98 protein-coding genes, 1 pseudogene and 1 riboswitch are annotated in these 99,887 nt (G+C 66.1%); of the genes and pseudogenes, 58 read left to right on the top strand and 41 right to left on the bottom strand.

Annotated features, from left to right (window positions below):
- Both ACN0T5_RS06330 and ACN0T5_RS06325 read left to right on the top strand, forming a co-directional pair.
- Window positions 1–1,237, top strand: a 1,237-nt coding sequence (locus ACN0T5_RS06330; protein ID WP_417767779.1) for a condensation domain-containing protein, incomplete at its 5' end; no start/stop codon positions are given.
- Entirely contained in the window at window positions 1,215–2,099 is an 885-nt protein-coding gene (locus tag ACN0T5_RS06325; RefSeq protein ID WP_417767778.1) for a 4'-phosphopantetheinyl transferase family protein, read from the top strand. The genes ACN0T5_RS06330 and ACN0T5_RS06325, both read left to right, overlap by 23 nt.
- Before the next feature lie 73 nt (window positions 2,100–2,172).
- On the opposite strand, the gene ACN0T5_RS06320 is transcribed toward ACN0T5_RS06325, so the two are convergent.
- From ACN0T5_RS06320 to ACN0T5_RS06290, 7 genes are all read right to left on the bottom strand, one after another.
- The gene (locus ACN0T5_RS06320) at window positions 2,173–3,108 is read right to left on the bottom strand and encodes a sugar ABC transporter substrate-binding protein (protein ID WP_417767777.1); all 936 of its coding nucleotides are present in this window, start codon (window positions 3,106–3,108) and stop codon (window positions 2,173–2,175) included.
- 27 nt (window positions 3,109–3,135) lie between these two features.
- Window positions 3,136–4,098 (bottom strand): ABC transporter permease, encoded by a 963-nt coding sequence (locus ACN0T5_RS06315; RefSeq protein WP_417767776.1) that lies wholly within the window; start codon window positions 4,096–4,098, stop codon window positions 3,136–3,138.
- Complete coding sequence (locus tag ACN0T5_RS06310; protein ID WP_417767775.1) at window positions 4,098–5,096, bottom strand: ABC transporter permease; 999 nt, start codon at window positions 5,094–5,096, stop codon at window positions 4,098–4,100. The genes ACN0T5_RS06315 and ACN0T5_RS06310 overlap by 1 nt, the downstream gene beginning before the upstream one ends.
- The gene (locus ACN0T5_RS06305) at window positions 5,093–6,592 is read right to left on the bottom strand and encodes a sugar ABC transporter ATP-binding protein (protein WP_417767774.1); all 1,500 of its coding nucleotides are present in this window, start codon (window positions 6,590–6,592) and stop codon (window positions 5,093–5,095) included. Before ACN0T5_RS06305 ends, ACN0T5_RS06310 begins: the two co-directional genes overlap by 4 nt.
- Before the next feature lie 129 nt (window positions 6,593–6,721).
- Window positions 6,722–7,591 carry an amidohydrolase family protein gene (locus tag ACN0T5_RS06300; protein ID WP_417767773.1) on the bottom strand — a complete coding sequence of 290 codons (870 nt, stop codon included), beginning with the start codon at window positions 7,589–7,591 and terminating at the stop codon, window positions 6,722–6,724.
- Between the two features lie 9 nt (window positions 7,592–7,600).
- Complete coding sequence (locus tag ACN0T5_RS06295; RefSeq protein WP_417767772.1) at window positions 7,601–8,446, bottom strand: fumarylacetoacetate hydrolase family protein; 846 nt, start codon at window positions 8,444–8,446, stop codon at window positions 7,601–7,603.
- Window positions 8,447–8,496: 50 nt separating this feature from the next.
- Complete coding sequence (locus ACN0T5_RS06290; RefSeq protein WP_417767771.1) at window positions 8,497–9,243, bottom strand: SDR family NAD(P)-dependent oxidoreductase; 747 nt, start codon at window positions 9,241–9,243, stop codon at window positions 8,497–8,499.
- Window positions 9,244–9,451: 208 nt separating this feature from the next.
- On the opposite strand from ACN0T5_RS06290, the gene ACN0T5_RS06285 reads away from it, so the two are divergent.
- Together ACN0T5_RS06285 and ACN0T5_RS06280 are read left to right on the top strand one after the other, a co-directional pair.
- Window positions 9,452–10,195, top strand: a complete 744-nt coding sequence (locus ACN0T5_RS06285) for a GntR family transcriptional regulator (RefSeq protein WP_417767770.1) — start codon at window positions 9,452–9,454, stop codon at window positions 10,193–10,195.
- Window positions 10,196–10,301: 106 nt separating this feature from the next.
- Window positions 10,302–11,318 (top strand): aldo/keto reductase, encoded by a 1,017-nt coding sequence (locus ACN0T5_RS06280; protein ID WP_417767769.1) that lies wholly within the window; start codon window positions 10,302–10,304, stop codon window positions 11,316–11,318.
- Between the two features lie 63 nt (window positions 11,319–11,381).
- Here ACN0T5_RS06280 and ACN0T5_RS06275 read toward each other — a convergent pair whose 3' ends face one another.
- Complete coding sequence (locus tag ACN0T5_RS06275; RefSeq protein WP_417767768.1) at window positions 11,382–12,893, bottom strand: UxaA family hydrolase; 1,512 nt, start codon at window positions 12,891–12,893, stop codon at window positions 11,382–11,384.
- A 154-nt stretch (window positions 12,894–13,047) separates the two neighbouring features.
- Between ACN0T5_RS06275 and ACN0T5_RS06270 the strand changes: the two genes are divergently transcribed.
- Window positions 13,048–13,377 (top strand): L-rhamnose mutarotase, encoded by a 330-nt coding sequence (locus ACN0T5_RS06270; protein WP_417767767.1) that lies wholly within the window; start codon window positions 13,048–13,050, stop codon window positions 13,375–13,377.
- 91 nt (window positions 13,378–13,468) lie between these two features.
- Here the strand turns inward: ACN0T5_RS06270 and ACN0T5_RS06265 are convergent, their stop codons facing one another.
- The 3 genes from ACN0T5_RS06265 to ACN0T5_RS06255 all read right to left on the bottom strand — a co-directional run bounded on the left by ACN0T5_RS06265 (window position 13,469) and on the right by ACN0T5_RS06255 (window position 16,371).
- Window positions 13,469–14,749: a TRAP transporter large permease gene (locus tag ACN0T5_RS06265; protein ID WP_417767766.1), complete on the bottom strand. Its 1,281-nt coding sequence runs from the start codon at window positions 14,747–14,749 to the stop codon at window positions 13,469–13,471.
- Between the two features lie 10 nt (window positions 14,750–14,759).
- Entirely contained in the window at window positions 14,760–15,308 is a 549-nt protein-coding gene (locus ACN0T5_RS06260; protein ID WP_417767765.1) for a TRAP transporter small permease, read from the bottom strand.
- Window positions 15,309–15,396: 88 nt separating this feature from the next.
- Complete coding sequence (locus tag ACN0T5_RS06255) at window positions 15,397–16,371, bottom strand: sialic acid TRAP transporter substrate-binding protein SiaP (RefSeq protein ID WP_417767764.1); 975 nt, start codon at window positions 16,369–16,371, stop codon at window positions 15,397–15,399.
- Between the two features lie 143 nt (window positions 16,372–16,514).
- On the opposite strand from ACN0T5_RS06255, the gene ACN0T5_RS06250 reads away from it, so the two are divergent.
- From ACN0T5_RS06250 to ACN0T5_RS06220, 7 genes are all read left to right on the top strand, one after another.
- Window positions 16,515–17,219 (top strand): GntR family transcriptional regulator, encoded by a 705-nt coding sequence (locus ACN0T5_RS06250; protein WP_417767763.1) that lies wholly within the window; start codon window positions 16,515–16,517, stop codon window positions 17,217–17,219.
- Between the two features lie 57 nt (window positions 17,220–17,276).
- Window positions 17,277–18,014 carry an SDR family oxidoreductase gene (locus tag ACN0T5_RS06245; protein ID WP_417767762.1) on the top strand — a complete coding sequence of 246 codons (738 nt, stop codon included), beginning with the start codon at window positions 17,277–17,279 and terminating at the stop codon, window positions 18,012–18,014.
- Between the two features lie 223 nt (window positions 18,015–18,237).
- Window positions 18,238–19,029: a transporter substrate-binding domain-containing protein gene (locus ACN0T5_RS06240; RefSeq protein ID WP_417767761.1), complete on the top strand. Its 792-nt coding sequence runs from the start codon at window positions 18,238–18,240 to the stop codon at window positions 19,027–19,029.
- 25 nt (window positions 19,030–19,054) lie between these two features.
- Window positions 19,055–19,723, top strand: coding sequence for an amino acid ABC transporter permease (locus ACN0T5_RS06235; RefSeq protein ID WP_417767760.1), 669 nt, complete (start codon window positions 19,055–19,057; stop codon window positions 19,721–19,723).
- Window positions 19,724–19,726: 3 nt separating this feature from the next.
- Window positions 19,727–20,386 carry an amino acid ABC transporter permease gene (locus ACN0T5_RS06230; protein ID WP_417767759.1) on the top strand — a complete coding sequence of 220 codons (660 nt, stop codon included), beginning with the start codon at window positions 19,727–19,729 and terminating at the stop codon, window positions 20,384–20,386.
- On the top strand, window positions 20,364–21,089 hold the full coding sequence (locus ACN0T5_RS06225) for an amino acid ABC transporter ATP-binding protein (protein ID WP_417767758.1): 726 nt from the start codon (window positions 20,364–20,366) through the stop codon (window positions 21,087–21,089). The genes ACN0T5_RS06230 and ACN0T5_RS06225 overlap by 23 nt, the downstream gene beginning before the upstream one ends.
- Before the next feature lie 126 nt (window positions 21,090–21,215).
- Window positions 21,216–21,728: a hypothetical protein gene (locus ACN0T5_RS06220; RefSeq protein WP_417767757.1), complete on the top strand. Its 513-nt coding sequence runs from the start codon at window positions 21,216–21,218 to the stop codon at window positions 21,726–21,728.
- 12 nt (window positions 21,729–21,740) lie between these two features.
- Here ACN0T5_RS06220 and ACN0T5_RS06215 read toward each other — a convergent pair whose 3' ends face one another.
- On the bottom strand, window positions 21,741–22,289 hold the full coding sequence (locus tag ACN0T5_RS06215; protein ID WP_417767756.1) for a YybH family protein: 549 nt from the start codon (window positions 22,287–22,289) through the stop codon (window positions 21,741–21,743).
- A 211-nt stretch (window positions 22,290–22,500) separates the two neighbouring features.
- A riboswitch (TPP riboswitch) is annotated at window positions 22,501–22,606 on the top strand.
- A gap of 152 nt (window positions 22,607–22,758) precedes the next feature.
- On the opposite strand from ACN0T5_RS06215, the gene thiD reads away from it, so the two are divergent.
- The 9 genes from thiD to ACN0T5_RS06170 are packed head-to-tail and all read left to right on the top strand — an operon-like array spanning window position 22,759 to window position 29,490.
- On the top strand, window positions 22,759–23,631 hold the full coding sequence (gene thiD / locus ACN0T5_RS06210; protein ID WP_417767755.1) for a bifunctional hydroxymethylpyrimidine kinase/phosphomethylpyrimidine kinase: 873 nt from the start codon (window positions 22,759–22,761) through the stop codon (window positions 23,629–23,631).
- Window positions 23,628–24,638 carry a glycine oxidase ThiO gene (gene thiO / locus ACN0T5_RS06205; RefSeq protein ID WP_417767754.1) on the top strand — a complete coding sequence of 337 codons (1,011 nt, stop codon included), beginning with the start codon at window positions 23,628–23,630 and terminating at the stop codon, window positions 24,636–24,638. Before thiD ends, thiO begins: the two co-directional genes overlap by 4 nt.
- Window positions 24,607–24,804 carry a sulfur carrier protein ThiS gene (gene thiS / locus ACN0T5_RS06200; RefSeq protein ID WP_417767753.1) on the top strand — a complete coding sequence of 66 codons (198 nt, stop codon included), beginning with the start codon at window positions 24,607–24,609 and terminating at the stop codon, window positions 24,802–24,804. The genes thiO and thiS overlap by 32 nt, the downstream gene beginning before the upstream one ends.
- 3 nt (window positions 24,805–24,807) lie before the next feature.
- Entirely contained in the window at window positions 24,808–25,581 is a 774-nt protein-coding gene (locus ACN0T5_RS06195; RefSeq protein ID WP_417767752.1) for a thiazole synthase, read from the top strand.
- The gene (locus ACN0T5_RS06190) at window positions 25,578–26,204 is read left to right on the top strand and encodes a thiamine phosphate synthase (RefSeq protein ID WP_417767751.1); all 627 of its coding nucleotides are present in this window, start codon (window positions 25,578–25,580) and stop codon (window positions 26,202–26,204) included. The genes ACN0T5_RS06195 and ACN0T5_RS06190 overlap by 4 nt, the downstream gene beginning before the upstream one ends.
- A gap of 57 nt (window positions 26,205–26,261) precedes the next feature.
- Window positions 26,262–27,209, top strand: coding sequence for an ABC transporter substrate-binding protein (locus ACN0T5_RS06185; RefSeq protein WP_417767750.1), 948 nt, complete (start codon window positions 26,262–26,264; stop codon window positions 27,207–27,209).
- 45 nt (window positions 27,210–27,254) lie between these two features.
- Window positions 27,255–27,992 carry a thiaminase II gene (tenA, locus tag ACN0T5_RS06180; RefSeq protein ID WP_417767749.1) on the top strand — a complete coding sequence of 246 codons (738 nt, stop codon included), beginning with the start codon at window positions 27,255–27,257 and terminating at the stop codon, window positions 27,990–27,992.
- Window positions 27,989–28,717: an ABC transporter ATP-binding protein gene (locus ACN0T5_RS06175; protein WP_417767748.1), complete on the top strand. Its 729-nt coding sequence runs from the start codon at window positions 27,989–27,991 to the stop codon at window positions 28,715–28,717. The genes tenA and ACN0T5_RS06175 overlap by 4 nt, the downstream gene beginning before the upstream one ends.
- A complete protein-coding gene (locus ACN0T5_RS06170; RefSeq protein WP_417767747.1) occupies window positions 28,714–29,490 on the top strand; it encodes an ABC transporter permease in 777 nt (258 codons plus the stop codon). The genes ACN0T5_RS06175 and ACN0T5_RS06170 overlap by 4 nt, the downstream gene beginning before the upstream one ends.
- A 21-nt stretch (window positions 29,491–29,511) precedes the next feature.
- Here the strand turns inward: ACN0T5_RS06170 and ACN0T5_RS06165 are convergent, their stop codons facing one another.
- Window positions 29,512–30,174: a thiamine diphosphokinase gene (locus ACN0T5_RS06165; RefSeq protein ID WP_417767746.1), complete on the bottom strand. Its 663-nt coding sequence runs from the start codon at window positions 30,172–30,174 to the stop codon at window positions 29,512–29,514.
- A 94-nt stretch (window positions 30,175–30,268) separates the two neighbouring features.
- On the opposite strand from ACN0T5_RS06165, the gene ACN0T5_RS06160 reads away from it, so the two are divergent.
- Entirely contained in the window at window positions 30,269–31,615 is a 1,347-nt protein-coding gene (locus ACN0T5_RS06160; protein ID WP_417767745.1) for an NAD(P)H-dependent oxidoreductase, read from the top strand.
- 48 nt (window positions 31,616–31,663) lie between these two features.
- On the opposite strand, the gene ACN0T5_RS06155 is transcribed toward ACN0T5_RS06160, so the two are convergent.
- Entirely contained in the window at window positions 31,664–33,046 is a 1,383-nt protein-coding gene (locus ACN0T5_RS06155) for an L-serine ammonia-lyase (RefSeq protein WP_417767744.1), read from the bottom strand.
- 128 nt (window positions 33,047–33,174) lie between these two features.
- Window positions 33,175–33,882: a GntR family transcriptional regulator gene (locus ACN0T5_RS06150; RefSeq protein ID WP_417767743.1), complete on the bottom strand. Its 708-nt coding sequence runs from the start codon at window positions 33,880–33,882 to the stop codon at window positions 33,175–33,177.
- 172 nt (window positions 33,883–34,054) lie between these two features.
- On the opposite strand from ACN0T5_RS06150, the gene kynU reads away from it, so the two are divergent.
- From kynU to ACN0T5_RS06110, 8 genes are all read left to right on the top strand, one after another.
- Window positions 34,055–35,290 (top strand): kynureninase, encoded by a 1,236-nt coding sequence (gene kynU / locus ACN0T5_RS06145; RefSeq protein WP_417767742.1) that lies wholly within the window; start codon window positions 34,055–34,057, stop codon window positions 35,288–35,290.
- A complete protein-coding gene (kynA, locus tag ACN0T5_RS06140) occupies window positions 35,287–36,162 on the top strand; it encodes a tryptophan 2,3-dioxygenase (RefSeq protein ID WP_417767741.1) in 876 nt (291 codons plus the stop codon). Before kynU ends, kynA begins: the two co-directional genes overlap by 4 nt.
- 59 nt (window positions 36,163–36,221) lie before the next feature.
- Complete coding sequence (kynB, locus tag ACN0T5_RS06135; RefSeq protein ID WP_417767740.1) at window positions 36,222–36,848, top strand: arylformamidase; 627 nt, start codon at window positions 36,222–36,224, stop codon at window positions 36,846–36,848.
- An 85-nt stretch (window positions 36,849–36,933) separates the two neighbouring features.
- A complete protein-coding gene (locus ACN0T5_RS06130) occupies window positions 36,934–37,704 on the top strand; it encodes an ABC transporter ATP-binding protein (RefSeq protein WP_417767781.1) in 771 nt (256 codons plus the stop codon).
- Entirely contained in the window at window positions 37,701–38,408 is a 708-nt protein-coding gene (locus ACN0T5_RS06125) for an ABC transporter ATP-binding protein (protein ID WP_417767739.1), read from the top strand. Before ACN0T5_RS06130 ends, ACN0T5_RS06125 begins: the two co-directional genes overlap by 4 nt.
- Before the next feature lie 5 nt (window positions 38,409–38,413).
- Window positions 38,414–39,286 (top strand): branched-chain amino acid ABC transporter permease, encoded by an 873-nt coding sequence (locus ACN0T5_RS06120; protein ID WP_417767738.1) that lies wholly within the window; start codon window positions 38,414–38,416, stop codon window positions 39,284–39,286.
- Between the two features lie 15 nt (window positions 39,287–39,301).
- A complete protein-coding gene (locus tag ACN0T5_RS06115; RefSeq protein ID WP_417767737.1) occupies window positions 39,302–40,282 on the top strand; it encodes a branched-chain amino acid ABC transporter permease in 981 nt (326 codons plus the stop codon).
- 158 nt (window positions 40,283–40,440) lie between these two features.
- Entirely contained in the window at window positions 40,441–41,640 is a 1,200-nt protein-coding gene (locus tag ACN0T5_RS06110; protein ID WP_417767736.1) for an ABC transporter substrate-binding protein, read from the top strand.
- Window positions 41,641–41,804: 164 nt separating this feature from the next.
- Here ACN0T5_RS06110 and ACN0T5_RS06105 read toward each other — a convergent pair whose 3' ends face one another.
- Together ACN0T5_RS06105 and ACN0T5_RS06100 are read right to left on the bottom strand one after the other, a co-directional pair.
- Window positions 41,805–42,272 carry an Rrf2 family transcriptional regulator gene (locus tag ACN0T5_RS06105; protein ID WP_417767735.1) on the bottom strand — a complete coding sequence of 156 codons (468 nt, stop codon included), beginning with the start codon at window positions 42,270–42,272 and terminating at the stop codon, window positions 41,805–41,807.
- A 68-nt stretch (window positions 42,273–42,340) separates the two neighbouring features.
- Window positions 42,341–43,279: a LysR substrate-binding domain-containing protein gene (locus ACN0T5_RS06100; RefSeq protein ID WP_417767734.1), complete on the bottom strand. Its 939-nt coding sequence runs from the start codon at window positions 43,277–43,279 to the stop codon at window positions 42,341–42,343.
- A gap of 167 nt (window positions 43,280–43,446) precedes the next feature.
- On the opposite strand from ACN0T5_RS06100, the gene ACN0T5_RS06095 reads away from it, so the two are divergent.
- The 7 genes and pseudogenes from ACN0T5_RS06095 to ACN0T5_RS06065 all read left to right on the top strand — a co-directional run bounded on the left by ACN0T5_RS06095 (window position 43,447) and on the right by ACN0T5_RS06065 (window position 48,330).
- Window positions 43,447–44,073 (top strand): pyridoxamine 5'-phosphate oxidase family protein, encoded by a 627-nt coding sequence (locus ACN0T5_RS06095; RefSeq protein ID WP_417767733.1) that lies wholly within the window; start codon window positions 43,447–43,449, stop codon window positions 44,071–44,073.
- Between the two features lie 27 nt (window positions 44,074–44,100).
- Window positions 44,101–44,304, top strand: a pseudogene (locus tag ACN0T5_RS06090) (LysE family transporter); the annotation flags it as partial.
- Between the two features lie 127 nt (window positions 44,305–44,431).
- Window positions 44,432–45,238, top strand: a complete 807-nt coding sequence (locus ACN0T5_RS06085; RefSeq protein WP_417767732.1) for a TetR/AcrR family transcriptional regulator — start codon at window positions 44,432–44,434, stop codon at window positions 45,236–45,238.
- The gene (locus ACN0T5_RS06080; RefSeq protein WP_417767731.1) at window positions 45,235–46,035 is read left to right on the top strand and encodes an enoyl-CoA hydratase/isomerase family protein; all 801 of its coding nucleotides are present in this window, start codon (window positions 45,235–45,237) and stop codon (window positions 46,033–46,035) included. Before ACN0T5_RS06085 ends, ACN0T5_RS06080 begins: the two co-directional genes overlap by 4 nt.
- The gene (locus ACN0T5_RS06075) at window positions 46,032–47,567 is read left to right on the top strand and encodes a class I adenylate-forming enzyme family protein (protein WP_417767730.1); all 1,536 of its coding nucleotides are present in this window, start codon (window positions 46,032–46,034) and stop codon (window positions 47,565–47,567) included. The genes ACN0T5_RS06080 and ACN0T5_RS06075 overlap by 4 nt, the downstream gene beginning before the upstream one ends.
- Window positions 47,564–47,968, top strand: coding sequence for a MaoC/PaaZ C-terminal domain-containing protein (locus ACN0T5_RS06070; RefSeq protein ID WP_417767729.1), 405 nt, complete (start codon window positions 47,564–47,566; stop codon window positions 47,966–47,968). The genes ACN0T5_RS06075 and ACN0T5_RS06070 overlap by 4 nt, the downstream gene beginning before the upstream one ends.
- Window positions 47,965–48,330, top strand: a complete 366-nt coding sequence (locus ACN0T5_RS06065) for a phosphate acetyltransferase (protein ID WP_417767728.1) — start codon at window positions 47,965–47,967, stop codon at window positions 48,328–48,330. The genes ACN0T5_RS06070 and ACN0T5_RS06065 overlap by 4 nt, the downstream gene beginning before the upstream one ends.
- Before the next feature lie 99 nt (window positions 48,331–48,429).
- Here ACN0T5_RS06065 and ACN0T5_RS06060 read toward each other — a convergent pair whose 3' ends face one another.
- The 7 genes from ACN0T5_RS06060 to ACN0T5_RS06030 form a co-directional block, all read right to left on the bottom strand.
- Window positions 48,430–48,642, bottom strand: coding sequence for a cold-shock protein (locus ACN0T5_RS06060; RefSeq protein ID WP_306026921.1), 213 nt, complete (start codon window positions 48,640–48,642; stop codon window positions 48,430–48,432).
- 277 nt (window positions 48,643–48,919) lie between these two features.
- Window positions 48,920–49,729 carry an alpha/beta fold hydrolase gene (locus ACN0T5_RS06055; RefSeq protein ID WP_417767727.1) on the bottom strand — a complete coding sequence of 270 codons (810 nt, stop codon included), beginning with the start codon at window positions 49,727–49,729 and terminating at the stop codon, window positions 48,920–48,922.
- Window positions 49,726–50,784 carry a branched-chain amino acid ABC transporter permease gene (locus ACN0T5_RS06050; protein ID WP_417767726.1) on the bottom strand — a complete coding sequence of 353 codons (1,059 nt, stop codon included), beginning with the start codon at window positions 50,782–50,784 and terminating at the stop codon, window positions 49,726–49,728. Before ACN0T5_RS06050 ends, ACN0T5_RS06055 begins: the two co-directional genes overlap by 4 nt.
- A gap of 7 nt (window positions 50,785–50,791) precedes the next feature.
- Window positions 50,792–51,820, bottom strand: a complete 1,029-nt coding sequence (locus tag ACN0T5_RS06045) for a branched-chain amino acid ABC transporter permease (RefSeq protein WP_417767725.1) — start codon at window positions 51,818–51,820, stop codon at window positions 50,792–50,794.
- Window positions 51,817–52,542: an ABC transporter ATP-binding protein gene (locus ACN0T5_RS06040; protein WP_417767724.1), complete on the bottom strand. Its 726-nt coding sequence runs from the start codon at window positions 52,540–52,542 to the stop codon at window positions 51,817–51,819. Before ACN0T5_RS06040 ends, ACN0T5_RS06045 begins: the two co-directional genes overlap by 4 nt.
- On the bottom strand, window positions 52,535–53,341 hold the full coding sequence (locus tag ACN0T5_RS06035; protein WP_417767723.1) for an ABC transporter ATP-binding protein: 807 nt from the start codon (window positions 53,339–53,341) through the stop codon (window positions 52,535–52,537). The genes ACN0T5_RS06040 and ACN0T5_RS06035 overlap by 8 nt, the downstream gene beginning before the upstream one ends.
- Window positions 53,342–53,430: 89 nt before the next feature.
- Window positions 53,431–54,627 carry a substrate-binding domain-containing protein gene (locus tag ACN0T5_RS06030; protein WP_417767722.1) on the bottom strand — a complete coding sequence of 399 codons (1,197 nt, stop codon included), beginning with the start codon at window positions 54,625–54,627 and terminating at the stop codon, window positions 53,431–53,433.
- A 270-nt stretch (window positions 54,628–54,897) separates the two neighbouring features.
- Between ACN0T5_RS06030 and ACN0T5_RS06025 the strand changes: the two genes are divergently transcribed.
- A complete protein-coding gene (locus ACN0T5_RS06025) occupies window positions 54,898–55,236 on the top strand; it encodes a BA14K family protein (RefSeq protein WP_417767721.1) in 339 nt (112 codons plus the stop codon).
- 75 nt (window positions 55,237–55,311) lie between these two features.
- On the opposite strand, the gene ACN0T5_RS06020 is transcribed toward ACN0T5_RS06025, so the two are convergent.
- Both ACN0T5_RS06020 and ACN0T5_RS06015 read right to left on the bottom strand, forming a co-directional pair.
- Window positions 55,312–56,538 (bottom strand): TIGR03862 family flavoprotein, encoded by a 1,227-nt coding sequence (locus tag ACN0T5_RS06020; protein WP_417767720.1) that lies wholly within the window; start codon window positions 56,536–56,538, stop codon window positions 55,312–55,314.
- A 64-nt stretch (window positions 56,539–56,602) separates the two neighbouring features.
- Window positions 56,603–57,406: a glycosyltransferase family 2 protein gene (locus ACN0T5_RS06015; RefSeq protein ID WP_417767719.1), complete on the bottom strand. Its 804-nt coding sequence runs from the start codon at window positions 57,404–57,406 to the stop codon at window positions 56,603–56,605.
- Between the two features lie 442 nt (window positions 57,407–57,848).
- Between ACN0T5_RS06015 and ACN0T5_RS06010 the strand changes: the two genes are divergently transcribed.
- Both ACN0T5_RS06010 and ACN0T5_RS06005 read left to right on the top strand, forming a co-directional pair.
- Window positions 57,849–59,114 carry a porin gene (locus ACN0T5_RS06010; protein WP_417767718.1) on the top strand — a complete coding sequence of 422 codons (1,266 nt, stop codon included), beginning with the start codon at window positions 57,849–57,851 and terminating at the stop codon, window positions 59,112–59,114.
- Between the two features lie 344 nt (window positions 59,115–59,458).
- Window positions 59,459–60,625 (top strand): acetyl-CoA acetyltransferase, encoded by a 1,167-nt coding sequence (locus tag ACN0T5_RS06005; RefSeq protein WP_417767717.1) that lies wholly within the window; start codon window positions 59,459–59,461, stop codon window positions 60,623–60,625.
- A 126-nt stretch (window positions 60,626–60,751) separates the two neighbouring features.
- On the opposite strand, the gene ACN0T5_RS06000 is transcribed toward ACN0T5_RS06005, so the two are convergent.
- The gene (locus tag ACN0T5_RS06000; RefSeq protein ID WP_417767716.1) at window positions 60,752–61,453 is read right to left on the bottom strand and encodes an HAD family hydrolase; all 702 of its coding nucleotides are present in this window, start codon (window positions 61,451–61,453) and stop codon (window positions 60,752–60,754) included.
- A 667-nt stretch (window positions 61,454–62,120) separates the two neighbouring features.
- On the opposite strand from ACN0T5_RS06000, the gene cysG reads away from it, so the two are divergent.
- The 9 genes from cysG (at window position 62,121) to ACN0T5_RS05955 (ending at window position 70,836) form a co-directional block, all read left to right on the top strand.
- Entirely contained in the window at window positions 62,121–63,566 is a 1,446-nt protein-coding gene (cysG, locus tag ACN0T5_RS05995) for a siroheme synthase CysG (RefSeq protein ID WP_417767715.1), read from the top strand.
- Between the two features lie 22 nt (window positions 63,567–63,588).
- Window positions 63,589–63,894: a DUF2849 domain-containing protein gene (locus ACN0T5_RS05990; RefSeq protein WP_417767714.1), complete on the top strand. Its 306-nt coding sequence runs from the start codon at window positions 63,589–63,591 to the stop codon at window positions 63,892–63,894.
- Window positions 63,895–63,981: 87 nt separating this feature from the next.
- Window positions 63,982–65,637 carry a nitrite/sulfite reductase gene (locus ACN0T5_RS05985; RefSeq protein WP_417767713.1) on the top strand — a complete coding sequence of 552 codons (1,656 nt, stop codon included), beginning with the start codon at window positions 63,982–63,984 and terminating at the stop codon, window positions 65,635–65,637.
- Window positions 65,624–66,370, top strand: a complete 747-nt coding sequence (locus tag ACN0T5_RS05980) for a phosphoadenylyl-sulfate reductase (RefSeq protein WP_417767712.1) — start codon at window positions 65,624–65,626, stop codon at window positions 66,368–66,370. The genes ACN0T5_RS05985 and ACN0T5_RS05980 overlap by 14 nt, the downstream gene beginning before the upstream one ends.
- A gap of 2 nt (window positions 66,371–66,372) precedes the next feature.
- Window positions 66,373–66,897: a DUF934 domain-containing protein gene (locus tag ACN0T5_RS05975; protein WP_417767711.1), complete on the top strand. Its 525-nt coding sequence runs from the start codon at window positions 66,373–66,375 to the stop codon at window positions 66,895–66,897.
- A gap of 80 nt (window positions 66,898–66,977) precedes the next feature.
- Window positions 66,978–67,790: a ferredoxin--NADP reductase gene (locus ACN0T5_RS05970; protein ID WP_417767710.1), complete on the top strand. Its 813-nt coding sequence runs from the start codon at window positions 66,978–66,980 to the stop codon at window positions 67,788–67,790.
- 76 nt (window positions 67,791–67,866) lie between these two features.
- The gene (locus ACN0T5_RS05965; RefSeq protein ID WP_417767709.1) at window positions 67,867–68,499 is read left to right on the top strand and encodes an NUDIX domain-containing protein; all 633 of its coding nucleotides are present in this window, start codon (window positions 67,867–67,869) and stop codon (window positions 68,497–68,499) included.
- A gap of 37 nt (window positions 68,500–68,536) precedes the next feature.
- The gene (locus ACN0T5_RS05960; RefSeq protein WP_417767708.1) at window positions 68,537–69,541 is read left to right on the top strand and encodes an NADP-dependent oxidoreductase; all 1,005 of its coding nucleotides are present in this window, start codon (window positions 68,537–68,539) and stop codon (window positions 69,539–69,541) included.
- A gap of 86 nt (window positions 69,542–69,627) precedes the next feature.
- A complete protein-coding gene (locus ACN0T5_RS05955; protein WP_417767707.1) occupies window positions 69,628–70,836 on the top strand; it encodes a lytic murein transglycosylase in 1,209 nt (402 codons plus the stop codon).
- Window positions 70,837–70,875: 39 nt separating this feature from the next.
- Here the strand turns inward: ACN0T5_RS05955 and msrA are convergent, their stop codons facing one another.
- The gene (msrA, locus tag ACN0T5_RS05950; RefSeq protein WP_417767780.1) at window positions 70,876–71,466 is read right to left on the bottom strand and encodes a peptide-methionine (S)-S-oxide reductase MsrA; all 591 of its coding nucleotides are present in this window, start codon (window positions 71,464–71,466) and stop codon (window positions 70,876–70,878) included.
- 255 nt (window positions 71,467–71,721) lie between these two features.
- Here msrA and ACN0T5_RS05945 point away from each other — a divergent pair, with 255 nt between their 5' ends.
- Window positions 71,722–73,191 carry an aldehyde dehydrogenase family protein gene (locus ACN0T5_RS05945; protein WP_417767706.1) on the top strand — a complete coding sequence of 490 codons (1,470 nt, stop codon included), beginning with the start codon at window positions 71,722–71,724 and terminating at the stop codon, window positions 73,189–73,191.
- A gap of 35 nt (window positions 73,192–73,226) precedes the next feature.
- Entirely contained in the window at window positions 73,227–73,976 is a 750-nt protein-coding gene (locus ACN0T5_RS05940; protein ID WP_417767705.1) for an SDR family oxidoreductase, read from the top strand.
- 27 nt (window positions 73,977–74,003) lie between these two features.
- On the opposite strand, the gene ACN0T5_RS05935 is transcribed toward ACN0T5_RS05940, so the two are convergent.
- From ACN0T5_RS05935 to ACN0T5_RS05920, 4 genes are all read right to left on the bottom strand, one after another.
- Window positions 74,004–75,257, bottom strand: coding sequence for a diguanylate cyclase (locus ACN0T5_RS05935; RefSeq protein ID WP_417767704.1), 1,254 nt, complete (start codon window positions 75,255–75,257; stop codon window positions 74,004–74,006).
- Window positions 75,258–75,460: 203 nt separating this feature from the next.
- A complete protein-coding gene (locus tag ACN0T5_RS05930; RefSeq protein ID WP_417767703.1) occupies window positions 75,461–76,096 on the bottom strand; it encodes a CoA transferase subunit B in 636 nt (211 codons plus the stop codon).
- Window positions 76,097–76,113: 17 nt separating this feature from the next.
- Window positions 76,114–76,809 (bottom strand): CoA transferase subunit A, encoded by a 696-nt coding sequence (locus ACN0T5_RS05925; protein ID WP_417767702.1) that lies wholly within the window; start codon window positions 76,807–76,809, stop codon window positions 76,114–76,116.
- 132 nt (window positions 76,810–76,941) lie between these two features.
- A complete protein-coding gene (locus ACN0T5_RS05920) occupies window positions 76,942–77,139 on the bottom strand; it encodes a hypothetical protein (protein ID WP_417767701.1) in 198 nt (65 codons plus the stop codon).
- On the opposite strand from ACN0T5_RS05920, the gene ACN0T5_RS05915 reads away from it, so the two are divergent.
- Together ACN0T5_RS05915 and ACN0T5_RS05910 are read left to right on the top strand one after the other, a co-directional pair.
- A complete protein-coding gene (locus tag ACN0T5_RS05915) occupies window positions 77,138–78,937 on the top strand; it encodes a hypothetical protein (RefSeq protein WP_417767700.1) in 1,800 nt (599 codons plus the stop codon). The two genes, ACN0T5_RS05920 and ACN0T5_RS05915, sit on opposite strands and share 2 nt — an antisense overlap.
- A 45-nt stretch (window positions 78,938–78,982) precedes the next feature.
- Window positions 78,983–79,150: a hypothetical protein gene (locus ACN0T5_RS05910; protein WP_417767699.1), complete on the top strand. Its 168-nt coding sequence runs from the start codon at window positions 78,983–78,985 to the stop codon at window positions 79,148–79,150.
- Window positions 79,151–79,157: 7 nt separating this feature from the next.
- Here ACN0T5_RS05910 and ACN0T5_RS05905 read toward each other — a convergent pair whose 3' ends face one another.
- The 5 genes from ACN0T5_RS05905 to ACN0T5_RS05885 form a co-directional block, all read right to left on the bottom strand.
- Complete coding sequence (locus ACN0T5_RS05905) at window positions 79,158–79,979, bottom strand: ABC transporter permease (RefSeq protein ID WP_417767698.1); 822 nt, start codon at window positions 79,977–79,979, stop codon at window positions 79,158–79,160.
- Between the two features lie 37 nt (window positions 79,980–80,016).
- Window positions 80,017–80,952 carry an ABC transporter permease subunit gene (locus tag ACN0T5_RS05900; protein ID WP_417767697.1) on the bottom strand — a complete coding sequence of 312 codons (936 nt, stop codon included), beginning with the start codon at window positions 80,950–80,952 and terminating at the stop codon, window positions 80,017–80,019.
- A gap of 57 nt (window positions 80,953–81,009) precedes the next feature.
- Window positions 81,010–82,158, bottom strand: coding sequence for an ABC transporter ATP-binding protein (locus tag ACN0T5_RS05895; protein ID WP_417767696.1), 1,149 nt, complete (start codon window positions 82,156–82,158; stop codon window positions 81,010–81,012).
- Window positions 82,159–82,227: 69 nt separating this feature from the next.
- Window positions 82,228–83,319 carry a polyamine ABC transporter substrate-binding protein gene (locus tag ACN0T5_RS05890; RefSeq protein WP_417767695.1) on the bottom strand — a complete coding sequence of 364 codons (1,092 nt, stop codon included), beginning with the start codon at window positions 83,317–83,319 and terminating at the stop codon, window positions 82,228–82,230.
- 264 nt (window positions 83,320–83,583) lie between these two features.
- Window positions 83,584–84,975: a glutamine synthetase family protein gene (locus tag ACN0T5_RS05885; protein ID WP_417767694.1), complete on the bottom strand. Its 1,392-nt coding sequence runs from the start codon at window positions 84,973–84,975 to the stop codon at window positions 83,584–83,586.
- Window positions 84,976–85,103: 128 nt separating this feature from the next.
- Between ACN0T5_RS05885 and ACN0T5_RS05880 the strand changes: the two genes are divergently transcribed.
- The 4 genes from ACN0T5_RS05880 (at window position 85,104) to ACN0T5_RS05865 (ending at window position 90,111) form a co-directional block, all read left to right on the top strand.
- Window positions 85,104–85,826: a GntR family transcriptional regulator gene (locus ACN0T5_RS05880; RefSeq protein WP_417767693.1), complete on the top strand. Its 723-nt coding sequence runs from the start codon at window positions 85,104–85,106 to the stop codon at window positions 85,824–85,826.
- Between the two features lie 109 nt (window positions 85,827–85,935).
- On the top strand, window positions 85,936–87,333 hold the full coding sequence (locus tag ACN0T5_RS05875) for a glutamine synthetase family protein (protein WP_417767692.1): 1,398 nt from the start codon (window positions 85,936–85,938) through the stop codon (window positions 87,331–87,333).
- 64 nt (window positions 87,334–87,397) lie between these two features.
- Window positions 87,398–88,795 (top strand): aspartate aminotransferase family protein, encoded by a 1,398-nt coding sequence (locus ACN0T5_RS05870; RefSeq protein ID WP_417767691.1) that lies wholly within the window; start codon window positions 87,398–87,400, stop codon window positions 88,793–88,795.
- A 23-nt stretch (window positions 88,796–88,818) separates the two neighbouring features.
- The gene (locus tag ACN0T5_RS05865) at window positions 88,819–90,111 is read left to right on the top strand and encodes an NAD(P)/FAD-dependent oxidoreductase (RefSeq protein ID WP_417767690.1); all 1,293 of its coding nucleotides are present in this window, start codon (window positions 88,819–88,821) and stop codon (window positions 90,109–90,111) included.
- A gap of 15 nt (window positions 90,112–90,126) precedes the next feature.
- On the opposite strand, the gene ACN0T5_RS05860 is transcribed toward ACN0T5_RS05865, so the two are convergent.
- The 4 genes from ACN0T5_RS05860 to ACN0T5_RS05845 form a co-directional block, all read right to left on the bottom strand.
- Window positions 90,127–91,839 (bottom strand): ABC transporter permease, encoded by a 1,713-nt coding sequence (locus ACN0T5_RS05860; protein WP_417767689.1) that lies wholly within the window; start codon window positions 91,837–91,839, stop codon window positions 90,127–90,129.
- A gap of 144 nt (window positions 91,840–91,983) precedes the next feature.
- The gene (locus tag ACN0T5_RS05855) at window positions 91,984–93,036 is read right to left on the bottom strand and encodes a Fe(3+) ABC transporter substrate-binding protein (RefSeq protein WP_417767688.1); all 1,053 of its coding nucleotides are present in this window, start codon (window positions 93,034–93,036) and stop codon (window positions 91,984–91,986) included.
- 225 nt (window positions 93,037–93,261) lie between these two features.
- Window positions 93,262–94,224, bottom strand: a complete 963-nt coding sequence (locus tag ACN0T5_RS05850; protein ID WP_417767687.1) for a threonine dehydratase — start codon at window positions 94,222–94,224, stop codon at window positions 93,262–93,264.
- Between the two features lie 132 nt (window positions 94,225–94,356).
- Window positions 94,357–98,697, bottom strand: a complete 4,341-nt coding sequence (locus tag ACN0T5_RS05845; protein WP_417767686.1) for an ATP-binding protein — start codon at window positions 98,695–98,697, stop codon at window positions 94,357–94,359.
- Window positions 98,698–99,113: 416 nt separating this feature from the next.
- On the opposite strand from ACN0T5_RS05845, the gene ACN0T5_RS05840 reads away from it, so the two are divergent.
- Window positions 99,114–99,500, top strand: coding sequence for a phasin (locus ACN0T5_RS05840; RefSeq protein ID WP_417767685.1), 387 nt, complete (start codon window positions 99,114–99,116; stop codon window positions 99,498–99,500).
- Window positions 99,501–99,887: the final 387 nt, after the last annotated feature.

Genomic DNA, 99,887 nt, shown 5'->3' with positions numbered 1-99,887 from the left:
GTCGCAGGACCAGGCTAGACCGCCGACCAGCCGACACCGGCCCATCTACACCATTTCCTGCCAGCAGGCGGTCGGCGCCGCGATCAATATGATCCTGCAGATGCCGTTCGCGCCCGGCGCTGCCGACCGGGTCCGCGAGGCGGTATCGCAGGTCATCGCCGGCAACGACTGCTTCCACCTCCGGTTCCGTCCGGGCGCCGAGGGCCTGCGCCAGTATTTCCTGCCGACGCGGTGCGGGCCAGAGGATTTCGAGGAGGTCGAGGCGCGGGAAGCGGAGTTCGACCGGCTGGCGACAACCTTCACGGAGCGGGCCTTCGACATCGAGACCGAACGCCCCTTTCGCCTGCTGCTGCTGACCGCGCCCTCCGGTGCCGGGCGTCTCGTCCTGTCGATGCATCACCTGATCAGTGACGGCATGTCGCGCGAATACATCCGCCGCGACATCGAGGACCAGCTGAAAGGCATGGCCGTCGCCCCGCGCACGCCCTTCAGCTCGGTGCTTGCGCTCCAGTGCGGCGGCGAGAAGTCCCGCTCGGCCGCCCACTGGCTGAGGCATATCCAGGACGCGCCGCCGATGAAGCGTTTCATCGCCGGGCCCGACAGGCACGACATGTCCGGCCGCTCGCTGAGCGTGGCGCTGGGCTGCGATCACGAAGCCCTTCTCGCCGCGACCAAGGAGATGAACACCGGCGTCTTCCCCTATCTCATGTCGCATTTCTATCGCGCGCTGGCCGGACATGTCGGCATGGATGATCTGATCATCCGCGTCACCACGCACGGTCGCTACCGGCCGGAACTGCTCGACACGCTCGGGCTGCTTTTCAGTGCCGTGCCGGTGCGCCTCGATTGCGCGGCAGCGCCGACGCGCGAGATCGTCGCGTATCTTGACCGGCTGCTCGAAGAGGCGCGGGAGCATCAGGATGTCGGCTTCGAGGATCTGGCGCGGCTCATCGGGGAGCCGCCCGACGAGCGCATCCACCCGGTTACCGGCGTCAGCTTCGCCCTTGACGGCTATGACGTCACCGAGCGCATGCCCGCCGGTCTGGCGCTGGCGCCGAGGGGCGGGGCGCTTCGTGCCTCATTGCCGCACGAGATGCTGGCCTTTGCCCGGCCCTATGCCGACGGCTGCGCCCTGCGGTTTCTCTATCGCACCAGGGCATTTTCGGACGACGATATCCTCGCCATCGTGTCGCGGATGAGAAGGGCGATCGAGGGTGAACTTGCCGCCCGCCAGTAACAATGTCGGCGCCGCCGCGGCCTGGCGCTCCTGGCCCGCCGAAAATCCGGCACGCCGCGGTCTGTCGGTCTGGCTCTGCCGCGACGCGGAGCCGGAGGCCGCCGCCGCGATTGCGGGCTGCCAAGACTGCCTGAGCGACAGTGAACTGGCGCGCATGGCCCGCTTTCGCTTCCCCGCCCTGCGCCGGCAGTTTGCCCTGGCCCACGGTCTCGTCCGCCAGGTGCTGTCGCTTTTCCATCCGCAGGTCGCGCCGCGTGACTGGCGCTTCGATGCCGGACCGCAGGGCAAGCCGGAAATCGCCGCCGGCCTGCCGCGCATCGCCTTCAACCTGTCGCATGCGACCGGACTTGTCGCGCTGGCGGTCGCTGCAGGCGAGGAGGAGGGGCCGGTCGGCGTCGATGTCGAGCAGGCCACCCGCAACATCGGCCCCGGCATCGCGCGGCGCTATTTCGCGCCCGAGGAGGTGGCGGATCTGGAGGCCTTGCCCGAAGCGCAGCAGCGTGACCGCTTCTTCACGCTCTGGAGCCTGAAGGAGAGCTACATCAAGGCGACCGGCTTCGGCCTGTCGCTGCCGCTCGACAGCTTTTCCTTCGCCTTCCCGGCGCCGGGCCGCATCGCCTTCCGGCGCCATCCCGACCGGGTGCCGCCGCATTTCGCAGGTGACGGTTTTTCCCCGGCCTTCTCTGCTCCGGCCTTTCGGCAGGCGATGCTGACCTCGCCGGCGGGCGAGCGCCATTCGCTGGCGCTGTGTGGCGGAGAGCCTGCCCGTCCAGGCCGTGAAATCCCGGTGTTCGAGAGCGTGCCGGGACGCGCCGTGCGCCGCCTCGATTTCGTCTGGGACAGGTGTTCGAGCGCGACGTGAAGACACGCGTGCAAGGCACAAGGGGCCCGGCTGTGCCGCCGGGCCCCTTGCAGTCTTTCAGGTGTATCGAAGCTCAGAACGCCGGTTCGACGCTGTCGACATTCTCGCTCGTCACCACCGTCAGCGGGATCGGGCGGCGGGCTTCCACCTCCTTGCCGTCGAGGATCTCGGCCATCGTCTCGATCGCCAGCTTGCCGTCCTCGACCGGCGACTGGACGATGGTCGAATGCATCTCGCCGGACTTGATCGACGCGAAGGCGTCCTTCTGGCCATTGATGCCGACGATCGGCGGCGTCTGCTTGCCCGGATTGGCTTCCTTCCAGGCATCGATGAAGCCGCGCGCCATCGTGTCGTCATTGGCGTAGACGCCGTTGATCTTGTCGCCGAAGCGGGTGATCAGGTCGCGGCTCACGACCAGCGCCTTCTGCTGGTCGAAATCGGCGTTGACCGTGTCCAGCACCTCGATCTTGCTGCCGATCTCCGCGAGCCGGTCAACGAAACCGCCGACGCGGCCGATGGTCGTGCCGTTGCCCGCCTGTCCGGCGATGACGATGACGGAGCCTTCGCCGCCGAGCACGCTGTTCAGCGAGTCCGCCGCCATCTCGCCTTCCTCGTAGACGTCCGGCCCGGTGAACGACTTGATGAACTGGTTGGCCTGTTCGTCCATCGGCGAGTTGATCAGGATCGCCGGGATTCCCGCCTGCTGGGCGCGGGCAAGGCCGGGGATATACGCCTGCGGGTCGAGCGGCCAGAGAATGATCCCGTCGACGCTGCGCGCGATGCAGGTGCCGAGCTGCTCCGTGCCGGTCTGCACATCGAAGTTCTGGCTGAGCGTGATCATCTCGATGCCCAGTTCCTTGGCGCGTGCCTCCAGCGCCTCGTTGGCCGGCGTCGCATAGGCGTGCGCGTCGGCGGCCGTCACGTAGCAGACGGTCTTGGCCTGCGCCCAACTGGCGGAAGCCAGAAGTGCGAGTGTCCCGAGAAGCAGTCCACGTTTCCAGTTCGCCATCGTCTCCTCCTTCGAATGGCTGTAAAATCAGTGCACACCGCCTGCCGCGGCATGGTTGCGGGGCCCCGGCCGCACGGTGCGGTCCAGAACGACAAGCAGGATCAGGATGCATCCGGCGACGACCTGCTGGACGTAGGCGGGCACCGACTGGAACTCCATCGCGGTGGTCAGCGAGGCTATGGTCAGCACGCCTCCCAGCGTGCCGAGTGCCGAGCCGCGTCCTCCCTCGATGCGGGTGCCGCCGACGACGACGGCCGCGATCACGGCGACGAGCAGCTCCGACCCGAAGACCGGCGAGCCCGTGTTGGTGGTCAGGCTCTGCAGCACGCCGGCGAGACCCGCGAGCAGGCCGGCGAAGACGAAGCTCAGGAACACGGTCCGCCCGGGCGAGATGCCGCTCGCCTTCGCGGCATCGGCATTCGAGCCCACGGCGAAAAGGTTGCGCCCGGCCACCGTGCGGGTCAGCCACACATGCAGCAGCAGCACGGCGCCGATGAACAGCGCGCTGCGCAGGGTGAAGACGTCCAGGTAGATCTTCGACAGCGACACAGACAGCATGATGTCGGTGCCCGGAACCGGCTGGCTGTCCGTGAGCCAGTGGGCGGCCGAGCGGAAGATCAGCATGGTGGCGAGGGGCGCCACCAGCGGGGTCACCCGCAAGGCGACGACGAGCAGGCCGTTGACCGCACCGGCGGCGGCGCCCGCGATGAGCCCGGCCATCGCCGCCGGCCAGATGCCGAGGCTGGGCTGCAGCATCACCGCGACGATGCCGGCCAGCGCGAATGTCGAGCCGACGGAAAGGTCGATCTGCCGGGCGATGAGCAGCACCGTCATGCCGATGGCGATGAGGCCGACCGTCGCGCCCCGGTCGAGGCCGAGGCTCAGCGTGGTCGCCCCGAGGAACCCCGGCACCAGCAGCGAGGCGAAGACAAGCGTCAGCCCGAGGATGACGGCGACGCGGAACCGGACGATGGTTGCAAAGAGGTTCATCAGGCGCCTCCCCGGCGGCGAAGGGCGACATCGAGAGCCACCGCGCCCGCAATGAGCAGGCCGAGCACGAGGCCCTGGACCGGGGTGCGCACCCCTTGCAGCACCATCACGTTGGTCAGCAACTGCACGAAGACGAGGCCGGCGATGGCCCGTGGCACGGATCCCGCCCCGCCCATGATCGAGACGCCGCCGACCACGACGGCGGTGATCGCGCTGAACTCGTAGCCGGTGCCGACCAGCGGCCGCGCGCTTTGCAGGGTCAGGCCGAGCAGGGCCCCGCTCAGGCCCGAGCAGAGCCCGGTGATGACGAAGGCGCCCGCCTTGACCGCCCGGACCGGCACGGCGGCGGCCTCCGCGGCCTTCTGGTTGCCGCCCGTGGCGAAGGTCCAGCGTCCCCACCAGGAGCGCGCCAGCAGGAAGTTTCCGGCAATCGCGACGGCGAGAAAGATCAGCACGATGGCGGGAATGCCGAACAGGCGGCTCTTCACCAGCATCGCCGTTTCGGGGTTGGTGCCGTAGACGATCACGCCGCCGACGGCAGCCTGGACAATGCCGAGCACGATGGTGCCGATGCCGAGGGTTGCGATGATCGGATTGATGCCGACATAGCCGATCAGGACGCCGCTCACGAGGCCGCAAAGCCCGGCCAGGCCGATGGCCGCGACGAAGGCGGGCACCGGGCCGATCACCGGCTGCAGCGCCAGAGAGAGAATGGCGCCGCAGGCGATCGTCGCGGGCACGGAGAGGTCGGCCAGCCCGCCGACCACCAGCACGAAGGTCATGCCGACGACGACGATGCCGATGATCGCCATCGAGGTCATCACGTTGATCAGGTTGCCGGTGGTGAAGAATACCGGGCTGACGGCGCTGCCATAGGCGATCACCGCCAGGATGGCGATGCCGAGCCCGGCCCGGGCGAGCAGTGCGGCAAGTCTGCCGTCCTTGCTGAAGCGTGCGCTGCCGGCCTCCTGCCGCATGGTTGCAGATGCGTCCGTCATGCCGCTTCCTCTCCCGTGGCAAGCGCCATGATCCGTTCCTCGCTGAGTGCCTCGCGCTCGACCGGCGGCGCGGCGCGGCCGTCGCGCATGACCACCACCCGGTCGCAGACGCCCAGCACTTCCGGCAGTTCCGACGAGATCATCACGACGGCCATGCCGCCTGCGACGAGCTCGCCGATGATGCGGTGTATCTCCGCCTTGGCGCCGACATCGACGCCGCGCGTCGGCTCGTCGAGGATCAGCACCGAGGGGCCCGTCGACAGCCAGCGCGAGATCACCGCCTTTTGCTGGTTGCCGCCGGAAAGCTGTTCGATGCGGCGCTCCGGGTCGGGCGGGGCGATGGCAAAATCGCGCGTGTATTTCGCCGCGAGCCTGCGGTCGGCGCTCATGCTGACGCGCCCGAGGTGCGACAACCGTCGCAGCACCGGCAGGCTGATGTTTTCCCGGACGCTCATCGAGGGGATGATGCCGCTGTCCTTGCGGTCTTCGGGCACATAGGCAATGCCGGCCTTCACGGCGGCGGCGGGCGAGGTGATCGTGGTTGCCACGCCATTGATCTCGATCCGGCCCCGGCTCACCGGCGCAAGGCCGAAGATCGCCCGCGCCAGTTCCGTGCGGCCGGCACCGACAAGGCCGGTCAGGCCGAGGATCTCGCCGGCCCGGACCTCGAAGCTGATGTCGTGGAAGTCGTGCCCGTCGGAAAGGCCGACGACCTTCAGAACCGGGTCGCCGATTTCCGATGGTGTTTTCGGGAAGACATTGGTCACCTCCCGCCCGACCATGAGACGGATCATCTCCGCGGCTGTGATGCCGGCGGCGGGCCGCGTGTCGATCAGCTGGCCGTCGCGCAGCACGGTCACGTCGTCGGCGATCTCCAGCACTTCCTTGAGCCGGTGGCTGATATAGATGATCGCGATCCCGGCCGCCTTCATCGTCCGCAGGATGCGGAACAGCGCGGCGGTCTCGTGTTCGCTGAGGCTGGACGTCGGTTCGTCCAGCACGATGATGCGCGGGCCGGCCGAATAGGCCTTGGCGATCTCGACGAGCTGCTGCTGGCTGATCGACAGGTCGCCCAGCCGCGCCTTCGGGTCGATGGCCGCGCCCAGTTCCTCCAGGATGGCTTTCGTGTCGCGCAGCATCGCCGCCCGGTCGACGAAGCCCCGGCGCCGGGGCATCCGGCCGAGATAGACGTTCTCCGCGACGCTCAGGTCCGGCACCAGGTTCAGCTCCTGGTGCACCATGCGGATGCCCAGCTTCTGGGCGTCCGCCGGCTTGCGCATGCGGACCTCCACGCCATCGACTTCCGTCGTTCCGGCGCTTGGCAGGTAGGTGCCGCTCAGGATTTTCATCAAGGTGGACTTGCCGGCGCCGTTCTCGCCGACAATGGCGTGGACCCGGCCGTACTCGGCGCTGAGGCTGACGTCGGAGAGCGCCTTCACGCCCGGAAACGTCTTGCTGATCCCCCGCATGCGCAGGGCGCTGCCGGATGCGGCCATGTCCTCCCTCCCGGTTCCGTGTCCCCGCGCCGCCGGTCTGTCGCCGTGTTCGCCGGGTGGATGACAGTCTATTACACTAATATAACAATGCGTGCAAGGCCGGATCTCCGGCCATTCTTGCGGCTCTCCCTATCCGCAAAGCCCGTAGAAGCGCGCGGCATTGGCGCCATAGACCCCGGCACGCTCGTCGGCGGAGAGTTTCCCGTCGAGCACCGTGCGCAGGGCGTTGAGCACCTCGGCATAGCTGCCCGCCAGCAGGCAGACCGGCCAGTCGCTTCCGAACATCAGCCGCCCCGGGCCGAAGGCCGACAGCACATGGTCGACATAGGGTTCGAGGTCGGCCGGCCGCCAGGAAGCGTGGTCGGCCTCCGTGATCATCCCGGAGAGCTTGCAATGGACGTTGGGCAGGGCCGCGAGACGCGAGATCCCGGCGGCCCAGCCGTCGAACTCCCGCGCGGCGATTGCCGGCTTCGACAGGTGGTCGACGACGGCCCTGAGCTGGGGAACCGCTTCCAGCGCGCTCGTGACATTGGCAAGGTGCCGGGGGAAACCCAGCACGTCGAAGGCGACCCCGCGCTCGGCCATGCGGGCGAGATTGTCACGCACGCCCGGCCGCAGGATATAGGCATCGTCGTCGAGGTCCTGCAGCATGGGGCGCAGGCCGACGAATTTCGGCCGCGCCAGGAGCCGGTCCAGCTTGCCGGCGAAGCCTGCATCTTCCATGTCCAGCCAGCCGACCACCCCGGCGACGAAACCGGCCCCGTCGGCAAGGTCGAGAAGGAACTCCGTCTCGGCCTCGCTTTGCGCCGCCTGCACGACCACCGTCCTGTCGACACCGGCCTTGCGCAGGAGCGGGGCGAGGTCTTCGGGCAGGTAGTCGCGGCGGAGCGGGAGACCCGTCTCCGCCGTCATCCAGTGATAGTCGCCGCGCGCCACCTTCCAGAAGTGATGGTGGGCATCGATGACCGGGACCGGCTTTCGGTTCGGACTGGCGGACATGGGGAGACCTCAGGCGTCGGCGCGCACGGATTGTTTCTGCGAACCCAGGCCCTCGATCTCGAGCTCCACAATATCGCCCGCCTTGAGGTAGCGCGGCGGCTTCATGCCCATGCCGACGCCCGGAGGCGTGCCGGTGGAGATGATGTCGCCGGGCTGCAGCGACATGAACTGCGACAGGTAGGAGACGAGGAAGGCGACGCCGTAGACCATCGTCTTCGTCGAGCCGTTCTGCATCGTCTCGCCGTTGACGCTGAGCCGCATGGCGAGGTTCTGCGGGTCGGCGATCTCGTCGCGCGTCACCAGCCAGGGTCCGATGGGGCCGAACGTGTCGCAGCTCTTGCCCTTGGTCCACTGGCCCTGGCGCTCCGCCTGGAAGGCGCGCTCCGAAACGTCATGGGCAACGCAATAGCCGGCGACGTGATCGAGCGCGTCGGCCTCGCTCACATATTTCGCCGTCTTGCCGATGACGACGCCGAGCTCGACCTCCCAGTCGGTCTTGATCGAGCCGCGCGGGATCAGAACGTCGTCATTGGGGCCGGTGATGGCCGAGGTCGCCTTCATGAAGACGACCGGCTCGCTCGGAACGGCCATGCCCGATTCCGCCGCGTGGTCCGCGTAGTTGAGACCGATGCAGATGAACTTGCCGGTGCCGCTGACACAAGGCCCGAGCCGCGGATTGCCGCTGACCAGCGGCAGCGTTGCCGTGTCGAGCGCCGCCAGTTTCGCCAGCGCGTCGGGGTGGATATGCTCGCCGCCGACATCGCCGATCACGCCGGAAAGATCGCGGATCTTGCCGTCCGCATCGAGGATGCCGGGCTTTTCATTGCCTGCTTCGCCATGGCGCAGAAGCTTCATGTCATGTCTCCGAAAGAAGTTGGGGAAGGGAAAGGCAGCGGGAAGGGCGGTCAGTAGGTGGCGCGCCCGCCGGACAGGTCGAACACGGCGCCGGTGGTGAAGCTGTTCTCCTTCGAACAGAGCCAGGCGACCATGTTGGCGGCCTCGTCCACCTCCAGGAAGCGTCCGCGCGGGATCTTTGAGAGCATGTAGTCGATATGCTCCTGGCTCATCTGGTCGAAGATCGGCGTGCGCGCGGCCGCCGGCGTCACGCAGTTGACGGCGATGTCCTGGCCGGCGAGTTCCTTGCCCAGCGACTTGGTCAGGCCGATCACCGCCGCCTTCGAGGCGGAATAGGCGGAGGCGTTGGGGTTGCCCTCCTTGCCGGCGATCGAGGCCACGTTGACGATGCGGCCGTAGCCCCTGGCCTTCATCGAGGGGACGACGGCGCGGTTGACGTGAAAGGTGCCGTTCAGGTTGATGTCGATGACGCGCCGCCAATCCTCCAGCGGATAGTCCTCCAGCCGGTGGTTGGGACCCGCGATGCCGGCGGAGTTGACGAGGATCGACACCGGACCGAGGCGCTGTTCGGTTTCGCGATGCGCGGCGACCACCGCCTCCGCGTCCGTGATGTCGACGGTGATGCCTTCGACACCGCCGCCCAGCTCCTCGCGGGCGGCAGCAAGGCGCTCGCCGTTCATGTCCCACAGGGCGACTTTGGCACCCGATGCCAGGATGCGCCGGGCGAAGGCCAGTCCGAGCCCTTGCGCGCCGCCTGTGATGACAGCCGACTGGCCGCCCAGATCAATCGTATTCACCTTGGAATTTCCTCCTGTTGCAGGACCGCGCCGCCGCCGGCCGCCTCCTCGCGGGCCGTTCGCATTGCGGATTGCCCTTTCATGTTACACTAGTATAATAATAGAGTGAACAAGGATGACCCCGCGATTTGATTGACGCATGCTGTTTTTCGCGACAATCCGAGGTCAATCGGTCGAGACGGCCGCGGACAAAGTGGGGTTCTGGAACATGGCTGCGAAAATGCGGGAAGAGGCGGACAAGCTCAAGCTCTCGGGGTTCCTTGATGGCGTGACGCTCAACCGGACCATTCCGCTGCGCGATCAGGTCTACGCCCTTGTGCGCAAGGCGATCGTCATCGGCAAGCTGGAGCCGGGCGCGCCGATCAACGAGATCGAGATCGCCAACAAGCTCGGCATTTCGCGCACGCCCGTGCGCGAGGCGGTGAAGAAGGTCAGCGACGAGGGCCTGATCGAGGTTTTCGCCCAGCATGGCACATTCGTCTCCGCCATCAGCCGCAAGCAGGTCGAGGAGGCCTATATCATCCGCATCGCGCTGGAGCTGGAGAGCATCAGGCGGGCGGCGCTGGTCATCGAGCCGTCCCAGATCCACGACCTCGAGGACATCATCCACGCCCAGGAAGTCGCGGTGAAGCGCGAGCGCTACGACGAGGCGATCGCGCGCGACGACGACCTGCACCGCTACATCGCGGAGGTGAACGGGCTCAGCATGCTGTGGAAGGCGGTCGATGTCTCGAAGGCCCAGATGGACCGTTGCCGGCTGCGCACCATTCCCTCGCCGGGCGCCGCGCAGGAGACCATCGCCCAGCATCGCGCCATCCTGGCGGCGCTGGCAAACCGCGACCAGGAGGGCGCCATGACCGCCCTGCGCGATCATCTGGAGACCTCCCTGCGCAACACGCTGGCCTATCTCGACACCGAGCCCGACAGCCAGGCCGTTCCGTCGGACGACTGATCGCCGTCTCGCCCGCCTGCTTGCCTATCCGTCTGCCTGGCGCGGACCGCGCCATGGCGGGCGCCGCGACCATCCGCACCACGAGACCAGAGGAGAGAGCCAAACCGTGAAGGTATCCGACCGCAGGACGTTGAAAAGAGCCGGCCTGGACGTGACCGCGCTCGGTCTGGGATGCGCCGCCTTTGGCGGTCTCTACAGGTCCGCCGACGCGTCTGAGGCGCTTGCCGCGCTCGCCGCCGCCTGGGCGGCGGGCATTCGCCATTTCGACGTCGCGCCCATGTACGGGCTCGGCCGGGCCGAGCATCTTCTCGGCCATTTTCTGCGCGAAGAGGCGGGCGACAACGACGAGGCGGTGGTCAGCACCAAGGCGGGTCGGCTGATGGCGCGCCCCCGTCCTGGCCGCCACCTGCCGCCGCCGGCGCCGGCCAATCCCTTCGATTCCGGCTGGCGCAACGGCCTGCGCTTCCAGGAAATCTTCGACTACGGCTATGACGGCATCATGCGCAGCTTCGACGACAGCCAGCAGCGCATGGGACGGCCGGAGATCGATCTTCTTTTCGTCCATGACATTGGCCGGGTCACCCATGGCGAGCGGCACGAACGCCACTGGAACGCACTTGTATCCGGCGGGTTCAGGGCGCTTTCGGAACTGCGTGCAGCCGGCCTCATCAAGGGCTTCGGGCTCGGTGTCAACGAGGCGGAGGTCATCGACGCGGCCATGAACGAGGCCGATCTCGACTGCTGCCTGCTGGCCGGGCGCTACACGCTGCTCGACCGCAGCGGGGCGGCGCTCCTCGACAAGGCGAAGGCCCGCGATGTCGCGATCATCATGGGCGGTGTCTACAATTCGGGAATTCTGGCGTCGGCAACCGGCGGCGACCGCAAGTTCAACTATGCCGACGCCCCGCCCGAAATCCTGCGCAAGGTCGACAGGCTGGCCGGCATCTGCGCCCGCCATGAGGTTCCGCTCGGCGCGGCGGCGATCCGCTTTCCTCTTCGCAACGCCGCCGTTGCCTCCGTCCTCGTGGGCGCGCGAAGCCCGCAGGACGTCACGACCAGCATCGACTGGTTCGAGCGCGACATTCCCGATGAACTCTGGAACGCCCTCGAGGCGGTGGAATAGCCGGCGCGGAGGAAACCAGGGCCCCCCGGAACCGGTCGGGCCGCGTTTCGCGAAACGGCGGGACTACATCGTCGCGCCGACCTGCCAGGGCACGAATTCGCTGTCGCCATAGCCAAGCGCCTCCGACTTGGTCCGCTCCCCGGATGCGACGGCGAGGACCCGTTGCAGGATCTCCTCGCCCTTGTCGGCGAGCGTGACGCCGTCGAGGATGTCACCGCAATTGATGTCCATGTCCTCGTTCATCTGCCCGTAGATATAGGAGTTCGAGGCAAGCTTGATCGAGGGTGTCGGCTTGCAGCCGAAGGCGGAGCCGCGCCCGGTGGTGAAGCACAGGATGTTGGCGCCGCCGGCGACCTGGCCGGTGGCCGAGACCGGGTCGTAGCCGGGCGTGTCCATGAAGACGAGACCCTTGGCATCGACCGCCTCGGCATAGTCGAAGACGCCGGTCAGGTTGGTCGAGCCGCCCTTGGCCGCCGCGCCCAGCGATTTTTCAAGGATGGTGGTCAGCCCGCCCGCCTTGTTGCCCGGAGACGGGTTGTTGTTCATCTCCATGTTGTGGCGGGCGGTGTACTCCTCCCACCAGCGGATCCGTCCGGCCAGCTTCTCGCCGATGGCGGCCTGTTCGGCGCGGCGCATCAGGAGGTGCTCGGCGCCGTAGATCTCCGGCGTCTCGGACAGGATCGCCGTGCCGCCTTCCGCGACCAGCAGGTCGACGGCCATGCCGAGCGCCGGGTTGGCGGTAATGCCGGAATAGCCGTCCGAGCCACCGCATTGCAGCGCCAGCATCAGCTCGGAGGCGGGCGCCTCGCTGCGTGTCGCCGCATTGGCGATCGGCAGCATTTCCAGCACCGCCTTGACGCCGGCCTCGACCGTCTTGCGGGTGCCGCCCACCTCCTGGATGGTCAGCGTGCGGAAAGCGGCGTCTTCCTTGATGCCGTAGGTGTTCATCCAGCGCGGGATCTGGAAGGCCTCGCAGCCGAGGCCGACCATCAGCACGCCGCCGATATTGGGATTGGTGGCGAAGCCCCACTGGGTCCGCTTGAGCAGCTCGTACGCCTCGCCATCGACATCGAGACCGCAGCCGGTGCCATGCACCAGCGAGATGACCCCGTCCACATTGGGATAGTCGTCGAGCACGCCGGAGCGGGTCACCTGGTCGGCGATGAAGCGCGAGGCGCTGGCCGAGCAGTTCACCGAGGTCAGGATGGCGATGTAGTTGCGGGTGCCGTACTTGCCGTTGGCGCGCCGGAAGCCCTGGAAGCTGCGCCGCTTTTCCGGCGTCACATAGGCGGTCGGGCGGGCGTCGCGGCCGAAATCGTAGTCCCGGTCGAACGCGTGCAGGTAGACATTGTGCTCGTGAACCCAGTCGCCCGGCGCGATGTCGTCCCTGGCGAAGCCGATCACCTGCCCGTATTTGACGATGGCCGCATCCCGGCCGATCGGCTCGATCGCCATCTTGTGACCGCGCGGCACGCGTTGCGCGGCGCTGATCCCGCCCGCTGTCTCGCCGGGGCTGATGGCCTCGATCGCCACGACGATGTTGTCGGCATCGGTAAGTCTGAGAGCGCGCGTCATTGGGCCGTCGATGTTTTCGGGGTGAGCGGGGTCAGGTTGCGAAACCATGCTGATCTGTATAGGAATACTAATATAACAATAGGAAATGTCAAGGTGAAAGCTTTCGCCATTCCGTTTGTTTCCTTGACGTTTTTCCCGAGCGAGGAGGGTCCTGATGACCAGGATGGGCATGTGCATAGGTCTGAAGCCGGACGTCGTGGCGCGGTACCGCGAACTTCACGCGGCTGTCTGGCCCCAGGTCCTGGCGGCGATTTCGGCGGCGGGCATCCGCAACTATTCGATCTTCCTGAAGGAGCCGGAGAACCTGCTCTTCGCCTATTGGGAATATGTCGGCGAGGACTTCGCGCAGGACATGGAGCGGATGAAGCTCGATCCCGCGATGCGCGAATGGTGGAAGATCTGCGACCCGCTGCAGGAGCCGCTTGCAACCCGCCTTGAGGGCGAATGGTGGGCGGCGATGGAGCCGGTGTTTCATCATCCCTGAACACGGTGCCTGAAGAAGGGCGCCGCGCGGCCCCGGCGGGTGGTCTGCCGGGGCCGCGCGCGCTGGGACATGCGCCGGGATCGCACGTGCCTCAGCGGTAGAGCAGGGTCGGCAGCCACATCGTCACGGCCGGCACGAAGGTCACCAGCACGAGCACCAGGAACAGCGGCACCAGGAACGGCAGGGTTGCCGAGACGCAGCGTTCGAAGGGCAGCTTGGCGACCCGCGACAGGACGTAGAGCACCATGCCGATCGGCGGCGTCAGCAGTCCGATCATCAGGTTCAGCACGACGATCACGCCGAAATGCACCGGGTCGATGTTCATCTTCAGCGCGATCGGCAGCAGCACCGGCACCAGGATCGTGATCGCCGCGACCGTCTCCATGAAGCAGCCGACGATCAGCAGGATCAGGTTGATCAGCAGCAGCACGATGATCGGGTTGTCGGAGATCGTCAGGATCAGCGCGGCGAAATGTTCGGGCGCGCGCTGCGAGGTGAGGATCCACGCGAACACCGATGCGGCGCCGACGATGAACAGCACCACGGCGGTCGTCTCGATCGTGTCGAACGACACCCTGAGGAAGCGTCGCAGCGTCAGCGTCCGGTAGACGAAGAGCCCCAGCACCAGCGCCCAGGCACAGGCGGCGATGGCCGCTTCCGTGGGCGTGAAGGCACCCGACAGGATGCCGCCGACGATGATCACCGGCGTCATCAGCGAGAGCGCCGCGCGCGACAGCGAGGTGCCGAGCACGGAGATGCTGAAAGCCTGGTCGCGCGGATAGCCGCGCCGCCGCGCATAGATCGCGATCATGATCATCAGCGCCACGGCCATGATCAGGCCGGGGATGAAGCCGGCTGCGAACAGCTGGCCGATCGAGGCGCCGGCGACGACGCCGTAGATCACCATCGGCAGCGATGGCGGGATGATCGGCCCGATGGTCGAGGAGGCGGCGGTGACGCCGACGGCAAAGCCCGGGTCGTAATTGGCGTCGCGCATCGCCTTGATCTCGATGGCGCCGAGGCCGCCGGCATCGGCGACGGCCGCGCCCGACATGCCCGCGAAGATCACCGAGGCGCCGACATTGACATGGCCGAGACCCCCTCGCATCCAGCCGACCAGGGCCTTGGCGAAGTCGAAGATCCTTGCCGTGATGCCGGCGGTGTTCATCAGGTTGCCGGCGAGAATGAAGAAGGGAACCGCCAGCAGCGGAAACGAGTCGACGCCGTTGATCATCCGGTGGATGACGATGACGTCGGGCACCCGGCCGTCGAGCAGGATGAAGACGGCCGACGAGCCGGCCAGCGCGATGGCGACGGGAGCGCCCATGGCGATGAGCAGGAACAGGAGCACGAAGAGCAGCGCGAGCAGCATGCAGGGCCTCTCAGAGATTGGGGCCGGGAACGGCGGCCTCGTCGGGGTCGACGAGGCGGCTTGTGCCGGAACGCCAGTGGCGCGCGAGCACTTGCAGCGCGTAGAGGGACATCGCGGCGAAGCAGGCGGCGACGATCCAGTAGACCGAGGATTTCGGCACGTCGATCGAGACCATCATCTGCTGCGTGTTGCCGGCGAGTTGCACGCACAGCCAGCCGGCGACGACGTAGAAGACGAGGCAGATGACGTCGACCGTGATCTGCAGCGCGAAGCGGGCGCTGCGGCTCAAATAGCGGTAGCAGAACTCGACGGCGATATGGCTTTCCTTGCGCACCGCCATGAACGACCCGAGGAACGTCACGCCGATCAGCAGGAAGCGCGCGATCTCCTCCGTCCAGCCGAGGGAATCGTTGAGGACGTAGCGCGTGAAGAACTGCAGGAAGACGACGAAGGCAAGGATCCAGAAGACGGCGAGAACGATGCTGTCGCCCCAGGAGATGTCGGAAAGGTTTTCGGACGCGGCGTCGGCCTCGTCGTCCGGCAGCTGTTTGGTGTTCATGATGGCCTCCTCCCATGCCGCCGCGCGGGAGCCCGGTCGGGCGGCCGCGCGGCGGTCCGGTAGCAAACGGATGCGGACGGGATGAGACCTACTTGATGGCCTGGAGCTTGTCGTAGGTGGCCTGGTCCCAGGTCGCGTCGTCGCCGTTATGCAGCTTCATCGTCGCCTCGCGGAACGGCCCGCGATCCACTTCGCGCACGTCGACGCCCTGGTCCTTGAACCACTGCACCAGGCTCTTTTCCTTGTCGATGATCTGCTGGGTGGCGCAGTCGGCCGCCTCGTCGAGCACCGTGCCGAGCGCGGCCCGGTCGGCCTCGTCCATCTGCTGCCAGGTCGGGTCGCCGACAATGGTCAGCAGCGCGTCGGTGATATGGCCGGTCAGGTTGATGTGCTTCTGCACCTCGTAGAACTTCTTCGCCTGGATGGTGGGAAGCGGGTTCTCCTGGGCATCGACCGTGCCCTGCTGCAGGGCAAGGTAGACCTCGGCGAAGGCGATCGGCGTCGGATTGGCGCCCACCGCCCGCGGGAACATCATGTAGAGCGGCGCGTTCGGCACGCGGATCTTGAGGCCGGACATGTCCTCCGGCTTGTCGACCGGCACGTTCGAGGTGACATGACGCTCGCCGTAATAGGTCACCGACGTGATGTGGTTCTTGGTGGCGTCCTGGTAGCCCTTGGACAGCTCCTCGAACAGGTCCGAGTTGCGGTACTTGTCCCAGTGCTCGTAGTCGCGGAACATGAACGGCGCGCCGCCGATGGCGATCGGGCCGAACGAGCGGCCCGCGAACAGCTGGCCGGTATAGATGATGTCGACGGTGCCGAGGCTCAGGCCTTCGTTGATGTCGACTTCCTTGCCCAGCGACGAGGCCGGGAAGACCTCGATCGAGTAGCGGCCGTCCGTTGCCGCCTTCAGCTTGTCCGAAGAGGCGACGGCACAGGTGTGGTACGGCTCGTTCGACTCATAGACATGGGCCCATTTCAGGGCCGTCTCGGCCATTGCGGCCGAGCTCGAGAAGGCGAGCAGCGCGACGGTTCCGATAAGCGATTGCTTGAGGTTCTTCACTAGGTTTTCCTCCCTTTCTGACGAGATCCGGTCCGATGCGTTGCCGCATTGCCGCGACGGCCTCCCGGCGCAAATCGCGCCTCCGTCACAACTTTTCGGTTTCCAAACCCATGTCTGTATACTAACATATTAGTATGAATTCAATGCCGAATTCCGCATCTTCCGCAGCGGTTTCCCGGGGGCGGTCGTCTCGCACGCATGTTGGCGAACTGATCGCCGACGCGTTGCGCCGCGAGATCGTCTCCCTTCGCCTGCGGCCTGGCGAGACCCTCGACAAGGGGGAGCTTGCGCTGCGTTTCGGCGTGTCGCGCTATCCGGTTTCCGAGGCTCTCAACCAGCTCCGCAGCGAGGGGCTGGTCGACATCCGCCCGCAGAGCGGTTCCTGCGTCTCCCATATCCGCCTGGCGGACATGGAGGAGGACCTGCTCATGCGCCGGGCGCTGGAGGCCGAGATCGTCGCGCGGCTGGCATCGCGAAAGGATGCCGGCCTCCTGGACGACCTGCACCGCAACCTGCGTTACCAGCGCACGGCGATCGAGGCGGTTGACAGCGGCGGCTTCCATGAGCTCGACCTTGCGTTTCATGACGCGCTCGCCAACGCGCTCTCCTATCCGCGGTTGCGCGGCACGGTCGAGAAGCTGCGCCTGTCGCTCGACCGGGCGCGCCGGGTGGTCGGCTCGACCAGGCGCCTGACCGCGACGCTGCGAGAGCACGAGGCGATCGTCGCCGGGCTGGAATGCGGCGACCCGGACATCGCGCGCCGGGCCATGACCGCGCATATCGACACGGTCACCGGGGAGTTGCGCGACTATGCCGCGCGCCATCGCGAGATCTTTGCCAATGGCTAGGAAAGGCCGACAGGTCCGGTGCGGACCATCGGCACGACAACAGGGAAGGAACGGGACTTGAGCGGAAATCTGGACGGCAAGACGGTGCTGGTGACGGCGGCGGCGCAGGGAATCGGACGGGCCAGCGCGCTCGCCTTCGCGGCCGCGGGCGCGAAGGTGCTCGCCACGGACATCAACACGGAGCGCCTGGCGGAACTCGACGGGACGGCCGGCATCGAGACATGCCGGCTCGACGTTCTCGACGATGCGGACGTCGCCGCCGTCGTTGCCGCGCGCGGACCGTTCGACGTGCTGTTCAACTGCGCCGGCTTCGTCCATGCCGGCTCGATCCTCGAGATGCCCGACAAGGACCTGGACTTCGCGCTCGATCTCAACGTGCGCTCGATGGTGCGCACCATCCGCGCCGTCCTGCCGGGCATGCTGGAGCGCGGCGAGGGTGCCATCGTCAACATGGCGTCGGTCGCCAGCAGCATGAAGGGCGTGCCCAACCGCTGCGCCTACACGCTGTCCAAGGCGGCGGTGATCGGCCTGACCAAGTCGGTTGCCGCCGACTATGTCGGCCAGGGCATCCGCTGCAACGCCATCTGCCCCGGCACGGTGGAAAGCCCCTCGCTCGCCGACCGCATGCGCGCGCTCGGCGGCGATATCGAGGCGGCGCGTGCCGCCTTCATCTCCCGCCAGCCGATCGGCCGGCTCGGCACGCCGGAGGAGATCGCGGACCTTGCCGTGTATCTGGCAGGCGCCACCTACACCACCGGTCAGGCCGTTGCCATTGACGGCGGCTGGGCCATGTAGTGCGGCGGGCAGCCCGTGGTGAGTGAACGGCCGCGGGCGTCGCCACCTTGCGCAGAATTTGGGCAGATGCCCGGCAGGTAAGGGGTGAACGGCAGCATCCCGCCCCGCGAAAACCGGTGCTGACGGGCGCGAACCCGTCCGTCAGCCCGCCCGCCAACGGTTGGCATGAGCGTTGCTTTCCTGATGTCGGATCGCCATGAGCGACGGGCAGAGGGGAAAAATCATGCAGCGCAGGAACTTCATCGCACTCCTGGGAGCGGCCGTCATCGGTCTCTCGTCCTATGCAACGACCGGCGCCCGCGCGGATGCGCTGGCCGACATCGCGGCGCGCGGCGTCGTCCGCATCGCCGTCCCGCAGGACTTCCCGCCCTTCGGCAGCGTCGGCACCGACATGGCCCCGCGCGGTTACGACATCGACATGGCCAGGCTGATCGCGGAGAAGCTCGGCGCGAAGGTCGAGATCGTGCCGGTCACCAGCGCCAACCGCATTCCCTACCTGCAGACCAACAAGGTCGACCTGGTCATCTCCAGTCTCGGCAAGAATGCCGAGCGTGAGGCCGTGATCGACTTCTCCGACGCCTATGCGCCCTTCTTCAACGGCGTCTTCGCGCCCGCCGATGTGGCGGTCGAAAAGGCCGAGGATCTTGACGGCAAGACCGTCGGTGTCACGCGCGGCGCGATCGAGGACCTGGAGCTGACCAAGATCGCCCCGGCCGGCACCGACATCAAGCGCTACGAGGACAACAACGGCACCATCTCCGCCTTCCTGTCGGGCCAGGTCGAGGTCATCGCAACCGGCAATGTCGTCGCCGCCGCGATCCTGGAGAAGAACCCGCCCAAGCGCCCGGAGATGAAGTTCCTGATCAAGAATTCGCCGTGCTACATCGGCATGAACAAGAACGAGCCGGCCCTCTTGGCGAAGGTCAACGAGATCATCGCCGCCGCCAAGGCCGACGGCAGCCTCAACGCGATCTCCCAGACCTGGCTCAAGCTCGACCTGCCGGCGAGCATGTGACGGTCGCCAGCGGGCGGGCGCTCCGGTGACCTACCAGTTCGATTTCAGCTGGCTCCTGCCGTATATGCCGGTGCTCCTCAAGGGCATCGGCATCACGCTGCAGCTCATTTTCGTCGGGGCTGTTGCGGGTGTCGCGCTCGGGATCGCCTGCGCCTGGGTGCGGGCGCTCGGCCCTGGCTGGCTTCGGCCGGTTGTCGCCGGCTATGTCGAGCTCGTCCGCAACACGCCCTTCCTGATCCAGCTGTTCTTCATCTTCTTCGGCCTGCCTTCGCTCGGCCTGCAGATGTCGGAACTGGCCGCCGCCAGTCTGGCGATGATCGTCAATCTCGGCGCCTATAGCTGCGAAATCGTCCGCGCCGGCATCCAGGCCACGCCGCGCGGCCAGTTCGAGGCCGGCGCAAGCCTCGCGATGACACCGTTCCAGACCTTCCGTCACGTGGTGCTGATCCCGGCCTTGCAGCGCATATGGCCGGCGCTCTCCTCGCAGATCATCATCGTCATGCTGGGTTCGGCGGTGGTCTCGCAGATCGCGGCGGAAGATCTCACCTTCGCCGCCAATTTCATCCAGTCGCGCAACTTCCGGGCCTTCGAGACCTATTTCGTCTCGACCCTGATCTATCTTCTGCTCGCCATCGCCCTGCGTCAGGTCCTGTACATTCTCGGTTACGCGCTGTTTCCCGCGAGGAAGGCCTGAGCCATGGTCGAGTTCACCCTCTGGGACATCCTGCGCAATCTGCTGCTGGCGACCCGCTGGACCATCGCATTGTCCCTGGTCTCGTTCCTCGGGGGCGGCATCGTCGGTGCGTTGCTGCTGTTTCTCAGGATCGGGGGCGGCACCGCCGCCCGCGTGTTTTCCAAGGGCTATGTCGAGCTTTTCCAGGGCACGCCGCTCTTGATGCAGCTGTTTCTCGCCTTTTTCGGTCTCGGCCTTCTCGGCATCGACGTGCCGGCCTGGCTTGCCGCCGGTGTGGCGCTGGTGCTGTGGACCGCGGCGTTCCTGGCCGAGATCTGGCGCGGCTGCGTGGACGCGGTTCCCCGGGGCCAGTGGGAAGCCTCGTCCTCGCTCGGCATGGGCTATGTGCAGCAGATGCGCTGGGTGATCCTGCCGCAGGCGCTGAAGGTCGCCATTCCGCCAACGGTCGGCTTCTCCGTCCAGGTGGTCAAGGGCACCGCGCTCACCTCGATCATCGGCTTTGTCGAGTTGTCGAAGGCCGGGTCCGTCGTCACCAACGCCACTTTCCAGCCTTTCACTGTCTATGGCCTGGTGGCGCTGATCTATTTCGCGCTGTGCTGGCCATTGTCGAAGTCCAGCCAGATCCTGGAGAAGAAGCTCAATGTCGCTCATCGCGATCACTGAGGTGAAGAAGCGCTTCGGCGACAACGAGGTGCTGAAGGGCATCACGCTTGATGTCGCGCCGGGCGAGGTCATCGCCATCATCGGCAAGTCGGGCTCCGGCAAGTCGACCTTGCTGCGCTGTATCAACGGGCTTGAGAGCATTGACGGCGGCTCGATCGTCGTCGCCGGAGCGCAGCTCCTGCCGAGCGAGGTCCATCTGAAGGCGTTGCGGCTCAAGGTCGGCATGATCTTTCAGCAGTTCAACCTGTTTCCGCACCTGAGCGCCGGCGGCAACGTCATGCTGTCGCAAATGGTGGTGAAGAAGAAGCCGAAGGCCGAGGCGGAGGCCATGGCGCGGCGGATGCTGGAACGTGTCGGCCTGGCCCACAAGTTCGACGCCTTTCCCGACCAGCTTTCGGGTGGCCAGCAACAGCGTGTGGCGATTGCCCGGGCGCTGGCGATGGAGCCGATCGCGCTTCTGTGCGACGAGGTCACGTCGGCGCTGGATCCGGAACTTGTCGCCGAGGTGCTGGCGGTGGTCAAGGAACTGGCTGCCGACGGCATGACGCTGCTGATGGTCACTCACGAGATGCGGTTCGCGCGCGAGGTCTGCTCACGTGTCGTCTTCATGCATGAAGGCCGTGTCCACGAGATCGGCCCTCCGGAAGACGTCTTCACGGCGCCCGCAACGCCGGAATTGCGTCAGTTCATCGGCCTGCAGTGAGGCCTTGAGCACGGCCCGCCGGCAGACATCCGCTTGCAGGGTTGCGACGACGCGCCGCTCCCCGTCCGGTTGCGGGCGGCCTGCGCCGCGCGCATTCTGGTGCCTCGGACGGGCAGGGAGAGGCGGATGCGGGTCGTCAATACCCCCGAGGGGACCTCGGCGCCGGACCCGGAAGCGCTCGGCGCGCAGCCCGCCCCGCTGTCGCCCCGGGGCGCCCGGCTCGGGCCGGCCGGCGCCGGGCCGGAAATGGCCTTTGACCGTCCCTTGCAGGTCGGTGCCAGCGGCGGTCACGGCCCGATCGGCTACCGGGTCGAGGCGTACCGGCCGGGCCGGTCCGTCTGGTTCGCCTTCCTGCGCCCCGCCGGCTTTGCCGGCGGCCACGGGCTCGAGATCGAGCCGCTTGGCGGCGGCCGGAGCCTGTTGCGCCACCGGCTGGAAATGACGGTCTCCGGGGCGGCGCGCCTGTCCTGGCCGCTCGCCTTCCGTCCCTTGCATGACGCCCTTGTCGAGGATGCGCTGACCCGCGCCGAGACAGAGCTCGGCCTGCCGCCGACGGTCCGCCGCTGGTCGTTCTGGGTCCGTGTCCTGCGCTGGTTTCTGTCCGGCGGCCGCGCCCGGCCGCAGGCGCCGGCCGGCTGACGCCCTCCCGCCCTATTGGGCGCGGGAGACGTGCATCATGTCGGCGCTGATCAGCCAGCCTTCGTCCCGCCGGGTGAAATAGACCAGCGAGCGCCCGTTCAGCCGGGTTTGCGTGCCGCCCTGTCCGTCGATCTGTGCCGACCATTCCCAGTAGGTGGCGGCCCGGTCGGCGCCCGTTTCGGTCTGCACCTTGGTGAAGACGATGCGGTTGCGGCCAAGCGAGAAGTTCCGCTGGAAAACGGCCCGGATGGCGTCGCGGCCGGCAATCGGCGCGTTCCCGGGAGCGATGAACAGCGCCTTCGGGTCATACATGGCGGCAATCGCGTCGGCATCGCCGGCAGCTGTTGCCGCGACGAACCGCTGCACCGCGTCGGCGGGCGTTGCCAGCCCTTCGGCCGCCGCCGGACCTGCCCCGGAAAACACGCTCGCCAGCATGGCCAGCACGGCGAGGACCGGGGTCACTGCCGCACGCCGCAACCGTGTGACGGCGGGCGTCGACGATGCGGACGATGCGTCCGGGGCGGGGCGGCCCGGGTTCTCGGATACTGCGCTGCCGGGCATGCTGCCTCCTCGTTCATGGTGCCGGCCTGCATGGCCCTGCCTGACGCCGTTTCCGGCACAATTATGAGTCCACATCCTAGCCCGGGGGCGGGGCGGCGAACAGGCCTTCAGGGCAGGGGGGGCCTTTCCCGTGCCGCCCGCCTTGATGCCCGCCTTGATGCCCGCCTTGATGCCCGTCTTGACGCCTGCCGGACTTGCTCCTATCGTGCCGCCAAATTCGTTGGGGTGCCTGTGGTCAGGCTGAGAGGCGCGCGATGCGTCAACCCACTGAACCTGATCCGGGTCATGCCGGCGTAGGGAACGAATGCGAAGGCCCGAAAGTTTCCCCCTGGAAGCGCGCAGCGGGCTACAGCCGCAAGTCCGGCCATCCGTTTCCTGCTCCTCACGTCCTGGATCCGCATGTTCGCGGGCGCTTGTCCGCGTCCGCAAAACGCGCGCCCGACATGGCGCCCGGGGAGATGGACAGGCCGTGGCAGACAGGATTGCAGCAGCGCCGGGATCGACGACAGGAACGGCAACCGGCCGGGGCGAGGCCCCCGCCATCGCGCTTACGATTGCCGGTTCCGACAGCGGCGGCGGCGCCGGTATCCAGGCGGACCTGAAGACCTTTTCGGCGCTCGGCGTCTATGGCGCCAGCGTCATCACTGCCGTGACCGCGCAGAACACCCGTACCGTGACCCATATCCACGACATTCCGCTCGATGTGGTCGAGGGTCAGATCGCCGCCGTGCTCGGCGATCTCGATGTTGCCGCGATCAAGATCGGCATGCTCTCCTCGCCTGAGATCGTCGAGAGCGTGGCGCGCGCGCTGCACGGCTACGCCGGCCCCGTTGTGCTCGACCCGGTCATCGTCGCCAAGTCCGGCGCCAAGCTTTTGCGCGACGAGGCGATCGCGGCACTGAAGGAACGGCTCCTGCCGCGCGCGACCGTGATCACGCCGAACCTGCCGGAGGCCGCCGCCCTGCTCGACTGCGCCCCGGCGGGCGATCCGGAGGAAGTCGAACGCCAGGGCAGGGCGCTTCTTGCGCTCGGTCCGGCCGCCGTCCTGATGAAGGGCGGCCACGCGGAAGGGGAGGTCTGCACCGACCTTCTGCTTGTGGCCGGCCAGCCGGCCCTTGCCTTCACGGCTGACAGGCTCGACACCCGCAACACCCACGGCACCGGCTGCACGCTCTCCTCGGCGATTGCCGCCGGCCTTGCCAGCGGCCTTTCGCTGTCACGGGCAGTCGGCCAGGCGCATGACTGGCTGCATGGTGCGATCCGCGCCGCCGACCGGCTTGCCGTCGGCTCCGGGCATGGTCCCGTCCATCACTTCCACCGGCTGTGGGAGGGCCTGCGATGAAGGTCTCCGTCATCGGCGGCGGCGTTGTCGGGCTTTGCGTTGCGACGGTTCTTGCCGAACGCGGGCTTGAGGTGACGCTTTACGAGCGTGCCGAGGCACCGGGCCCCGCCTCCTGCTCCTGGTGGGCCGGCGGCATGCTCGCGCCCTGGTGCGAGGGGGAAAGTGCCGAGGAGCCGGTGGTGCGGCTCGGCCGCGATGCCATTTCCTGGTGGTCGGAGCGCGTTGGCGGCGTCGTGCTCAACGGCAGCCTTGTTGTCGCGACGCCGCGCGATGCGGCGGACCTGCGCCGTTTCGCCCGGATGACCGAGTGCCATGAGGCGGTCGATGCCGAACGCATCGCAGCGCTGGAGCCGGATCTGGAAGGCCGCTTCCGCCAGGGACTGTTCTTTGCCGGCGAAGGCCATCTCGAGCCGCGCCGGGCACTTGCCGACCTTGTCGCCCGGCTGGAAGGGCTGGGCGCCGAACTGCGCTTCGGCACGGAAGTGTCGCCGCAGGACGCTCCTGGCGACAAGGTCATCGACTGCCGGGGTCTCGGCGCGCGGGACGACCTGCCGGAGCTGCGCGGCGTCAAGGGCGAGATGCTGGTGCTGCGCGCTCCCGACATTTCGCTCTCGCGCCCGGTCCGCCTGCTGCATCCGCGCATTCCGCTTTATGTGGTGCCGCGTGGACAAGGCGTCTTCATGGTCGGCGCGACCATGATCGAAAGCGGCGAGCGCTGGCGCATCACCGCCCGCTCCATGATGGAGCTGCTCGGCGCCGCCTATACGCTCAACCCGGCATTTGCCGAGGCGGAGATCCTGGAGACCGGCGTCGATGCCCGTCCCGCCTTTCCCGACAACCTGCCGAGGCTCCTGCACGAGGGCCGCATCCTGCGCGCCAACGGCACCTATCGCCACGGCTACCTGCTCGCGCCCGCCCTTGCCCTGCAGGTGGCCGGGCTTCTGCTCGAACCTGAAACCGAACCGGAGTTCTTTCATGGCCATAACAGTCAACGGCGCTCCGCTTGACATCGCGCCCGGCTCGCTCGCGGCCCTGCTCGATGCGCTCGACTACGGCGATGCCATCGTCGCCACCGCCGTCAACGGAGACTTTGTGCCGGCCGAGGACCGCGCGGCGACGGATGTCCGCGATGGCGACCGGGTCGAGATACTTGCTCCCATGCAGGGAGGCTGAGTTATGCTGACGCTCTATGGAGAAGCGGTCGAAAGCCGGTTGCTGCTCGGCACCGCGCTCTACCCGTCGCCGGCGATCATGGCCGATGCGGTGCGCGCGTCCCGCTGCGGCATCGTCACCGTCTCGCTGCGGCGCGAGGCCGGGTCCGGCGGCGCCGGCCAGCAGTTCTGGTCCTTCATCCGCGACCTCGGTGTCCGCGTCCTGCCCAACACCGCCGGCTGCCATTCGGTCAAGGAGGCGGTGACCACGGCGAAGATGGCGCGCGAGGTTTTCGGCACGCCCTGGATCAAGCTCGAGGTGATCAACGATGCCGAGACGCTGGCCCCCGATGTCTTCGGTCTCGTCGAGGCGGCGCGCATCCTGACCGGTGAGGGCTTCCAGGTGTTTCCCTACTGCACCGAGGATCTCGGTGTCGCGACCCGCCTCATCGAGGCCGGCTGCGAGGTGCTGATGCCCTGGGGCGCGCCGATCGGCTCGGCCCGCGGCCTCAACAATGTTTACGGCCTGCGCTCGCTGCGCGCCCATTTCCCGGATGTGCCGCTGATCGTCGATGCAGGCCTCGGCCTGCCCTCGCATGCGGCAGCTGCCATGGAGCTCGGCTATGACGCGGTGCTCCTCAACACCGCCGTCGCCAGGGCCGGCGATCCCGTGCGCATGGCCGATGCTTTCGCCCGCGCCGTCGAGGCCGGTCGCATCGGCTTTGAGGCCGGCGCGATGGAGCCGCGCGACATGGCCGCCCCCTCCACCCCCGTTCTCGGAAAGGCCTTCCTCGAATGACCGCGACGACGCGTGCCGCAAGGCTCGACCCCTTCTACCCGATCTTCGACAGCGCCGCCTGGATCGACCGGCTGGTGCCGCTTGGCGTCAAGCTCGTTCAGCTGCGCGTCAAGGACAAGTCCGAGGCCGAACTTGTCGCCGAGATCCGCGCGGCAGAAGCAACCTGCCTTGCCCATGGCTGCATGCTGGTCGTCAACGACCACTGGCGGATCGCCATTTCGGAAGGTTGCCGCTTCGTCCATCTTGGCCAGGAGGACCTGGCCGAGGCCGATCTCGGCGCAATCCGCGCCGCCGGCCTCAAGCTCGGTCTCTCCACCCATGACGACGCCGAACTCGACACGGCGCTTGCCGCCCGTCCCGACTACATCGCGCTGGGTCCCGTCTACCCCACCATCCTGAAGAAGATGAAATGGGCGCCGCAGGGACTTGAGCGGATCGGCATCTGGAAGAAGCGCATCGGCGAGATCCCGCTTGTCGCCATCGGCGGCATGAGCGTCGAGCGCGCGTCCGGCGCTTTCGAAAACGGCGCCGACATCGTCTCCGCCGTCACCGACATCACGCTCAACGCCGATCCCGAGGGGCGGGTGCGGGAATGGCTCGCCGCCACCCGTCCGCACGAATAACGCAACGTGCAATATCGAGCAAAATCCGATCAATTTTTCGAAAATCCTGCACCGGAGTTGTCCAGAATGATCCGAATAGTCGCACTCGTAGCCGCCATTGCGATGGCTTCTCCCGCGCTTGCCGCCGACAAGATGACCCTGCTGCTCGACTGGTATGTGAACCCGGACCACGGTCCCGTCATCATCGCCAGGGAGAAGGGCTACTTCGCCGACGCCGGCCTCGACGTCGAGATCATCGCCCCCGCGGATCCGTCCGCCCCGCCGAAGATGGTGGCCGCCGGCAAGGCGGACCTTGCCATTTCCTACCAGCCGCAGATCCATCTCCAGGTGGCCGAGGGACTGCCCTTGAAGCGCGTCGGGACGCTTGTCGCCACGCCGCTTAACTGCCTGATGGTAAAGGACGATGGCCCGATCAAGACGATCGCCGACCTGAAGGGCCGCAAGATCGGTTACTCGGTTTCGGGTGTCGAAAGCGCCCAGGTCAAGGCGCTGCTCGGTCGTCACGGGCTGACGATCGACGATGTCGAGATGGTCAATGTCAACTGGTCGCTCGCCCCTTCCGTCATGTCTGGCCAGGTCGATGCGGTAATCGGCGCCTATCGCAATGTCGAGTTGCACCAGATGGAAATCGAGGGCGTCAAGGGCCGCTGCTTCTTCATCGAGGAGGAGGGTGTCCCCCCCTATGACGAGCTGATCTATGTCGCCAATCCGCAGACCATGGACGTGGACAGGATCACCCGTTTCCTCGAGGCGACCGAGCGTGCCACCCAGTATATCGTCAACCACCCGGACGAGAGTTTCCGCGTCTATGCCGGCACCGCGCCGGAGCTCGACGACGAACTCAACAAGCGCTCCTGGGCCGACACGATCCGCCGCTTCGCGCTGCGTCCCGCCGCCCTCGATCATGGCCGCTATGCCCGCTTCGAGACCTTTCTGAAGGAGAACGGCCTGATCGAGACGGTGCGTCCGGTCTCCGACATCGCCGTCGACGTGACCGCGCAGTAAGGCGCGGTCGCAGGCCGGCGTGACGCAATTCGAGGAGGGACGGTGATGACCGCCATGGAACACAAGGGATTTGACGGCGAAACGGATTTCGGTTCGCCGGTCTTCGCCCGCCTGCGGGCGGAAGCGGGCCCCGCATGGGCTGCCTATACGAACCACGCCTTCGTGGCGGGTCTGGCGGATGGCAGCTTGCAGCGGGAAAATTTCCTGCATTACCTGGTGCAGGACTATGTCTTCCTGCATCACTATGCCCGCGCCTGGGCGCTGGCCGTGGTCAAGTCGGAAACGCCGGCCGAGGCGCGTTTTGCCGCCGGCACGGTCGATGCGCTGCTCAACACCGAACTGGCGCTGCATGTCGGCGTCTGCGCCGAGGCCGGCATCAGCGAACGGGACCTTGAGAGCGCTGCCGAGGAGCGGGAAAATCTCGCCTACACCCGCTATGTGCTCGAATCGGGCCTCACCGGTGATTTCCTCGATCTCGTCGCGGCCCTTGCGCCCTGCGCGCTCGGCTATGGCGTGATCGGCGCAAGGCTTGCCCGCGAGGCCTCGCCCGATACGCCCTACCGCGCGTGGATCGACACCTATTCGGGCAAGGACTACCAGGATGTCTGCCGGCGGGTCGCGAGCCTGCTTGAGGAAACGGCCGCCTCAAGGCTCGGGCCCGACCCTGCCTCCGTGCCGCGCTGGGCGTTTCTCTCGAAGCGCTTCCGCACTGCGACGGAGCTGGAAATAGGCTTCTGGGACATGGGCTTGCGCGGCGGCACGCTCCCGGAGAGCGCCGCGTGACCACGGCACCTGAAATCCGGCTTTCCGGCGACTTCCACCATGCCGGGCGGCCGCTTTTCTCCGGTCTTCACTTCACGGTGGCGGCCGGCGGCTGGTCCTGCCTGCTCGGGCCGTCCGGCGTCGGCAAGTCGACGATCCTGCGGCTTTTCGCCGGCCTCGACACCGGCGGCAGCTTTTCGGGCGAGATCGCGGCGAGCGACGGCACACCCGTTGCCGGACGCATCGCCTTCATGGCGCAAAGCGACCTGCTCGCCCCCTGGCTCGACGTCTTCGGCAACGTGACCCTCGGCGCGCGCCTTCGCGGCGAGGCGCCGGACCGCGAGCGCGCCCGCACCCTGATCGAGCAGGTCGGCCTTTCCGAGCACGCGGAAAAGCGCCCTGCGAGCCTTTCCGGCGGCATGCGCCAGCGGGTGGCGCTCGCCCGCGTCCTGATGGAAGACCGTCCGATCGTGCTGCTCGACGAACCCTTCGCAGCGCTTGATGCGCGCACGAGAGCCGAGATGCAGGAGCTTGCCTTCGAAACCCTGAAAGGGCGCACCGTGCTTCTCGTCACACATGATCCGGCCGAAGCGGTGCGCCTCGGAGATCACATATTCATTCTTTCAGAACAAAGGCTTGACGGTATCGAAGCGCCGGCCGTGCCTCCCATCCGGGCGGTCGATGCCGAGGAAACCCTGGCGATGCAGGCACGCCTTTTCCGGGCGCTCAGGGGGATGCCGGCATGAGCACGACAGCGCGCTTCCTGACCCGCTCGCGCGATGCGTTGATCGCCGCCGGCGTGGCACTTGCCCTGTGGCAGGGCATCGTCTGGGCGACCGGCGTGCCGGCCTTCATCCTGCCCGGGCCCTGGCGGGTGGCGACGACGCTCGTCGCCAATATCGGGCTGATCGCCGACCATGCGCTCATCACCATTGCCGAGGTGCTGATCGGGCTCGTATTCGGCGCGGCTCTCGGCGCCGCGACGGCCCTGCATCTGATGGTGTCGCCGGCCGCGCGCCGCATTGCCCTGCCGATCATGGTCTTCAGTCAGGCGGTGCCGGTCTTCGCACTGGCGCCGATCCTGACACTTTGGCTTGGCTACGGCATGGCCTCGAAGATCGCCATGGCCCTTTTGATCATCTATTTCCCGGTGGTCTCGACCTTCTATGACGGGTTGCGGCGAACCGATCCGGGGCTCGTCGACCTTGCCCGCACCATGGGGGCAACGCCGGCACGCACGCTGCTCTTCCTGCGGCTTCCCGCCGGATTGCCGGCTTTCGGCTCGGGCCTCCGGCTCGCCGCCGTCTATGCGCCCATCGGCGCGGTGATCGGCGAATGGGTCGGTGCCTCCAAGGGGCTCGGCTACCTGATGCTGCTCGCCAATGGACGTGCCAAGACCGACCTGATGTTCGCCAGCCTCTTCGTGCTGGCGGCGTTCGCCGTGGCGCTTTACGCCGTCGTCTCCGTCCTCACAAGACGCATGACGAGCTGGTCGCGGGAAAGCACGGACACGATCTGACACCCCTTCGGGGATGGAGGGTCAGGCCTTTTCAAGGTCGTAGGGTCGTGACATCAGCACGGCCCTGCCGCCGCCCAGACGGACGCGGATGCCGCCCGCGCCTTGCGCCACCCGGTTGGAGAGTGTCAGCGATCCGCCCATCGGCACATCGCGGTCAAGAAGCGGCCAGGCGACACCTTCCAGCGTCAGCGCGGTGAGGTCGGTGAGGGCGAGGACGGAGAAGAGCGACCCGGCCGGCAGGTCGAGCGCCTGTTCGCCCGGCACCAGCGGCCAGGCTTCCTCGTGGCCGCTGGTGAGCAGCACCGGCAGCCCGCGCGATCTCAGCGCGGCGCCGTGCAGGATGTTCTGAAAGGCGTGATCGGAACGCTCGCCGCCAAGCGCGCCGGCGATGACAAGCCGGTCCGCCCCCCGCGCCACCGCGGCGTCCGCCGCAAGCGTCCCGTCGGTGGCGTCCTTGGCGGGGGGATGGCTTTGCCGCGCCACATGGGACCAGTCGTCGGCCAGGGCACCGGGGCTGGAATCGAAGTCGCCGACCCACAGTTCCGGCTCGACACCGAGAACCCCGGCATGACGCATGCCGCCATCGGCGGCGACCGTGCGTACGCCCGCGATCTGCCGCCGGATACGCGGCGTCGGGGTAAGATCGCCGCCAAGCAGGATCAGGAACGGCGTCGTTCCGGTCATCGGGCATGCCTCCCGTGCGATATGAGATATTACGAAATCAGCCTTGTAATATCGGCTTTTTCCCGGCCATGCTCGCGCAAAAGGGGAGGACTTCATGAATCTGTCTCACATGCTCGCCCATCGCGCGCAGTCCGGGCGGCCGCTTCGCGTCGCACTCATCGGTGCCGGCAAGTTCGGCTCCATGTACCTGACGCAGGCGCGCCTGACTGTCGGCGTGCACATCACGGCGATCGTCGATCTGGACCCGGGGCGGGCACGCTCGACACTTGCCACCTGCGGCTGGCCGGAAGAGCAGTCGGCGGCAAGCTCGCTGGACGATGCTGTCTCGACCGGGTCGACCTTCGTCACCGACGACCTTGCCGCAGTGCTGGGCGACGAGCGCGTCGAGGTGGTGATCGAGGCGACCGGCGACCCGTCGGTCGGTATTCGCCACGCGCTTGCCGTGATCGAGGCCGGCAAGCATGTCGTCATGGTCAATGTCGAGGCGGATGTGCTGGCCGGGCCGCTGCTGGCGCGCAGGGCGGAGCAGGCAGGCGTTGTCTATTCGCTGGCCTGGGGCGACCAGCCGGCGCTGATCTGCGAGCATGTCGACTGGGCGCGTGCCTGCGGTTTCAAGGTCGTGTGCGCCGGCAAGGGCACCCGCTATCTGCCCACCTATCACCAACTGACCCCGGACACCGTCTGGGACGTGCTGGTCCAGTATCTCGGCATCACCGATCGCAGCCTGATCAATCCGAAGATGTTCAACTCGTTCCTGGACGGCACCAAGTCCGGCATCGAGATGACGGCGGTCTGCAATGCGACCGGCCTCTTGCCGCAACCGGACGGGCTGTCTTTCCCCCCGGCAAGCCGCTTCGAGCTGTCCACGGTGCTGAGGCCGAAGGACGCGGGCGGCACCCTGCCGATCACCGGCACGATCGAGGTCGTCTCCTCGCTGACCCGCGAGGGCGCCGACATCCCGCATCACCTCGCCATGGGCACCTTCGTGGTGATCGAAGGCGAGACGGATTACGCCCGCCAGTGCTTCCGCGAATATCACATGCTCGAGGACGAGACGGGACGCTTCGCCGCGCTCTACCGGCCGACCCACATGATCGGCATGGAACTCGGACTGTCGGTCGCCTCCGCGGTCCTGCGCAAGGAACCGACGGGCGCGCCGCGCGGCTTCGTCGCCGATGTGGTGGCGACGGCCAAGCGCGATCTGAAGGCCGGCGAGATGCTCGACGGCGAAGGCGGGGCGACGGTCTGGGGCAAGCAGCAGCCGGCCGAGGCCTCGGTGCGTGCAGGCCTGCTGCCGCTCGGCCTTGCCACCCACGTGAAGCTGGTGCGCGATGTGGCGGAAGGGGCGATGCTAGCCTGGGACGACGTTGCCATCGACACGACGCAGACGGCTGTGCGCATCCGCCGCGAGATGGAAGAAGCCTTCATTCCGGCGACCTGATCCGGCCCGCCGGTGCGCTCGAGCCCGGCCGCCCCTGGCGGCCGGGCCTCAGCAGGCCACGACGTTGACGGCAAGTCCGCCCTTGGAGGTTTCCTTGTACTTGTCGGTCATGTCGAGGCCGGTCTGACGCATCGTCTCGATGCAATTGTCGAGCGGCACGAAATGGCTGCCGTCGCCCCTGAGCGCCAGCGATGCGGCGGTCACCGCCTTGACGGCGCCGAGCGCGTTGCGCTCGATGCAGGGCACCTGGACAAGTCCGCCGATCGGGTCGCAGGTCATGCCGAGATGGTGTTCCAGGGCGATTTCGGCGGCGTTTTCGACCTGCTCGTTGCTGCCGCCAAGCGCGGCGCACAGTCCGGCGGCGGCCATTGCAGAGGCGGAGCCGACCTCGCCCTGGCAGCCGACCTCGGCACCGGAGATCGAGGCGTTGGCCTTGATGATGCCGCCGATGGCGGCCGCCACAAGCAGGAAGTTGCGAATGCCCGCCTGCGAGCAGTCCGGGCAATGGTCGAGATAGTAGCGCAGCACCGCCGGCACGACGCCCGCCGCCCCGTTGGTCGGCGCCGTGACGAGGGTTCCTCCGGCGGCGTTCTCCTCGTTGACCGCCATCGCATAGACGCTGAGCCAGTCCATCACCGTGTGCTGGAACGGGCGGTTCTGCCCCGTTTCCCCGACAAGCTTGCGATGGATCTGGTGGGCCCGCCGCTTGACCTTGAGCCCGCCGGGCAGCGTACCCTCATGAGCAAGCCCCCGCTCCAGGCAGGCATTCATTGCCTCCCAGATGCGGTCGAGGCCGGCATCGAGATCCTCGCCCGGTGCGCGCGCTTCCTCGTTGGCGCGCTTCATCGCGGCGATCGTCAGACCGCTTTCGCGGCCCATCGCCAGCATTTCGGACGCCGACTTGAACGGGTGCGGCACGCCTTCCTCGACATTGGTCGCAAGCGGTTCGTCGCGATTGGCGAGTTCTTCCGCGCTGACGACGAAGCCGCCGCCGACGGAATAGAGTGTTTCCTCGGAAACCGTTTCGCCATCCGCGCCGATTGCGCGAAAGATCATGCCATTGGCATGACCGGGCAGTGGCGGGCCGTAGTCGAAGACGAGATCCGCATCGGGGTCGAAGGCAAGGTGCCCGACGCTCTCGACGGCGATGCGCTTGTCGTTGGCAAGGCGCTCCATTTCGTCATCGACGCAGTCGGGATTGATGGTTGCCGGGTCATGACCGAGAAGGCCCAGACAGATGGCGCGGTCGCTGGCATGGCCCTTGCCGGTGAAGGCGAGCGAGCCGTGCAGCGACACCGCGATGCGCGCCGGCTTCACGCCGGTCTCGCGAAGGCCTTGCAGGAACCGGCCGGCCGCCACCATCGGCCCCATCGTGTGCGAGGACGACGGCCCGATGCCGATCTTGAAGATATCGAAGACGCTGATGAACACGTGACCCTCCCGGCCCGGCCGCGATACGGGTGTCTGGCGCACCCTTTCGGCCGGATCATGCGTTGCAATTCATCCTGTGTCACCCGCTGCCGCACGGTGTGGCGGAAACGGGAAAGTCGCTGTCGTTTTCAGGCTTCGAGCGGCCACAGGAAGGCGTAGACGGCAAGCGAAAAGCCGATGTGCTCGACAAGCAGCGCCACGGCCCGCTCCGTGTCGCGGGCAAGAGCCGCCTCCATCAACTCGGTATGATGGGCAAGGCCGAGCGTGCGCTCGACCAGGTCGCCGAACGAGGGCTGTGCCCGGGGATCGGGTTCCTGGCGCGCCGCCGGATCGAACAGCATGTGGCGGTGATGGCGTTGCAACTGCTCGGTGATCTGGCGCTGGAAGCGCGTCAGGTTCTCCGAGCGCCCCGCCGCCAGAAGGGCGGTGTGGAATGCGTCATGCCGCTCCTCCCAAAGCGCCATGCCGGCCTCGTCGATGCCCGGCGCGGGTGAGGGGGTGCGCGACAGCCGGTGATGTTCGGCGACGATGCCCGCTTCCCAGTCGCCGTCGCCGCTCTCGATGGAGCGGCGCAGCAAGGTCTCCTCCACCGTGCGGCGGGCAAGCTGCAGGTCGCGGATCGCGCTGGCCGAGACAGGGGCGACCCGGTAGCCGCGATTGTGCTCAAGGACCACAAGCCCTTCGACTTCGAGCCTGGACAAGGCTTCGCGCAAGGGGGTCCAGCCGAGACCGTAGCGCTCCTTCAGTCCGGCGACCACCAGTGGCGTGCCCGGCACGATGACGGCGCGCAGGATGTCCGATTTCAGCCGCTCATAGGCTTCGCTGCTCTTTGCCATCGTGGCCCGGTGCTGGACGCCGGCAGGTTTGCCGGGCATTGGAAAATATAACGGACACGATTATATATAATTGTTGAGCCCTTCCGTCCACCCTGCTACCGTGCCGGCACGATCATCAGATGCGGGCGGCTTGCCCTCTCGCGCCCGTCAATGTGTGGCAAGGACAGGCCCGATGCTGACAAGGACCGGGGTCGACATCGACACCCTCGACCGCGAAGATCCGCTGAAGGCACGGCGCGATCTCTTCATCATTCCCGAAGGCGTGATCTATCTCGATGGAAACTCGCTCGGCGTGCTGCCGAAGGCCGTGCCCGCGCGGCTGGCCGAGGCGGTCGGGAAGGAGTGGGGCGAAAGCCTGATCCGCGCCTGGAATGCCCATGGCTGGATCGACCTGCCGCAGCGCATCGGCGACCGGATCGCAAGGATCGTCGGCGCGGCACCGGGCACGGTGACGGCGAGCGACAGCACCTCCGTCAATGTCTTCAAGGTGCTGGCCGCGGCGCTGTCGATGCGCCCCGAACGCAAGGTGATCCTCTCCGACAACGGCAACTTCCCGACCGACCTCTACATGGCGCAGGGCCTGCGCGACCTGCTGGGGCAGGGGCATGAGCTGAAGATCGTCGATCCGGAAGCGGTCGAGGGTGCGATCGACGAGAGCGTCGCCGTCGTGATGCTCACCCAGGTCGACTACAAGACCGGCCGCCTGCACGATATGGCCGGCCTGACGGCAAGGGCCCATGCGGCCGGCGCGCTCACGATCTGGGACCTGGCCCATTCTGCCGGTGCCCTGCCGGTGGAACTCGACGCTGCCGGGGCCGATTTCGCCGTCGGCTGCGGCTACAAATATCTCAATGGCGGCCCAGGCGCTCCGGCCTTCCTCTATGTTGCCGCCCGCCATCTCGACAAGGTGAGGCCGCCGCTGACCGGCTGGATGGGGCATGAGGCGCCGTTTGCCTTCGATCTCGACTTCCGCCCCGATACGGGCATCGGCCGGATGCGCGTCGGCACGCCGCCGATCCTGTCGCTGATCGCGCTGGAAGCGGCGCTCGGTGCATTCGACGGCGTCGACATGCAGGTGCTGAGAACCAAGTCGATCTCCTTGAGCGAATTGTTCCGCGACGAGGTCGAGCGACGTTGCCCGGACCTCGTGCTGGCAAGCCCGCGCGATCCGCACGTGCGCGGCAGTCAGGTCTCGTTCCGCTTCGAGCATGGCTACGCATTGATGCAAGCCTTGATCGCGCGCGGCGTGATCGGCGACTTCCGCGCGCCCGACATCGTCCGCTTCGGCTTCACGCCGCTCTATCTGTCCCATGCCGACGTGATCGCCGCCTGCGACATTCTCGAGGAGATCGTCGCGACGCGCGCCTGGGACCGCCCCGAGTTCCACAAGCGGGCCAAGGTCACATGAGCGCCGGCGAGGAGGGAGAGAACCTTTCGCCCTACGCGTCGGAGCCGTTCGATCCGGCCGAGGACGGGGCGGAGATGGCCTTTGACGGCCGCATGTCCTATGGCGACTATCTGCGCCTCAGCCGCATCCTGACGGCGCAGAACCCGTTGTCGGAAGCCCATGACGAGATGCTGTTCATCATCCAGCATCAGACGTCGGAACTCTGGATGAAGCTCGCCATTCACGAGCTGTCCGCGGCCAAGGCGAAGATCGCCGCCGGCGACCTGCAGCCGGCCTTCAAGATGCTGACCCGCATGTCGCGCATCTTCGAGCAGCTGACCGGCGCCTGGCAGGTTCTGCGCACGATGACGCCCTCGGAATACACCGAGTTCCGAAGCGAGCTCGGCCAGTCTTCCGGCTTCCAGTCGCACCAGTACCGGGCAATCGAGTATCTGGCCGGCAACAAGAACGCCGCGATGATGCGTCCGCACGCGCATGTGCCGCGCCTGCATCACTGGCTCGACCAGATCCGCCGCGATACCAGCATCTATGACGAGGCAACCCGCCTGCTGGCGCGCTCGGGCCTTTCCATCGACGCGGAGCATCTGGCACGCGACGTGTCGCAGCCCTACCAGCGCAACGACAGCGTTCATCAGGCCTGGCTCGAAGTCTATCGCGATCCGCACAGATACTGGCCGCTCTACGACCTTGCCGAGAAGCTGGTCGATTTCGAGGACTATTTCCGTCGCTGGCGCTTCAACCACGTGACGACCGTGGAACGCATCATCGGCTTCAAGCGCGGCACCGGCGGTACGTCCGGCGTGCATTACCTGCGTCGCATGCTGGAAGTCGTTCTCTTCCCGGAACTCTGGGAAATTCGCGCCGACATGTGACGAGGCGGATCGCGAGACCGCTTTCCGCATACGCCGTACGGCCTTGGGAGGGGCCTGCCATGGCAAGGTTGATCGACATCACGCCGCCCTTGCGCGTCGGCGCCGCAGTCTTTCCCGGTGACGCGCCCTATGCGGTCAGCCAGACCTTCGCGATCGGTCCCGGCTGCCCGGTCAACGTCACCTCCGTTTCGCTCTCCACCCATTGCGGCGCCCATGCCGACGCGCCGTCCCACTACGATGCGAGCGGGGCGACCATCGATGCGTTGGCGCTGGAGGACTATATCGGTCCGGCCCGGCTGATCGATGCACGCGGGCCCGGCCCGCTGGTGCTGCCGCAGGAGATCGCGCCCGCGCTGGAGGGCACGCCGCCGCGTGTCCTGCTGAGGCTTGCCGAAGAACTCGACCCTGAGGTATGGCCGGAGGGTTTCCGCGCTCTGGCGCCCGAGACGGTCGAGCTGCTTGCCGCCCGCGGCGTGCGGCTTGTCGGTGTCGATGTTCCGTCCGTCGACCCGGAAACCTCCAAGGACCTGCCGGCCCACATGGCGGTGCGTCGCCACGACATGCGTATTCTGGAGAATCTGGCGCTCTCGCGGGCGGATTTCGGGGATTATGAGTTGATCGCGCCGCCATTGAAGCTAGAAGGGCTCGACGCAGCGCCCGTCAGGGCGGTGTTGCGCCGCCTGTGAGGTGGCGCACCTCATTCGAATACGAAGGCGGCACGCTGAAGGCCGCAGCGGCAAGGGCGAGGAACTGATGAGCGGGCAGGACAAGATGCTGGAGGTCGACGGGCTCGTCATGACCTATGGCGGGTTTCGCGCTGTCGACGGGTGTTCTCTGAGCGTGAGCGAGGGGACGATCACCGGCCTGATCGGTCCGAACGGCGCCGGCAAGACGACGCTGTTCAACCTGATCGCCGGGGCCTTTCCGCCGACCGCCGGGCGCATCCGGTATCTGGGCAAGGACATCACCGGCCTGTCCACCGACCGGCGGTTTCATCGCGGGCTGGTGCGAACCTTCCAGATCCCGCACGAGTTCCACCGTCTCACCGCGCTCGAAAACCTGATGATGGTGCCGCCGGCGCAGGCCGGCGAGGGCCTCGCCGCCAACTGGTTTGCCTGGAGCCGCGTGCGCGCGGGTGAGGCGGAGGTGCGCCGCCGGGCACTTGAAACGCTCGCTTTCCTCGAACTCTCCCATGTCGCCGGAGAGCGTGCCGGCAACCTGTCCGGCGGTCAGAAGAAGCTGCTCGAACTTGGCCGCACGATGATGACGGATGCAAAGCTCGTGCTGCTCGACGAGCCGGCCGCCGGCGTCAACCGGACGCTGCTCAGGAAGCTGGAGGAGAAGATCGCGATCCTCAACAGGGAACGGGGCTACACCTTCATCCTGATCGAGCATGACATGGAGATGATCGAGAAGCTCTGCGATCCGGTGATCTGCATGGCCGAAGGACGTGTGCTGATCCAGGGCGACTTCGCCACGGTCCGCTCCGACCCGCGCGTGCTCGAGGCCTATCTGGGCGAGACCGTCGGAGACGCCGCATGAGCGATATGCTGGAAATGCGCCAGGTGGTCGGCGGTTATGGCGAGGCCGACATCCTGCAGGGCGTGACCATGCGCGCCGGGAAAACCGAGATCGTCGCCATCGTCGGGCCGAACGGTGCCGGCAAGTCGACGGCGATGAAGGCGATCTTCGGCCTGCTCAACGTGCGCGGGGGCACGATTGCCGTCGACGGCCGCGACATCACGGGGCTGGAGCCCAACCGCATCGTCGAGGCGGGCGTCTGCTATGTGCCGCAGGTCGACAACGTGTTCCGCGAGATGACGGTGCACGAGAACCTGGAGATGGGTGCCTTCCTGCGCTCGGGCGATCTTTCGGCCGCCTATGACCGGGTCTACAGCCTCTTTCCGGACCTGAAGGAACGTCGCCGGGCGCTCGCAGGCAACCTGTCCGGCGGTCAGCGCCAGATGGTGGCCATGGGCCGCGCCCTGATGCTGGAGCCGAAGCTGCTGTTGCTGGACGAGCCGACCGCGGGCCTCTCGCCGAAATACATGGAGCAGATCTTCCAGATCTGCCGCGACGTGCGCGACACCGGCGTCACCATCCTGCTTGTCGAGCAGCACGCCAAGCAGGCGCTTGCCTTTGCCGATCGCGGCTATGTGCTGGCCTCGGGCGCCAATCGGCACGAAGGCACCGGCGCCGAACTGCTGGCCGACCGCGAAGTCGCCGCCATGTTCCTCGGAGGATGAGCGCGATGGGTGCTCTGGAAATCGTCAACTTCTATCTGGTGCCGGGCATTGTCGTCGGCTCCATCTATGCGCTCGGCGCCGTCGGCATCACGCTGGTCTTCGCCATCTTGCGCTATGCGCATCTGGCGCATGGCGACCTGGCGACGCTCGGCGCCTTCCTGGCGCTCGGAGCGGTCACGATCCTCGGCGTGTCCCCCTATGTGGCGCTGCCGATCGCGATGCTCATGACCGCCGTCGTTTCGGTCGGCATCGACAAGACCTTCTACGCCTATCTGCGCGAACGGCCGAAGATCGTCACCGTGATGGCCTCGCTTGGCGTGGCGCTGATGGTCCGCTCCATTGTCCAGGTCGTTTGGGGCGTCGATTCCGAAACCTATTCACGCGGCATCGTGCGCCCGGAAAACTGGTTCGGCATCCGTTTGCGCGACCGCGAGATCATCACGGTGCTTGCCATGGCGGCGCTGGTGCTTGCGCTTCAGGTCTTCTTGAAGCGCAGCAAGTGGGGCAAGGCGATGCGCGCGATGTCCGACAATCCCGATCTTGCGCTTCTCTCCGGCGTCGACAATCGCAAGGTGGTGATGCTGACATGGCTGATCGTCGGCGGGCTGTGCGCCGCTGCCGGCGTGTTTCTCGGCCTGAACTACGAGCTCAAGGCGATGATGGGCTGGACGATGCTGCTGCCGATGTTCGCGGCGGCGATCCTGGGCGGTGTCGGGCGCATCGAGGGCGCGGTTCTCGGCGGGTTGATCGTCGGCATCGCGGAGGAGATGTCGACGCTCTTCCTGCCGACCGAATACAAGGCCGCGACGGCCTTCGCCATCCTGTTGCTCATGCTGCTTGTGCGCCCGACCGGGCTGCTCAAGGGCAAGGTACTTTAGGGAGGGACGGCTCGAATGGAATGGTTCGGCTTCCTCAACTACGCCGTCTTCATGGCGATCTTCATCTGCATCTACGCGCTGCTGGCGCTCGGCCTCAACATCCAGTGGGGTTTCACCGGCCTGTTCAATGCCGGCATTGCCGGGTTCTTCGCGGTCGGTGCCTATACGTCCGCGATCCTCACCTCGCCGGCAGCGGACGGGCGGATCGGCGGCTTCGACCTGCCGGTGCCGCTCGGCTGGCTCGGCGCGATGCTGGCAGCCGGGCTGATCGCCTGGCCGATTGGCAAGATCTGCCTGCGCCTGCGCTCCGATTACCTGGCCATCGCGACGATCGGTGTCGCCGAGATCATCCGTCTGGTGATCAAGTCCGAAGGCTGGCTGACCAATGCCGCGCGTGGCATCACCGACATTCCGCGTCCCTTCGGCGACCTTGCCTACCTGATGTCGCAGCTGGCCTATCTGGCGGTTGTTGCCGGCGTGCTGCTTGCCGTCTACCTGCTGGTCGAGCGGCAGTTCGCCTCGCCCTGGGGCCGGATGATGCGGGCGATCCGCGACAACGAGGACGCGGCGCGCGCCATGGGCAAGGACGTGCCCTATCGGCGGCTGGAGGCGTTCATCTTCGGATCCGCTCTGATGGGGCTTGGGGGCGCGCTCTTTGCCCATTTCAACCGGACGATCACGCCGGAAGCGATAGATCCGATGGTCGCGACCTTCCTTGTCTGGATCATGCTCATCCTTGGCGGTTCGGGCAACAATCGCGGCGCCATCCTGGGCGTTGCCGTGGTCTGGATCATCTGGTCGATGTCGGAAATCGTCACCGACCAGTTGCCGCACGAGTATGCGGTCAAGGCAAAATACCTGCGCGTCTTCCTGATCGGGCTGATGCTGCAACTGGTTCTCCGCTTCCGGCCAGAGGGGCTCTTGCCGGAGCCGCAAGGCGATGCGCGCGCGCGGAAGGCGCCTGCCGCGACACCTTCGCCCGGAGCGGCGGATTGAGGCTTGTGGCGGCAGCGCGTTTCGGTTGAAACTGCCGCCACGACCGGCTCCGGCCTGCGGCCGGATCCGCGAAGCGGGCGGCACGACATGCTCCCGCTGCAAAGGAAACGGCCGGCCATCGCGCGCCCGGCCGGAAAACGACAATGTGGAGGTTTTTCATGCAAAAGTTCCGTATCGCCGCCGTGGCGGCGCTTCTCGGCGCGACCGTCCTGGCGGCGCCCGCTCATGCGGATGTCAAGATCGGCCTGCTCGGCGGCGTCACCGGCCCCATCGCAGCGATGGCACCGGCGATGATCGACAGCGCCAAACTGGCGATCCAGCAGGTTAACGAGGCCGGCGGCATCCTGGCCGGCGAGACGCTTGTCGGCGTCGTGGGCGACAGCGCCTGCAACCCGCAGAACGGCACCGATGCGGCCACCAAGGCCGTGAACATCGAGGGTGTGGTGGCGATCGTCGGTCCGCATTGCTCGGGTTCGGTGCTTGCGGCCGCCAACTCGGTCACCATCCCCGCCGGTATCACCATCGTCACGCCGTCCGGCACCTCGCCCGAGATCACCTCGCTCAAGGACAATGACACCGTGTTCCGCACCGTGTCCTCCGACGACTACCAGGGCCGGGCGCTGGCGCGCACGCTGCTCGAGCGCGGCACCAAGAAGGTTGCCGTCGCCTATCTCAACAACGACTACGGCAAGGGCCTGGCGGATGCCTTCCGCGCCGAGTTCGAGGAGAAGGGCGGCGAGATCGCGGGCTTTGCCGCGCATGAGGGCGAGAAGGCTTCCTATCGCTCGAACCTTGCGGAACTCGCATCGGGTGGCGCCGACACGCTCGTCATCCTCGACTATGGCGACGGATCGGGCCTGACCATGCTGCGCCAGTCGCTCGAGAACGGCTTCTTCGAGAACTTCATTGGTGCCGACGGCATGAAGTCGGATGCACCGATCAAGGAACTGGGTGCCGAGAACCTGGCGACCTTCCTCGCATCCGCCCCTGTCGGTGAGAAGTCGGATGCGCTGGAACTGTTCAGCAAGGCCTTTTCCGATGTCGGCGGCGATCCGAGCGCGATCTTCGTGACCACGTCCTACGATGCGACCTTCATGCTCGCGCTGGCCATCGAGAAGGCCGGCGGTGACAAGACAAAGGTTGCGGCGTCCCTGCGCGAGATCTCCAGCGGCGAGGGCGAGCCGATTCGTCCCGGCGAGTGGGCCAAGGCGAAGGAGCTGATCGCGGCCGGCAAGGCCATCGACTACAAGGGCGCTGCGGGCGATCACAACTTCGACGCCAACGGCGACGTGCCGGGTGCCTACGCGCTGTTCAAGGTGACGGGCGACGGGTTCGAGGTCGTTGCCGAGATGAAGTAAGGGAGGGGACCGGAAACGGCCCCGGAACCTTCAAGGCAAGCGGCGGCACCCTCCGGTGTCGCCGTTTTGCGTTTGGCCGGCATGTGCCGCAGCACAGGGCGCACGCCAATCCGCCGCCGGCCGGAACCCGGCGACGCTCGTGGCAGGTCTTCGGTGAGGGAAGGTCAGGCGCGCTGCAACTGGACCGAACTGTCGGCGGGGTCCATGTTCAGCAGGAAGCGGATCTCCGTGCGATCCTCGGCAAGTTCGGCGATCGTGTGCGCATCGAGCACGCTCATGAACGCCTCGAGCGCCTCGTGAAGCAGGCCGTTGAAGCCGCAGGAGGTGATCAGCGGGCAGTCCTTGCGACCGGATTCAAAGCACTCCGCCAGGAGGAAGCTCTCTTCGGCGGCGCGCACTGCAGCTCCGACCGTGATCTCCTCGGCCGGGCGAGCCAGCATGATGCCGCCATTGCGTCCGCGCAGGGTGCGCACGAAGCCTGCATCGACAAGAACCTTGAGGATCTTGAAGAGATGGGTCTCGGACATCTCGAAGCTGGCCGCGATATCCGCGACACGGCTTGGGGAACCGGGATTGGCCGCACAGTAGATGAGCGTGCGGACGGCATAGTTGGTCTGCTGAGTCAGGCGCATGCTGATAGATATGAGGCGCTGCACGACCCGCGTCAACGGGAAAGCGCGCTAAAACCTTCCTCTGTCGGTCAAGTTTTTGTCAGGGTTTGTTCCCCTGCGGAAAAAGGCTGCCTGACAATGGCTGCCTGTTGTCCAAGGGCGTCGGCGGCGAAGTCGAGGAACGCGCGAACCCGTGCCGGAACGCGGCGCCCGTGCGGATGCACGAGATGGACCGGTATGCGGGACGTCTCGAAGGGGGTGAGGATTTCGGCAAGGCTTCCCCGGGCCAGGGCCGGCTGCACCTGGTAGGACAGGGCCCGGGTAATACCGAAGCCGGCGACCGCGGCATCGATCGCGGCCCGCACCGTGTTGACGCTGAGGGCCGGAGAACGGGCATGGACGAAGCTCCGCTCCCCGTTCCGGAACGTCCAGTCGCCGTCGCCCAGGCCCCGTGCCGCGACCAGGCGATGGTCCCGAAGCGCTTCCGGGGTTTCCGGCGTGCCGGCGCGGGCAAGATAGGCAGGTGAGGCGACGGTGACGAGACGCAGCGTGCCGATGCGCCGGGCCATCAGGCTGGCGCCCTGCAACTCGCCGATGCGCAGAGCGATGTCGAAGCCTTCCTCGACAAGGTCGACGACCCGGTCGAGCAGCATCAACTCGGCCGCGACCTCGCGGTTTGCGTCGAGGAAGTCGCGCAAGACCGGCGCAAGCAGCATCTCGCCGAACAGCACCGGCGCCGTGATCCGCAGCGTGCCGCGCGGCGTGCCATGAACGCCGCTGGCCGTTTCCTCCGCCTCCGCGAGGGCGGCAAGCACCTGCCGTGCCTCGACCAGGAAGCGCTCGCCCGCCTCGGTAAGGGCGATGGCACGGGTGGAGCGCAGGAAGAGCCGCGCATCGAGACGCGCCTCGAGGCTCGCGATCAGCCGGGTAACCGCGGCCGGCGAGCGGTTGAGAGCGCGTGCGGCGGCATTGAACGCACCGCGTTCGGCCACCGCGACGAAGGCTTGCATTTCGCTGAAACGATCCATGATTGCGTATAATGAAACAAAGTAGTTCAGTATTCGAGAATTATCTCGTCAATCAGCATAAGCCATATTGTTTCAAACGCGGCAATGCGCGCGTCGGTGGCTGGCCGGCGGCGGTGGGGTATTGGTTCCCACGGTGTTTCATGCATTGCGCGAAAGGAGTGGATGTCATGGCCCGTGCCTTTGCCGAAATCGCCTTCACGCCGACTGTGCGCGCCCTTCAGAAGCAGGAGGGATCGAGTGCCGCCTATGATCCGTTCCTGGAACCGGGTGCGGAAGCCCGCGACCGTATCGGCGAGGCCGAGGCGGCGTTCATCGCGCTGCGAGACGGGTTCTACCAGGCGAGCGTCTCGGAAACCGGCTGGCCCTATGTGCAGTTTCGCGGGGGACCTCGGGGTTTTCTCAAGGTGCTCGACGAACGGACGCTGGCCTATGCGGACTTCCGCGGCAACCGGCAATATCTGAGTGTCGGCAATCTTGCCGAGAATGACCGCGTGTCGCTGATCCTGATGGACTATCCGAACCGCGGGCGGCTGAAGCTGTGGGGGCGTGCCCGTGTCATCGAGAAGGCGGACGATCCGGCGCTGATCGCCCGTCTTGCCGAGCCCGGGTACCGCGCCCTGCCGGAGCGCGCCGTGGTGATCACGGTCGAGGCCTTCGACTGGAACTGCCCCTCGCATATTCCGCGACGCTTCACCCTGGATGAACTGGAGCCGCATCTGGCGCCGCTGCGTGCCGAGATCGAGCGGCTCGCGCTGGAGAATGCGCGCCTGAAGGCGGCGGCCGGAGTGGAGTGACGGGCGGGTTGTATCCTCGCCTGTTCGCTTGCCAACGGCTCTCGCTTCGGTCTCGGCCGGGCGCTTTACGGCATGGCCGGGGCGTTTGTGTCGGACCTCGTGCTCGTTGGCGCGGTCGCCCTCGGGTTGGGCGCGCTGCTTGCCGCCTCCGAGTTCTGGTTCCAGGTGGTGAAATGGCTGGGCGTCGCCTATCTCGCCTTTCTCGGCGTGATGCTGCTGCGTTCGCGCGGCATCGCTCGCCGCCTATCGTCGCTCATCCGTCTGACGGCAGTCCCGGGCGTCCCCGATTTCAGCTTGAACGTCTCGCAAAAAATATGAATACTGATTCATAATTCATATCAGGTCGGGTGGACATGCCGTGAGCGAGACGAAGGCGGGCAAGGGCGCGGGGCGGACACCGGACCGGGTCCGCACGAAACGCGGGCCAAAGGCCGGCCCCAAGGCAGCCGCTCCGAAGTCGTCCGCTTCCAGGACCGGCGGCACTCCCAAGAATGGTGCAACCGGGCGGGGCAACGCAAGCTCCCTGCCGCAACGGGAAGCGTCGGACGGGCTTGCCGCCGGCATGCCGAAGACGGCGCGCGGGGCGGCGACGCGGCGCGCCATCCTTGAGGCGGCGGAACGCGTCATCGGCCGGCAGGGCTTCAACGAGGCGTCGATCGGCTCGATCACCCGCGAGGCAGGCGTCGCGCAAGGCACCTTCTATATCTACTTCGCCAGCAAGGACGAGGTCTTCTCGGAGCTCGTGGCCGAGATGGGCCGCATGTTGCGCCACGCGATCAGCGAGGCGACCTCCGGGTATGCCGATCGCCTTGCGGCGGAGCGGGAGGGCTTGCGTGCCTTTCTGGGGTTCGTCTCGGCCCATCCGGAGCTCTATCGCATCGTTCAGGAGGCGCAATTCGTCGATCCCGCAGCCTATCTCGCCTATTTCCGCACCTTCGCGGACGGCTATCGGGTCGGGCTGGAGCGCGCAGCCGGGAAGGGTGCCATCCGGCCGGGCGATGCCGAGGTCCGTGCCTGGGCGCTGATGGGCATCGCCCGCTCGCTCGGCGAGTTCCAGGTCGTTTTCGGCGGCCAGACGCCTCTCGACGCGATGGTCGAGGTGGCTCACGACCTGATCGAAAACGGGTTGAAGGCGAGGGACGGCGAGGACGGGGCCGGGCGATGAGTGCCTCTGTGCATCTTGATCTTGCCGGCACGGCCGCATGGCTGACGCTTGACCGGCCCGGACGCGGAAACGCGCTGGTGCCGGAACTGCTCGCCGCCCTGCGCTCCGGCGTGGCCGAGGCCCGCGCCGCCGGCGCCCGTGCCCTGGTGATCACCGGAGCGGGCCGGGCCTTTTCCGCCGGCGGCGATGTAACTGCCTTTGCGGCGCGTGCATCCGATACGACGGCGCTGCGGATCTATGCGGGCGAGATCGTTGGCGAGCTCAACGCGGCGATCCTCGACCTGCTGGCTTTCCCGGCGCCGGTCCTTGCCGCCGTCAACGGGCCGGTGACGGGAGGCTCGGCCGGTCTGATGCTGGCGGCGGACATCGTGGTGATGAGCGAGGCGGCCTTTCTGCAGCCCTATTACAGCGAGGTCGGCTTCGCGCCGGATGGTGGCTGGACCGCCCTTCTGCCCGAACGCATCGGCAGCGCGCGGGCGCTGAAGGCGATGTATCTCAACGAGCGGCTTTCGGCGGGCGATTGCCTGACTCTCGGCCTCGCCGATCATGTCTGCGAGCCGGACCAGTTGCGCGCCGCCGCCGGCGAACAGCTCGCGACAATCCTGGACAAGGACCCGGCAAGCCTTGCAATCGCACGTGCGAATGTCTGGAGCTTGGTGCGCCGGGCTCGCATCGCGGCGGCGCTGGAGCGCGAGCGCGACGGGTTCCTTTCGCTGATTGGCCGTCCTGAAACGCGGGAGCGCATGCAGCGTTTCCTGGCACCGGCGGCGAAGACCGCCGCCGAGGGCGTGGCATGATCCATGTTACCGACATGGCGGCAAAGCGCGCCGAGCTGACACCGGAGAAGATCGCCTTCCGCGATCACGCGACGGGCGCGGTTCTCAGCTTCTCCGATGTCGACCGGCGCGCCAACCGGGTGGCGCGCGGGCTCAGCGCGCGCGGATGCCGCGCCGGCGATCGGATTGCGGTGCTGTGTCACAATCATCCGGACTTCTTCGTGCTCCTTTTTGCCGCCCAGAAGGCCGGTTTCATCCTGCTGCCGCTCAACTGGCGGCAGCCGCCAGCCGAACTGGAGCCCGTTCTGGTCGAAGCCGGGGCGCGGCTTCTGCTGCATGATGCGGCGGCCGCCGGGACGGGCGCCGATCTGGCGCGGCGGACGGGATGCGAGCGGATCGGGTTTGCCGATGCCGGCGCCGATCCGGATGGCCTCCGGCTCGAGGCGGTGCTGGAGGGGGTGGGCGAGGCGGCTTTCGGCGACGGCCGGGTCGAGGCCGAGGCACCCTGGTACCTGCTTGCGACGTCCGGCACCACCGGAACGCCGAAACTGGTGATCCAGACGGCGGCGATGGCCTGGGCGAATGCCGTCAACTACGCGCAAGCGACCGGGCTGCTGGCGACCGATACGGGCGTCAACTATCTGCCACTGTTCCACACGGCCGGCATCAATCTCTTCACGCTGCCGCTGTTTCTCGCGGGCGGCGAGACGATCGTGCTGCGCAGGTTCGACGCTCCCGCAGTGTTGGAGCTGATTGCCAGGGGAGCAGTGACCGCATTTTTCGGGGTCCCCGCGATCTATCAGGCGCTGGCTCTTGAGCCGGGCTTCGCGGACGCCGATTTCTCGGCGGTGCGGTCGCTCGGCTGCGGAGGGGCGCCGATGCCCGCTTCCTTGCTGGAAACCTATCTCGAGCGCGGCGTCACCGTGTGCAACGGCATGGGCATGACGGAAACAGGCCCGACCGTGTTCCTTGCCGATCCGGAAAGGGCGGCCGAGAAAATCGGCTCCGTCGGCAAGGCGCAGATCCTTGCCGATGTGCGCCTCGTCGCGGCCGATGGCGGCATCGTGGAAGGAGCGGGCGAGGGCGAATTGCAGATCCGTGGTCCCGGCGTCACGCCGGGATATTTCGGCAACGTTCAGGCAACGCAGGCGGCTTTCGCCGGTGACGGCTGGTTGCGCTCGGGCGATGTCGCCCGGCGGGACGCGGACGGCTACTACTACATCGTCGACCGCATCAAGGACATGTACATCTCCGGCGGCGAGAACGTCTATCCGGCGGAGGTCGAGCGGGTGCTCGTCACCCATGCCGATATTCTCGATGCGGTCGTGGTCGGCGTGCCGGACGAAAAGTGGGGCGAGGTCGGCGCCGCATACCTGATCCCGAGGCCCGGCGCGCAGATCGACACGGTGGCGCTCCTTGACTGGTGCCGCCAGAGACTTGCCGGCTACAAGGTGCCGCGCAGCGTGACGGTCGTTGCCGACCTGCCGCGCACCGCCGCCGGCAAGGTCCAGAAACACGTCCTGAGATCCATGTACGAGGAGAATGCCCGATGACGGCAGATCCGCAGGCCGTTCAGCCAATCAACGAGATCGTCGCGACCTGGACTCCGACCCAGGCGGACTTCGATGCCTTTGCAGACCTGTCCGGTGATGACAATCCGATCCATGTCGATCCGGCGTTTTCCGCCCGTACCCGTTTCGGCCGCACCGTCTCGCACGGCATGCTGCTCTATTCCCGGGTCTGGGCGCTGCTCGGAGCCCGTCATCCGGGGCGCCGCCACGCCATGCAGTCGCTGATGTTTCCCAATCCCGCTTATGCGGGGGAGGAGCTCGCGATCCGGTTTTCCGCCTCGGCACGCGAGGGAAACGCGGAGGCGATAACGATCGAGATCAGCCGGACCGCGGATGCGAAGGTGGTGCTTTCCGGACAGTGCCGGCTGGAGGAGATCCGATGACGCTTGAACTCGGCCAGACAGCGGAGGTGCGCCGGACCTTTCCGCCAAGCGATGCAGACACCTTCGCCCGGCTTGCCGGCCTTGACGGTGTTCCGAAAGCGGTACCCGAGCCGTTGATCGGCGGGCTCTTCTCCTACCTTCTTGGCGTCAAGCTGCCCGGTTTCGGCACCAACTATCTCAAGCAGGAGATGCGCTTCCTGGCAGCGGCTGCATTCGGTGAGGAGTTGACCGCGCGCGTGACCGTGACCCGGCTGCGGCCGGAGAAACATCTCGTCGATCTGGAGACGGTCTGCGTGGGCGGGGACGGAAGAAGGGTCTGCGAAGGCAGGGCGCTTGTCTACGTGGAGGATGTCGGCGCCTGAAGTGCGGGGCTCTGGAGCGCCGCACGCGCCTTCCAACGCAAAACGCCGCCGGCAAGCCGGCGGCGTTCGTCAATCAGCTTTCAGGCCGAGGAGCGCGTGTTACGCGAGCTCGAGCTGGGCGGCCTGCAGGCCACGGCCGCGACGGTCTTCTTCGGTGACGAAGGTCAGCGTCGTGCCTTCCGCCGGGACGGCGATGCCCGAACGCTCGAAAGCGGTGATGTGGACGAACACGTCCTTGCCGCCTTCGGCCGGGGTCACGAAACCGAAGCCGCGATCATGGTTGAAGAATTTGAGGGTGCCGGTCTGGCGCATGGGGGAAACTCCTGTCCCGTGTCAAAACGTTAAAGCGCAAGTAAGCGCGCTTGCTTGCGCGAGCGTGGCATTCAGAAACGGGAAAGGCAGTTCTGTTCGACAGAACCGGTCAAAGGGACCGGGAGAGAGCCGCATACCGAAACTTTCTTAACCGGGGTTCGAATTTTCAAGCCCGCTTTTGTTGGACCGAGGTCCGACGCGCGAAGTGTATGCGAAAACACGGAAGCCAGCAAGTGTCGTGGTGCAGGCGAGGGATGCAGAACGGGGCGGTCCGCCATCAGTTGAAGGGGCAGCGCGGATCGATCAGCTGTCCCAGCATGGCGTTGAACGGACCGGCTTCCTCCAGGTGCGGGGCATGGCCGGAAGCGGCAAATGTGTGGAGGCGCGCGCGGGCCAGCCGCGTGCATTGCCAGTGAGCGGCACCGGCGGCGTAGAGCTGGCTTTGCGCGCCGTGCGCGAGCACCACGGGCAGTTCGAGGCGCGGGATCAGGTTGCGGAAATCCTGCATGGTCAGGGATCGCCACATGGCCGCAAGCGATGCAGGGTCGGCGGCGCGCATTTCCTTTTCCGCGAAGGCCAGAAGGTCCCGCGAGGCTCCGGCTGCGAAGGTGCGCCGCGCGGTCGGGGCGGCAAGCAGCGGCCACTGTGTCTCGATGGCCTTCAAAAACACGGCATTGCGGGCGCCGTCCAGGCCGCTGCGCGACCCGAACTGCCAGTCGTGCGCGTTGACAACCTTGGGCGACATGTCTTCGACGACAAGCGCCGAGAGGCGGTCTGCGCCATGTCGCTCGATCATCGACCAGGCAACGAGCGCGCCCATCGACCAGCCGACAAGGATGGCGCCCTGGATGTCTTCTTCCGCGAGCAGGGCCTGAAGTGCGTCGGCGCCGGCCTCAATGGTCGGCTCGACGCGCCCGACGCTCCGCCCGTGCCCCGGCAGGTCGGGGGCCAGCACCAGCGTCTGGTCACCGAGCGCCTGCATCTGCGGTTCGAAGAAGCCGCCGTTGCAGGACCAGCCATGCAGCAGGACAAGAGGACGCCGCCCCGGCCGCAACGCACCGGCGCGGTGGACGAAGAGCCCGTTCATCCCCGTCTCCGCAGCCGCCCGACCACCCCGTCCGGGAAGAAGTAGACAGACAGGATGAAGAGCACGCCGAGCCAGAGCAGCCAGCGCTCGGGGGCGAGCAGGACCGGCACCAGCGGCAGCGCCTCGGTTGCCCGTTCGGCCGCGCCCATCAGGTTCTGAAGGTAGGTCTGGGCGAGGATGAAGAGCGTCGCGCCGATCACCGCGCCGTACATCGTGCCCATGCCGCCGATGACGACCATCAGCAGGATGTCGATCATGATCTCCATCGAAAGCGTCGTCGCCGGGCCCGCGTAGCGGATCCAGATCGCCAGCAGCGCGCCGGCAAGGCTTGCCATGACGGCCGACAGGACCGTCGCGGTTGTCCGGTACCAGATCACCCGGTAGCCGATTGCCTCGGCGCGGAAGGCGTTGTCTCGCACCGCCTTCAAGGTCGTGCCGAAGGGCGAGTTGACGATCCTCAGCATGGCGAGGAAAAGCGCAAGCGCACTGGCAAAGACCAGGTAATAGGACAGCAGCCGCCCGTCGAGGCGAACGCCAAGGATGCGCATGTCGGCGAAGCGGAAGGCCGGGGTCAGCTCGCGCGGTATGCGATAGGTCAGGCCGTCCTCGCCTCCGGTAAACCCCGACATCTGCGATACGAGTACGGCGAAGGCGCTGGCGACTGCGAGCGTCACCATGGCGAAGAAGATTGCCTTCACCCTGAGCGAGAAGAGCCCGATGGCGAGAGCCAGCAGGGCCGAGACGAGCGTGCCGGCGGCAACCCCGATGCCGATCGCCCCGAAGCCCGGACCGAGCGTGGAGAGCGCGATGGCGACGCCATAGGCTCCGATGCCGAAGAACATCGTGTGGGCGAAGGACACGATCCCCGTATAGCCGAGCAGGAGGTCGTAGCTCGCTACCAGCACGATGAAGATGCAGATGCGCGCCGCCGTGTCGAGCGGCTTGGTGCCGGGAATCAGGAACGGTGCGAAGGCAAGGGCCAGGCCGATCAGGATCAGTATGGCGGCGAGGATGCGGCTTTGCGGGCGGTCCCCGGAGAACAGCGTGTTGATCATGATGGACCTATTTCGCCTTGACCACGGGATAGAGGCCCTGCGGTCGCCACATCAGCACGCCGACCATCAGCGCAATGGTGGAGACAAGCGCGACCTTGGGGGCAAGGAACGCCATGTAGTTGGCGAGCAGCCCGACGAGCAGCGCCCCGATGAAGCAGCCCTCGATGGAACCGAGGCCGCCGATGATGACCACGACGAAGACGAGCACCATGATTTCCGAGCCCATATGGGCGGTGATCGTCTCCTGGTAGAGGCCCCACATGATGCCGCCGAGGCCGGCAAGTGCGGACCCGGCCATGAACACCAGCAGGAACAGCCGGCGGATGCGGTAGCCGAGGGCTTCCACCATCTCGCCGTTCTCGACGCCCGCACGCACCAGGAGGCCGAGCCGCGTGGCGCGCAGCACGTGGCGCATGGCAAGGAAGAGCACAAGGCCGATGCCGACGGCGAAGACGCGGTATTTCTCGATCGCCGCCTCGCCGAAGATGAAGGAGCCCTGCAGCGACTGCGGGCGGGCGACATGGATCGCGTCGGGACCCCAGACCACATGGATCAGCTGCTGGGCGACGATCAGCCCGCCCATGGTGACGAGGATCTGCTTCAGGTGGTGGCCGTAGACCGGCTTGACGATCACGCGTTCGAAGGCGAGCCCCAGCGCGCCGGTGATCGCCATGGACGCAAGGATCGCCAGGAAGACGGCGGCGAGGTTGAGGATGACGGCCGGGCTCTGGGTCCAGCCGGCGAGCCAGGCAAGCACGGTGAAGCCGACAAACGCGCCGACGGAAACGAAGGCGCCGTGGCCGAAATTGATCACGTCCATCAGGCCGAAGACGACCGTCAGCCCGGACGCCATGATGAAGATCATCAGACCCATGGCAAGGCCAGCGACGGTCAGCGTCAGCCACACGGACGGATCGCCGATGGCGGCGAGACCGGCGAGGGCCATGACGGGGGCAAGCAGCACGGGTGCCGCGCGTATGGCTCGCTGAACCGGCGTCGGGCCGACGAGCTTGGGGCGGATCGCGGTTTCGCTCACTGGTGTTCCTCCAGGCTGAGGCCCATCAAACGTTCCTGCAGGCGGGCATCGGCGGCGAGTGTGCGCATGTCGCCGGCATGGACGATGCGCCCGTCATCCATCACGGCGACGGTGTCGCCGAGCGCCGAGGCCATGGCGAAGTTCTGCTCGACCAGCAGGATCGTGGTGTCGGTCTCCTTGAGCTCGCGCAAGGCGGAGGTCATGGACGCGATGATCGCGGGTGCAAGGCCCTTGCTGGGTTCGTCGATCAGGATCAGCCGGCGCGGCTCGATGATCGCGCGGGCAACCGACAGCATCTGCTTCTGACCGCCCGAAAGGGTGCCGGCCGCCTTGTCCCAGAAGGTGCCGATAGGCGGGAACAACTCCTTGACCCAGGCAAGCCGGCGCGCGTCGAACGGGCCGTCGACGGCGGCAAGGCGCATGTTCTCCGCCACGCTCAGGTCCGAAAAGACGCCCATGTTCTCCGGCACGTAGGCGATGCCGGAGCGGGCGATCTCCGGCGTCGGCAACGCATGGATCGCACGGCCGTCGAAATGGATCTCGCCGGCGCTTGCCCGCCACAGGCCCATGATCGTGCGCAAGGTGGTGGACTTGCCCGCGCCGTTCCGGCCAAGCAGCACCGAGACGCCGCCACGCGGAACGTCGAGCGTGACGTCCTGGAGAATGTGGTAGGGGCCGATATGCGTGTGCACGCCGGCGAGCCGCAGGAGCATGTCAGTCATGGGCGGCCTCGAGGGTGGCGGTTTCCGGGCCGGCCGTCTCCGGCGCCTTGCCGAGATAGGCTTCCTGGACGATTGGCGAACGCATCACCGCGCCCGGCTCCCCGTCGGCGACCAGCGCGCCGTTATGCAGCACGATGATCCGGTCGGCGAGACTGCGGATGACATCCATCTTGTGCTCCACCAGCAGGATCGTGTGGTCGCGATCCTTCTTGAGGTCGCGGATCAGGTCGAGAATGACGGGAACCTCGTCGACGCTCATGCCGGCTGTCGGTTCGTCGAACATCAGCACCTGGGCCCCGAGCGCGATCATCAGCGCCACTTCCAGCTTGCGCTGGTCGCCGTGGGGCAGGGCGGAGACGGGCATGTCCCGCTTGTCGATGAGCCGCACCTCGGCAAGCACGTGCTCCGCCCGCTCGATCAGCTCCACATGGGCTGAGGCCCGCGAGAAGATGTCGAAGCCCCGATTGGCGCGGGACTGCACGACGAGGCGGACATTCTCCCGCACGCTGAGGCTCGCAAACAGGTTGGTGAGCTGGAAGGCGCGGCCGATGCCGCGATCGCAGCGCTCGGCAACGCCCTTGCGGGTGATGTCCTCGCCGTTGAGACGGACGCGGCCCGCGCTCGCCCGGAGCTGACCGGAGACGAGGTTGAAATAGGTGGTCTTGCCGGCGCCGTTCGGGCCGACGATGGCGGTCAGGGTGCCGCGCTCGAAAGCGCAGGAAACGCTGTCGACGGCGACATGGCCGCCAAAGCGGATCGTAAGGTCCTCGGTCTCGAGAACGGGCGGTTCGCGAGTCACGGCGCGGATCTCCGGCAGTTCGGGTTGTCTTGAGGCCTGGCGGCGATCCGGCCCGGCATGCACGGGGCGCGAGGGCCGGATCGCACGGATCAGCGCGTGTTGCGCACCGGGATCGCCATGTCCTCGATCTTCAGCTCGCGCACCAGTTCCGGAATGCCCCATTCGACATCCGGGTCGACGCGGATCTTGAAGTGGTACATCGACTGCAGCGCCTGGTGGTCTTCCGCGCGGAAGGTCATCGTGCCCTTCGGCGTCTCGAAGGACATGCCCTCCATCGCCGCGATCAGCTCCTCGGTATCGGTCGAGCCGGCCTTGCGGATGCCCTCGACGACGGCGATGGCCGCCGACATGCCGCCGGCGGTGAAGAAGTCCGGCGGCGAGCCGTGACGCTTCCCGTGCTCGGCGACGAGCCAGTCATTGGCCGGGTTCTTCGGGATGTCATGATAGTAATAGGTGGCGCCTTCCATGCCCGGCAGCGCCTTGTAGGCCTTCATCGCCGCCAGGATGTTGCCGCCGGTGGCGATCTCGATGCCGAACCGCTCCGGTTCCATCGCCTTGATCTTGCCGATCGGGTTGTTGCCGCCTGCCCAGATCACGAACAGGAACTTGCGGCCCTCGATATCCTTCATTGCATCGAAGATGCGCTGGGCGCTGGCCGTGAAGTCCTGCGTGTCGGTCGGTGCGTATTCCTCGAAGGCAAGCTTCGCACCTGTTCCGGCAAGCGCCTCGCGGAAGGCGGCGACGCCGTCGCGCCCGAAGGCGTAGTCCTGGGCAAGCGTCGCGATGGTGACGCCTTCCTTGCCGAGCGCCACCGCGTTGGCAACGGCGTCCTGCGAGGAGTTGCGCCCGGTGCGGAAGATGTAACGGTTCCAGTTCTCGCCGGTGATGCTGTCGGCCACCGCCGGCTCGACAAGCAGCAGCTTGCCGTATTCCTCGGCGACGGGAAGCATGGCCAGCGCCACGCCGGAGGAGACCGGGCCGACGGCGATGTCGACCTCGTCGTCCCCATAGGCCTCGGCCAGCGCCGCACGGGCGATGTCCGGCTTCAGCTGGGTGTCCTTCTCGATCACGACGATCTTGCGGCCGTTGATCTCCATCGTGCCGTCGGTCGCGTATTCCAGGCCCATCATGAAGCCGGTATGCGACTGCTTGGCATAGGCCTCCAGCGCGCCCGTCTTGCCGTAGACATGGGCGATCCGGATGTCCTGCGCGAATGCGGCGGCGCCCAGCGGAGCGGCCGCGAGGCTGGCGGCCAGCGCGGCCACCAAGGCGAATTGTCTGTGCATGGCGTTCCTCCCTGTCGGCGCGTGCAAGCGATGCCCGTTCCTCCGGGAGCATGCCTGCCTCGTCGCACCTCTCCATATATGACGCATGATTCATGTTTCATGTCAATCAACGGAACGAAACCCCGCCAGAATCACGGGAGCGCCCATTGCGTCGCTTCGTGATGGTGATCACATTCATTTGCAGGAACGCGGGTTATCTTCTGAGCATGGACGCAGGGAAAACGGCGTCACGAAAATAACAGTGCAGCATCGAACAGAGGAAATGAAGTCATGATGAAGAAATTCGCGATCACAAGTCTTGCAGTTGCCCTGACCGCCGGTGCAGTCATGGCCTCCGCCACCACCGATGCAGAGGCGCGTCGCTGGCATCATCGCAACGGCTGGGCCGCAGCAGGCGGCTTCGTTGCCGGCGCGATCGTCGGTTCGGCTCTGACCCAGCCGCGCTACTACGAGCCTGCCCCGCAATATGTCCCGGCCCCGGCCTACTATGGCCGTCCGGCCCCGTGGACGCCCGAGTGGTATCGCTACTGCTCGTCGAAATATCGCTCGTTCGATCCGGCGACCGGCTATTTCCGCACCTATTCTGGCCGGGTGAAGTTCTGCCGCTGAGCAGGATTGTCGAGAGGAACGTGGAAGAGGCTGGCTTTCGCCGGCCTTTTTCCTGTCTGGCCGAGGCCGTCCGGGCTATGCCGGGGGACTGTCCAGGCCGAGCCGCGCCGCGATGCCGCGGGCGGCTGCGATGCCCGTTGCGAAACAGGCCTGAAGGAGATAGCCGCCGGTCGGGGCTTCCCAGTCCAGCATCTCGCCTGCAACGTGAACACCGGGCAGGGCCGTCAGCATGAAGGTGTCATCGATGGCATCCCACGTGATGCCGCCCGCCGAGGATATGGCGCGCCCGGGAGCGGGGAAGCCGGTCGCCGTCAGCGGCAGGGCCTTGATTCTGGCCGCGAGCCGATCCGGATCGGCCGGACGCTCGCCCGGTTCGGAAAGGAGCGCGACGGCCACGGGCGCAAGTCCCGCACTCTTGCGCAGATGGTTTGACAGCGACTGCTTTCCCCGTGGCCGCGAAAGGCGCTGCCGCAGGGTCTCGTGATCGAGATCGGGGCGCAGGTCGAGCGTGATGTCGGCCTGTCCGGTTTCGGCGATCCTGGCGCGAATGTCCGGTGTCAGCGCGTAGATGGCGCCGCCTTCGAGGCCGGTGGCCGTGACAACGGCTTCGCCGGCGATGCGCCGGTCGCCCACCGTGACCGCGATCCGTTTCAGCGGCACGCCGGCGAAGCGGTCGCGCAGGTGCTGCGACCAGGGAACGGTGATGCCGGCATTGGCCGGCTGCAAGGCCGAGATCGCCACGCCGCGTGAGGTGAGCAACGGCACCCAGTTCGCATCGCTGCCCAGTCTCGGCCAGCTCGCCCCGCCCAGGGCCAGAAGCGCCGCGTCGGGTTGAACCTGCGACGAACCGTCCGGCCCTTCGAAATGCAATGCGCCGTCCTCGCCAAGGCCCGTCCAGGTCGAGCGCGTCTGAAGGCGGACACCGTTCGCGGTCAGACGGGCGAGCAGGGCGCGGACCAGCGGCGAGGCTTTCATCTGCCGTGGAAACACCCGGCCGCTCGAGCCTGTGAACGTCTCGATGCCGAGTTCCGCGCACCAGGTGCGCAGCGCCTGCGGATCGAAGGCCTCGATGACCCCTGTCAACCGGTCTTCCGCTTCCCGGTAGTGCTTGAGGAAGGCTTCGGCCGGTTCGCTGTGGGTCAGGTTGAGACCGCCCCGCCCGGCCATCAGCAGCTTGCGCGCCGGAGAGGGCATGCGCTCGTGCACGCTCACCGCAGCGCCACTGCGCGACAGCAGGTCGGCGGCGATCAGGCCGGCTGGACCGGCGCCGACAACGACAACGGCGGGTTTGGTGATGCCCATGGCTTGTTTCCCGGTCGGGTGGAATTGGAGCTCGCTCGGCGTCTGGCGGGAAGCGAGACGGATTTCAGACCCGCGGCGGCGGCCCGGCCGCGTGGCGGGCCGCGAGTTCGCCTTCATAGGTCTTCGCGATCCGCAGGAAGCGGGTATAGGCGAAATTCACGGAGATCACGATTCCCCACCATCCGTACAGCATGTAGCGGCGCAGGACATAGGCCTTGAGGAAGGCAAGCGGAAATTCGGCGAGAAGACGCCATCTGGCGACCTTGCGGCCGCGCTTTGCCATGTCGAGCGCCTGCATCGTGGAATAGCGGTTCATCTTCTCGACATGGAAGGCTACCGAGCGGATCGACCGGTGTTCCATGGCCTGCTTCAGCCGCGCCAGCCGCGCGCCCTCCGGCGGGCGCACGGTGTCGTGCACGGTCGAATCGGAAAAGCGCCCGACGCGCCGGTCATAGAGGCGGATCTGGACATAGCCGTAGGCCCAGGGCGCCGGCCCGTCCTCGTGTGCGAAGACGTCCAGGATCGACACCTGCCAGAAGGGGCTGGAAACAAGGGCGCCGGATCGCGCCAGCGCCTCGATCTCCAGCGCCAGCGCCGGCGTTGCCGCTTCGTCGGCGTCGAGATTGAAAAGCCAGTCATTGCGGCACTGGTCTTCCGCGAAGCGCTTCTGCGGGCCGTAACCCGACCAGGGGTTCTCGATCACGCGCGCTCCGTGCCGTGCGGCGACATCCCTGGTGCCGTCCTGCGAACCGCTGTCGACGACGATGATCTCGTCGGCGAAGGATTTGACGCTGTCGATGGCATGGCCGATCCGGTCCGCCTCGTCCCGCGCTATTATAAAGACGGAAATCGCCTTGGCTTCGCTCATGGGGGCTGACCTTCCTGCTCCTGCGCCGGCAGCGCGTCGAATCGCGCCTGCCCGACCCGGCCGAAAAGACGGGCGGGATGCAACGGCAATCCGCGTGCGCCCTCTTTAAGTGGCGATTCTCCCGCCATCAAGCATCTTGGCGGACCACGGTGCAGGCGCCGGCCGGGTGCCCGGCCCGGGGGCTTGTTTCGACCTGCGGCTTGCGTGAAAACGCATGAAACGGCGGAAATGCCGGGAAACGGCCCCCATTTGCTAACAGAGGCTTAACGAGGTGTCACCGCAAAGACACACTGTGTCCGTGGAGTGCCGCAAGCGGGCATTTGCCGGTTGCGAGGGGCGGCCGGCCCGGCTTAGAAAAGGATCGAGCTCGCGGGGAAGCTTGCTCAACTCTCATCTCCCGTTGGCCACAAGGTCACTAGGGAACAACGACGAGGTCAGGAAAATGAACATTAAGAGCATCCTGCTCGGCGCTTCCGCAGCTGCCCTGGCAGCCACGGGCGCACAGGCCGCCGATCTTCCGGTGGCTCCGGAGCCGGTCGATTACGTTCGCGTTTGCGACGCTTTCGGCACGGGCTTCTTCTACATCCCGGGTACCGAGACCTGCCTGAAGATCGGTGGCGGTGTCCGCGTTGAATTCCGCTTCAACGACGTCCTCCAGGACGGCGGCAGCGCTTGGGACGCTCGCACCGACGAGTCGACCCGTATCCGTGCTCGTGGCTACCTGAACTTCGACAGCCGCACCAACACCGAGTACGGCCTGCTGCGCACCTACGTCGCTGCATGGTCGACCACCGACAACGCTGGTGGCTCGGACTTCTACCTGGATGAAGCCTTCATCCAGCTCGGCGGCTTCGTCGCTGGTCGTACCGCTACGTACTTCCAGTTCTACACGGGTAACAACTGGGGTGCCGTCCTCGACCAGGGCTTCGCTGACTACGGCGAGACCAACCTGTTCGCGTACACCGCTCAGTTCGGCAACGGCTTCTCGGCTTCGGCCTCGGTCGAAGTTGCCAACAAGCGCGGCCAGATCTTCTACAACGGCGCTCAGCTCGCTACCCCGGCTTCGCCGACGGCCCTCCAGGCCAACATCGACGGCTACGGCGGTCACAAGATCCCGGACTTCGTCGCCAACCTGCGCGTTGACCAGGGTTGGGGTTCGGCTCAGATCATGGGTGCCCTGCACCACGTCTACGGCCGTTCGCTGGCTGCTACGACCCTCGCCAATGGCGTTGCCATCGGTGCTGGCGTCCCGGGTAAGGGCAAGCTCGGCTGGGCGATCGGCGCTGGCGCCACGTTCAACCTTCCGATGATCGCTCCGGGCGACAACATCTCGCTGCAGGCGACGTACTCGCAGGGTGCCATCGGTTACGTGAACTCGGCTTGGGACGGTGTTGGCGGCTTCTCCGACGCTTCCTACAACGCTGTCGGCGGCCTGAAGCTGTCGAGCGCATGGGGCATCGGTGGTGGCTTCACCCACTTCTGGACCCCGGCCATCTCGTCGTCGCTGACCGCGTCCTACACCAGCCTCGACCAGGCTGTTGGCGGTGCGGACATCCGCGACCTGAACGTGCAGGGTAACCTGGTGTGGCGTCCGGTCTCCGGCCTGCAGGTTGGTGCAGAGCTCGAGTACCTGAACCGCAACTCCAACGTCGTTGGCGGCGACGCCGACACGCTGGTCGGTATCTTCCGCGTGCAGCGCACGTTCTAATCTGATCCTCTAGGATTGGATTGAAGGCCCGGCGGGAAACCGCCGGGCTTTTTCTTTGTGCCCTCCGCGCCGTGATCCGCATTGCCCGCGCTGTTCGGTTTCGCACATTGGGGAAATGCCGTCGAAGCGGTTCGTTTCCATCTTCGAAAATCTCATAGTGAATTGTTTTTTATTGTAGAATTTTATTGAATTGACGTTCCCGTAAATAAGTCGCTTGCATCACCTGCTCCGAGGTGGAATCTTCTTGCGCGACTGGAACAGCAAGACCCTTGCCTGTCGAGGCGTCGGGCCGTGGCCCTTGGCGCATATCATTCAGGCGAGCGGCACCGTATGGGAGCAATGCCATGACTGCAGCGATCGTGGGCTGGGCGCATACGCCGTTCGGCAAACATTCCGAGGAAAGTGTCGAAAGCCTCATCGTCGGGGTCGCGCGCGACGCGATCGCCGACGCGGGGTTCGAGCCCGGTGACATCGACGAGATCGTGCTCGGCCATTTCAATGCCGGCTTTTCGGCACAGGACTTCACCGCCTCCCTGGTCCTGCAGGCAGACCCGGCACTGCGGTTCAAGCGCGCCACGCGGGTGGAAAACGCCTGCGCCACCGGCTCGGCAGCCGTGCACCAGGGGGTGCGGGCGATCAATTCCCGCGAGGCGCGCGTGGTGCTTGTCGTCGGTGTCGAGCAGATGACCACGACGCCGGGCCCGGAAATCGGCAAGAACCTTCTCAAGGCCTCCTACCTGCCCGAAGATGGCGACACGCCGGGCGGGTTCGCCGGTGTCTTCGGCAAGATCGCGCAGGGCTACTTCCAGAAATACGGAGATCGCTCGGACGCGCTGGCGGCGATCGCGGCCAAGAACCACAAGAACGGCGTCAACAATCCTTATGCGCAGATGCGCAAGGATCTCGGGTTCGATTTCTGCCGCGCCGAAAGCGAGAAGAACCCGTATGTTGCCGGCCCGCTGAAGCGCACCGACTGCTCGCTCGTCTCCGACGGTGCGGCGGCGCTGGTGCTCACCGACATCGAGACAGCACTCGGACGCAAGAAGGCGGTAGCCTTCCGCGGCATGTCGCATGTCCAGGACTTCCTGCCCATGTCGAAGCGCGACATCCTCGCCTTCGAAGGCTGCAGCGAAGCCTGGCGCAGGGCCCTTTCGGCCGCCGGCGTCGGGCTTGAGGATCTCTCCTTCGTCGAGACGCATGACTGCTTCACCATCGCGGAACTGATCGAGTATGAAGCGATGGGGCTGACGGCGCCGGGCGAGGGGCACCGCGCGGTGCTGGAAGGCTGGACGCAGCCGGACGGGCGCTTGCCGGTCAATCCGTCGGGCGGCCTCAAGGCCAAGGGGCATCCGATCGGAGCGACGGGCGTCTCGATGCATGTCCTGTCGGCGATGCAGCTGACGGGAACGGCCGGCGGCATTCAGGTGAAGAACGCCGCGCTCGGAGGCATCTTCAACATGGGCGGCGCGGCTGTCGCCAATTACGTGTCGGTGTTGCAGCCGCTTCGCTAGAGCGCGGGCGCTTGCGGTCCGGGTCCGGTATTCGCGCTCCCCGGGCATAGCCCGACATGACAGGCACTGACGGCGCGGAGCTTTTCTGGCTTTCGCGCCGTTCCTGTTCGTGTGGGGAGCTGTGCCTCAGTAGATCGCCGATTCCATGTGCCTTGCGAGGTCGAGCAGGTCGAACGCCACGACCTCCCAGGAATCCTCCGGTGCAAGATCGCGGGTCTGCTCCGCGCCAAACTCCTTTGGCCTGGCGAAGAAGGCTGTCTTGAGCCCGGCGCTGCGCGCAGCGGCAAGATCGGCATTGTGTGAGGAGGCATACATGACCTCCCCGGGCGCGAGGCCGATGGCCTGCGTTGCTCCTGCCAGAAGGCCTCCTCGCTGGTTTTCGCCGATGAGATCGGTGCCCAGGACAAGGTCCCATGGCAGGCCGGCATGCTTGGCAAGCCAGGTGATGGTCGAGGTCGGGATATCCGTGCAAGGGGCAATGACGTATTCGCGGCGCAGTGCCCGCAAACCGGGAACACTGTCGGGCCAGGGCGGCAGCCGCTGCCAGCTGCTTGCAAGCTGCAACGCATCCTTGTCACCGAGTACCCGGTCCAGTCCCTCGGACTCCAGAACGTCCTGCAGGGATGCACTTGCGACCTCGTCGCCGCGCGCATCCTGTGCCAGCGGGTCCCGCACACGGGCCCTGTAGACCCGGTACCAGGCGTCTGCCAGTGCGTGTGAGCTGATCTCGCGGCCGCTCTTGGCGAAGGCCCGTTCGAAACCGTGAGCAAGTCCTTTACGCCAGTCGATAACGGTGCCGAATACATCAAAGAAAATAGCTTTTACCACGGGATTCACTCGATATTGATTTGATTGAAACGTCTCGCGACGGCGTAGTATTAGTTGTTCGGATGTGAGAATCAACCAAGAGTGAAGGGCTTCCGCATAATAGTGGTGCCCTCGAAATCGGCTTGTTGCAGAATCCGTTTTCCCGGTCTTTGTGAAAAATATGGTTACGAGTCGAAGTCGTTTGAGTTCGATTCAAATAAGAATCCCCGTGCGCACGAAATTAATGTGCGTCTCCCCTTTTTGGTTTGATTGCCTTGGTCTCTTGCAAGAACCTGTAACCACATGCTGGTGGTTCGGGGCAAGAGAAACCAGTGGTGGTAATATTGCGCGAGCCACCGGCGGTTCCCCATCAGGGGCAGGAAAGTCTCGGGCGTGATGCGCGTCTTGCGGTGTGTCTCGGCAGGTGCGGGATGTGCATCCTTGCCTCGCCGCACGAGCGGTGCGAAGCACAGTCAGGGCCGGAACATCGCACCGGCAGGCGCACGGCCGTCGACATGGGCAGACACCGGCCTGCGAGGTCCCGGCCGTATCCGGGCACTGTGCCGGCGCGGCTGGCGGGGATGTTTTTTCTCCTCTTCTCGTCTCGTTTGAAATGCCATGCCCGGCGGAGCGGCGCGTGAGCCTTTATCTCTAGGCTCAATCAGAATTCAGCCGGAGACCGTGCCGAATGACCCGCCAGGATGACGCAGCAAATCGAAAGCTCGCCGTCTTCCCGACCTTTTACAAGGTCGAGGGGCGTCGGGTTGTCGTGGTCGGCTCCGCCGACGAAGCGGCTGCCAAGGTTCGGCTTCTGGCCGAGACGCGGGCGTTGATCGAGGTCGTCGCTCCGCGGATCGAGCCGTCCGTGACTGCCGCCCTGGACAATGCCGGCGGCGTGTGGGTCCCGGCGACGTTCCGGCCGGCGCTCATCGAGGGCGCTGCCCTGGTCTTCGCCGCGAGCGGCGAGGAGGCGCAGGACGTCGCGGTGGTCGAGGCCGCGCGAAACCTTGGCATTCCGGCCAATGCGGTCGATCGCCCGGAATTTTGCGACTTCTATGTCGGCGCGCTCGTCAACCGCGCCCCGGTTGCCATCGCGATCACCTCGACCGGGGTCGGGCCGGTGCTGGCGCGCCATATTCGCGCCCGGATCGAGGCCCTTCTGCCGCGTGAGACGGGCGATCTCGCCCGTCTGGCGGAAAGCTTCCGGGAGACTGTCGCCCGTGTCATCACGAATGGCGTTGAGCGACGGAGATTCTGGGCGCGCTTCTTTTCCGGTCCTGTGGCAGCTCATCTCCAGGCCGGGCGACCGGATGTGGCTCGTACCGAGGCACAGCGCCTGCTCAACAGCCGCGGCGACGATGCCGGTTTCGTCTGGCTCGTGGGTGCGGGGCCGGGCGCGGAAGACCTCCTCACCCTGCGCGCGCAGCGTATCCTTCAGGAAGCGGACGTGATCGTCCATGACGCCCTGGTTCCGGATGAGGTGATCGCCATGGGCCGCCGCGACGCGCAGCGCATTGCCGTGGGCAAGCGCAAGGGCGCGCATTCGGTGTCGCAGGCGAGGATCAACGAGATCCTGGTGCGGGAGGCATCGCTCGGGCGCCGGGTCGTCCGTCTGAAGGCCGGCGATCCGCTGGTGTTCGGGCGCGCCGGCGAGGAAATGGCCGCCCTGCGCGAGGCGGGCATCGCCTATGACATCGTTCCCGGCGTGACGGCGGCGCTTGCCGCGGCGGCCAGTGCGCGCATTCCGCTGACCTTGCGCGGGGTTGCCTCCGATCTGGTCTTCGCCACCGGCCATGACCGCTCGGGCGACACCTTGCCCGGTTGGGCCGGGCTCGCCATGGGCGGCGCCACCGTGGCCGTCTACATGGGCCGCAGCGTCGCCGCGCGCGTCGCCGAACGTCTTGCCGAGGCAGGGCTTGCCGAGGAGACACCTGTCGCCGTGGTGGAGAGTGCCGCGCAGCGCGGCGAAACCCTCTATGCCGGCACGCTTGGCGATCTCGCGGCCCTTGAAGGGCGCGACGACGTTGCCGGGCCCGCACTCATCGTCATCGGCAGGGCGGTTGGCCATGCCGATCTGCCCGAAAGCCAGCCCCTGCGCGCGGCGCTCGCCTCCCGAGCCGTTGTCGCCGCTTGAGCACGCCACAAGGAACGACTGCATGAAAGCTCTTACCGCCAACCGTCTGATCGATGGCGAGGTTGTCTGGCTGGGCCGTGCCGGCCAGTGGGTCGAGACGCTTGACGGGGCCCGTTTGCTCGAGGGCTCCGAGGCGATCGCCGAGGCGGAGGCCCTGGGAACGGAGGCCGTCGCCCAGCGGCTGATCGTCGAACCGTACCTGATCGATTTGCGGCGTGAGGACAACGAGATCGTACCCGTTCGCTTTCGCGAGCGTATTCGCGCCAAGGGGCCGACGACGCGGCTCGATCTCGGCAAGCAGGCCCGCCGTGAGGTTTCGGCCGCCTGAGCGGCCGGAGCGGATACCGGACACACCCAGACAGACTTCGGGCCGCCGGCGCAAGATGCGCGGCGCCTGTCGATCCAGGAGACAGCGATGTACCGCTACGACGAATTCGATGCGCATTTCGTTTCGGCAAGGGTCGAGCAGTTTCGCGACCAGGTGCGGCGGCGGCTTGCCGGCGATCTGACCGAGGACCAGTTCAAGCCCTTGCGGCTGATGAACGGCGTCTATCTGCAGCTTCACGCCTACATGCTGCGGATCGCCATTCCCTATGGCACGCTGGATTCCCGGCAGATGCGCCGTCTCGCCCATGTCGCGCGCACGTATGACCGTGGCTACGGCCATTTCACCACCCGCCAGAACATCCAGTTCAACTGGCCGCGGCTGAAGGACATTCCCGACATCCTGGCGCAGCTTGCCGAGGTCGAGATGCACGCCATCCAGACGTCGGGCAATTGCATCCGCAATGTGACGGCCGATCACTTCTCGGGCGCCGCCGCCGACGAGATCGTCGACCCGCGTCCCTATGCCGAGATCCTGCGCCAGTGGTCGTCGCTGCATCCGGAATTTTCGTTCCTGCCGCGCAAGTTCAAGATCGCCGTCACCGGTGCCCCCCATGACCGGGCGGCGGTGCAGGTGCACGACATCGGCCTGCAGGCCGTGCGAGGCGCGGACGGCAATATCGGCTTCACCGTCTTTGTCGGTGGCGGTCTGGGCCGCACGCCGATGGTCGGACGCAAGGTCCGGGACTTCCTGCCCGAGGAAGACCTGCTTGCCTATAGCGAGGCGATCCTGCGCGTCTACAACCGCTACGGCCGCCGCGACAACAAGTACAAGGCACGCATCAAGATCCTCGTGCACGAGACCGGCCTGGAAACGCTGAAGGCCGATATCGAGCGGGAATTCGAGGAGATCCGGGGCGGGGCGCTCGACCTGCCGCAAGCCGAGATCGACCGTATCGTGGGATATTTCGCGCCGCCGGAGCTTGGCGCCGGCGCGGATGACACGGCGTTCGAGCAGGCCGTCGCCGCCGATCCGGCGCTGGCGGCCTTCGCCGAGCGCAATGTCCACGCGCATCACAGTGCCGGCCACGCCAGCATCACGATCTCGCTGAAGCCGGTCGGCAAGGCGCCCGGTGATGCGACGGCGGAGCAGATGGAACTCGTCGCCGACCTCGCCGAGCGCTACGGCCATGACGAGATCCGCGTCAGCCACGAGCAGAACCTTGTCCTGCCGCATGTGCGCAAGTCCGACATTCCGGCCGTCTATGCAGCACTTGTGGAAGCCGGTCTCGGCGATGCCAATGCGGGTCTGGTGACCGACATCATCGCCTGCCCGGGCATGGACTACTGCGCGCTTGCCACCGCGCGCTCGATCCCGGTCGCGCAGCGCATCTCCGAGCGGTTTGCCTCGCTGCAGCGGCAGCGGGACATTGGCGACCTGAAGATCAAGATCTCGGGCTGCATCAATGCCTGCGGCCACCACCATGTCGGCCATATCGGCATCCTCGGTGTGGAGAAGAAGGGTGAGGAATACTACCAGATCACCCTCGGCGGCTCGGCCGATGAAAACACGTCCGTTGGCGAGATCATCGGGCGCGGCTTTTCCTACGACGAGATTGTCGACGCCATCGAGAAGGTCGTCGACGCCTATGTCGGCCTGAGGAGCGATCCGGCCGAGGATTTCCTCGCCGCCTATCGCCGGGTCGGCGACGCGCCCTTCAAGGAGGCTCTCTATGGCACAGCCTGAAGCCCTGCTGTCCGAACCGGATGCGGCATTCGAGGCGCTTGCGCTGGCGCAGCGCCACCAGGGAGCTTCTGCCATGGAGGTCATCGCCGCGGCGCGCGAACGCTATGGCGACGGGCTTGCGATGGTCTCGTCCTTCGGCGCCGAAGCGGCGGTGCTTCTGCATCTCGTCTCCCGGGTCGATGCGGACATCCCGGTGCTGTTCATCGACACGAAGAAGCTGTTTCCCGACACGTTGCGCTATCGCGACGAACTGGTAGAGCGCTTCGGGCTGAACGATGTGCGGACGCTGACACCGGATCCGGGCGACCTCGAAGCGTCCGATCCGGCCGGCATGCTCTGGATGGGTGACACGAACGCCTGCTGCGAGATCCGCAAGGTGCGGCCGCTGGCTCGTGGCCTGAAGGGCTTCGATGCCTGGATTTCCGGTCGCAAGCGGTTCCAGGCGAGCAGCCGCTCCGACATCCCGCTGTTCGAGGCGGAAGGTGGCCGGGTGAAGGTCAATCCGCTTGCGGACTGGGATCCTTCGGACTTGCGGGCCTATGTCCTGGAGCACGGGCTTCCGCCCCATCCCCTGGTCGCGAAGGGGTATCCGTCGATCGGTTGCATGCCCTGCACCAGCCCGGTGGCCGAAGGCGAGGATCCGCGCGCCGGGCGCTGGCGCGGGCAGGACAAGACCGAATGCGGCATCCATTTCGCGTTGCCGCTTGAAAACGAACAAGGAGCGGGGATCTGACGATGGCCGCAAGACTTTATCGTGCCGGCGGGTTTGTCGCCGATGACTGGCTGATGCTCGGTGACGAGGACGCGGTGCCGGAAACGGGGCGCGTCATCCTGCCGCTCGCGCGGTTCCTGGAACTGGCCGGAGCGGGGCGCGCTGAGCCGCGTTTCGCGGTGCTGGTGAAGGCCCACGAAGACCCGCAGGACCTTGCCGCATATCTTCCCGGATTGGAGCTGGTGGCGGTCGCGTTCGAGAAGTTCTCGGACGGACGTGGTTATTCGACGGCCCGCCTGCTGCGCCAACGTCTCGGTTTCACGGGCGAGGTCCGGGCGGTTGGCGATGTGCTGCTCGACCAGATTCCGCTGATGCGGCGCGTCGGCTTCGACAGTTTCGCCGTCTCCAACGAGCCGACGATCCGGGCGCTCGAGGCTGGTCATGATGTTGGCGTGCCTCTATACCTTCAACCCTCGGAGCGCTCCGACGAGGTGCCCGCCGGTGCCAGGTACTGGGCGCGGCGCCCGTCCGGTGCGCAGCTTTCCTGATGCCGGAACACGGTCAGGCGGCTATTCTGGCGCGCGACACGCTCCATGGATGTTCCCAGACAGACTTGAGGATGAAGCGGATGAATGTGGTCAATCTTGCCGGCGATCTTGCGGACGCCGTTCCTGCTGGTGCCACCGCCGAGACGGTGACCGAAGTCCAGCACTATACGGACGACCTGTTTCGTTTCCGCATGACGCGGCCGGCAAGTTTCCGCTTCCGGTCCGGGGAATTCGTGATGATCGGCCTGGCAACCGGCGAGAAGCCGGTGTTCAGGGCCTATTCCATCGCGTCGCCGTCCTGGGACGAGGAGCTTGAGTTCTTCTCCATCAAGGTGCCCGACGGCCCGCTGACCCAGCATCTGCAGAAGATCAAGGTCGGCGACAAGGTCCTGATGAAGAAGAAGCCGACCGGAACGCTTGTCAACGACGCGCTGATCACCGGCAAGCGCCTCTACATGTTCTCGACCGGCACGGGTTTCGCGCCCTTCGCCAGTCTCATTCGCGACCCGGAGACCTACGAGAAGTTCGACGAGGTGATCGTCACCCATTCCTGCCGTTTCGTCCCGGAACTCGCCTATTCGAAGGAAACAGTGGCCGCGACCAGGGAAGATCCGCTGATCGGCGAATACGCCGCCGAGCGCTTGCGGCTCTTTACGTCGACGACCCGGGAACCTTACGAAACCATGGGCCGCATCACCACGCTGATCGAAAACGGCGAGCTTTTCCGGAAGCTTGGCGTGCCGCCGCTCGATCCTGCCGTCGACAGGGCGATGATCTGCGGGTCGATGGCCATGCTGAAGGACACCAAGGCATTGCTCGAGGCCGCCGGCCTGACCGAGGGTGCCAACAACCGGCCGGCCGAGTTCGTGATCGAGCGCGCCTTCGTCGGCTGATGCCGCTGAGGCACGCTTGCACTGGGCCCCGGTGCCTGACATGAGTGTCGACACGCGCGATACCATGAGGGGTTCCATGAACGAACGTGATGATGGGGAACTGGCAACGGACGGCACCCGGCAGGATGCGGTCCGTGTGATCGACCGGAAGACCCTTTTCGAGGGGTTTGGCAGCTACCGTGAAATGACGGTCGAACACACAACCGCGGATGGCGGCACGCAAACCATCTCGCGCGAATACCAGACCCGCACGGATGTGGTCGCAATCCTCCCCTATGATCCGGTACGCCGTGTGGCGACGCTGGCGCGGCAATTGCGGGTCCCGCTTTTTGCTCGCGGAGATCACGCCGGCTACCTCACCGAGGTTCCGGCAGGGCATATCGATGCCGGCGAGGATGCGCAGGCGGCCGCCCGAAGGGAGGTGGCGGAAGAAGTCGGCATCTCGGTTCGGGAGATGGTGCATGTCGGCGATGTTTTCGCCTCTCCCGGCGCGATGACCGAAAAGCTGAGCCTGTATCTGGGAGCCTATGGTGCCGGCGACCGTGTTTCCGGCGGCGGCGGCCTTGCCGACGAAGGCGAGGATATCGTGGTGCTGGAACGCCCCCTGGCCGAACTTGCCGCGCTCGTAAGTGCCGGCGAGATCGCCGATGCCAAGACGATGCTGCTGGTTCAGGCGCTGCAGTTGCGCCATCCGGAGCTTTTCTCGTAACCTGCGCCCCCCGCCCGCAAACCTCGAGGAACTGCCCATGCCGATGAACCGTGTCGTGCGTCTCGTCAACCGTCCTGCCCCCGGTCTCGTGAGCCCGGACTGTTTCGAGATCCGTGACGAGGCGGTGCCCGAACCCGGCGAGGGCGAGTTCCGCGTCCGTGCGCAATATGTTTCGCTCGATCCGGCGATGCGCGGCTGGGTCAACGACGGGCGCTCCTATGTGCCACCGGTGGGTCTTGGCGACGTCATGCGCGCCTTTTCCGCCGGAACGGTCGAGGCATCCCGCCATCCGGATTTTCATGAGGGCGATGCCGTTGTCGGCCTGTTCGGGGCGCAGACTCACGCGATTTCCGACGGCAAGGGCGTCCAGCGGGCGGATACATCCATCGCGCCGCTGCAAACCTGGATCGGTGGTCTCGGCATGCCGGGCCTGACGGCCTATTTCGGGCTGCTGCGCGTTGCCGAGGCGAAGGAGGGCGACACGGTCGTCGTCTCCGCTGCGTCGGGTGCCGTCGGTTCGATCGTCGGACAGATCGCGAGGATCAAGGGGTGCCGGGCTGTCGGTATCGCCGGCGGCACCGAGAAATGCCGCGCCCTTGTCGAGGAGGACGGTTTCGACGCGGCTGTCGACTACAAGGCGGGCAATCTCGCCGCCGACCTTGCCGCTGCCTGCCCGGACGGCATTGATGTCGATTTCGAGAATGTCGGCGGGCCGATCCTTGACGCGGTGCTTCCCCTGATGAACCCGTTTGGCCGGATCGCTGTCTGCGGGCTGATCTCCGCCTATACGGCCACCACTCCGCCGCCGGGACCCGCCAATCTCCGGTTCCTGCTGACCATGCGGCTCAGGATGCAGGGCTTCATCGTCTTCGACTTCGCACGCGAAAACCCGATCGCGCTGGCCGACCTGTCCCAATGGATCGTTCAGGAAAAGCTTCGTTTCCGCGAGGATGTCCGTGACGGCGGCATTGATGCCTTCCCCGAGACGCTGAACCTTCTCTATACGGGCGGGAACTTCGGCAAGCTCAGCCTCAGGGTCTGATCCAGCCGCGTGTTCCGCCATCGTGCTGACAAGAACGCGCGGCCAAATCGGCCTTGCCTGTGATCGTTGAGGCTGGGGGAGACGCGATGCGTCGGAGCGTTGTTGGCAATGTCAGACTTGGTGCGGCCGTTCTGGCCGGTGCGGTGGGCGTGTGGGCCGGCCTGACGGGACCCGCCGCCGCGTCCCTCGACAGCTGTGTCGCCGCGATCCGGGCGCAGGCGATCAAGGCGGGGGTGAGCCGGCCGACCGTCGAGGCCGCCTTGCAGGGCGTTGCCTATGACGAGAAGGCGGTGCGGTTCTCGACGAGCCAGCCCGAATACAAGACCCCGATCTGGGATTATCTTGCCTTCCTCGTCGATGAAGCGCGCATCGAGGACGGCCGGGCGATGCTGAAGCGTCATGCGACGACCCTTGCCAATGTCGAGAAACGATATGGCGTCGATCGCCATATCGTGGTCGCCGTCTGGGGTGTGGAGAGCGATTACGGCCAGTTCAGGGGGGATTTTCACGTCCCGCACGCGCTTGCCAATGTCGCCTGCGCCGGACGCCGCGCCAAGTATTTCCGTTCGGAACTGATCGAGATCCTGAAGATCGTCGACCGCAAGGACGTCCGTCTGTCCGATCTCCAGGGATCCTGGGCGGGGGCGTTTGGCCAGACCCAGTTCATGCCGTCCACCTACCGGCGCCTCGCCGTCGATTTCGACGGCGATGGCCGCAAGGACCTCGTCAACTCGGTGCCGGACGCGCTTGCCTCCACCGCCAACTACCTCAAGAAGGCCGGCTGGGTCACCGGCATGCCCTGGGGCTACGAGGTGAAGCTGCCGAAGGGCTACAGCGGTCCGTCCGGGCGAAAGACGCGGGCAAGTGTCACGGCATGGGGCAAACGCGGGATCCGCCATCTCGATGGCGGCGAGCTGGTCGGTGACGCAGATGCGGGACTGTTGCTGCCGGCAGGCGCGGAGGGACCGGCCTTCCTCGTCTTCAAGAATTTCAACGCGATCTATTCCTACAATGTCGCCGAGAGCTACGCGCTGGCCATCTCGCACCTCGCCGACCGGCTGCGCGGGGGAGGGGCCTTCAAGGTCGACTGGCCGACCTCCGATCCCGGACTGTCCCGGGCCGAGCGGCTTGAACTGCAAAAGCTGCTGCTGCGCGCCGGATACGACATCGGTGAGGCCGATGGCAGGGTGGGTGCGGCAACGCGGGAGGGAATCCGGCAGGCGGAAGCCCGTTTCGGTTTTCCCCCGACCGGTCGTCCGGGCCAGCGGATCTACAAGGCGCTGGGGGGCAGATAGCACGCAGCCGGCCTGTCCTCAAACGGCTGCTTGCCGCGATCAGCTCTCCGGCTTGCCGGGAATACCCTTGTAGGCATCCGTTCCCCAGATCTTCTTGACCTGCTTGTCGCGGCCGCAGGACCAGCGGTAGTAGGTGTAGCGGCGCGGCGAGCGCTCGTAGAAATCCTGGTGATAGTCTTCCGCGGGATAGAAGACACCGGCGGGCAGGACCGGAGTGACGATTTCTGTGCCGAGCTGCGTTGCCGCCTCCGCCTTCCGTGCCTCGGCCACCTGCTGCTGCTTGTCGTCCTGCGTGAAGATTGCCGTGCGGTAGGACGCGCCGCGGTCGCAGAACTGGCCGCCGTCGTCGGTCGGGTCGACGCTTCTCAGAAGTGCGGACACAAGATCCGCGTAGCTGACCCTGTCCGGGTCGAACCTGACGCGTACCGCCTCAAAGTGGCCGGTGTCGCCGCCTGTTACCTGCTTGTAGGTCGGGTCCTGCGTATGGCCGCCGGTGTAACCGGACACGGTCTCGACAACGCCGGGGATCTTGTCGAAGTCGGCCTCGACGCACCAGAAGCAGCCTCCGGCGAAAACAGCGGTCTCAGCGTCCGCCGCGCGCGCCATGCCTCCCCCGCCGAGCTGCAGCATGAGAGCGACAATGGCGGGCACCGCCAGCGTCCGGGCATGCCGCCGGCATCCGGCTGGTCCGCGCCTTGTGCGTCTGCTGGCTTGCATGGTCGTCTCCCGTTTGATGCCTCTTTTCATCCGGGGAGTTTGGTGCAACCGGGCTTGCGATCAAGCGTCATCGACTTCACATCCTCGGGATGTGGAAATGGACATGAGCTGATTGCCGGGTCCCGGGCCATCGGCTACGGTCCGGCAACGCTTGCAATCATATGACAAATGGGAGCGCGGGCCTTGCAGACGAACATCACCCATTATGAGGCTGTGATTGACGGCAAAGTGGCCGCCTCGGTCACCGGTGGCCGCATCGAGATGGTCTGCCCGAGCGACGGCGAGGTCTTCGCGACCGTCCCTCGTTGCGACGCGGCTGATGTCGGCCGGGCGGTCGTGGCAGCGCGCCGCGCCTTTGACGAGGGCGGATGGCCGGCAACGCCGGCTGTCGAGCGTGGCCGGATCCTGTCGCGGCTTTCAACGCTGATCCGCGAGAACGAGGATGAACTGGCCGCGCTGGAGTCCCGGGACACGGGCAAGCCGCTCAGGCAGGGCCGGGCGGACATCGTCGCTGCCGCGCGCTATTTCGAGTTCTATGGCGGGGCCGCGGACAAGGTGACCGGCGAGACGCTGCCTGTTCAGACCGGCTTCCTGGCCATGACCTTGCGCGAACCGCATGGCGTTGTCGGCTCGGTGGTGCCGTGGAACTACCCGGCGCAGATCATGGCGCGCGTTGCCGGTGCCGCGCTTGCCATGGGCAACACCCTGGTGATGAAGCCGGCCGAGGATGCCTGCCTTTCCGTTGTCAGGATCGCCGAGCTGGCGCTTGAGGCAGGTTTGCCAGCCGGTGTGTGGAACGTGGTCACGGGCCTTGGCGAGGAGGCGGGAGCGGCGCTTTCGAACCATCCGGGCCTCGATTTTCTCACCTTCACCGGCTCGCCCGAGGTCGGAACGCTGATCCAGACCGCGGCGGCGAAGAACCATATCGGCTGTACTCTGGAGCTTGGAGGCAAGTCGCCCCAGATCCTCTTCGCCGATGCGGATCTCGAGGCTGCGCTGCCGGTTGTCCTCAATGCCATCATCCAGAATTGCGGCCAGACCTGTTCCGCCGGCAGCCGCTTGCTCGTCGAGGCAAGCCACCTCGACACGGTCGTCGAGCGGTTGCGCCAGAGCTTTCGGTCGCTCGTCAGCGGGCCGCATGACCGCGATCTCGATCTTGGGCCGCTGATCAACGCCGCACAGGCACGCCGGGTTGCCGGCTTTGCGGAAGATGCGGCGAAGGCCGGGGTGCCGCTTATCGCGGAAGGGACGGTGGCGCCGGACAGCCCGCAAAACGGGTTCTATGTTCCCGCGCGGATTTACGGCCCGGTTCCGCTCGATGCACGTTTGGCGCGGGAGGAGGTCTTCGGTCCGGTTCTCGCGGTTATCCCGTTTCGCGACGAAGCCGAAGCGGTGCGGATCGCCAATGGCACGGAATACGGGCTTGTGGCGGGTGTCTGGACCCGAGACGCGGCGCGGGCGATGCGCGTTGCGCGGGCGGTGCGCTCGGGCCAGGTCTTCATCAACGGTTATGGCGCGGGCGGCGGTGTCGAGCTTCCCTTCGGCGGATTCAAGAAGTCCGGCCATGGTCGCGAAAAGGGTTTCGAGGCCCTGCGCGAATTCTCGGCGCTGAAGACCATCGTCGTCAATCACGGTTGAGCGCAGGCTATCGGGTGCCGGAAGGAGCGTCGGGAATGAGTGGAAGACTTGAGGGCAAGGTCGCAGTCGTGACCGGCGCGGGATCCGGGTTCGGCGAGGGCATCGCCAGGCGGTTTGCCGGGGAAGGCGCCAGTGTTGTCGTCGCCGACATCAACGGCGAGGCGGCGGAGCGGGTCGCGGCGGAGATCGGCCCGGCTGCGCGCGGCGTGCGGGCCGACGTCGCCGTCATGGCGGATGTCCGGGAAATGTGCGCAGCGGCCGGGACTTTCGGCGGCCTCGATATCCTGGTCAACAATGCCGGCTATACCCATCGCAACGGCTCGATGCTGGATATCGACGAGGAGATGTTCGACCGCATCCTCGCGGTGAACGCCAAGGCGATCTACCTCGCGGCCCTGGTTGCCGTTCCCATGATGCGCGAGCGCGGTGGCGGGTCGATCATCAACACGGCGTCGACCGCGGGACTGCGCCCGCGCCCCGGTCTGACCTGGTACAACGCCTCCAAGGGCTGGGCGATCACCGCCAGCAAATCCATGGCGGTGGAACTGGCGCCGGACAATATCCGCGTCAACGCGCTCTGCCCTGTCGCCGGCGAAACCGGCATGCTGCATCTCTTCATGGGAGAGGATACGCCGGAGAAGCGGGCGCAATTCCAGGCGTCGATCCCGCTCGGCCGGCTCTCGCGGCCCGACGACATGGCCGGGGCGGCACTGTGGCTTGCCTCCGACGAGGCAGCCTTCATCACCGGTGTGGCGCTGGAAGTGGATGGCGGTCGCTGCGTTTGAGCGGTTCCCCGCCGGCGCATCCTGATGTCAGGAGGCGACCGTCCGGTTGCGGCCGCCATGCTTGGCCTCATAGAGGCGCATGTCGGCAATCCTGAGAGCGGCATGGAGGTTCGCCTCGGTGCCGCTTGATACGCCCACGCTGATCGTCACCGGGCCGAGCGATTTCAGCGCCCCGTTGGGGCCGGTGATTTCGGCCAACTGGCTTCTCACCTTGTTGATGAAGGCAACGCAATCCGCCTCGGAAAGATCCGGGAGAAGCACACAGAACTCGTCGCCACCCAGACGGGCCGGAAAACCTCGGCCTGGGCAGGTATCGCGGAGTATGCCGCCGAACAGGCGGATCAACTCGTCGCCCTGCTCGTGCCCGTGAAGGTCGTTTACGGATTTGAACTTGTCGATGTCGATTGCAGCGACCGATACGATGTTCCCGCTGCGCCGACTGCGGTCGAACAGGGCGCTGCCTTCCGAAAACAGGTGACGACGGTTGGACAGGCCGCTCAGCGCGTCCCCGTGAGCCATCGTCGAGAGCGTCCGGATACGATCGAGCATGTCGAGGTTCTGTGAAATCCTCAGCATGAACTCTTCCGGTGTGCAGGCCTTGGGCAGGAAGTCATTGGCACCGGACTTCAGGAACCGTGCGATGATCTCGGGTCCGGCCTGGCCCGAAAGACCGATGACGGCCAGTTCATTCATGCCGTGACGTCCCCGGATCGCACGTAGAACCTCGAAGCCGTCGACGCTCGGCAGGACATAGTCGAGAACCACCAGTCGCAGGTTCTCGATCTTGTCGAGCATCTCGATCGCGGTCTGATGGTTCGACGCCGTATGCACACGCAACTGGTAAAGCGACAGGCGACGGACAATCACCTCGGTATCGACCCGGCTGTCGTCGACAACAAGCGCATCGATATCGCGGTTGGCGCAGACCCGTTGCACGAGGGTCGTCAGATAGGTGAGGCTGGCCGGGCTGTCCTTCAGGATATAATCGACGATACCCTTGTTGAGCAGGGTGTGGCGCAGTGTCTGGTCGAACCGCCCCGAAAACACGATGGTTGGCAGGTTCGCAGCGAGTGTCACGTCGACGATCTCGCCGTCAGGGGCATCGGGAAGCGTGAGATCGACCAGTGCGACGACCGGATTGAAATCGGGCCTGGCGAGCAGGGCCTCGGCCTCGGCGCGGTTGGTGGCGGACACAACCTCGAGCCCGTGAAGTTCGCTGAGTTGGCGGCGGATGACGCGCTCGAAGAACGAGGTGTCCTCTACAAGCAATACTTGTCCCATATGCCTTTGGTCCAAATCGCGTCCCGGGAACCGATAGAATTGCGCAACAGGGGTAAAGGAAGCGTTTACCGAATATCGTTTGGTGCCCTGCGGTCAATTGCGGGTCTGGCAGAAATTAGCGCAAGGAAAGACGGCGGGGTTGTTTTGGAAACTTGGCGGAGCGAGCGGCAATTGCCCGCTCCGCCGGATTTTCGGCAACGGTATCAGGCAGGAACCGTCAGCTTCGCCTTGGTGCTCGCCAACACCTCTTCGGCAGTGACGCCGCTGGCAAGTTCGACCAGCGTCAAGCCGTCTTCCGTCACGTCGAAGACGCCGAGATTGGTGATGATGCGGTCGACGCAGCGCACTCCCGTCAGCGGCAGGGTGCATTCCTCGAGCAGCTTCGGATCACCGCCTTTCGAGGTGTGGTCCATGATCACCACGACGCGCTTGACGCCGGCGACCAGGTCCATCGCGCCGCCCATGCCCTTGACCATCTTGCCCGGGATCATCCAGTTGGCGAGGTCACCTTTTTCGGACACTTCCATGGCGCCGAGGATCGACAGGTCGATATGGCCGCCGCGGATCATGCCGAAACTGTCGGCCGAGGAGAAATAGCTCGTCTGCGGCAGTTCCGTGATCGTCTGCTTGCCGGCGTTGATGAGGTCGGGATCGACCTCGTCGTCGGTCGGGAAGGGACCCATGCCGAGCATGCCGTTCTCGGACTGGAGCGTGACGTGCACGCCCTGGGGAATGTAGTTGGAAACCAGCGTCGGAATTCCGATGCCGAGGTTGACGTAGAAACCGTCCTCCAGCTCCTGCGCGGCGCGCTGAGCCATCTCGTCGCGAGTCCAGGCCATGTCTGTTCTCCTTGTGCTCAGGCGGTGCGGGTGGTGCGCTTCTCGATCCGCTTCTCGTGCTGGCCGAGAATGATGCGGTCGACGAAGATGCCAGGCGTATGGATGTTGTCCGGATCGAGCTCCCCAATCTCGACAATCTCTTCCACTTCGACCAGCGTCTTGCGGCCGGCCGTGGCCATCATCGGATTGAAGTTGCGGGCGGTCTTCCGGTAGATCAGGTTGCCTTCCTTGTCGGCCTTCCACGCCTTGACCAGGGAAACGTCGGCGACCAGGCCGGTTTCCATGATGTATGTCTCGCCGTTGAAATCCTTGTGCTCCTTGCCCTCGGCAATCAGCGTGCCGACGCCGGTCTTGGTGTAGAAGCCCGGGATACCGGCGCCGCCGGCGCGAATACGCTCGGCAAGCGTGCCTTGCGGGTTGAACTCAAGCTGAAGCTCGCCGTTCAGATACTGCCGTTCGAAGGTCGCGTTCTCGCCGACATAGGACGAGATCATCTTGCTGATCTGGCGTGTCTGGAGGAGCAGGCCGAGACCGAAGTCGTCGACGCCGGCATTGTTCGATATGGCGGTGATATCCTTGGCGCCGCTGTCGCGAAGGGCTGAGATCAGGTTCTCCGGAATGCCGCAAAGGCCGAAGCCGCCGGCCATCACAACCATTCCGTCGAACGTCAGCCCCTCAAGCGCGGCGGCCGCGTCGGGGTAGATTTTACTCATGGGCATCTCCTCGCATCAGCGTCTCCATGCAATCGGTTGCATCCGCCGGTCGCTTGGGTTTCGGGCACAGGCCCGCCTGGCAATATGAACCGTTCGTCAGGCGACCTGTGATAGCGTCCTTGGGATATCTTCTCAAGCGCGATGCGACACGCGAGGCTTTTCATGCGCGCGGACCTTGAACCCGCGCGTCAGACCTCCTATCCCGGTAGGCAAGCAAGAAGGCGGGCGTTCGAGGCGGTCCGGCGCATGATCGCACGTGCCGTTCGTGACCACCGCCAACTCCTTGCCGACATCGCCGAATTCACCAGCGCCGGAACCGGATTGCATCATGAAGCGCCTCCTGGCGAGCCTGATCATAGTGCTTGTTCTCTTTGCGGCTGCGGGCATTGCAGGGTTCGCGCTGGTGTCAAGCGACCGCGCGCGCGTGCGCGTGGAGAGCGAACTGGCGAATTGGCTCGATGTATCGGTTCGGGTGGGCGCGGCGCCGCGCGCCACCATCGCCTCCGGTCCCGGTCTCGTCCTGCGCAACGTCCGCCTGCAAAGCCTGGATGGCGCATGGTCGGTCGATGCGGATCGGATCGACATCCAGGTCGATGTCTACGCCCTCCTCCTGGGCGAGGTTCGCATGTCGGCCATCGCGGTTTCGGGCGCGCGGGTGCGTGCCGCCTCGCCGGCAGCCCCGGCGCGCCTTGCAGATGCCGGCCGGCTCGGCATCGAGTTCCGGCGCCTCCTCAAGCATCCGGTTTCCCTGTCTGGCGGCGCTGTATTCTTCGGGGAGGAGGACCGTCCGCGCTGGCGGGAGGTTACCTTGCGCGCCACGCCCAACGGTGCGGGCGCCACCATCCGCGGTTCGCTGACGGCCACGGACCAGGCGATCGAGTTCGGTGTCAGTCTTGCAGACAAGGCGATCCTTGCGGGGGAGGGCAGCGGCCGCATTTCCATTTCTGTTGCCGCACCGCTTGCATCGCTGCGTGTCGACGGCGAGGTCCGTCCCGCCGGTTCAGGACGCATCGAGGGAAAGGTCGAGTTCTCGGCCAGCGATCTGCGTGGTCTCGCCGCCCGTTTCGGCAGGGAGCTTGCCGGCGACGCCGCGTTCGGCGCGGCACGGTTGACGGGCACGGGTTCCGTTTCGCTTGCGGGAATCGATCTCGACACGGCGAGCCTTGAACTCGACGGCAATGTCGGAGAGGGGCGTCTCGGCCTGGACACAGGAGGCGATCGGGCGCGCATGGACGGCACGCTGGCCTTCGAACGCTTCGACATGTCCGTCTACGCAAGGGAATTCGGCGAGCTGCTGGGCGTTGCCGCACATGGCGCGCCGGGCGGCGCCTGGCGTCGGTGGCCGTTGCAGGACGTGTTGAGCCAGTTCGATCTGGATCTGCGCCTCTCGGCCACGCAACTCGTCCTGGGACCGCTCTCGGGCGGTCCGGGCGGCTTGTCGCTGCGACTGCGTGAGGGCGACTTGTCGCTTGACCTGAGCGAGACGGCGGTTGCCGGGGGGACGGTCGAAATGGCTGGCCGGTTGAAGCCGGACCGGGAGAGCGGCCTTCTGCAGTTCTCGATGAAGATGATTGCCGACAATCTCGCGGCCGAGACGCTGCCGCGTCCCGAAGCGTTGCCGGAAATCCTTTCCGGCCGCGTCGGCGGACGGCTTGAGCGCGTGGGGCAGGGCGCGAGCGTCGAGGAGGTGCTGGCCTCTGCCAGTACCATGGCCAGTATCGTGCTGGCCGATGCCCGCTTCAGGGGGGGCGAACCGGCTGCCCTGTTCCAGCGTCTGACCGGCAACGGTGACACGCCCGAACCCGGTTCCGGGGTCTTCGAGAGGATCGACATCCAGGGGGATGTCGGGGAGGCCGCGATGCGTCTCGACCGGGTGACAGCGGAAACGGCAGGCCACGTGCTGACGGCGAGCGGTCGCATGTCGCTCCCGGACATGGCGCTCTCACTGCGCGGCTACCTGACGAAGCGCCCGGTCAAAGCGCCCGGGGGGGAGGGGCCGGGTGACGGCTCCGGAACACCTGGCGGCGCGGAACGCGATCCGCAAACGCCGGTGCTCTTGCGAGGCACCCTCGGGGAGCCGCGTCTTCTTCCCGACCTGATGCGCCGCGACGACGCTTTCCGTCGCTGATCTTCCCCTGACGGTTGCGAACTTGCGCAAACGCGACATGACGACATGGAAGCTGTCGCCGGCCTGCTCGCCGGCGCGGGCCCGACGCCGGATGAGCGTGTCCGCCATCGGGTTCGCACCCGGCAGCGGGCGCTTCCCGATATCATCCTCGGTTCAATGATCGTGCTGCCGGTCCGGCTGGTGTTCTGCCTCTTTCGCCCGCCGCGCGGCTGAGGTCGTTTCAGATCTGGGCTTCCGCCTGACGCATGTCGCGGGCCCTGGCCGCCTCCTGACGTCTCGTCATGATCGAGGCGAAGACCACCACGATGGTCACCAGCCCAACAAGAATGGTGCAGACGGCGTTGATCTCGGGCGTCACGCCGAGACGGACCTGCGAATAGATTTTCATCGGCAGCGTTGTCGCTTCCGGCCCGGTGGTGAAGCTGGCGATCACGAGATCGTCGAGCGACAGGGTGAAGGCCAGCATCCAGCCGGCCACGACACCCGGCAGGATGATCGGCAAGGTGACGGCAAAAAAGGTGCGAAAAGGCGGGCAGCCGAGATCCTGCGCCGCCTCTTCCAGCGACCGGTCGAAACCGGCCAGTCGCGACTGCACGACGACGGCGACGTAACACATGGCGAAGGTCGTGTGGGCGATGGTGATCGTCCAGAAGCCGCGCGCCTGGTCGATGGCGACGAAGAGCAGCAGCAGTGACAGGCCGAGAATGACTTCCGGCATGACCAGCGGCGCGTAGACCATGCCGGAAAAGAGCGTGCGACCCGGAAACCGGCCGGAACGCGCCAGAACGAGCGCGGCCAGCGTGCCCAGAACGGTGGCGATCGTGGCGGAAAAGAAGGCGACGCGGGCCGTCACCCAGGCGGCATCCAGAAGCTGCTGGTTGTCGAGAAGCCCGGCATACCAGCGTGTCGAGAAACCGCCCCAGACCGTGACCAGGCGCGATTCATTGAAGGAATAAATGACGAGCAGGACGATCGGCAGGTAGAGGAACGCAAAGCCCAGAACCAGCGACGTCACGTTGAACCAGCTTGGGCCCTGACGCATCAGCTCAAGCCTCCCGGTATTGCGGTCGTCATCGTCGTCACAGGCCTCTCTCCGCCGCCTTCTGCTGCTGGTTCTGGAAGAGCACGATCGGCACCACCAGGATGAGCAGCAGGATCACCGCGACGGCTGACGAGACCGGCCAGTCGCGATTGTTGAAGAATTCTGTCCACAACGTCTTGCCGATCATCAGCGTTTCCGACCCGCCAAGCAGGTCGGGAATGACGAACTCGCCGACGGCAGGGATGAAGACCAGGAAGCAGCCGGCCAATACGCCGGGCAGGGCCAGCGGCACCGTGATCGACCAGAAGCTGCGCCATGGCGGGCAGCCGAGGTCGGCCGCCGCTTCCAGGAGGCTCGTGTCGAGTTTTTCCAGGTTGGCGTAGAGCGGCAGCACCAGGAAGGGCAGGTAGGAATAGACGATGCCGATATAGACGGCGATGTTGGTGTTGAGGATCGTCAGCGGCTGGTCGATCACACCCAGAAAAAGCAGAAACTGGTTCAGCAGGCCCTCGTTCTTGAGGATGCCGATCCACGCATAGACGCGGATCAGGAAGCTCGTCCAGAACGGCAGGATGACCAGCATCAGCAGCGTGGCCCGCCATTCCTTCGGAGCCCGCGCCATGCCGTAGGCCAGCGGAAATCCGACGATCAGCGTGATCAGAGTGGAGATCGCCGCGATGGAAACACTGGAGAGGTAGGATTTCCAGTAAAGGTCGTCCTCCGTCAGCCAGATGTAATTGTCGAAGGAGAAGGCCCCGAGCATCTCGGTGAACCCCGCCCAGCCCGCGGCCGGGTCGAAATTCGGAATGTAGGGCGGGATCGCGACCGCGATTTCCGACAGCGATATCTTGAAGACGATGAAGAACGGCGCGAGGAAGAAGACCAGAAGCCAGGCATAGGGGATGGCAACCAGCAGCCATCCGCCCGCGCCGCGTCGGGGCTTTGCCTGTGGCGCGGCAGCCGTATCGCTCATCCCGCTCTCCTCGTCGTTCCGTTTCGCGCGGCCGTGCCGCCGCGCCGGTCAGCCTCGTCAGCGGGTCAGCACGACACCCGCATCAGCATCCCATGAAAGCCAAACCTCGTCGTCCCAGCTCATCGGCCGTTCCACCACCCGCGAGTGGTTGGCGACTGTCGCCCGGACGGTTTCCTCGTTGGCGATATGCGTATGGTAGATCGAGACGTCGCCAAGATAGGCGATGTCCCAGACCTCGCCCTTCAGCGCGTTGACCCGGCTCTCCGGTTCCTCGAAGGAAATTCGCACCTTTTCCGGGCGTATTGCGAACCAGACCGTGTCGCCGATGCCCGCGTCGACCGCCTGGGATATCTCGATGTCGCAGCCGAAGACCGGTGCATGCAGCCGGGAAACATCCCCCTCGCGCGCCGTCAGCTTGCATTCCATCAGGTTGATGTCGCCGATGAAGTCGGCGACGAAACGGGAGTTCGGCAGCTCGTAGATTTCCGCCGGCGTCGCGATCTGGACGATGCGGCCCTTGTCCATGACCGCGATCCGGTCGGCCATCGTCATCGCTTCCTCCTGGTCGTGGGTGACGATCAGGAAGGTCATGCCGAGCTCGTATTGCAGGTCGGTGAGCTCGAACTGGGTTTCCTCGCGCAGTTTGCGGTCAAGCGCGCCGAGCGGCTCGTCGAGCAGCAGCACCTTCGGCTTCTTGGCAAGCGAGCGGGCCAGCGCGACGCGTTGCCGCTGGCCGCCGGACAGCTGGTGCGGCTTGCGCCTGGCGAAGTCCTGCAGCTTGACCAGTTTCAGCATTTCCTCGACACGCCCGGCGATCTCGGCCTTCGGCATGCCTTCCTGCTTCAGGCCGAAGGCCACATTCGCCTCCACGCTCATATGCGGGAACAGCGCATAGGACTGGAACATCATGTTGACCGGCCGCTTGTAGGGCGGCACGCCGGCAAGGTTCTGTCCGTCGAGGAAGATTTCGCCGCCGTTGGGCGTCTCGAAACCGGCGAGCATGCGCATCATCGTCGTCTTGCCGCAGCCGGAGCCGCCGAGCAGGGCGAAGAACTCGCGTTCGTAGATTTTCAGGCTGAGGTTGTCGACCGCGGTAAAGTCGCCGAACGTCTTGGTGACGTTTCGAAATTCAATATAGGGCTGCGCTTGCGGGTCGTCCCAGGGTGCGAAGTCGCGGCGCACCGGCCCGATCGGTTTCTTTGCCAAGATCTGCCCCCTGCCTCGTCGGACGATCAGGGACCGGCCGCATCCGGCGGCCAGTCCCCGACGGTCATGTTACTGACCGGTCTTGACCTTGGTCCATTCGCGGGTGCGGGACCGCATTGCCTTGGGCGACTTGGTCGTGGTGCTGAAGAGCTTCTCGACCGTCTCCTCGGTCGGGTAGATCGCGGGATCCTCGAGCACTTCCTTGTCGACGAAGGCCTGGCTCGCCTTGTTGCCGTTGGCGTAGAAGACGTAGTTGGTGGCCTTGGCGACAACCTCCGGCTTCATGATGAAGTTGAGGAAGGCATGCGCTTCGTCAACATGCGGCGCGTCGGCGGGGATCGCCATGTTGTCGAACCACATCATCGCGCCTTCCTTGGGGATGACATAGGCGACGGTAACGCCATTGTCGGCCTCGGATGCGCGGTCGCGCGCCTGCAGCACGTCACCCGACCAGCCGACGGCGAGACAGATGTCGCCATTGGCGAGTGCGTTGATGTATTCGGATGAGTGGAATTTCTGGATATAGGGCCGGATGGTGAGCAGAAGTTCCGCCGCCTTCTCGAAATCCTCGGGGTTGCTGCTGTCAGGGTCGAGGCCGAGATAATTGAGTGCGGCGGGGAAGATCTCGTCCGCCGTATCGAGCAGGTGGACGCCGCAATCGGCGAACTTGGAAATGACTTCCGGCTTGAAGATCATGTCCCAGCTGTCGAGCGGCGCGTCGGGCATCCGCTCCTTGATCTTCTCCACATTGTAGCCGAACCCGGTGGTGCCCCACATGTAGTTGATGGCGTGCTCGTTGCCCGGGTCGAATTTCTCGATGCGGCCCATGATCTGCGGCCACATGTTCTCAAGGTTCGGCAGCTTCGACTTGTCCAGCTTCTGGAACACGCCGGCCTGGATCTGGCGCCCGAGGAACGTGCCGGTCGGCACGACGACGTCGTAGCCGGTACCTCCGGCCAGGAGCTTGGTCTCCAGCATCTCGTTGCTGTCGAAGACGTCATAGACGACCTTGATGCCGGTTTCCTTGGTGAACTCCTCGAGCACGGACTCGTCGATATAGTCCGACCAGTTGAAGACCCGAACGGTGCGCTCCTGCGCGGCGAGCCCTGTTGCCGCGACCGCGCCGATCAGCGCGACGCTTGCGAATAGAAACTTCTTCATCTGTCCCTCCGTCTGGCCCTGTTCCGGCGCGTCATCTTGCGCGCCGTGTTTGCGATTGTCTTGTCATTTGCAGCAGCGCCGCGTGCTGCGGGAACTGCTGTTTCCGGACGCGCCTTGCGCGCCATGGCATTCTGTCGCCAGCCTAGAAGCGATGACCCGCCCCCTCAAGGGGAGGAGCGCCCTGCTCCTGAGAGAATTTTCCGCAGTGCCAGATGCTTCCCTCCGGTGTCGTGGTCAGCCCTCTCCTTGTCTTCGTCCGCGCGCTTACAGATATGTCTGGCGCTCCAGGGTCGAAATCTCGCGTCCGAATGCAAAGAGTTCGTGACGCTTGATGTCGACCAGCACCTTGTGCATTTCCTCGCCGACGGCGTCCTGCATGTGTTTCGAGGCGGCGAAGGCGTCGATCGCCTCGTCCATCCAGGGCGTCAGGCGCGGTGCCGTCTTCTCGTAGGCATTGCCTTCCACCGGAGGCGGCGGCGGCATTTCGCCGGCCACGCCTTGCAGCATGCCCGCGAGCACGCCCGTCAGCACCAGGTAGGGATTGGCGTCCGCACCGGCGATCCGGTGCTCGATGCGGGCCGAGGCGGGCGTTCCGGCCGGAACCCGCAGCGCCACCGAGCGGTTGTCGAAACCCCAGCAGATCGAGGTCGGCGCATAGGAGCCGGGCTGCATGCGGCGGAAGCCGTTGAAGGTCGAGACAAACAGCAGATGGGCCTCGGGCATCGTGTCGAGCAGGCCCTTGATGGCATAGCCGAGCCGCGCTTCGCCCGTGTCGGGGTCGGCGAAGATGTTGCCCGTGCCGTCTTCCATCGAGACATGGACATGCATGCCGTTGCCCGGCCACTCGACGAAGGGCTTGGCCATGAACGAGGCCTTGAGATTGTGCTTGCGGGCAACACCGGCGACAAGCCGGCGCAGCAGCACCGCGTCGTCGGCGGCGCGAAGCGGGTCACGCTGGTAGTGCAGGTTGAGCTCGAACTGCCCGGGAGCCGCCTCGGAGACGGCGGCATCGGCGGGGATGTCCTGCGCGTCGGCGGAGCGGCGGATCTCGTCGACCAGCGGCATGAAGGCCTCAAGGTCGGACAATGCGTACATGTTCTGCCGCGCAGGCCCCAGATGGGTCGAGAAGACCGGCGTCGGCGCGCCGCTCCAGTCGCCGTCGTCCTGGTCCTCGAAGAGATAGAACTCCAGTTCGAACGCGGCCGTTGCGCTCAGTCCGTGTTCGCCAAGGCGCGAGGACATGCGCGACAGCACGTGGCGCGGGTCGCACATGAAGGCGCCGCCCTGCCTGTCATGCATGGACAGGAGCACCTGTGCCGTCGGGCGCTCCGCCCAGGGGACCGAGCGCAGCGAACCGGGTACCGGCCAGCACACGCCGTCCTTGTCGCCGGTTTCGATATGCATGCCGGTTTCCTCGACCTCGCGGCCCCACACGTCGAGGCCGAAGAGGGAGAAGGGCAGGGCGACACCGCTTTCGAAGACCTTGCGCAGCGCGCTTCCAGGCAGCCATTTGCCGCGCAGGACGCCGTTGCTGTCAGGCAGGATCACCTCGAGCGTGTCGAGGTCCGGATGTTCCGCCTCGAATCGGGCGACCTCCTCCTGCCAGTCGTCTCCGCCGGCCGGGCGCTGCCAGGCCGAGCGATGGGGCTGCAACATGAAGTCCTCCGGTTGGGATGGCGGATCGTCCGGGATGGACCGATTGCCGGATTGGGAAAAATGTGATCACGTAGCGGCAAGACTGTCAAGCAAGCCGGCCGGAGGGCCGGTCAGCAGGGTTCTGAAACATGATGGAGCCGCTGTCGGGCCGGCCAGGAGCCCCTAGGGAGCACCCGCGCGGCGCGAGCATCGCCAGGGATGGAGCGTCGGCGCGCGTCTCGGTCCGGGACACCGTGGAACGGGCCGTACGCGAGGCGTTGCTCACCGGGCGGTTCGTTCCGGGGCATGCCGTGACACTGCGGGGCCTGGCGCAGGAACTCGGCGTCAGTCCGATGCCCGTGCGCGAGGCCGTGCGCGCCCTCTCGGCGGGAAACGCTCTCGAGATCCGCCCCAATGGACGCATCCAGGTGCCGACAATGACACGTCCGCGCCTGGAGGAGCTGCTCAAGGCACGGCTTCTTCTGGAGCCTGAACTTGCCGGCCTCGCCGGACCCGGGTTGACAGATGCGGATGCCGCAACGCTCGAGGCGATCGACGACAGGATCGACGAAAGCCTCAACGGGGGCGATGCGGAGACCTACATGCGGCTCAACCATGCCTTTCATTTCCGGATCTATGGTGCCGCCGGATCGCAAGTGTTCCTGCCTCTGGTTGAAACTCTCTGGTTGCAGTTCGCACCCTTCATGCGCACCGTCTACGGACGGGTCGGCACGTCCGCTCTGGTCGATCATCACAAGGAGGCGATCGGCGCGATACGCGGTCATGATGCGTCGGCATTGCGGGATGCGATCGCCGCCGATATTCGCTGCGGCATGGACCTGCTCGTCGAGGGTTTTCCGGCCGCGGGGTGACGAAAAGAGAATTGCCGGGTATAAATGTGATCACAAATTGGCGTGAGAATGACGGTTCATGGCCCGGGCATCGGGGGCCGCCGGCGGACACGCCTGAAAGGCGAAAGACGTGAGCAAGAAGAAGAAGCAGGCACCCAGTATCAACAGCCGTCGCGGCGTGGGCTCTCTGGAGGATGCGCGCACATGGCTGTCGGAACGGGGCATCGAGGACATCGAATGCATCGTGCCCGACCTTGCCGGGGTCGCGCGCGGCAAGATGATGCCGACGGAAAAGTTTTTCTCCGGCCCGGTCATGACCATGCCGGCCTCGATCTTCGCGCAGACGATCTCCGGCGACTATCCGCCGGACGATGAGCGCTTCCAGCACAACACGACCGATGGCGACCTGTTCTTCCGCGCGGATTATTCGACGCTGACGACCGTGCCCTGGGAAAGCGATCCGACCGCGCAGCTCATTCACGACGCCTATACCCGCGAGGGCATCCCGGTGGAGACGGCCCCGCGCAATGTGCTCAAGCGCGTCCTGCAGCTCTATGAGGACGAAGGACTGGAGCCGCTTGTCGCGCCCGAGATGGAATTCTATCTGGTGCGCCCCAACACCGATCCGGACTATCCGCTGGAGCCGCCGACGGGTCGTTCCGGCCGTCCCGAGGTGGGCCGGCAGTCCTATTCGATCTCGGCGCTGAACGAGTTCGACGACCTGATCGACGACATTTACGACCTCTCCGAGGCGCAGGGGCTGGAGATCGACACGCTGATCCACGAGGAAGGCGCGGCGCAGATGGAGATCAACCTGCGCCACGGCCGGCCGCTGGAGCTTGCCGACCAGGTGTTCCTGTTCAAGCGCACGATCCGCGAGGCGGCGCTGCGTCACGAGATGTATGCCACCTTCATGGCCAAGCCGATGTCGAACCAGCCCGGTTCCTCGATGCATATCCACCAGTCGCTGGTCGACAAGGAGACGGGGGCCAACGTCTTCTCGCTGGAGGACGGCGAGGCGTCGCCCCGGTTCCTGTCGTTCATCGCCGGCCATCAGGCCTATCTGCCGGCCGTGACCTGCATCCTGGCACCCTATGTGAACTCCTACCGGCGCTTCACCCGGGGGACGACGGCGCCGGTCAATGCCTATTGGGGCTATGACAACCGCACCGTCGGCCTGCGCGTGCCCAACTCCAAGCCTGCGGCCCGGCGGCTGGAGAACCGGGTGCCCTCGTCGGATGCCAATCCGTATCTTGCCATCGCCGCCTCGCTTGCCTGCGGATATCTGGGGATGAAGCAGAAGCTGACGCCGGACGAGCCGCGCAGCGGCAATTTCAGCGAGGACATGCACGCCCTGCCGCGTGGCCTGCTGGAGGCTGTGGCGCTGTTCGGGGAATGCGATGAACTGATCGATGTTTTCGGGGAAAAATTCGTCGCCACCTACCGGGCTATCAAGCAGGAGGAGTTCGAAACCTTCATGAAGGTGATCAGCCCCTGGGAGCGGGAATACCTGCTTCTCAACGTGTGATCGGCACGCTCGAATCCTCGCCGGACGCGGGAACACATGAACGAAAATCGGGAGAGATGACGCCATGAGCGGTGCATCCAACATCTATCCGACGGCAGAGCTGCGTGCGCGTGACGCGGCCCACCACATGCATCCGTTTTCCGATACGGGGGCGCTGAACCGGGAGGGCGTGCGTGTCATAACCGGTGCCGAAGGCGTCTGGCTGACCGACAGCGACGGCAACCGCTACATGGACGGAATGGCGGGTCTGTGGTGCTGCCAGGTCGGGCATGGGCGGGACGAGATCGCCGATGCCGTGAACCAACAGATGCGCGAGCTCGACTACTACAACACGTTTTTCAAGACCAGCCATCCGCCGGTCATCGCCCTGTCGGAGAAGCTGGCCGAGCTCAGCCCGCCGCAGTTCAACCGGGTCTTCTTCACCTCCTCCGGCTCGGAGGCCAACGACACGGTCTTCCGCATGGTCCGCACCTATTGGGACCTGATGGGCAAGCCGGAGAAGAAGACGATCATCGGCCGCTGGAACGGCTATCACGGCTCGACGCTTGCCGGCACGAGCCTGGGCGGCATGACCGCGATGCATGGCCAGGGCGATCTTCCGGTTCCCGGCGTTCATCACATCGCCCAGCCCTACTGGTTCGGCGAGGGCGGCGACATGTCGCCTGACGAGTTCGGCGTCTGGGCGGCGCGCGAACTGGAGCGCGCCATCGACAGGCTCGGCGAGGACAAGGTTGCCGCCTTCATCGCCGAACCCGTCCAGGGGGCGGGCGGCGTGATCATCCCGCCCGACACATACTGGCCGGAACTCTCGCGCATCTGCCGCGAGCGCGGGATCCTGCTTGTCGCCGACGAGGTGATTTGCGGGTTCGGCCGCCTCGGAAAATGGTTCGGGTCGCAGCATTACGGCATTGAGCCGGACCTGATGCCGATCGCCAAGGGTTTGTCCTCCGGCTACCTGCCGATCGGCGGTGTGATGGTTGCCGACAGGGTGGCGGATGCCTTCATCGAAAAGGGCGGCGAGTTCTTCCACGGCTACACCTATTCGGGACACCCGGCCTGCTGCGCGGCTGCGCTTGCCAATCTGGAAATCATGCAGCGGGAAAAGCTGGTGGAGCGGGTCGCCGACGATATCGGCCCCTATCTGCAGGCGAAGTGGCGCGCTCTGGGCGAGCATCCGCTGGTCGGGGAGGCGCGCATGGTCGGCCTCGTCGGAGCGCTGGAACTGGTTCCGGCCAGAGGCGACAGGACGCGAAAGTTCGCGTCCGTCGGCGAAGCCGGGACGCTCTGCCGCGACCTGTGTTTCGACAACGGGCTGGTCATGCGGGCGGTGCGCGACAGCATGATCATCTCGCCGCCGCTGGTGCTCACCCGCGAAGAGGCCGACGACATGGTGGCTCGCATCGTCCGCACGCTCGACCAGACCCATGCGGCGCTGAAGAAGGACGGACGCCTCGCCGCCTGACGGCGAGGCGCCGGAAGACCCGCATGGCCGATGCCACGAGCGCTCACACCCCGTCCTACTACGCGGCGACAACGGCCGACCGCCAGGTGCGTCCGGCACTCGCCGGGCGGGTCAGGTGCGACGTGGCGATCGTCGGTGGAGGGTTCACTGGGCTCAACGCGGCCATCACCCTTGCCGAAGCCGGTCGCTCGGTTGTGCTGATCGAGCAGCATCGCGTCGGCTGGGGCGCGTCCGGTCGCAATGGCGGCCAGTTGCACAGCGGCCAGAGGCGCGACCAGCATCATCTCGAGCGGACCTGCGGGAGCGAAACCGCCCGCCGGCTCTGGGAAATGGCGGAGGAGGCGAAGGCGCTTTTGCATGAACGGCGCATCCGTCACGCCATCGACTGCGACTGGATGCCGGGCCTCATCCATGCCGCCCACAAGCCCCGGTTCGTTGCCGAGGAATGGGACTATGCCGAGCATCTCAACAAGGTCTACGGCTACGACCGCGTGGAGCCACTCGAGCGCGATGCGCTGGCCACGGCCATCGGCACCTCCAACTATTTCGGGGGATCCCGGGATTCCGGCGCCGGGCACCTGCATCCGCTGAAGCTTGCGCAGGGGCTCGCCGACGCCGCCGAGGCTGGCGGGGTGGTCATCCATGAGGGCACGGCTGCGACCGCGGTCACGGATCGGGGCGGCAGGGTCGAGATCACGACGCCGAAAGGCGTGATCGATGCGGAAACGGTGCTTCTTGCCGGCAATGGTTATCTCGCCGGGATCGACCCTGACAGCGAAGCCCGCGTCATGCCGATCAACAACTACATCCTGACGACGGAGCCGCTTTCGCAAGCTGCCGCCGATCACCTGATCCCGGGGCGGGAAGCGGTCTCGGACAGCCGCTTCGTCGTCTACTACTGGCGCCTGACATCGGACCGGCGACTGCTCTTCGGGGGCGGCGAGACCTACAGGCGCGGGTTCCCGCCGGACATGCGCAGTTTCGTGCGCTCGCACCTTCGCAATGTCTATCCCCAACTCGCCGAGGCGCCCGTGTCCCATGCCTGGGGCGGAACGCTTGGCGTTACCCGCTCGCGCATGCCCTGCCTGCGCCGGGCGCGCCCCGGCGTCTACGTCGCTGCGGGCTTTTCCGGGCACGGCGTTGCGATGGCAGGCTTCTGCGGCCATGTGGCGGCGCGCGCGATGCTCGGCGATGCGGAGCGTTTCGATGTCTTCGCTGGTCTTGCGCCAGGGCGCTTTCCCGGTGGACGCACCTTGCGTTGGCCGATCCTGGTTCTGGCCATGAGCTGGTTTGCCCTGCGCGACCGGCTCGGGTGACGGGAAGAGCCGTCGTCAGGCGCGTTCGGTCGACTTGTCGCGGAAGCTGCGGGCCGATGTCCGGGCCAGCAGGATCGACGGCAGCAGGCCCACCATGACGATCAGCAACGCGGGCAGGGCGCCGTCGGCGAAAGCCTCGCGCGAGGCGGCGTTGTAGACCGTTGTAGCGAGCGTTTCGAAGTTGAAGGGGCGCAGCAGGATCGTTGCCGGCAACTCCTTCATGCAGTCGACGAATGCAAGCAGCAGCGCGGTCAGGAGCACCGGGCGTATCATCGGCAGATGCACCTCGAAGAGGATGCGGCCGGAACTCCTGCCGAGGGTGCGCGCCGCCATGTCGAGATGGGGGGTCACCTTGCCGAATCCGCCCTCCACCTGCCCATAGGCCACCGCCAGGAAACGGACCATGTAGGCGTAGACCAGGGCGGTGCCCGAGCCGATCAGCAGCAGGCCCGTCGAGAATCCGAAGGTCGAGCGTGCGACGCCATCGATGAAATTGTCGAAGGTCGCGAGAGGAATGAGGATCCCGACGGCGAGCACCGTGCCGGGAATGGCATAGCCGATCGAGGCGATGCGCCCGAAGAGCTGCGTCGCCGGATTGGCCTGAACGCGCTGGGCATAGGTCAGAACGATGCCGATCACCACGGTAAGCAGGGCGGCTGCAACCGACAATGACAGGGTGTTGACGACGGCGGCGGCGAGTGCCGGATCGCCGAGCTCGTCGAGCCGGCGGCTGGCATAGTCGACGAGCAGGGCGGCGGGAAAGACGAAGCCGATCATTACCGGCGCGGCGCAGGCCGCTGTCGCCAGTCCGGCGCGCCAGCCTCCGAGCCGGTAGCTCGGCAAGGCCAGATAGCGGGTCGAGGTCACGTGAAAGCGCTGCCTGCGGCGGGCGTGCCGCTCGATCCACAGAAGCGCGAAGACCAGCGCCAGCATCGCGCAGGCAAGCTGCGCGGCGCCGGCAAGGCTCGAACGGTTGATCCATGTGTCATAGACGGAAAAGCTCATCGTATGGACGCCGAAGAAGGTGACCGCGCCGATGTCGTTGAGGCATTCCATCAGGGCAAGCGACACCCCGACGACGATCGCCGGGCGCGCCAGTGGCAGCGCGACGCGGAAGAACAGGCGCAACGGCCCGGCGCCCAGTGTCCGCGAGACGTCGAGCGTGCAGGCCGACTGAAGCAGGAAGGACGCGCGCGTCGTCAGGTAGACGTATGGATAGAGCACGAAGCCCATGACGAAGATCGCGCCGCCAAGCGAGCGAACCTCGGGAAACCAGTAGTCCCGCGAGGTTCGAAATCCGAAGACCTCCCGGATCGCGGTCTGCACCGGTCCGGTGAAGTCGAGGATTTCGACATAGGTATAGGCGATGATGTAGGTCGGCACCGCCAGCGGCACGAGCAGCGCCCAGTCGAAGAAGGCGCGGCCGGGAAAGCGGCACATGGTCACGAGCCAGGCGGTTCCCACGCCGACAACGAAGGTGATGGCGCCGACGCCGGCCATCAAGAGGACCGTGGTCCAGAGCGAGCGCGGCAGGACGGTTCCAATGAGATGCCCCCAGACATCTCCGGTGGGCTGGGTAGCAAGGACGGCAAGCGCGACGACCGGCAGCAGCGTCAGTGCCGCGACCGCAAAGCCGGCGACGAGCCAGATCCGGTCGACCAGAGTGGCCGAGGAACGCGGAACGGGGGCCGCTGCTCTCGGGGTGTCCATGCGGGCGGTGTCGGTCATGGGATCGTCGGGTTGCTTGCTGGCAAAACCGGTCGGACGGGTTGCACCGTCATCCGGAAGGGCCGCTGGCTGGAAACGGTGAACGGGGCCCGACCTCGTGGTCGGGCGCCGCGCAGAAGCGGATTGCGTCGGGACGTTGGTCCGTCAGCTTGCAGGACCGTCGTTGTAGCCGACCTTGTCGACCAGTTCACTGGCGGTCTTGCGGTTCTTGGCGATCTCGTCCAGCGGCAGCTCGTCCGCCTTGAGCTCGCCCCACGAGGCGACCAGCTCCGAAATCTCGACGCCCGGCTTCACCGGATACTCGTTGTTGGCCTCGGCGTAGATGTGCTGGGCCTCTTCCGAGGACAGGAACTCGACGAGCTTCAGGGCTGCGTCCGGGTTCGGGGCGTTCTTGGCCATGACGACGCCGGAGATGTTCACATGCGTGCCGCGGTCGTCGGCATTCGGGAACAGGATCTTGACCGAGTTGGCCCAGTCCTTCTGCTCCGGCTCCTTCTCGTTGGTCAGCATCGCACCCATGTAATAGGTGTTGCCGAGCGAGATGTCGCATTCGCCGGCAAAGATCGCCTGGACCTGGCCGCGGTCATTGCCCGAAGGCTTGCGGGCGAGGTTGTCGCGCAGGCCGGCGAGCCACTTCTCCGCCTCCTCGGCTCCCAGATGGGAGACCATCGAGGCGAACAGCGCAATGTTGTAGACGTGCTGGCCGGAACGGGTGCAGATCCTGCCCTTCCACTTCGGGTCGGCCAGTTCCTCATAGGTGATCGTGTCCTGCTCGACACGCTCCTTGGACGCGTAGACGATGCGCGCACGGGTCGTCAGGCCGATCCAGTGGCCCTCGGGATCGCGATAGCTGGCCGGAACGTTGCCATTGACGACGTCCGAGGAGACCGGCTGGGTGATGCCCATCTGCTTGGCGCCGTCGAGACGACCGATGTCGACTGTCAGCAGAACGTCGGCGGGAGAGTTCGCGCCTTCGGCCTCGATACGCTCGGCAAGGCCGTCGGAGGCGAAGATCACGTTGGCCTTGATGCCGGTTTCCTTGGTGAAGGCCTCGAGCAGCGGCTCGATCAGGAAGGGCTGGCGATAGGAATAGATGTTCACCTCGCCTTCGGCGACGGCAGGCGTCGCGATCGCGGCGGAAGCGAGCAGCACGGCGGACAGCGCCACACCGCGCAGGGCGGAAACGTTCTGGATCATGTGTCTCTCCCAGCACCCAGGGGACAAGGCCCTGATGTCGGTTTGCGTTGGCGCGGAGCATCTGCCGTTGCGGCAAGATCACCACACGCGCCCGCATCATAGAAACAGGAGTTTTTCTGTCAACAAATATTGCTTTTAATATCAATAGATTAGAAGAGTTCAAAACTAACCTGAATGACAGTTTCCGGTTTTCGCAGAGCGTCTAGCGGGAAAATGCCGGGCTTGTCAGGGTGATGGCGTGTGGCCGGCGAGCACGTCGCGCATCCAGGCCGTGTCGATGTTCTGGCCGCACAGGATGACACCGGGCGTCTTGCCCCGTTTGCCGTCGGCCATCAGCGCCGCCAGGGAGGCGGCGCCGGCGCCTTCGGCAAGATTGTGCGTGGAGCGGTAATAGAGGCGGATGGCTTCGGCCACCTGGTCGTCGCTGACGCGTACGATATCCTCCGCACCGGCGCGGATCATGGCAAGCGCCGTCTCGTCCGGACAACGCACCGCCATGCCGTCGGCAAAGGTGGCGGCGCTCGCCGTTTCTGTCCGCTTGCCCGTCTCGAGAGACTGCGCGTAGGCGTCGGCCTTGTCGGACACCACGCCGACGATCTTCGTCTTGAGGCCAAGGACGTCGCGCGCGGAGATGAGCCCGCAGATGCCCGAACCCAGTCCTATCGGCACGTAGACGACATCGAGTTCCGGCACCGCCCGCAGGAATTCCATGGCATAGGTCGCAACGCCGCGCACGAGATCGGCGTGGAAGCTCGGGACCATGAACAGCCCGCGCTCCTCGGCCAGCGCCTGGGCATGCGCCTTGGCCGCGTCGAAATCCTCTCCCTCCTCGACAAGTTCCGCGCCGAAGGCCCGCATTGCAGCGTTCTTCTCGGTGGAATTGCCGCGGGGAACGACGATGGTGCAGGCGATGCCGTGCCGGCTCGCGGCGAAGGCAAGGCTCTGTCCGTGATTGCCGCGGGTGGCCGAGACGATGCCGGTGCCGCGTGTCGAGCGGCGGGCCAGTTCATGCAGCATGACGAGGCCGCCTCGCACCTTGAATGCGCCGGTCGGAGTATGGTTTTCGTGCTTGACCCAGATGGGGCCCCCGACCGCCTCGGCCAGCAGCGGCCAGGCATATTGAGGGGTCGGACGCATCGACCGGTAGATGATGTCGGCTGCGTCTTCGATTGCGGCGAGAGTGAGCATGGTGTGTCCACGAAAACGGGGCGCGGCCAGCGGCGCGCGGCCAAGGGGAGGATGGTCACACTGGCAAGGAAGCACGCAAGGGTCAATCCGCACCGGACCTGTTGCCCGGCGCGTCATCGTTATCCTGCCGGACTACTCGGCAAGCACTCGCTGCGGCGGGAAGGTCACCTCGATCAGCGTGCCGTGATTGACCTCCGAATCGATGCGGAAGCTGGCCCGGTTCGCCTCGACCAGCGCCTTGGTGAGCGGCAGGCCAAGTCCCGTGCCGCCGCCGTGGCGGGCGGTGTGCAACTGGCGGAAGGGTTCCATCGCCGCCGCCAGGTCCTGATGGCTCATCCCCATTCCGGTGTCGCGGACCCGCAGGATGACTTCGCCGCTGTCCTCCAGCGCGGTCGAGACGATAACCTGGCCGCCGGGCTGGTTGAACTTGATCGCGTTGGACAGCAGGTTGAGCACGATCTGGCGCACCGAGCGTCCGTCGGCGACGATCTTCGGCACGGAGGTCGGCAGGCTGGCGCGAATGATCACCCGCTCGCGATTGGCCTGCGGCTGCATCAGGGCGACGCATTCGCGGATGATGTCATTGGCCGAAACCGCCTCGAAGGTGAGGTCGAGCTTGCCTGCCTCGATCTTCGAGAGGTCGAGCAGATCGTTGACCAGGCTCATGATGTGCGAGCCGGAATTGTGGATGTCGCGCAGGTATCCCTTGTAGCGGTCGTTGCCGACAGGACCGAAGCGCTCTTCCATCATCACTTCCGAGAACCCGATGATCGCGTTGAGCGGCGTGCGGATCTCGTGGCTGATCTTGGCAAGGAAGTCGGACTTCTGCGAACTGGCGTTCTCCGCCTGCCGCTTTGCGTCGGTCAGTTCTTCTTCCGCCGTCTTCCACTGGGTGATGTCGCGCAGCACCGTGCAGAAGCGCGGACCTTCCGCGCCGTGGCCGACCCGGCCGATGGTCATGAACAGCGGGATCAGGCCGCCCGAGCGCAACTGGCCGATCACCTCGCGCCCGTCATTGAGCACGCTGGCGACACCGTTGCGGGCAAGGCCGTCGAGATAGTCGCTCGCGTCGCGATGGCTTTCCGGCGCCAGGTAATCGGTGAGCGGCGCGCCGATCATGTCCTCTCGCGCCCCGTCGAAAAGCGCCTCGGCCGACCGGTTCACCTTCATGATGCGGCCGCCTTCGTCGAGGATCAGGACGCCGTCCGTCGCGGTCTCGAGCACCGCGTCCATCTCGGCAAGGTGCTCCTCGGCGAGCGACAGGGACGACTGCGTCTCGTGCAGCCGGTCGAGCGCCGCCTCCTGCGCCGGGTCGTGGCGGTCGAGCAGCGACATCATCAGGGCCGTGCCGTCTTTCCAGGCAACGCTGTGCAGACGCGACTTGACCGGCTTTGCCCCGCCATCGGCAAGGCGGATACGCATGGTGCGCTCCGTCATTGCGCCAGGCAGTGAACTCGGCCAGTCCTCCGGTTCCGCGAAAATCGCATCGAGCCCGCCGACCGCATGCAGCGCCTCGAGATCGGGGTAGCCGAGCAGGTCGAGAAGTGTGGCATTGGCGTAGTCCACATCCTCGCCATCGATGATGGCAACGCCAACCGGCAGCTTGTCGAGCAGGCTGGTGCGCGCTGCCCGGGGCGTCGCTGGCACTGGTGCGCGCGGGACGATACCAAGGCTGGCGACATTGCCCGGCGTTGCCGTTTCTGCAGCATCCTGTGCCAAGGGCTCGCCGGCCGGCTTCGTGGCCTCGACAGGGCCTGTGCCCGCGGTGCCCGCCTTGTCCGGTGAAACGGTGGGCACCGACGGCTCGTCACTCTCCGAGCGTGCGCCAAGTGCCTCGGCGATCTTGCGGAAAGCCTCCCTTTCGGGCTTTGACAGGCGCGAAGTGTCGGTGGCCTCGTCCCGGAAGGGCGAGCCGATCGGAACGGACGGGATCGGTCTATCAGCAGGGGCGGGAACGATGGCCGCCTGAGCGGCTTCCTGATCCGTGCGGACTCCAAGCGGAGGCGGGCTGTCGAGCATGTCGGCCTGGATGGCTGCGTCCGCACCGCCGTCATCCGGCGCCTCTGTCACGCGCTCGTCCTCGTCAGCTGCGTCCGGTTCCGCGTTCAGGCTTTCCGGAAGCGCACTCTCCGTCAGTTCGGACAACGCGATATCCTTGTCGCCGCCTTCTGTTTCGGGAGCGCTGTCTTCGGCGACGGGGGTGTCGCCTTCGGACGCGAGGATCCCGGGGAGGGCGGCAGGATGCGAGGCGGACTGTTCCCTTGCATCATCGCCTGCGAACGTGGTTGCTTCGGGCTCGAACGCTTCCGGCTCCGGCTCCGGCTCGAACGCTTCCTCGGCAATCGCGGGCGCGTCGGTATTCGTGGCGGCAACGACGGTGGCCTCGATCATCGCCTCGGGTGTCGCGTCCTCGACATCCGCCTCATCGCCGGAGAGAACCGGCGGCTCGTGCATCAGGTCGCTGGCGACCGGCTCCTCCGCCTCCGGCGTCTCGTCCGGTTCCGACATATCGGCGCCGACGGCGGCCAGGGTCGGCCGCATGGAAAGCCGTGTGCCAAGGGCGTCGGCGTCGTCCTCCGCCTCGCCGGTACGGCAGACACCGAAACCGCGAAACCCTTCGAAGACGCGCTGCCGGTCGAAGGCGGGCAGGGCCGCCATGTCGACAGGAACGCGCAGGGCCGCACCGCTGACCGGCCACGCGACCGTGCGGCCGCTCCAGGTGTCGCGCCGTCGCAGGGCTGCCGACACGCGGCCATCGCGATCCAGATCGAAGCGTTCCGCCACCTCTTCCCAGGTCAGTCCGACGACGTCGGCAGCTTCAGGCCCGAGCGTTTCGGCAAATTCCGGCGACAGGAAGGTGAAACGCCGGTCGATGTCCATCTTCCAGGCAAACCGCACCGGACGTTCGCGCGCGTCGAACTGAAAGCCGGAAGCTACGGCCACCGTCGGAGCAAGTCCGGCCGGGGAGGTGTCGTCCGCCTGCGGCGTCTCGATGTTGTCCGCACCGGGAACCTCGTCGCCGTCGTGCGCCGCGTCGCCGGAAACATCGCGCGCCACGTCGTCAGTCGCATCGGCGTCGGTCGGTCCGTCGGCTGCAACGCTGGCGGTCACGACGTCATCGGCAATCTGGTCGTTGCCCGTCCGCATGCCGTCGGCCAGAGCGGCGTCCTCAGCCACCTCGCTCGCGGGCTCGTCCTCGGCAGGAGAGAAGAAAAGCCCTGTATGAGCGGGGGCGCCGATGTCCTGGTCGCCCTGGTCGCGGCCCTCGATGATATCGAGAGCTTCGCTGGCATCTGTCGCGAATGCCGCGCCGAGGCCGTCCGTGTCGCGATCGGTCGTCTCTGTCTCGCCGGCCAAGGCGTTTTTCATGTCCTCGTCGGCACTCTCCAGCGCCGGCAACGGCTCTTCCGGCGGGGTGGCGGCCTCAACTTCGTCGGCTGCGGCGGCATCGCTTGCGCGCGAGGAGGAAAGGAACCGTGTTCCGCTGGCGAAGGCAAAAAGGCCGCCCTGCGCCCAGCGGCGCCGCGCGGGAGCGGGCTCCGGTGTGGTGGTGCCGGTGTCGACCTCGACCGGGCTCGGCGGCACGGTGCCGACGTGTTCGGCCTCGTCTTGCCCGGCCTCGTCTTGCCTGTCCTCGTCGTGGTGGACCTCGTCGTGGCGGGCCTCTTCTTGTGAAAGAGGGGCACCCGCCAGCGTCTCCGCCGGCCAGGTGGCAGGTTCCCAAGCCTCTGGTTCGAACCCGTCCGGCTCTTCTTGCGGCACGGCGAGGGCTACCGCGTCGGCGGCCGCCGCACCGGTGGCGGGAGCGCTAGTGCCCCGGGCATCGGTGACGGGGGCATTCGTCATGTCGGCAAGCAGCAGGATCGACCCGGTGTCGAGCATCAGTACGGAGGCGTCGCGGGCCGCGCCGCCGATATCGAAGCTCTGGCGCAAGGGGGCATGCTTGGCACCGCGCAGGGCGGTCTTGACGGTGGCGAGATCGGGACCGGCTGGTCCCTCTTCGCCGGCCTGCACGCTGCCGTCGCGGCGATAGAGAAACGCCGCATGCAAGGGGTGGGCGGTCAGGGCGAGCAACGCGCTCTCATCCTGCTCGTCGGCGGTGCCTGGCGCGTCGAGCGCCACGATGAGCGCGCCATTGCTGCCATCGGACAGCACGAGGCGGCGGCATGCGCAGGTCAGAAGCATCACCCGCAGCCCGCGATAGAAGCGCAGGCGGTCGGTCGTGTCGCGGTCGATGGGGCCGGATGTGGCAACGCGGGCAATATGAGGGCGTGCCGGCGCACGCGCCAGCCCGGTCAGGTCGGCAAGCCCGGACAGGCCGTCGACGCCGAAAAACGCAGCGCCTGCCGGATTGGCCCACAGGATGCTCTTCCCGTCCTCTGCCCATATCCAGGCGGGACGGGGATCGGTGAGATAGATGTTGGCGGCAGCGAGGCCGCTCAACGCCATGAAGGTGCTCAACTGGCTGTTCATGGGCACGCTCTCTCCGCCGTTGCGGTGCTCGCCGGTGGTTCCCTCAACCGCGATACGCGGCCGGAACCCGGGCGGTGGTCGTGCGGCACGGTCGAAATCCTTGTCCATCAAGGGCTTTTACGCAAACCCGCACGCAAATACCGCATTCCGTTAACGCCTCACGCGGTAAACAAAGAGTAAATATCGTTTCAAATCCGAGTCGTCCACGCCAAGGGGACCGATTGGCGCCATTCTCTTCAACTGTGGTTAATCCCGGGAATCGGGCATTGGCATGACATCCGCCTGCGAAACGGGGGCGGACAGAGATCTGGGGACTCCCCTTCGACGCTATTTCCTCTAGGATCGAAAGCCGGTGCCGGCGGGCGGACATCCCCTGGCGTCTGGGCATGTGATCAACAACGGCAAGGAGAGGCATCGTGGCGAAAGGCGACAAGAGCGGCTTTGAGATCCCTGAGCAGATGCGAGAGATGGCCGACCAAAGCGTTGGCCAGGCGCGCAAGGCTTTTGACGACTACATGAGCGCGACACGCAAGGCTGTCGGCAGCGCCGAGGATACGGCGCAGACCGTAAAGGCCGGCGCCGACGACATGAGCCGTGCCGCGCTCGAATATACCGAGGAGCATGTCTCTGCCGCGTTCGATCTCGCGCAGAAGATGGTGCGGGCTGGCGATGTTCAGGAAATGATGCAGTTGCAGAGCGAGTATCTGCGCAAGCAGATGGAAGCTCTCGGCGAGCAGGTCCGCGATCTCGGCGACAAGGCGACAAGGACCGCCCAGGACGCAGCCAAGAAGACGCGCGGCTGATGAAGCCCGAGAGGCTGAAGAACACCGGAAACTGACAAGGCCCGGGCGTTCTTCGGGTATCGCGACAGGCGTTGCGTGTTCAAGGCGCCCGCCGCGATACCTGCTCCCGATACGGGATGACGCGGCAAGGCGCGATACGGCGCGGATGGTCTGCCCGGCGTGGCAGGACGCTCTGTCGGGGCAGGCGGAGACCCGGTGCCAGCCGCAGCCGGCTGCGGTTTTTCGTGGCCACGTGTCTTGTGCGATGCAATATTTATGTTGCAATGCACAATGGTCGTTGCTATATACCCTTCTGTAGATGGCGATCGGCGCGTTCGCGTTGAGATCGCAAAAAATTCCCCGCAAGGCGCGGGACGCAGCTCAAGCGCGCCCCGGCCAAAGGAGTTG

The sequence above is a fragment of the Stappia sp. genome (genome assembly GCF_048261845.1).
In the GTDB taxonomy this organism is placed as follows: domain Bacteria; phylum Pseudomonadota; class Alphaproteobacteria; order Rhizobiales; family Stappiaceae; genus Stappia.
This window is presented reverse-complemented; position numbering and strand designations above follow the sequence as displayed.

Bases quoted from the DNA above. Each gene is read 5' to 3' on its own strand.
- ACN0T5_RS06320 (WP_417767777.1), bottom strand. From the start codon at position 3,108: ATGGCGAACTGGAAACGTGGACTGCTTCTCGGGACACTCGCACTTCTG.
- ACN0T5_RS06315 (WP_417767776.1), bottom strand. From the start codon at position 4,098: ATGAACCTCTTTGCAACCATCGTCCGGTTCCGCGTCGCCGTCATCCTC.
- ACN0T5_RS06310 (WP_417767775.1), bottom strand. From the start codon at position 5,096: ATGACGGACGCATCTGCAACCATGCGGCAGGAGGCCGGCAGCGCACGC.
- ACN0T5_RS06305 (WP_417767774.1), bottom strand. From the start codon at position 6,592: ATGGCCGCATCCGGCAGCGCCCTGCGCATGCGGGGGATCAGCAAGACG.
- ACN0T5_RS06300 (WP_417767773.1), bottom strand. From the start codon at position 7,591: ATGTCCGCCAGTCCGAACCGAAAGCCGGTCCCGGTCATCGATGCCCAC.
- ACN0T5_RS06295 (WP_417767772.1), bottom strand. From the start codon at position 8,446: ATGAAGCTTCTGCGCCATGGCGAAGCAGGCAATGAAAAGCCCGGCATC.
- ACN0T5_RS06285 (WP_417767770.1), top strand. From the start codon at position 9,452: ATGGCTGCGAAAATGCGGGAAGAGGCGGACAAGCTCAAGCTCTCGGGG.
- ACN0T5_RS06275 (WP_417767768.1), bottom strand. From the start codon at position 12,893: ATGACGCGCGCTCTCAGACTTACCGATGCCGACAACATCGTCGTGGCG.
- ACN0T5_RS06270 (WP_417767767.1), top strand. From the start codon at position 13,048: ATGACCAGGATGGGCATGTGCATAGGTCTGAAGCCGGACGTCGTGGCG.
- ACN0T5_RS06265 (WP_417767766.1), bottom strand. From the start codon at position 14,749: ATGCTGCTCGCGCTGCTCTTCGTGCTCCTGTTCCTGCTCATCGCCATG.
- ACN0T5_RS06260 (WP_417767765.1), bottom strand. From the start codon at position 15,308: ATGAACACCAAACAGCTGCCGGACGACGAGGCCGACGCCGCGTCCGAA.
- ACN0T5_RS06250 (WP_417767763.1), top strand. From the start codon at position 16,515: ATGCCGAATTCCGCATCTTCCGCAGCGGTTTCCCGGGGGCGGTCGTCT.
- ACN0T5_RS06240 (WP_417767761.1), top strand. From the start codon at position 18,238: ATGCAGCGCAGGAACTTCATCGCACTCCTGGGAGCGGCCGTCATCGGT.
- ACN0T5_RS06230 (WP_417767759.1), top strand. From the start codon at position 19,727: ATGGTCGAGTTCACCCTCTGGGACATCCTGCGCAATCTGCTGCTGGCG.
- ACN0T5_RS06225 (WP_417767758.1), top strand. From the start codon at position 20,364: ATGTCGCTCATCGCGATCACTGAGGTGAAGAAGCGCTTCGGCGACAAC.
- ACN0T5_RS06220 (WP_417767757.1), top strand. From the start codon at position 21,216: ATGCGGGTCGTCAATACCCCCGAGGGGACCTCGGCGCCGGACCCGGAA.
- ACN0T5_RS06215 (WP_417767756.1), bottom strand. From the start codon at position 22,289: ATGCCCGGCAGCGCAGTATCCGAGAACCCGGGCCGCCCCGCCCCGGAC.
- thiO (WP_417767754.1), top strand. From the start codon at position 23,628: ATGAAGGTCTCCGTCATCGGCGGCGGCGTTGTCGGGCTTTGCGTTGCG.
- thiS (WP_417767753.1), top strand. From the start codon at position 24,607: ATGGCCATAACAGTCAACGGCGCTCCGCTTGACATCGCGCCCGGCTCG.
- ACN0T5_RS06195 (WP_417767752.1), top strand. From the start codon at position 24,808: ATGCTGACGCTCTATGGAGAAGCGGTCGAAAGCCGGTTGCTGCTCGGC.
- ACN0T5_RS06190 (WP_417767751.1), top strand. From the start codon at position 25,578: ATGACCGCGACGACGCGTGCCGCAAGGCTCGACCCCTTCTACCCGATC.
- tenA (WP_417767749.1), top strand. From the start codon at position 27,255: ATGACCGCCATGGAACACAAGGGATTTGACGGCGAAACGGATTTCGGT.
- ACN0T5_RS06170 (WP_417767747.1), top strand. From the start codon at position 28,714: ATGAGCACGACAGCGCGCTTCCTGACCCGCTCGCGCGATGCGTTGATC.
- ACN0T5_RS06165 (WP_417767746.1), bottom strand. From the start codon at position 30,174: ATGACCGGAACGACGCCGTTCCTGATCCTGCTTGGCGGCGATCTTACC.
- ACN0T5_RS06160 (WP_417767745.1), top strand. From the start codon at position 30,269: ATGAATCTGTCTCACATGCTCGCCCATCGCGCGCAGTCCGGGCGGCCG.
- ACN0T5_RS06150 (WP_417767743.1), bottom strand. From the start codon at position 33,882: ATGGCAAAGAGCAGCGAAGCCTATGAGCGGCTGAAATCGGACATCCTG.
- kynU (WP_417767742.1), top strand. From the start codon at position 34,055: ATGCTGACAAGGACCGGGGTCGACATCGACACCCTCGACCGCGAAGAT.
- kynA (WP_417767741.1), top strand. From the start codon at position 35,287: ATGAGCGCCGGCGAGGAGGGAGAGAACCTTTCGCCCTACGCGTCGGAG.
- kynB (WP_417767740.1), top strand. From the start codon at position 36,222: ATGGCAAGGTTGATCGACATCACGCCGCCCTTGCGCGTCGGCGCCGCA.
- ACN0T5_RS06130 (WP_417767781.1), top strand. From the start codon at position 36,934: ATGCTGGAGGTCGACGGGCTCGTCATGACCTATGGCGGGTTTCGCGCT.
- ACN0T5_RS06125 (WP_417767739.1), top strand. From the start codon at position 37,701: ATGAGCGATATGCTGGAAATGCGCCAGGTGGTCGGCGGTTATGGCGAG.
- ACN0T5_RS06120 (WP_417767738.1), top strand. From the start codon at position 38,414: ATGGGTGCTCTGGAAATCGTCAACTTCTATCTGGTGCCGGGCATTGTC.
- ACN0T5_RS06115 (WP_417767737.1), top strand. From the start codon at position 39,302: ATGGAATGGTTCGGCTTCCTCAACTACGCCGTCTTCATGGCGATCTTC.
- ACN0T5_RS06110 (WP_417767736.1), top strand. From the start codon at position 40,441: ATGCAAAAGTTCCGTATCGCCGCCGTGGCGGCGCTTCTCGGCGCGACC.
- ACN0T5_RS06105 (WP_417767735.1), bottom strand. From the start codon at position 42,272: ATGCGCCTGACTCAGCAGACCAACTATGCCGTCCGCACGCTCATCTAC.
- ACN0T5_RS06100 (WP_417767734.1), bottom strand. From the start codon at position 43,279: ATGGATCGTTTCAGCGAAATGCAAGCCTTCGTCGCGGTGGCCGAACGC.
- ACN0T5_RS06095 (WP_417767733.1), top strand. From the start codon at position 43,447: ATGGCCCGTGCCTTTGCCGAAATCGCCTTCACGCCGACTGTGCGCGCC.
- ACN0T5_RS06080 (WP_417767731.1), top strand. From the start codon at position 45,235: ATGAGTGCCTCTGTGCATCTTGATCTTGCCGGCACGGCCGCATGGCTG.
- ACN0T5_RS06075 (WP_417767730.1), top strand. From the start codon at position 46,032: ATGATCCATGTTACCGACATGGCGGCAAAGCGCGCCGAGCTGACACCG.
- ACN0T5_RS06070 (WP_417767729.1), top strand. From the start codon at position 47,564: ATGACGGCAGATCCGCAGGCCGTTCAGCCAATCAACGAGATCGTCGCG.
- ACN0T5_RS06065 (WP_417767728.1), top strand. From the start codon at position 47,965: ATGACGCTTGAACTCGGCCAGACAGCGGAGGTGCGCCGGACCTTTCCG.
- ACN0T5_RS06060 (WP_306026921.1), bottom strand. From the start codon at position 48,642: ATGCGCCAGACCGGCACCCTCAAATTCTTCAACCATGATCGCGGCTTC.
- ACN0T5_RS06055 (WP_417767727.1), bottom strand. From the start codon at position 49,729: ATGAACGGGCTCTTCGTCCACCGCGCCGGTGCGTTGCGGCCGGGGCGG.
- ACN0T5_RS06050 (WP_417767726.1), bottom strand. From the start codon at position 50,784: ATGATCAACACGCTGTTCTCCGGGGACCGCCCGCAAAGCCGCATCCTC.
- ACN0T5_RS06040 (WP_417767724.1), bottom strand. From the start codon at position 52,542: ATGACTGACATGCTCCTGCGGCTCGCCGGCGTGCACACGCATATCGGC.
- ACN0T5_RS06030 (WP_417767722.1), bottom strand. From the start codon at position 54,627: ATGCACAGACAATTCGCCTTGGTGGCCGCGCTGGCCGCCAGCCTCGCG.
- ACN0T5_RS06025 (WP_417767721.1), top strand. From the start codon at position 54,898: ATGATGAAGAAATTCGCGATCACAAGTCTTGCAGTTGCCCTGACCGCC.
- ACN0T5_RS06020 (WP_417767720.1), bottom strand. From the start codon at position 56,538: ATGGGCATCACCAAACCCGCCGTTGTCGTTGTCGGCGCCGGTCCAGCC.
- ACN0T5_RS06015 (WP_417767719.1), bottom strand. From the start codon at position 57,406: ATGAGCGAAGCCAAGGCGATTTCCGTCTTTATAATAGCGCGGGACGAG.
- ACN0T5_RS06010 (WP_417767718.1), top strand. From the start codon at position 57,849: ATGAACATTAAGAGCATCCTGCTCGGCGCTTCCGCAGCTGCCCTGGCA.
- ACN0T5_RS06005 (WP_417767717.1), top strand. From the start codon at position 59,459: ATGACTGCAGCGATCGTGGGCTGGGCGCATACGCCGTTCGGCAAACAT.
- cysG (WP_417767715.1), top strand. From the start codon at position 62,121: ATGACCCGCCAGGATGACGCAGCAAATCGAAAGCTCGCCGTCTTCCCG.
- ACN0T5_RS05990 (WP_417767714.1), top strand. From the start codon at position 63,589: ATGAAAGCTCTTACCGCCAACCGTCTGATCGATGGCGAGGTTGTCTGG.
- ACN0T5_RS05985 (WP_417767713.1), top strand. From the start codon at position 63,982: ATGTACCGCTACGACGAATTCGATGCGCATTTCGTTTCGGCAAGGGTC.
- ACN0T5_RS05980 (WP_417767712.1), top strand. From the start codon at position 65,624: ATGGCACAGCCTGAAGCCCTGCTGTCCGAACCGGATGCGGCATTCGAG.
- ACN0T5_RS05975 (WP_417767711.1), top strand. From the start codon at position 66,373: ATGGCCGCAAGACTTTATCGTGCCGGCGGGTTTGTCGCCGATGACTGG.
- ACN0T5_RS05970 (WP_417767710.1), top strand. From the start codon at position 66,978: ATGAATGTGGTCAATCTTGCCGGCGATCTTGCGGACGCCGTTCCTGCT.
- ACN0T5_RS05965 (WP_417767709.1), top strand. From the start codon at position 67,867: ATGAACGAACGTGATGATGGGGAACTGGCAACGGACGGCACCCGGCAG.
- ACN0T5_RS05960 (WP_417767708.1), top strand. From the start codon at position 68,537: ATGCCGATGAACCGTGTCGTGCGTCTCGTCAACCGTCCTGCCCCCGGT.
- ACN0T5_RS05955 (WP_417767707.1), top strand. From the start codon at position 69,628: ATGCGTCGGAGCGTTGTTGGCAATGTCAGACTTGGTGCGGCCGTTCTG.
- msrA (WP_417767780.1), bottom strand. From the start codon at position 71,466: ATGCTGCAGCTCGGCGGGGGAGGCATGGCGCGCGCGGCGGACGCTGAG.
- ACN0T5_RS05945 (WP_417767706.1), top strand. From the start codon at position 71,722: ATGGGAGCGCGGGCCTTGCAGACGAACATCACCCATTATGAGGCTGTG.
- ACN0T5_RS05940 (WP_417767705.1), top strand. From the start codon at position 73,227: ATGAGTGGAAGACTTGAGGGCAAGGTCGCAGTCGTGACCGGCGCGGGA.
- ACN0T5_RS05935 (WP_417767704.1), bottom strand. From the start codon at position 75,257: ATGGGACAAGTATTGCTTGTAGAGGACACCTCGTTCTTCGAGCGCGTC.
- ACN0T5_RS05930 (WP_417767703.1), bottom strand. From the start codon at position 76,096: ATGGCCTGGACTCGCGACGAGATGGCTCAGCGCGCCGCGCAGGAGCTG.
- ACN0T5_RS05925 (WP_417767702.1), bottom strand. From the start codon at position 76,809: ATGAGTAAAATCTACCCCGACGCGGCCGCCGCGCTTGAGGGGCTGACG.
- ACN0T5_RS05915 (WP_417767700.1), top strand. From the start codon at position 77,138: ATGAAGCGCCTCCTGGCGAGCCTGATCATAGTGCTTGTTCTCTTTGCG.
- ACN0T5_RS05920 (WP_417767701.1), bottom strand. From the start codon at position 77,139: ATGATGCAATCCGGTTCCGGCGCTGGTGAATTCGGCGATGTCGGCAAG.
- ACN0T5_RS05910 (WP_417767699.1), top strand. From the start codon at position 78,983: ATGGAAGCTGTCGCCGGCCTGCTCGCCGGCGCGGGCCCGACGCCGGAT.
- ACN0T5_RS05905 (WP_417767698.1), bottom strand. From the start codon at position 79,979: ATGCGTCAGGGCCCAAGCTGGTTCAACGTGACGTCGCTGGTTCTGGGC.
- ACN0T5_RS05900 (WP_417767697.1), bottom strand. From the start codon at position 80,952: ATGAGCGATACGGCTGCCGCGCCACAGGCAAAGCCCCGACGCGGCGCG.
- ACN0T5_RS05890 (WP_417767695.1), bottom strand. From the start codon at position 83,319: ATGAAGAAGTTTCTATTCGCAAGCGTCGCGCTGATCGGCGCGGTCGCG.
- ACN0T5_RS05885 (WP_417767694.1), bottom strand. From the start codon at position 84,975: ATGTTGCAGCCCCATCGCTCGGCCTGGCAGCGCCCGGCCGGCGGAGAC.
- ACN0T5_RS05880 (WP_417767693.1), top strand. From the start codon at position 85,104: ATGATGGAGCCGCTGTCGGGCCGGCCAGGAGCCCCTAGGGAGCACCCG.
- ACN0T5_RS05870 (WP_417767691.1), top strand. From the start codon at position 87,398: ATGAGCGGTGCATCCAACATCTATCCGACGGCAGAGCTGCGTGCGCGT.
- ACN0T5_RS05865 (WP_417767690.1), top strand. From the start codon at position 88,819: ATGGCCGATGCCACGAGCGCTCACACCCCGTCCTACTACGCGGCGACA.
- ACN0T5_RS05860 (WP_417767689.1), bottom strand. From the start codon at position 91,839: ATGACCGACACCGCCCGCATGGACACCCCGAGAGCAGCGGCCCCCGTT.
- ACN0T5_RS05855 (WP_417767688.1), bottom strand. From the start codon at position 93,036: ATGATCCAGAACGTTTCCGCCCTGCGCGGTGTGGCGCTGTCCGCCGTG.
- ACN0T5_RS05850 (WP_417767687.1), bottom strand. From the start codon at position 94,224: ATGCTCACTCTCGCCGCAATCGAAGACGCAGCCGACATCATCTACCGG.
- ACN0T5_RS05845 (WP_417767686.1), bottom strand. From the start codon at position 98,697: ATGAACAGCCAGTTGAGCACCTTCATGGCGTTGAGCGGCCTCGCTGCC.